Below are 115,343 nucleotides of genomic sequence, written 5' to 3' on the forward strand. Positions count from 1 at the left end.
CAACTAATCTAGATAATACTGCCGCAACTTTCTGAGGAGCTACATAGTTACAATCATTTACTAATTCTTGGTCATAGTCTTTAGCCCATGTGCTATAGTTCTCTAGTAATTCTTGATGATTTTGAGAACTATATAGCTTGTTTTGTCGATTTTCTATGCTCATATTTTTTGTTTCAGATAATCATAGACTTTGTTATGCTATTGTGAAAAATCTTATTTCTCAAAGCTAATCAAAAATCTCACTAGAATATAATATAAAATATTTTAATGAAAGTAAATTATTAATTATGAAACCTAATCCAATTCCTCCAAAACCCGGTCAAGAATCAGTTTGGGATTATCCTCGTCCAGCTATTTTGCAAGATACTGATAAACATTTGAAAATAATTTGTAATGATATTGTTTTAGCAGAAACAAATAGAGGTAAAAGAGTATTAGAAACAAGTCATCCTCCTACCTATTATTTTCCCCCCGAAGATATTAAATTAGAACATTTAATCGAAACACCCAAACAACTTTTGTGTGAATGGAAAGGCAGATATCAATATTATGATATTCGCATCGGCGATAGGTATATAAAATATGGCGCTTGGCGATATATTGAACCGACTCCTAATTTTGTCACTATTCAAACATATTATAGTTTTGCGGCTGGTTTAATGGATGCTTGTTATGTTAATGATGAATTAGTTAAGCCTCAAGCTGGAGATTTTTATGGGGGATGGATTACTGCTGATATTGTCGGACCATTTAAAGGCGAACCAGGCACGAGAGGGTGGTAAATAATTAATAATTAATAATTAATTATTAATTATTAATAATTGATAATTGATAATTAGGGTTTGCTGAAAAAGTATTATGGGTGAGGGTAGGAGTCAGGAATCATAATAGCCTAAAATTACAGAAGATTTAGTCGGAACAATTGTCCCTCCATTTTTCCGCTGTTGTCTGCTCAAAATCCTAACTTTGAGATTTAATCAGCAAGCCCTAATTAGAGCTTGCTGATTAAATCTCAAAGCATTGAAACATAAAGGTTTTAGCTTTTTTAGGTACTAATAAAGTACCAACTTTTGGGTATCTCAGGTTGATGCTAGGAGCGCATTTTGAGCAAGATAGGGGCAAAAAACCAAGAGAGGACTACCTACTCTATAACTCCGATTCCTGATGACTTCCCCTCCACCGGAGAGGCCCGCGGGTGGGTTAACTCCTGACTCCTTCCCCCTACTAAAAGACTTTTTCAGCAAGCCCTAATTAGAGATAGTTTTCATTATTCATCATCCATTACCAATTATCCATTATCAATTAATTAAAAGGAGATAGATTCCGTGAAAATAGAAGTAATTAAAGTAGATGATGTGACAATTCACGAACATCATCTAAATATTAGTTATAGTGCCGATAAATTTCAATTCTCGACAAAAATTTTTTATCACGATATATCTTTTTCTTCCCTACAACAAAAATACTCTCAAGAATTTATCGAAAAAATAGCAAGTTATATTGCTTTATTTGAAGGGATGAAATTATGTTCGTTATTTCCAAAATATTACGATATTTCTAGAATAGCTGCACATTTAGAAGAGTCAGTTTTAGAACTTTTTGTCAAAATATACCAAGGGGTTTTTTGTCAGCATTGGTATGAAAATAATGTCACAGATTATCAACAACCAGAATTTATTTATGCACAAAATTTAGGAGAGGCTAATCCTGTATCAATATTAGGAGATAATCGTACTATTCTGACAGGTTGTGGCGGTGGTAAAGATAGTATTGTTACTATGAAAATGTTAGAAGAAGCAAATATTCCTTTTGCCTCCATGCAATATTCTCATGGTGTTTATGGAAAAGCAGATTTACAACATAATTTAATTGCTGGAGTAGTAGCAGAGGTGAATCCAGTTAAAAGTCATAAAATCTCTATTTTTGATGATTTTGTTGACTTTCCTCTTTTTCAATTATATTTCCCAGAAAATTCAGGAATTACTGCTCCAGAAACTCCGGTGTCTGTCTTTGAATCATTATTTTTAATGTTGGATAAAGGATACAATTACTTATGTTTGGCTCACGAAAAAAGTGCTAATACTGGAAATATGTTTTGGGAAGAAATAGGCAGAGAAGTTAACCATCAATGGGGAAAAGGTCTAGAAGCAGAACAACTTTTAGACCAATTTGTTCGGGATAATCTTTTATCTAACTTTAAATACTTTAGTATCCTCCAACCTATTTACGACCTTCGTATTTTTCAAAATTTGAGTAAATATCCTGAAGTTATTCCGAAAATTCATTCCTGTAATATTAAAAAACCTTGGTGTAAAAAATGCCCGAAATGTGCCTATGTTTGGTTAGGATTAATGGCTTTTTGTCAGACAGATATTGTTGATGAAGTTTTTCAGGTAAATTTATTTGATGATGAAGATTTACTGCCAATTTTTCAAGCAATGATAGGTTTATCAACCCATACTCCCTTTGAATGTATTGGTGAAATTGATGAAAGTCGTTTGATGATGAAAAAATGTCTGGAAAAAGGTTTATCTGGTAAAGCATTAGATATCTTTACTGAAGAAGTTTTATCAAATACTAAAATTGACTGGGAAAAAATAGAATATAAATATAATTCTGTGTATGAAAAAGAACACGCTATTCCAGGCTGGTTATTTGAAAAGACTAAGGAAAAATTGTAAATATTAAGAATAAGAATAAGAAAAAACAGGAAAAAATTTTGTAAGCATTCTGCAGGAAATGCTTACAAAATTATTGGTAGTCCTGTATATGTAGTGATAAGTGAATTCTATCATTAATTTATGATAGAATTGTCCTCAATATTAAATGTTTGATTGCAGTTTAGGGGGGAGTGATGACAGTGGAAGTTTGTATTATCGGTTTTGGACACAGCGTAGTCCCTTTGATTCGTGAGTTAGAGCGCACTCAGACCGAGTTTCAAATTATTTCTGATAAAAGCAACAATATTTGGGATGATCTTAGTGAAAGAGAACGCTTAGACTTTGATTTAGTTTCAACTTATGTGACAACATTTTATTAGTTTGATTTCGTGAAGGATTTTGAAAAAGACTATGTCCCTACAGCTAAACAATATTAAATGAACAAGAGATGATTATTGACGTATAGTTGAGTCGATACAAAAATATAAGTCTTCTCAATAATCAAAGCCAGAGGAAAAAAGAGAAAAAATGATGATGAATAATTTAGAAAAATCTGCGATCGCTAACTTGATTTTAGACCCAAAACTCAAGCTTGTCAAACTTAATGAGCAAGAATATATGGAAGGACAAATTGCTGATCGCAGTCAGCAAAATTAACAAGAGATGATACTTGAAGCTACGCTTCAGGCTATAGAAAAACATAAGCCTTCACAAGAAAGTTACACTATTCTTAGTATAGGTTGTGGCAGTGGACTTTTTGAGAAACCTTTTTTTAAAAAGCTGCTTGAGTTGAACAAATCTATTCATTTTGTTGGAGTAGATCCAAACAAAGTAGAATGTATAAAAACAGAAGAATGGTGTCAGGAACTTAGCAAATTTCAACCAGAGAAATTTACATTTAAAATTCATCCGGTTACATTGGAGAAATTTGAATCATCTCCAAGTTTTGACATCATCCTGTTAATTCATTCATTTGACTACTTTTCAGAAATTGAATCCTCTTTTCAGAGAGTTTACAAACTTGTTGGAGAAGAAAGCATGGCAATAATTGCCATAGCTGTAAAAACAAAATTCAACGAACCTTACCACTATGTAAGTCAGCGACTTTATCAAAGGCCACGATTTTTTAGCGAGGATTTATATCAATTATTTTCCGAGCAAAATATTCCTTTTAGTCAAGAAATTATAGAGTTTTCAGTTAATATTACAAAATGTTTTCAGAAAGATTCTCAGTTAGGTAAACATTTACTAGATTTTATAGTTGATGTTAATACAACATATTTTTCTCCTTCCCAATTACAAGTACTGCTGGATTATTTGAGCAGCAATTCGCAAAAATTGGAGGGCGGAGAAATTATGATTCCAAATTCTGCAAGTCTTTATTATTTTCAAAAGAAGAAGGAAGAGGAAATAAAAAATTCGATGGAGGAGTCAGGAGTCAGGAGTCAGGAGTCAGGAGGGAAGAAAGAAGAATAAAGAAGAGGAAAAGGATAAAGTTTTTTTGATCACTAATTATTAGGGTTTGCTTATGGAAAGTCTTTTTGCTGGGGTAGGAGACAGGAGACAGGAGACAGGAGACAGGAGACAACCCACCCCTAACCCCTCCCAGGAGGGGAGAAAAGGCTCGGGAGCGAGGAAGTAGGAGTAAGAATTGTAAGAATGATTTTTCTGCCCAACTATGAGCCTCAAATACTAACTTTTTGAGCATTTTAGACGTGATACAAGGTACTTTTTAAAGGCCCCAAAAAGGCACTTGTCTTTATATGCAAATGCTTTGATATTTAATCAGCAAACCCTAATTATCCGGACATGATATGAGTTATGAACGAGTGGAAAAAGACGAAAATAGGATTAATTCAAGAAATTAATAATTTTCAAGAGATTATCAATTTGGAAGCAGATTTTAATGAGGGAAAATTTAAGCTATTAGTTAATTAATCTATTAATCTATGAATCAAACTATGCCAAATTAAACCAACAAGAATTAACCCTAAACCAACTAACCAAATTTGCTGCTCTACCCAAAAAGCTAAAAACAAACAAGCAGCTAAACCTACCCAACCTAACCACTTAGGGTAAAGTCTTTCTTCTGGAGAAAGTTGGAGAGCAGCAAAATTAGTAATAGCATAATAAATCAGAACATTAAAAGCACTAAAAGACCAAGTAGTTTTCACATCCCCAATTAAAACCAAAAAAGCGATCGCTACTCCCACAACTATCACAGCTATATAAGGAGTAGTTTGCTCACTATTCAATCTAGCAATAACTTTAGGTACATCTCGCCGACGCCCCATTGCCAACAAAACCCTGGACAAACCCAAAATTAAATTTAACAACACTCCCAACATTGCCGTAATAGCACCAACAGCAATTAACTTCGGAATTACAGGAACACCTAAACCTCCTACTCTAGCAATAACTTCTAGAGGAGCAGCTAAACTAACATCTGCTTGAGACAATTTATTAATCACTTCCTGACCAACTACCACCGTAACCAAAGCGATCGATATATATAACAAACAGGTGACGAGCATCGTTAGAGCGATCGCTCTAGGAATAGTACGTCGTGGTTCCTTTACTTCCTCACCCAAAGTTGCAATACGACCGTAACCAGTATAAGCAACAAACATTAAAGCAGTAGCTTGAAGTAAAGATGCTATAGGTTTATCCCCAGGAAAAAAAGGCGTTAAAATTTCCCCAGCAGACGATACTACTTGAGGCACCCCTGCCAAGATAAACACAACCAGAGAAAATAACGTTATCGAAACAATAATAATATTAGTAAAATTAGAACGACGAATTCCACTTAACACAACTATAGTTAATACAACCACAGCAGTTAAAGCAGTCAACACCAACCAAGTTTGATTATTCACACCAAAAGCATTCAGCAAATAACCAGCAAAACCCAAAGCAGCAGTAGCAGCAGAAGCACTTTTCGCCAACAGAAACATCCACCCCGCAATAAAACCCAACCAATGATTCAGATATTTATAACCATATTCATAAGTACCGCCACTCACAGGATGGTTTGCTGCTAACTGAGCGCTATTAAAACCATTGCAGATAGCAACAACAGCACCTATTGCCACCGCAATAATTACCGATAGACCCGTAATACTAGCAGCAATACCAATACTGACAAATACTCCCGTACCCACAATTGAGCCTAAACCCATGAGGGTAGCGCCGAACACACCAATTTCTCGTCGAAGTAGAGGCCGAGAGGTCATTAGATTTTTATCCTTAGTACACTTATCTTTTATAGTGTGATCTGAAACAGGACTTACGCAGAGACTCTACTTATGGTGAGGACGCCATTCGGAGCTTTGCGGTACGCAAATGCCACTCACCCCTACAAATGTTGCTTTGAAAGTCAATTTGCGTAAGTCCGGATGAAATACTAAAATTTTTGCTACAGATACTTAGGCTATTTCAAGGAGTCAGGAGTTAGTGGACCGACACACCTTAAGTGGTGCATTAGGGAGTAGGGGAGTAGGGGAGAAAGATTGCTGTTGGGTTGAGGGACGAAACCAAACCTACAGTTATTGCACCATTTTAGCTGTGGTAGTAGCGTGTCTAGCTTTAGAATGTGGATAAAGCAATTGCCACAGAAGGCAGTAAATTCAATATTATCGGCCTGTGTTTACCTACAATTTTAGTCTAGACGAGCTACTACATTAGGTACTAAATTCTCGATATTTGTCAAACTACAAGTTGTCAAACTAAAAGGCAGGCAAAATGCCTACCTCAAACCAGATTTTATTGTTTAATTACAACTAAGATAACATTGCGATCGCGCTGCTAATAAAGGTTTGCAAATTATCAGCTACAGCAGTAGTAATTCCACGAGTAAAAGGTAAACTGTCAATCACCATAACTAAACATAATAACATCATGTAGTATATGGAATACTTAAACAGCGACCGCGCTACATCTCTATTAGAAGGATCTTTTAATAATAGCCAAGCTTTCTGGAGAAAGACTGCACCTAGCAAAGTTGCTAATACTGCATAAACTGCTCCACTTGCGTGCAATGGATAAACCAACAACAACGTCATCGGAATCAAAATTAGACTATAAACCCAAATCTGTTTAGCTGTTTCCTCATTTCCTTCAATTACAGGTAACATTGGCACACCCACTTCCTTGTATTCATCACGAATATAGATTGCCAAAGCCCAAAAGTGAGGAGGAGTCCAGATAAAGATAATCGCAAATAGTAACCAAGCTGCCCAACTCAATTCTCCTGTCACCGCAGCCCAACCTACTAATGGGGGAATAGCACCAGCAGCACCGCCAATTACAATATTTTGTACGCTATGACGTTTTAACCAGTGGGTGTAAATACCAACATAAAAAACTATTCCAGACATTGCCAACAATGCTGACAGTAAATTAGCAAAGACTGTGAGCAAAGTAAATGATGTAGCTGCTAGAATGAATGCAAAAATTAAAGCATCGCGGGGTTTTACTCTCCCAGAAGGAATAGGACGCCAGCGGGTGCGCTCCATAATATAGTCAATATCGCTGTCGTAGATGCAGTTAATAGCGTTAGCTGCACCAGAAGCTAATGCACCACCTATTAATGTCACGAATAGTAGAAGGGGAGAGACTTCTCCCTTTGCTCCCAACCACATTCCGGCTGCAGTTGTAATTAATAGCAGTAGAATAATTCTAGGTTTTGTTAGTTGATAGTAGCTTTTGACTACTTGTAAAATATTATCATGGCGTCGTGGAAAACTATGAGAAATAACTTCTTGCATGGATTCTAATTTGTTAATTTTCTGTTTAAGCTGGTTATTCTTTCCGTCATCTAATCTATTAAGTTTACGGGCAATATCAAAACGGATATTAGTGACAGTTAATTTTTGATGTTAGCCAGTTTGAAAAATTTAGTCCGGTTGAATAGTTATAATTAGAGCTTCGTAGTAGGGGTTGAGCAATAAGATAGATAGGGCTTTAGCCCTGCTACAAACAAAAACTTTTTTATCGCTCTACAGTATAGCTAACCTTTCTATTTCTAATCTAATAACTCACAAAAGAGGGGTATATTACTGTATCTATCTTAACAATTAAGCCTTTGCAACTTGTCGATCGCGTAAAGCAATAACAGTAAATGCTACTAAAGTTCCTAATAATGCTGCTCCTACCGCTTGGTGAGATACGGTCAATAACTCAATTTGCAGGCGTAACCGGAAGGTCATAACCCCCAAACCAATCTGAGTTAATACTAATAAACCAGACCAGTTTGCTAATTTTCGCAGCAGTGGATGTAAGGCAGAGGTGCGCCACGCTATAACTACCAATGCTAATGTTGCTAAAGTCGGAGGAACAACCCCAGCAATATGACTATTCATTATTTTACAAAGTTCCGCCAATCCAAAACATTGATGCAGCGCCCACTGAGAAGCAACTAACCCACCCAGTAAACTTTGTAAATAAACAAAAATTGCAGCAGTTAATCCTACCCAAGGTAGTTTACCAACATTGCCCGTACCTTTATATGGCATCATTGACAAACTTATAACTAATAGAGTCATAAAGTAAAGCAAAGCAGTACCAAGGTGAGCGGTGACAATATCAAAGCGTAATAATTCTGTGACAGTTAATCCACCCAGTACTCCTTGGAAAACTATTAGTCCCAGAGCAAAAGTCGATGCCCAAGGTAGCCAGGTTGGCAATTCTCGTCTATGCCACCATGATAAACCCATCAGAGCGATCGTGCCAAAGCCGATTAAACTTGCATCTAATCGGTGAAACCACTCTAAAAATACTTGCAGATTCATCTGTGCCATTGGTACTAATTTACCATAACACAACGGCCAGTCAGGACAGGCTAAACCTGCATTCATAACTCTGGTAGCACTACCGATAGCCATCAGTAGTAGGGTAGCTATACATAGTTTCCAAACCAAACCACGAATGCGTTCCCGTGCTGGAGACTGAGAGCAAATAATTGTATTGTTATTTAAAACAGAATTGGCCATAAGATTTTTATTAGCTGTAATCTAAAATCTTGCTAAATTAACAACATACTGAATCTTAAATTCAGAAATAATCATCACATCTGACAATTATTAATGTGTTTAAGTTCTTGTTACTATAAGGGATACTATCTGAAGATTTGTTCTGCTTTAGAAAGTTTTCTGATTTGAATTTTCTTTACAGTTTACTGTTATATGTGTTACTGATTTCCCCAAAAAAATATTTTTAACTTTTTCTTTAATTTCTAATAAATTAATCAATCAAAGTATGCAATTTAAGAGTACATATTTAATTTAACTTTGTTTATACAAACTGTGGGGTAATTTTTGAGTGCAATAGTTAAAATAATATAAACTCTCTGGAGAGAAATCTATGAAAAACTAAGATAATCTATAATTTTGATAAATAGTAACAATTATATCTAGTTTATAAGTAGATGCTTAGTTTAACCTATGTAATTGAGTATGACAAAAAGTCAAAGACTCCTCTACCTAGGCTAGGGGGAGGAAGACTAATTAAAGAGGTAATATATGGAAGAAAAAGAAAAAATACCAGTCTCAGTAATCACCCTAGTAGTTGGTATAATAGTCACCATAATTAGCGTGTGGTTAGGTCAAAATCATGGTCTATTACCAGAGCAAGCATCAGTACAAGCTCCTCTGGTGGACGGTTTTTTTGACATCATGTTTACTATAGCAGCAGCTTTATTTCTAGTGGTAGAAGGAACAATCGTCTTCTGCGCAATTAAATTTCGTAGACGTCAAGGAGACGATGGTGATGGCGCTGCCTTTAGGGAAAATTTACCATTAGAAATATTTTGGACGGCAATTCCATCCATAATTGTGATTGGTCTTGGTATCTACAGTGTAGATGTATATAGACAGATGGGTGGGTTCGATCCAGCAGGAACAAAAGTAGCTCATGTTTCTTCATCCGATCGGCAAACAGTGCAACCAGGAACAGCTCTGGCAGCTCCCCTAATAGCAGATGCTGAAGGAATGGAGTCAGAAGAAGTAGCTACAAAAGAAGTGAGCAAATATGGCTTTGGAGCAGCTCCTGAAGCAGGAGTAAACCCAGCAGATGTAGTTGTTGACATTACAGGAATTCAGTATGGATGGCTGATGACCTATCCCGAAAGTGGTGTTTTAGCAGGGGAACTCCATATTCCTGTCAACAAGGATATACAAATCAATCTTTCTGCTCAAGATGTTATTCATGCTTTCTGGATACCTGCTTTCCGTTTGAAGCAAGATGCAATTCCTGGTAAAGATACCCAACTCCGGTTCGTAGCTACTAAAACTGGAGAATATCCAGTATATTGTGCAGAACTTTGCGGTGCTTACCACGGAGCAATGAGAACACAAGTAATTGTTGAAACTCAAGAAGAGTATGAAGCTTGGATAGAAGAAAATACTTTTGCCGAGCAACCACAGTTGAATCAAGCTGTAGCAGTAAACACTGCTGATTTATCAGAATCGGAGTATCTTAGCCCTTATGCTAATGAAATGGGTATCGATTCCGAAACATTAAATCAAATTCATCCAAACTAGACTAGAACTACTAGCAGCTCATACTTCCCCACAGGAGAATTCAAAAATCCCTATTCTTACAGGGGAAGATTTGGGGAGGAGTCAGCTCCAAAGGTAAAAAAAATGAGTTCAACCTCCCCAACTAACTAATTCGTAATTGTCAAAATAATTTACAGATGACACAAACACAAATTCCTTTAGAAACCAAACCAGAACCGGAAAAAGCACATCCGGAGGCATGGAAATGGTATCACTACTTCGGCTATAACATAGACCACAAGGTAATCGGCATTCAATATCTGGTTACTGCCTTCATCTTTTATCTCGTCGGTGGTCTCATGGCCATGGCTATGCGTGCAGAACTCTACACGCCAGATGCAGACTTTCTCGACCCAAATGTTTACAACTCTTTCCTGACAAATCATGGCACGATTATGATTTTCCTGTGGATCGTGCCTGCTGCCATTGGAGGTTTTGGTAACTATCTGGTCCCCCTAATGGTGGGAGCTAGAGACATGGCATTTCCTAACCTGAATGCGATCGCCTTCTGGCTCAACCCAGTTGCTGGAGCATTCTTAATTGCTAGTTTAGCTTTTGGTGGAGCACAAAGCGGGTGGACAGCTTATCCACCACTCAGCCTTATTACTAATAACATCGGACAAACTTTATGGATTCTCTGTATTGTATTAGTGGGAACTTCCTCCATCATGGGTGCGCTAAACTTTATCGTCACCATCCTCAAAATGAAAGTTCCTAGTATGAAGTGGGAACAACTACCTCTATTCTGCTGGGCAATCTTAGCTACTTCCGTTTTGGCACTATGCTCAACTCCTGTCTTAGCAGCAGGTTTAGTACTGTTATTATTTGATATCAACTTTGGCACCGGCTTCTTTAAACCAGAGATGGGCGGTGATGTGGTCATCTACCAGCACTTATTCTGGTTCTATTCTCACCCCGCAGTTTATCTGATGATTCTGCCAATTTTTGGCATTCTCTCAGAGGTCATTCCCGTTCATGCTCGCAAAGGGATATTTGGTTATAAAGCGATCGCTTACTCCAGTCTTGCTATTTGCCTAGTAGGTTTGTTCGTGTGGGTACACCATATGTTCACCAGTGGAACTCCTCCCTGGATGCGGATGTTCTTCACCATCTCTACTCTAATTGTTGCAGTTCCCACCGGAGTCAAAATTTTTAGTTGGGTAGCTACCCTCTGGGGCGGAAAAATCCGTTATACAAGTGGGATGCTTTTTGCCATTGGTCTATTAGCAATGTTTGTTATGGGTGGACTAAGTGGCGTAACTATGGGAACAGCTCCATTCGACGTTCACGTCCATGACAGTTATTATGTCGTAGCTCACTTCCATTACGTTTTATTTGGTGGTTCAGTGTTTGGTCTGTATGCAGGTATCTATCACTGGTTCCCCAAAATGACAGGTCGGATGTACAACGAAACCTGGGGTCGGATTCATTTTGTTCTGACTTTAATTGGTACTAACCTCACTTTCTTACCCATGCACCAATTGGGTTTACAAGGAATGCCACGTCGTATTGCTATGTATGACCCTCAGTTTGAAGCTATTAACCATATCTGTACTTATGGGTCAATTATTCTAGGTTTGTCTGTAATTCCATTCTTCATCAACATGGTTTGGAGTTGGATGTATGGACCAAAAGCTGATGATAATCCTTGGGGTGGTTTATCCTTGGAGTGGACAACTAGCTCACCTCCGATCATTGAAAACTGGGAAGTGTTGCCAGTAGTTACTTATGGTCCTTATGATTTTGGCTCTAAGAAGACTCTTGGTATTCGAGAGCGCTTCAAGCTAATTTCAAAAGGAAGTTTCAAGACGAAGGAAACAGGCGTGCCTTTATCTGAAGCTCAGTCTTCATCTTTTGATGATGATTCTCAGAACTAATTTTCCAGAGAACAATTAGAATGGTATCTAGTTTGTTCTGTATGTAGAAATTCAGTAGTTAGAGTAGTTAGTGGTTGTATAGACTGCTAACTACTTTAGATATCAACTTTCAGAAATTATTTTTGTTTATTTTAGGTACAGGAAATTATGCAAGGTTCAACAATTGATACAACTAATAATTTAGTTGATACTTCTGTCCAATCTGGGTCAGTAGAAGCAGGCCATCACGAAGAACATCAGGATTTACGAGTTTTTGGATTAATCACATTTCTTGCTTCCGAGTCTTTAATGTTTGGAGGACTATTTGCTGCTTATTTAATTTACCGAGCAAATGCCGGGGTTTGGCCTCCTGAAGAAACAGAGGTAGAGTTGTTATTGCCAACCATAAACACTATTATTCTGGTTTCTAGTAGTTTTGTGATTCACAAAGGCGATACTGCAATTAAAAAGAACAATCTCTCAGGAATGCGTCTATGGTATATAGTTACGGCAATCATGGGTATTATCTTTTTGGGTGGTCAGGTTTATGAGTACATGACTCTAGGTTATGGTCTGACTACTAATGTGTTTTCCAATTGTTTTTATGTAATGACTGGTTTCCACGGTCTGCACGTTTTTGTTGGCGTGCTACTTATCCTGGGTGTCTTGTGGCGTTCTCGTCGTGCTGGTCATTACAATGAAGGCAAACACGTTGGTATTGAAATGGCAGAAATATATTGGCACTTTGTTGATATTATCTGGATTGTTTTATTCACTTTGCTTTACATTTTGACTCAGATTTAATTTGTACGCAAAGGCATTTATATATGTTCAAAATCAAGATGTTAGGACATTGGTAAATCTTCAAACTCAGTCAGGAATTACTTCTGTACGGGCGTTTTGCTAGGGCACAACTACGTTAACGCTCCGCGACATATAAAGCGGAGCTTTGCGGAACGCAAACTGCCGAAAGCTTGCACATAACTATCGTTAATGCTCCTACTGACTTCTGATATCATGTCCGGATAATTAGTGATAAAAAACTTTCTCCTTCTTCTCCTGTTCTTCTTCTTCCTTTCCTCCTGACTCCTGACTTCCCCTCCCCTCCTGGGAGGGGTTAGGGGTGGGTTGGGAGGGGAAGGGGCGAGGGGTGGGTTGACTCCTGAGGACTCCGTCGTTATTTATTTATAACTGTTCAACCGGACATGATATGACTTGCACGTAGCGCTATATCACCCACTAGTAACTGTCACGGAATAATTAAATTTAAAAGGCTGAAAACTTTTTCCATCTTTGGCACTCCCAATAATTTCTAAATCATAAACACCAGCTTTTGGAAAAGTAATTTCTGCCCCTGGTATCTCTTGATATTGTTCAGTATCAATACCTTTTAATTCTGGATTCATTATCGGTTTACTTTCAGCATTACGAGGTTGAGAATAAACATTTAATTGACAATCACATTCACTAAAAGGAAGACTTTTTCCGCCCTTACGAGTAAGAGCAAACCAAGCTAAAGAAGGTTTGCCTACCTTGGGATTATGATTAGGAGTAATGTGAAAAGTACAAGCCACATCTTCAGAAACTTCGACATTATGAGCTTGAAATTTGAAAAATGAATGAACTGGTTTGGTCAGTTTTTGAGACTCTAGAATAGACTCTTTATTTTTTACATAAGCCAACTGGAAGTAATTTATTTTTTGACTGTCTGTAGATAAAAATATCGGCTCTAAATCATCTTTTTTTTGATGATTATCAATTAATTCTGACGAAAAATTATTGTTAAGTTTGGTAGTTTCTCCACCAAAAGAAGAAATCAAAATTAGCAAAGAAACATTCAGACTAATTTTTAATAAAAAAAACATTTTTTTACCTCCTCCTAAGTTTATTATCAAATAGTATTATTGGCTATATTTAGGTAAGCATTTCCTACAGAACCCTGCGCAAACATAATTTTGAATTATTCTTCTAAGATAATAAGTTGATAGCTAATAGCTAAATGCTTACGAATTATGCACCTGCTTTTTAATTTTAACTTGTTCCAGTGGTGGTACATAATATTTGCCTATAGAAAATAAAGACCAAAACTGATATGAACGTATAATCAAAACAACTAATATTGTCACACCCAAAAAAACAGCACGCAACTGATTTCCTAAACTCCATTCCAACGCACCCAAATAGTGGGAACCCACCGCCACCACATGAACTCCACATAACAAAAATGCCGGAACACTCAACAAATGCAACCTTCGCCACCACTTACCTAAATATTTCACCGCCCCATCAAAACTCGTCAGCGCTAACGGTAACATTAACCCCAAACCAAAAATACCTGCCCATATTCCTATCTGATGCAGAGGCAACATAAACGATACTGCCTGCATATTCCAATTTAAACTGTGGTCTAACATTTTTCCTGTATGCGCCACTGACAAAACAAATGCTCCCATTCCTATTGCTCGTCGATAACGTAGAGGTTGACTCCAAAACCGACTTAGGGGTCGCGCTACCAAGGCTAACATTAAACATAATATTGCAGCAGAACCACTGTAGTCAACCATCTCACCATTGCGCATGACTACCATGATGCCAGTAAAAATACTCACCCATCCTGCCATTTGAAATAGTTGACTACGTTTGTCTGCACTCAAAAAAGATGTCAACATTCCTACGCCTAACATTGAGGGTAATGTTCCCAACCCAAACGCCAACATAGTTGCTCCACCTAACCAGATATTGCTAGTTTCTGCCGCTTTAATTTGAGCAGCATAGAGAAAACCACATGGCATCAAACCCCAAACTAAGCCTAGGAAAGCAGGAGTCCACCATTTGTTTTCCATGGAGAGGTGAACCATGACTGTACTGAGGCGGTTATGTAGGTTATTTTTTTTCAAAGGATGGAATATTGGTAGTTTGGGTAATAGTTGTGGTTGCACTTTTGCCAGACCAAACCAAATTAGCATTAATCCTGTGAGTATTGCTAACCACCGTCGCAAGTCACTGTCGATGCCAGCTAAATGACCACTTGCTACTAATACTGAACCTAATGCACCAATACCAGCGCCAGTTAAGGTGTAGCTACAGAGGCGGCCGAGGTTAAGCAGGGTATGAAATTTAAATTGATGCCATTTGTTAGGAGAAGTTGAGGATAGAACATCCGTTCCGCTTCGCGACCGGACATCGGTTCCGTTCTGCGATAGAACATCCGTTCCGCTCCGCGAACGCGTAGAAAGAGAGAAAGTTGCAGTCAATGGTCCGCACATTCCGACGCAGTGACCGAAACTGCCAAGAAATCCTAAAGTTGTTAATAGTAATAGGTCTAATAGCACGTTTTTATAAATCAATAAAATACTTATAACTCATCAGGAATAATTACATCAATTACTTCTGTTTGATTTTTCCGGTAAATGCGAAAATCACTATCTAAAGTTAACAAACTACTGCCAGGAATTAATTCACTCATTCGTACTAAACAAGCATCTGCAAAAGACATAGGAACAGATTTGTATTTTTTCATCAAGTTTCCCACTGCCTCTACTTCTTCGGTTAAGGCAAATGAAATTTGGATAACGCCCGCTTTTACTAAAGAAATTACCGCGTCCTCTCCGCCATAGGTATTTTGTAGCAAAAAACAGGTTTCAGAAATCACAGCTTCACAGGTATACAATGGCAAACTAATGGTTTTCCACATCTCTGTTGTCCAATTATGAAAGCGATCGCCTTTATCTATCAAGGCAACTAATGGACTTGTGTCTAAAATTACGTTTAATTTCATTTAGCTGAAGGTCTCTCAAGGTACTTTTTATTATAGGATAAATCCCCAATGCCACTATCAACACAACCAACCCATTGTTTAGCAGCTTCATAAGCAGATATCGGTTTTTTTTCAGGGGGAGGAGTTTCTATATTTTGGTTTTTACTATGCAAAAATTCAATAAAATCTAAAACTTCTTGCTGTTGTTGAGGAGTTAATTTTTTCACGTTTTCTAAAATTATTTGTTCGTAACTAATTGCTTGAGTCATTTGTTTATTTTTCTCTTAAATTGAACGATTTTTTTTACATCTTAACAGATTTTTGATGTGACACATAGTCCGTAGACTGATAATCCACAAATTATCAAAATCTAAGGTATGGATAAATCAAAAAGTCAGATTCTGACTGCCCTTGGTCGTTTGATTAAACAACGCCGGATTAAATTGGGAATTTCTCAAGAAGAGCTTGGATTTAGATCTAACTTAGATCGTACCTATATATCTGGACTAGAACGTGGTGTGAGAAATCCTTCTCTAACTGCTCTTGTTAATTTAGCTGGCGGAATGGGTATTAGCGTATCAGAACTTCTTGATAATTTAGAGGCAGAAGCTAATAATATAGAGTGAGCAATCAAGACTTAGTAGAAAAGTTAAAATCTACATTTAGAAAAAACTCAACTCAATTAAAAGTATTTAATCTTTTATCAGATAGAGAATGGCATTGTCGTAGTTGTGAAGGTAAAAACGTAGCATCAGAACAATATGCAGGTGGAGGTGGTATTCAAGGATTACAAAGAGGCACAAAAATTCGTCCTGGTTTAGAAATTAACACGGAAAGAAAGTTCTGCAATACTTGTCAAAAACAAACAACATGGGATTGTTGGACAGGAAAAATCAAAGCAGCAAATGCTCCTGCTAATATTCCCTCAGAATTAGTCGAAAAAATATTATCTGTCTATTCGTATGTAGATGTGATTGAACAAAGACAACGACCGCGACATGAAATTATTATTGACCATCGCTTTCCAATGGAAAGATGGGGAAATGTTGAAGAAACTCATAACTTAAATATGAGTGAAACTGAGATTAAACAGAAATTTCAATTGCTTAAAAAAGATAGTGGAGGTAATCTTAACGAAGTCAGAAGTTAGAAGTCAGAAGTCAGAAGTTAGAAGTTATTTTTGTAACGGGGATGCGTGAGCAACTCTCCAAAAATATTGCGCCTTAAAAGGCGGGGTTGCGCGACCCTTATGATTTTGATAATCTTTTAAAATCAAGAAGCTGTGAATTTTGTATCAAAACTGGTAAAAGGGGTACACCATTAGGCATTAAATTCTGGTATCAAGGTCATTTAAGTTATCAGTTATCAGTTATCAGTACCTCTGCAATAGGGAGGCAAGAAAATACGGAATTATACCATTTTGAAAAAAGAATGTTACAAATAAACTGGCTAGTAAATAACTAATAATCCACCTAAAACCTAAAACTTAGCACCTAGTACCTACCACCTACCACCTAGAAAATTATTTGTAGCAAACATTTATCAAATTGGTATTATATTTTTTTTATCCCCTTAAAAGGGGAGGCGCATACCCACAATTTCTCGGTAATGAAAATTGGCCTCGTAATATACCTCAAGTTGGAAAAGATGCTGAGACTGGGTGTATTGGATGTGGTTGGTATAATTTTGAGATTTGGCGAAATACTCTTAATCAAAAACTAACTGAGTTTAAATAAAATAATTAACTATTATTTACTTTGATTTTCTAGGGCAATTTTATTTAAAAAAGGAATCAATGCATAACCTATACATTCTGCTAAACGAGGAGGTACAGCTTTTTTTGTGCTTAATTAAATGTTAAAATATCCCTCTCTCACCGAATAATTAAAGTGGAAGTCTCTGAGTTAAAGAAAAAATAAATCTAACAAATTATTTTAGTCAATCCTTTTCTTTTAAGAATAGGTAATTATTAATTTTTAAAACCCTAAACCTAACACCCACAATTTTCGTTTTTCTTATCTCTTTCTTCTTCCTTCACTAATAAGTTTTAAACACAACTCCCGAAAATGTTCTCCTCGTTGTTCAAAATTTGGATATTGGTCGAAACTTGCACAAGCAGGAGACAATAATACAACTTTTGCATCATATTTTTTTGCCAATGCTGCACCTCTAATTACTGCTCGCTCCATTCCTCCTACTATTTCATAATTATGAAAATTAATTTTTTGTAGTCTCTTGGCAAAAGTCTCAGCGGCATCACCAATTAATAAAACAGCAGCAACTTTTTCCTTAATTCGTCGCAACCAGTCGTTATCATTACCCTGTTTAGCTTCACCACCAGCAATTAATAACACAGGTCCTGGTACAGCACTTAAACCAACTGCTGCTGCATCATAATTTGTTGCTTTACTATCATTGACAAAATCTACTCCATTCCAAGTGCAAATATATTCTAAGCGATGAGGTACGCCAGGAAATGTTTTCACTGCTTCAGCGATCGCCTCTTTTTCTATTCCTGCCAATTTTGCTACTCCCACTGCCATCAATAAATTTTGTTGATTATGATTTCCCAACATTCGCAGGGACTCCACAGAAACTATTTTTTCCCCTAACGCTACTACCCACCCATCCTCAATGTAAATTCCTTTGGCAGTATCTCCCATTAAGTTAGTTTTACCTTTGATACTTGTCCAGTGAGCATTATGTCCAAGGTTAATTGCATTTTGACGTATATACGAGTCGTCACTATTGAAAACTTGTATTTGAGAGCGATTTAATAAAGATGCTTTAATATTAAAATAATTTTCGATTGTATGGTGGCGACTCAGATGATCGGGGGTCAAAGTAGTCCAAACACCAATTTGAGGTCCAAGGGTACTAGATGATTCTATTTGATAGCTACTAATTTCTGCAATTACCCAATCTGGCGAAGTTTCTGATAAAGCTAATTCGCAAGCAGCATAGCCAATGTTACCACAGGCAGGAGCGTTTAATCCTGCGGTATGAAAAATTGCAGCAACTAAAGCAGTGGTAGTAGTTTTGCCATTAGTACCAGTTATCCCTACCCAAGGAGAAGACTTGAGATATCGCCATGCTAATTCCATTTCTCCAATAGTTTCAATTCCACTTTCTCTGGCACGTTGGAGTGGGGGTATATCCCAAGGTACACCGGGACTAACAACGACTAAATCTAAAGATGTTTCCGGTTCAAATGAATAACCTAACTTAACAGTAATACCTTCTTGAGTTAATTTTTGTTGCTGTTGTTCAAGAGAGTCGGATGTGTTGCGATCGCTCAGTTCCACTTCCCAACCATTTTTCTTTAGCAGTCGCGCAGCAGCAACACCTGATTTTCCTAGACCAATAATATGAGTTTTTGGCATAATAAATATTTTTTGGTAGATATTTTGGTAAATTTACAAATTACCAAATGATAGTCATTTGGATTTTACAGCAGAGTGTGCTAAAAAGCTTTTGTCGGGATGGCTTTTTTCAGCATTAAAAACTGACAATTTTAACTTTCAGAACTTCAACAAAAGCACTATTTATAGGGGCAACTATAGAGGTATTTCCTGATCAAAAAACTCAAAATAATTGTCCCAAATTATCACTTAATTAGCAGTAGTGGATTGTTTCACCTAAAATAGTGCATTAGCTTTTTTCGTCACCCCATCCCCCCATCACCCCATTTTCTAATGCAACATTTAAGATGAAACAGTCCAGTAGGGTGCGTTAATGAAATGTAACGCACCGAATTAGTATTTCCTTAAGTAATATTACTAGACCTACATATCTAACATAGTGTCGTGCGACGGATTGTTAAATACTTTTGATAGCATATATTTTAGCCGTAATAGCACACTCTACAATTATGAACTATAGGTCTAGGAATAATTCACCTACTGTCACAAAAAATTCTATCCGTGCGCCCCTAGTGCAGGATGGCAGAAATAACTAACCAGTTACAAAATCCTAAAAGCCTTACTAATCAATACTTTTGATTTTTGATTTTTGACTTCCGCGTAGCGCCCCTAACTTTTAACTATTTCTCCAAAATCTGCCAATACTCGTGCATTATTACGGAGTAAGCCTAATAAATTTAATCGATTCTGTTTAATTTTCGGGTCTGGGTCCATTACTAAAACACTTTCCGGCCCATCAAAGAAATTACTTACAGTTGGGGCAATTTTTGCCAAACCATCTACTAATTGTTGATAATTTCTGGTTTTTTGAGATATTTTTGTTTGGGGAACTAAGTCAACTAAAGCATTATAAAATGCTAATTCTGATTGACTTTTAAATAAGTTTAAATCCACATTTTTTTCAGGTGCAAGTTGTATTTTATCCAACTCACCTTGAGCAGCTAAACGAGTTGAACGGTTTACGGTTTCATAGATTTGGTCAAGCAGACCATTTTGCCGAATATTTTGCAAGAAAATTGCACGGTTCCGTACATCTAATAAATCTTTTAATGCTCGTTCGGTATATTCAGAATCATTATTTCCTAACACCGCATTTACCAAATCATAATCAATATTTTTTTCCTCTTGTAAAATTGTTTTAATTCGCTGCAAAAAGAAGTCATATAATTGTGGCAATAACTCTGATTCTGCTTCTGGATAAAATTTCGTAAAATCTACAGCAATTTTTTCTAATAACTGATGTAAATTTATCGACAAATCTGCTGACCAAGTAATATTAACCACCGCATTTGCTGCCCGACGTAAAGCGAAAGGGTCGGAGGAACCTGTGGGTAACATTCCTAGTCCAAAAATACTTACCAAAGTATCAAGTTTATCTGCCAAACTCACAACTTGACCGCTAATACTTTCCGGTAAAATATCTCCAGCACCTCTAGGCAAATAATGTTCAAAAATTGCCATTGCTACAGCTTCATTTTCCCCACAAGCACGAGCATATTTTTCTCCCATTATTCCCTGGAGTTCAGGAAATTCATAAACCATTTGAGTTACTAAGTCAGCTTTGCAAAGTAGGGCTGCTCTTTCTATATTTTTGCTTTCTTCTTGACTTACTTTTAACTGTTCAGCTATTAACTTAGCTATATTAACAATGCGTTCTACTTTTTTCCGCACCGAACCTAATTTAGCTTGGAATGTTACAGCTTCCAATTCAGGTAAATAACTTTCTAATGGTTGAGCTAAATCTGCCTTATAGAAAAATTGTCCGTCAGCTAATCTAGCTCTAATTACTCGTTCGTTTCCTTTAGCAATAATCTCTGACTTTTCCGGGTCGCCATTAGAAATAGTAATAAAATATGGCAGTAATTCAACTTTGGATTTAGCAGTTTTTGTTGACTTCAAAACAGGAAAGTAACGTTGATGTGTAACCATAACCGTTGTTGTTACTTCCGAGGGCAAAATTAAAAACTCTTCATCAATTTTACCAACTACTGCTGTCGGCCATTCCACTAAATTTGTAACTTCTGCTAATAATTCGGTCGAAACTTCTGCTGTCCCTTTAACTTTTTTTGCTACAGTTTGTATTTGTTGTTCAATTTGACTCTTTCTTTGTTGAAAATCTACTTCTATATAAGCTTTTTTCAAGACTTCTACATAATCTTTTGCCCGGTCAATTTCTATAGATTCAGGATGTAAAACTCGATGTCCGTATGATATACGACCAGAGGTAATTATCTCAGAGCCATTTTCTAAATTTATCGGCAATATTTCCCCATCTAATAATGTTACTAACCATCGAATAGGACGAGGAAATTTAATATCTCCATCTGCCCAACGCATGAATCTTTTACCTTCAAGTTTACTAATCCATTCAGGTACTAATTTGATGATAATTTCTGCTGTTTTTTTACCCTGAATTTTTTTATTGACGAAGACAAAATCACCTTTTTCAGTTGGGCGTATTTCTAGGTCTTTTAGTTCTATTTCTTGTTTTTTAGCAAAGCCTTCTGCTGCCTTTGTAGGTTTACCATCTTTAAAAGCTGCTTTTGCCGGAGGACCTTTAATTTCTTCTTCTCGGTCTGGTTGTTGAGTAGGTAAATTGTTGATAATAACAGCTAAACGTCTGGGTGTGGCATATATTTTAATCCCATCATTTGTTAAGTATACCTCACTCAAAGCGGTAGGGATAAGTTTTTCCCACTGTGATATAGCTTCAGAGACAAAAGTTGCGGGTAATTCTTCTGTACCAATTTCTAATAAAAATGTCGGCATAGCAAAATATTGAAAGATTTGGATATTATCAGTTAATTACAACAGTTTACCTAAAAATTGGGTTTAAAGCTTTCCCCCTCTAATACCATCTCTCAAAAACTTTTCTACATTTTCTTGAGTAGGGGAGTAGGGGAGTTAGCGGAGCTTTGCGGAACGCAAACGGCTGTTTGCTTGCGCATAACGATCATTAATATCATGTCCGGTTGAACAGTTATAAATAACGACACGACTGAGTTCTCAGGAGTCAACCCACCCGCGCGCCCCTCCCAAGAGGGGAGGGGAACGACCAAGTCAGGAGAAAAGAAACAAGAAAGAAGAAGGAAGAGGAGAAGAAGGAGAAAGTTTTTTTATCACTAATTATCCGGACATGATATAACACCCGTACAGAGAAGTAAACATAAGAATAATTAACATTAACTGGAGTGCTTAATTATCACCATGCGTCTGTGTTAATTAGTTAATAATTGAAGTGTCACTTAAGTTAAGCATTCTTTTTTCACGCTTGGTATAACACCAAATATCACACATCAAATTTAATTAATATCTGCTATTGTTTATACCATAATTAATATTCTACTATAAGTTCGCAAATATGTTACATTGAGTTTAGTTAAGCTAATAATAAATAACTTATTAATCCAGCATATTCCTCTGGTAAAAATCAAAATTAAATCTTGTTTCTTTCTAAATATTTATCTTTCCGATCTTCCATTACTTATTCAGCGACTGTGGTAAGAGATTGAACTATTTTGTGTCTTAAGAGACAGACTTCTAACTTTAACTTGACTCATCAATATTCATAACTCATATTTTTGAAGCCAAACACGGAACAATCCGAAATTGAATCAGGCAAACATGAAGAAGATACTCAAAGACTCAAATATGTAGCTTCTACCTATTTAAAGAGTTTATTCTAATTCAATTCTCAGCAAATATTATCTACTCATTTAATTTTATCTCTTACTTTAGGGCTTATTAGGCTAAAATAAAATTTTATGACACTATCACTATATAGAGTTTCTCTTCAGGTGAAAGGCCATGATATTTGAATTACTCACTCAGATGTAACTTAAATTTTCCGATCATAAATGTTGAAAAAGGACTCCCATTATAATCGCACTTATTTAACGTTGAGACAGGGCGTATAAACTGCGCGGGAAACCGAGACAGATAGCCCATTATAATTTCAAATAGAAAAATAATTGAGCAATACGCGCGCGCATTTTTGGCGTTATAATCATATCAATAGCCGTGTGCCCCACGGCAAAAGAAAAAGCTTGTGGAGATGGTCTGACGGGGGTGCAACTCAGTTTATTTGATTTGTTATCTAGTTAAGAATCTGTGAAACAAGAATCTCCCGTTATAATCACGATATTTAACGGTGAGAGTGTCAAAGAGATTCAATTATAATTATGTCCAAAGCCAAAAATTGGGTAACCTAAAGACATTCGTAATAATAATGCTTGCATAAGCAAAAATTACCAGAGGTATATTCCTCTACCCCCGAAATACTCTAGCTTACTATAAAGTCACACTATGACCACTTTCAATATGTACATGGCTGCCGCAACCAAAACTAAAAGCACTGATGTCTGCACTTATAGAGAGATTGCTAAATTGAACACATCAGCAATTATGGCTTGTGGGTTGACAATGACCTACCAATCTGGAAAACAGTCATACCAGGTACTGAAGAATATTGACTTGACAGTAAACAAAGGTGATGTCCAGTTATTGATGGGACCATCTGGTTCTGGTAAAACTACTTTACTGTCAATCTTAGCAGGATTGTTAACACCTACATCTGGTAGAGTCTGTATACTGGGACAAGAAATTACGAAAATGTCCAGAAGCCAACTAGCCAAGTTTAGACTTAAGAATATCGGCTTTATTTTTCAGGGGTTTAACTTGTTCCCTGCATTGACGGCGAGAGAAAATATAGAAGTGGCTCTTAATATGAAGGGTATCAAGGGTAAGGCCGCAAAACATGAAGCTCAGGTACTTTTAGAGCAAGTAGGACTAGCGCCCCAGGCCAAGTTACATCCAAGAGATTTGTCTGGTGGCCAAAAACAAAGAGTGGCGATCGCCCGCGCACTATGTGGCAGTCCTAGAGTTATTATGGCCGATGAACCAACAGCAGCATTAGATTCCCACAGTGGTCATACAGTTATTGAGTTACTGCGTCGTCTTGCTAAAGAAGGTGGTTGTACAGTATTAATGGTAACTCACGATCCTAGAATAGTAAGTTCTGCTGATAGAGTAGTTTATCTTGAAGATGGGGTTGTGCAGGAAAACAAACAACTATCAGATAATATTTTGTAATTTTAGTAATATGTTTACATCTAAAATTTTTGTAACTTCCCAGATATTAATCTAAGTCTGGGAATTTATTTTTTTTTGTTTACCTTTCTTTTTCTTTGTTTTTATTGGCTACTTCTGTATTGTTTTTATTTAATTGTAAAATTTGTTCCTCGATAACACCCTTGAAAAGAAGTTAAATTAGTATTAGTAAATTGCTCAAGCTTAGTTACTAATGAAGCAGTACTAGGATGATGGTGAAATTTATCCCATTGATAAGCAAATTTACCAAGATAACGACCTGTCCCTTGATAACTAAACTCTTCTATAGGTATCTCAGAAATACCGGAAATTTCTTGGTCATGGTACCCATTAATAATTACTTTCTCTAATTTAACTTCTTTAGCCAAACTAACATTCCAATTTACAGGTTCGTAGGAAGAGAGAACTAAAATTACAGGTTTATTTTTTCGTTCTATTTTGACATTAATAGTGCCTGTAGGATGATATCCACCACGATGATCTGAGCGTGCTTCATAGACACCTACTAGGTGTAACTCCTTCTCTCCATTAGAGGTATTAAAAAAAGATGAAAAATCATTACTACCTCCAACACCACAAGCAACGCTATTAACTACTGTTGTAGAAACTTTATTTTGATTAGCTTGCGGTTGAAATCTTGACCTCATTAATAACCAGCTACCAAAAGTAATACTAGCTATTAAAACACTGGCAGTTATAACAATTAAAGATTTAATATTTTGGTCAAATAAATTTATTCTCAGTCGTGTCTTTGGAGAATAATTAAAATTTTGACTAAAGTCAGAAACTATATCTACTTTTTCATCTAGACAAGCTAATAAATTTAAACTTTCTGGTTGTTCTAACATAGTAGAAACAATTTTTGCTGTTCCTATATATAGATTTCTATTTTTTCTATCTAAAATTAACCAATATTTATCAGTTTCATTTAACTGATAATCTTTTACTTCAGAATTTACCAGAGGATGCTGAATAAAAATTTGCCAAGCAACACTAATACCAGCACCGATATTTTTACCGTCACTATACATAACTTGGTCAATTTCTGGTTCCCAGTGAAAAGCTACCCAGGGATGGTTAGAGTCATATCCTAATGACTTTTCTAACTGTGGGTGGGCTGTAAAATTTAAGAGTTTCACTAGATTAGACATACATCAGTTTCCAACTTGATGAACTAAAGTTCTTATTTATTTTGGTTGAGGGAGTAGGGAGTAGGAGAATAATTTAGCCACTTTAGTCTATATATTCGATAAAACCTTTCTATTGGCCCACGCTCTTTCCCCATGAGCTTGTCTTGCCATTTTAGGACGTTCTGGGCTGGCTGGCATCATCGATGTCCATTACCTTTGATTATTGATGATTTTCCAGAACTGACAGAAGAAGATATTAGAGGTAAAGTTTCTCTAAATTTTGGGCAAAAAAAATAAATCATAAATTTACTTCTCTAAGCGTCTAATTAATGGAACCAAAAAAATAAAAGGAGAAATACAATGCCAATACAGCATTTTATTGGAAGCCCAAATTACCGTGGGGCAATGCCTTGGAAAACACTCCTCTTCGTAAGAAGAGGGCGACAAAACTTTTTTTCAACAAGGAAAGGAGAAGGCGGTTCAAATTTTGCCAGTAGCAAACGCCTTCCCTGAATTTTCTCAATTAAAACAGACTAATATTTAATTTACCGAAAAATTGGGTTTAAAGCCTCCCCCTAAAAGGGGGACTTTATGTTATTATGGAAACAGCGGAAAGGTATTCAACCGCTCTAAAAACCTATAGCTACTTAACTGTAGCGTTTGCACCTTGAAAAGTAGAGTTATGGAGTTTTGTACATTAATGCTTGTACATAGAAAAACTCTAAGCAACAAGTATCAGAGAACCAAAGTTTTTTTTAAGGTTTGAACTGTACCGTAGGGCATACGGGAACGGGATCTTGATAGCGCAGCTCCTCTGAAAGAGGCAATAGAGCAAACGCGCAGGCGTGAGAACCATCTCTGGACTAGATGCTGCAAGGTGTTTAGTTTAAGTGGACTCATTGTTGGCGTAGCCTTGCGGAGCGCAAACCAAGAATCCTGGTTTCAGGAGAATCTCCGCGCCTTTAGGCCGGAGAGTATGTCAAAGTAACTAACTTCATCTCCAAAATTTTATTACAGCGGTTTTCAAGTTGATGAACCACATCTTCACAAACAAAACCTTGTAGGGACGTTCCATGGAACGTCCCTACTGTGGTCTACCCAAATGAAAACCGCTGTAATAGTATCTTCAACGGCTTTATATGGAGTCGAAGCACTAGAAGTCACACTAACAACTACCTGACTTTCAGGCAACCAACCCTGTGATATTTTTACCTCACTTCCTAAAGGTTTATGTTCAATTCTATACTTATTTGACATCCTCTCCGGCCTAAAGGCACGGAGGTTCCTACTGAGTCGTAGCTCTTCGGCGGGTTGACGCTTCTTAGGCTGCTGCTACTTTGACAGTAGTCTTATGCTTGCCTCCACGTCCGCGCACGAGTTTCCGCAATTCGTAGCTCCTCCGGAGGAGGCGTGCCCCCGGCAACTTTTAGTACTATAGCATATATTCAATTTACTTGCAAATAAAAAGTCGCCCGCTTATGGGCGAGGCTTTAAACCCAATTTTTCGGTAAAGAAACCTGATTTTTAGGACAAATGGTTGTTTTGATAACAGATATCTAGGAAAAAACCGGGTTTCTGGGTTTGTCCGCTAAGATTATCTATTTATGAGGTAAAAGGTTGGCAAAACTTTCCAAAGAATCAATTAAAACTGCTGTTTTAGTTAACTGTTTGAGTGACTGAATATTATCAATTTGATTAACAGCATCCACAATATTTGTAGGTACATTTTCAAACCTAGTTTCTAACACTGTGATGATTGATTCTCTTGTAGATTTGAGTTCTCCTTTCTCTATACCAATTTATTCAATACTGGTAATATAAGGCATCTTTTTTTCCTCCTCATAGTTATATACTTCTGTTTGAAATTGTCTTTTCAATTCCTCTGGTAAAATCATCATCCAGTCTATTAATCTGAACAACTGAATCACCATTTCTCTACTATAATCCCTCTCATATAGTAAACGCACTAAAGTCAATTTACTTTCCAATCTAATGAGAGGAGCTTTCCGAGTTTCCTTGCTTTTTAAGTAAGCCATAATAACCACAGAAAAAGGATTATTACTTTCAGCTAATAATTCCCAATTTTTCTCATAGTTTAATAATTTAACCATAGGAAATTTCAATTTTAATTGACAACCCCAACGACTATAACTATGTTTTCTAGGTCGCCATTTTTTCTTTTCATCTCCCAACACAGCTAAACTCACCAAAAAATAAAGGTTGAAAGCCTCTCCTTTCAAGGATAAAAAAAGAAAAAAATTACTTTTAAGCAATCCTCTTCTTTTTAAGAATAGGTAATGATTAATTATTAATGATTAATTATTAATTATTGAAGACTTCTGTATTTTTCAACCGATATTTATCATAGATGCGGTGTAAGCATTCAGCTATTAGCTGTCAGCTCTCAGCTCTGATGAGGAGGTTTAAATGAATATAGACTTTACAGCCGACTTTGGTAGTAAGTATAAATTCTGTCTAAATTAGTAAAGCTTTTATCTAAAACTAAAAGCAATAGCTGATAGCCGATAGCTGACGGCTGAATGCTTACGATTCGGTAATGATAAACATACATTCTTTCAGCAAAATTACTTTCATATTGCCCTTGTATTTCTGTGTGAATCAAAATCACAGTTTCTTGACTATTTTTTAGCCATACCTTAACTAATTTATCAGCTAAACGTTTGCCTAAATTAGCATCTTGAACAATTTGTTGAAACTCTTTATCCAAAGTTTCATAACCTTTTTCCCAATCAATTTCTTGATAAGTATGAGGAAAAAAGAAAGCCATAAATTATGGAAAGTAAACATCTAATGCTTCTTTCCAAGGACTATCATATTCTCCTTGAGTTTGGTGTTCCATATCAAAATAAAAATTGTAGTTTTAAGCTACTCATCAACTCTGCAATAATGAGAAGATTTTTCCTAGTTTCCTGACTTTTTAAATAACCCATAATAATAACAGGAAAGAGATTATTATTTTCTGCCAATAATCCCCAATTTTCCTCATAGTCTAATAATTTAACCACAGGAAATTCTGAAGTATAAGGAGCAGATTCAGATGGAAAGTACAAAGGAATTGACATTTATCGGTAATTTGTGGTATATGTAGCGCCATACAGAATATTGTACTGCAACTGCAAGACAATTCTAAGTTGGACCTCACTTGTTCTAACCTACATTAACTTGCCCTCAAGTGAAAAGATGGCTGAGTTAAAGCCTAGTCAACTTAAACATTCCTCAAGGAGTAAAAAATGATACGTGCAATAATTATTTTTCTTGTTTCAATATTGTTAATTTCCTCTCCCGTGAGAGCGGCCGAGACTAATGCTGCGGATATTAGTGGTGAGTGGATAGGAACATGGACTAGCCTAAATTCACCCACTTATAATGGTGTAATAGAAATGTACATTAATAATGAAGGAAACAATGTGGACGGCATCTCGGTGATAGGCAACACAAAGTGTTTCCCGGAGCGAGTTTTCAAAGGTAATTTGTCAGGTAAATACAACAACTTTATAGAGTTTAAATTAGCTCCTGTAGAAAACCCAGAAGATTCTTTTGCTGAAAACTGGGGAGCCATAAATAGGTCTCGCAATGCTATTAGTGTGGTCTATAGCTTTGACAAGCCTAACTCTGAATGTTATGGAGATGTTGGTACAATGTTCATCTCTAAGATTCAACCCTATTCTAGTATTCAGGGAATTACGAAGAAATAATCATATCTCTGTTTTTTGCGACGAGAAGGCGATGCAAATTTGGCGAGTGGCAAACGCCTTCTCTTTTGTCTAAAGTTTAGTGCAGCAGATAGGCAAGACAGTTAGGCTTTTTTGGAGAGATTTTTTCCGCTGCTGAGATTATAACGTTAGGCAAAGTTCTATTGCTCAATTCAGCAACGCCTAATTTTTTTCTAGTAGTGGTGAAGCTATCAAACTAAGCATCACCCCTAAATTTTCTCAATCAAAACAAAGTAATATTTAATTCACAGCAACTAACTTCATCTCCAAAATTTTATTCATAGTATCTTCAACAGCTTTATCTGGAGTTGAAGCACCAGAAGTCACACCCACAACCACCTTACCTTCAGGTAGCCAACCTTCAGATATTTTCACTTCATTTCCTAAAGGTTTATGCTCAATTCTATTCCCAGATAAAATCCTGTTAGCACCATCAATATGATAGGAAGGGATATTATTTTCTATTGCCATTTCCTGTAAATGAGTAGTATTAGAAGAATTAAAACCTCCTATTACTACCATTAAATCTAACTTTTCATCGAATAAACCCGCCATTGCATCTTGCCTTTCTTGAGTCGCGTCGCAGATAGTATTAAAGTGTTGATAATGTTCATTTAATTTATCTGGTCCGTACTTTTTCATCATTGTTCTTTCCAACAACTTTCCTATTTCTTCGGTTTCACTTTTCAGCATAGTAGTCTGATTAGCAATACCAATTTGTTCTAAATCTAAATCTGGATCAAAACCTTCAGAATAAGCATTTTTAAACTTATCCATAAACTCATCACGGTTGCCACCATTGAGAATATAATTACAGACATATTCTGCCTGGGATTTATTCAGAACTATCAAATATTTATCAGCAAAAGAGCTAGTAGCTATAGTTTCTGCATGATTATATTTACCGTGAATAATAGAAGTAAATTTTTTCTTTTTCTGTTTTTCAACACTGTTCCAAACTTTAGAAACCCAAGGGCAAGTAGTATCAACAATTTGACAATTTTTTTCCTTTAATATCTGCATTTCCTGAATACTTGCACCAAAAGCTGGTAATATTACAACATCATTATCTCCCACTACAGAAAAATCTTTTTTACCATCAATTACAGGGATAAATTTAACTTTCATATCCCTCATATCTTGATTAACAGAAGGATTATGAATTAGTTCATAAGTAATCCAAATTTGTTGGTTGGGAAAATGTTGACGAGTTTCATAAGCTATAGCTACTGACCTTTCAACACCCCAACAAAAACCAAAAGCTTTTGCGAGTTTGATAGTAACATCACCTTTTTGCAGGGTATAATCATTATCTTTAATTTGTTGAATTAGGTTACTTTTATAAGCAGACTGCATAACTGTGGCGACTTCTTCAGCATGACCAAATCCTTTGCGGTTATAATTCTCAGATTTTTTTAGTGCTCTGGTAAAAGCTTTTGTATCCATAGATTATTTTCAACCTTATGATTAAATTTCCTTCATCTTAATAGTTCACCAAGGATTAAAACCCTTGGCTAACAACTTAAATTATCTTATAGATTACTCTTGAGGAATATGCCATCTTTTTCATCTTTTTATATTCTGGTTAATCAGTTCACAAAGTGATGAGTCAGGAGTCAGTCCTCAGGAGTCAGAAGAAATAGCTTTTATAGAATTTTTGATAATTAGCACTTGCTGATTTAAAGATAAAGGCATTGGCATATAAAGACAAGTGCCTTTTTGGGGCCTTTCAAAAGTGCCTGGTATCACCTCTAAAACGCTCATGCATGGCTCGTATTTTAGGCTCATAGTTGGGCAGAAAAATCACGATAGATTCTTACTCCTGTCTCCTGTCTCCTGCATCCTTTCTCCTACTCCCCCACTCCCCTACTGAGGTTCTTCTAGTCTCATTTTGCTATACATTTGGATCGCCGTACTCCAAATTTGATAACCATTCTCATTGAGATGCAGACCATCAGTACTAAGATCGCCTCGCAGAAGACCTTGAGAATCTGTAAATAGTGGGTGAAGATTTAAAAAGAATGCTCCCTCAGCATCAGCTACAGCTTTTAGACTACGATTTATTCTTCTGATGCGACTATTAGGTAGTTGTAAAAGATAATCCCGACCTTCCCAGATAGCCCTCTCTCCACTGTGGGGTAAAATAGATTGGATAACTATTTGACTCCCAGGATGAATGGATCGTAATTGGTTAATAATTCTTTTTTGATTTGCTAAAATAACCCGATCGCTTTCTCCATGAATTAAATCATTAATACCAATCATCACAAAAATTGTTTCTGGCCTGGTACTATCAAATAAATAAAGTCGCTTCAATAGGCCAGACGAAGTTTCTCCAGAAATTCCTTGATTCAACCAGGTTCTATCTCTAGGGAGAAGTTGAGAGGGAAACCAAAGACTCAAAGAATCTCCCACCATAACAGTTAGACGATCAGGACGATTTTTAGCTGCAGCGATCGCCTCTCGCTGTAACTGTTCTACCCATTGTTCATAAGTCCATCTATGGTTTCTGCCAATAGCCAGAAGCTCTTTCCTAGCTTCCCCAAATAGTGGACTTGGTCTATTAGTTCTAATCCTATCAGTAGTATAGTTGATTGTAGCATTTGCTTGAGGCTCTTGTGACAATTTGTAGTCACTCGTAACTAGGGTGGCCACTGTTAATAACAGTAGCCCGTTAGCAGCTAAGGAACACCAAGCCCAAGTTGGAACATTTTTAGATAAAGTAAACACCGTAGCTGAATTAAATTAGTCTCCGATACTGAAGTAACTGATTTATGGCTATGGCTATTTTACCTAGAATTTTCCCATTAGTGTTTTTGCAGACCTTGATCAATATCCATTCTATTTGACATACCAGTACCAAGAGCATCAGGTTCTTTCATAAACCCTGTATAAGCTTCCATACCATGTTCGGCAATATCCAAGCCTTCAAATTCTTGTTCTGTATGGACACGAATACCTGTAGTAGCTTTCAAAGCTAGCCAGAAGATAGCACTCATAATCACTGTGAATAGTCCCACTGAGATAATACCTATAGCCTGAACGAAGATATCAGCATCTTCAACAAAAATACCAACGGCTAAAGTACCCCAGATTCCACAGACTAAGTGAACTGATGTGGCACCTACTGGGTCATCAACTTTCAACTTGTCAAACAAAGGTACAGAAAACACAACAATGATGCCAGCAACAGCACCAATAATTACTGCCTCAAAATAAGAGACGCCATTACAACCTGCTGTAATACCGACCAGTCCAGCTAAAACACCGTTAATAATCATTGAGAGGTCTGGCTTAGTATCTTTGAGCCAAGATGTAATAGTTGCTGTAGTCCCCCCTGCTGCTGCTGCTAAATTTGTGGTTACGGCAATATAAGCCACATTTTCGTTTGCAGCTAGTTCTGAACCAGGGTTAAAGCCAAACCAGCCGATCCAAAGAATTAAACAGCCCAAGGTAGCAAAACCCATATTATGACCAGGAATAGCTCTTGGTTGGTCATCGTCATCATATTTGCCCATCCTTGGCCCTAAAATATATGCTCCGACCAGTGCTGCCCAGCCACCGACTGAGTGGACTGCTGTTGAGCCAGCAAAATCACCGAAGCCCATTTCAGCTAGCCAACCACCACCCCATATCCAATGTCCGGTAATTGGGTATGAAATACCTGTGATTAACAAGCTAAAAAATAAAAAGGCACTAAATTCAATCCTTTCAGCTACAGCACCAGAAACAATAGTGGCTGCAGTAGCGGCAAAAGCTGCTTGGAATAGAAAAAATACAGGCAATGGTAAACCTGAAGGAAATGGGTCTAGTCCGTAGCTAGTAGCTTCCCCAGTTAGGAAAAAACCACCCCCACCAATGAAGGGATGGTCTCCGGCAAACATTATGGAAAATCCTATAGACCAATAAACTAATGTAGCTAAGGCAAATACAATTAGGTTTTTTGCCAAAATATTAACTGCATTTTTATGACGACAAAAGCCAGTTTCTAACATTCCGAAACCAGCATTCATAAAAATCACAAATATTGAAGCTACTAAAATCCATATTGAATCTAATACCCCTTTTACATACTCTGGGGTTAATTCTTGGTCTTGAGCTGTTGCAGCTCCTGCCCATAACGCAATAATTATGAATACTAGAGGTATACAGGCTAATGTCGCCGGGGTAAACCATTTTGTCCGACGTAACCTGTTTATTAGTGCTGTCGGTTCTAAGAAACTGCTATATCTTGCTGATAATGACTGTTTCTTTTTTGTTCTATTGTTCTTGAACTTTACTTTAGATGTCATTGTGAGAACTAATTAATAGTTTACAAGTCAAAATAGCGCACCAATTCTTGTTTGACATCCTCTCCCGTTAAATCAAAGATTATAATGAGAGACTCCCAAACCTCACGATTTAGGTTTACTGCTTGAGTGGCACTTATCTAGATTGTTTCCAACCCCCGACAGTACGCCTACACAGTCAATTTTTTGAACCACGATCTGCCCGACCGCAGCAACACCTCTATGACAAATCACTTTTGCCACTGCCACATCACGGTTGATTTAGTAGTGACATTCACACAGAGCATTTATGAATACGCTCAGACAAATCTTTCTTGCCTGTATGTGCTCCACAGTTCGGACAAATTTGACTGGTATATCTGTAGTCTACCTGGCCAAAATAAACCCCTCGTTTCCTGCATACCCAAGCCAAGATATTGAAAAACTGACCGAACCCTGAATCTAAAAGTATGTTTACCAATGGATAATTGATAATTGAAAATTGATAATTAATCGAATCTAGGTTTAAAGCCTCTCCTTTTCAGGAGAAAAAGCGGTCGTAGCGGAGCTTCCCGAAGGGTGGGACGGCGAGGAAACCTACGCCATATCCAATCGACTCCTGTGAAGAAATCAGATTTCCTTGTATTCAATTCCGTAACGGTTTTAACCAGAGGTAATTATCTATTATCAATTAATGAACTAACATTCCTTTGGCCCAGGTTCTCAAGTCTAGGTATTCCACAAATATCATTCCAGCTTGGTCATATATTAATGATGAGCTAGCTTAAAGTGAAAGTATTTTCGGGTGTCTGAGATTTTTTAAAGTCTCTGCCTGTAAGAATACCAATTATTTGTCAGATTTTTGTTCTAAAATGTTTGCAATTTAATTAAATTTGTGTTAAATATTCCTGATATCCCATTTCCTCTAATCTAGTTTGTTTGTCCATTACTGATTCAGCTAGGGTCTGACGATATTTTTGGACTCGTTCTAATAGTTCTGGTTGGTGGGATGCTAATATCTGAATGGCTAATAAACCAGCATTTTTGGCATTGCCGATCGCTACTGTGGCTACTGGTATTCCTCTTGGCATTTGCACTATAGAGTATAGGGAGTCAATACCTTGTAATGTTCGAGTTTGTACGGGGACACCAATCACTGGGAGTGGCGTTAAAGATGCGACCATACCTGGTAAATGTGCTGCACCACCCGCTCCGGCAATTATGACTTTTAATCCTCTTTGATGGGCAGTTTGGGCATATTCAAACATTCTCTGGGGCGTGCGGTGGGCTGAGACAATGGCGACTTCTGAGGGGACTTCAAATTGTTCACAGATAGCGATCGCTTCTTTCATTGTGGGCAAGTCTGAGTCACTGCCCATAATAATTCCGATGATTGGATTCATAATCTATAGGAGTTTTCATTAAAAATACAGAGATTTTGACTTAAAGGCAGAAGGCAGAGGGCAGAAGTTTTGTAGTCTACCTTTGTGAAAATTTTTATAATATCATATCGGGATAGTTAGAGTTTGCTGAAAAAGTCTGATGGTGATGATAGGGAATAGGGAATAGGGAACAGGGAACAGGGAACAGGGAACAGTTTAGACTATTTGTCACGGCCATATTTTCTAATAATTAGGGTCAAAATTTGATCATTTTGAGAGGACAACAGCCAAAAAATAGGTACTTTTTTCGACATAAAAAAGCTAATACCATATTGAAATGAAGCTGCATAGAATAATATTTCAAGCATAATTGACCGCAGATAGGAGTAGATAGAGATAGATCGATTTAATGAGTTTCATAATTCTATGCAACCTCATATAAAACTGGTATAAAACCTTTATCTGTTAATGCTTTTATAATTAATCAGCAAGCCCTATTAGTGATCAAAAAACTTTCTCCTTTTCCCCTTCTTCTTTCTTTCCTCCTGACTCCTGACTCCTTCGTCGTTATTCCCAGAAACCAGATTTTTTTAATCATGTTTAGAGGCTTTTCCTAATCCTAAACCACTTAATATAAATAATCCGAATAATACCGAAGGTTCAGGAACTGATTCAATACGATTAAAGGTTATAGGTGTGCCAAATAACAGATTACCATTACCATCAAAAATACGATCTAAAGAGTCAATACTATTAGACTTAATCACAATATCAGAAACAACTTTACCCCCAGGAAAAGTCGTCGAACAACCTTCAGGGTCGTTAGTCCCTACATAGGTATTAGAAACAAAAGAAAGGTTTACTTCACAGTTAAAATCATCTAAATTTGTAGCATTAATAAACTGTTCAGATTCAGGGCGATCGCATAAACCAAATAAAGAAGTTTCGTTGAGGAAACGACTAATACTAATAGTAATTTGAGAGTCATTATTACTAAAAAAAGAATACAAGCGCACCCGAAAAGGAAATCCTCCTGTTGTTTGTTCTAAATAAACAGTTTCTGTATTTTCCATCAGGTCACTGCCAATAAGTTTAACCGGACAATTTGACATTGTAACCTGAGGAATCATAGGATTATCAGCAACCTGTTTAGTATTATCAAATAAGCCAGTGAACCATTGTGATACCTGTTCCACTTGAAATAAAGTTGCAGCATGACTTTTTTGAGCAAATGTTACACTTAGAAGTAGAGCGCTTAGAGTACAAAATTTAAGTTGATTTATCTGCATTTTTCTACACTTCTTTTCATTAAAAATATCTGATTAAATTGCCACCTAGTTTAACACCGATTCTCATATTTTCCTAACTCTAATTTTTATTCACTTACCGAATAATTAAGGTTTAAAGCCTCTCCTTTAAAGTAGAAACAATAATTTTTTTCCTTTGAGTCAATACTATCCGTTTTCAAGGATAGATAATTATTAATTAGGGTTTGCTGAATAAGTATTTTGGTATGGGGTAGGAGTCAGGAATCAGGAGTCAGGAGTCAGGAGAAATGGGGAATTTAGAGGAGTTAGGAGCTAAGTTTTGTCCCTCAATTTTTCTGTCCGAAGGTTTGCCTTTTATGCTAACTTTTTGAGAGTTTTAGACTAAAAAAAGCGCACTTTTTGGTAATCCAATAAGACTAAAACCTTTAGTTGTCAATGGTTTGAGAATTAATCAGCAGAGCAATAATTATTAATTATTAATTATTAATTGTTGAACACCTACCACCTTCTTCAATAAAATTTAAGCCCGTGAATTTAACTACTAAAATTATTAACGCTAAAATCCCTGGTTATCAAGACCTACAGCAGATTTTAATCGACTCTACTGGCAATATTAAACAAATTATCTCTCAAACAGAGGAATTTTTGTCTACCGCATCTACCACTATTGATGTTCAACAAGATTGGGTTTCTCTCGGTGGGTTTGATTTACAAATTAATGGTGCTTTAGGTTTAGCTTTTCCTGAAGTAGATGCAAATTCTACTACTAAAATACAGGAAATTTGTCAGTATTTATGGCACCAAGGAATAGATGCTTTTTTACCCACTATTGTCACAACTTCTATAGATAATATTCAGCGATCGCTCCAAATATTCCACAATTTGGCCTCACAACCTCAAGACCCAGAAATGGCAAAAATTTGGGGTGTTCATTTAGAAGGTCCTTTTCTCAATCCTGAAAAGCGAGGCGCTCATCCATTAGAATATTTACTACCATTAACATTTAAAAATGTCAAAGAAGTTTTGGGAGAGTACGCTGAGATAGTTAAAATCATTACTTTAGCTCCAGAATTAGACTCCACAGAAACAGTCATTCCCTACTTAAAAAATCTAGGAATTACAGTTAGTTTAGGGCATTCTCAAGCCACAGCAAATCAAGCAGAAAAAGCTTTTAAATTGGGAGCTTCAATGGTGACTCATGCTTTTAATGCGATGCCGAGTTTACATCATCGAAAACCTGGTTTATTAGGAGCAGCAATTACAAATTCGGATGTTATGTGTGGTTTAATTACTGATGGTCAGCACGTCTGTTCAACAATGATAGAAATTTTGTTGAAAGCGAGTCAATATCAACAGGGAATATTTTTAGTTAGTGATGCTTTAGCACCCTTGGGATTAGGGAATGGAATTTATCCTTGGGATACTAGAGAAATAGAAGTTAAAAATGGTACGGCAAGATTAAAAGATGGAACTTTATCAGGAACAACTTTACCTTTATTAGTTGGGGTTAATAATTTGGTGAAGTGGGGAATTTGTGATATTGAAACGGGAATTTATTTGGCGACTATTGCACCTCGGAAGGCATTAGGAATAGATAGTAAAATTATTGGTAAGTCTGGGAAAAATTTATTGAGATGGAGGGTGAGGAAGTCAGAAGTCAAAATTCAGAAGTCAGAAGTAGGAAGTCATTTTTGTAATGAGGATTTGAGTTGGCAGAGAATATTTAGAGTTTGCTGAAAAAAGCAAAATGTGGGAAGTGTGGGGAGGGTGGAAAGACAGAGAAAGTAGTCGGAAGAATTGTTCGGGAGACTTTTCTGTTCCGGAATACTTTTGGAACGAGATGCTACTCAAAGGTAAACCAGAGCATCTCAAAAAAAAATCTGCAGGACTTACGCAAAGGCACTATTTATAGAGTAAATTAACTGTTGGAAAATAGTTTTGAGCGCTATATATAGCGTATCTGCGTAAGTCCTAATCTGCTCAAAAATTTGGCAAGAGTGAGAAAGTAGTCGGAAGAATTGTTCGGGAGACTTTTTTGTTCCGGAATACTTTTGGAAAGGGATACTACCCAAAGGTAAACCACAGCATCTCAAAAAAAATCTGCTCAAAAATTTGGCAAGAGTGAGAAAGTAGTCGGAAGAATTGTTCGGAAGACTTTTCTGTTCCGGAATACTTTTGGAAAGGGATACTACCCAAAGGTAAACCACAGCATCTCAAAAAAAATCTGCTCAAAAATTTGGCAAGAGTGAGAAAGTAGTCGGAAGAATTGTTCGGGAGACTTTTCTGTTCCGGAATACTTTTGGAAAGGGATACTACCCAAAGGTAAACCACAGCATCTCAAAAAAAATCTGCTCAAAAATTTGGCAAGAGTGAGAAAGTAGTCGGAAGAATTGTTCGGGAGACTTTTCTGTTCCGGAATACTTTTGGAAAGGGATACTACCCAAAGGTAAACCACAGCATCTCAAAAAAAATCTGCTCAAAGCTGTTTGCGCAGCAGTCCGAGGAAAAGCTGAAAGCTGACCGCTGAGTGCTTCTTTAAAACTCAGACAAAGCAATATTTTCCTTCTTCCCTCTTCCCTCTTCCCTCTTCCTTCTTCCTGAAGTAGTCGAAAGAATTGTTCGGGAGACTTTTCTGTTCCGGAATACTTTTGGAAAGGGATACTACCCAAAGGTAAACCACAGCATCTCAAAAAAAAATCTGCTCAAAGCCATCTGTAGGGGGCGCAATTCGGAGCTTTGCCTTAGCAAATACCATTTGCTTCGCATAACTATCGTTAACGCCCCTACTAGATATGGCAGTTCTGCGTAAGCCTTGTTAGACAAAGCAATATTTTTCTTCTTCCTTCTTCCCTCTTCCTTCTTCCCTCTTCCTTCTCAATTACAATTTAGTGCCACATTCAGAACAGAAATTATGAGTAACACTATTTTGTGCCCCACAATTACTACAAGTAATAAACTCCACAGCTTGTTCAAGTTGCTTACGAATAGGTAAACCAACCATTTGAGCATTACTCTTACCAGGGGCTACCATCGGATAACAATTCTCATCCTTAGTCACACGAACATCCATCAACACAGGTCCATCGTGAGTCAACATTTGAGCGATCGCCTCTTTGAGCTGGTCCCGACTAGAAATCATCATACCTTTAACTCCATAAGCCTGAGCCAACATCACAAAATCAGGCATTCCCATCTCCATGTTAGAAGAAGAGTAGCGCTCGCCAAAAAATGCCTGTTGCCATTGACGCACCATACCTTGCCAGCCATTATTAATAATCACAGTTTTAACATTAATGTCATACTGTGCCAGAGTCCCCAACTCCTGAATATTCATTTGAATACTTGCATCACCAGCAATACAAATCACTTCCCGGTTTGGCAGTGCCACCTTTGCCCCCATCGCAGCAGGCATCCCATAACCCATAGTCCCCAAACCTGCACTAGAGATCCATTGCCGAGGTCCATTTTTCAGAAATTGAGCTGCCCACATTTGATGCTGACCAACATCAGTTGTATAGTAAGCATCTGGAGCAATTTTACCGATTTCGTCAATTACCTCTTGTGGTGAAATACTATCTGAATATTGGGGGGCCACTAAAGGATAATCTTGTTTCCAGCGATTAATCTTTTCTAACCAAGGTTGAGTTTGATGAGGATTAACTAAATCTCCTATCTCTCGGCAATGACGTAGCAAGTCAATCAAAACTTGGCGTACATCTCCAACAATTGGAACATCAGGAATTCTGTTTTTACCTACTTCTGCCGGGTCAATATCAATATGAATTACTTTTGCATGACAAGCAAATTCGTCTAACTTTCCAGTTACTCGGTCATCAAAACGAGAACCAACAGCAATTAATAAGTCGCACTCACTCACCGCAAAATTAGCATAAGCAGTACCATGCATTCCCAGCATTCCTACTGATAGGGGATGATGTTCATTAAAAGCACCTTTACCCATCAAAGTAGTAGTTGCAGGAATATTAAAATGTTCTGCTAATTCTTGAATTTCTGCATGAGCATCTGCGGAAATTGCACCACCACCTATATATAATAAAGGACGGCGTGCCTCTAGCATCAAATTTATAGCTTGGTTAATTTGCCGAGGGTTGCCTTTGACCGTCGGACGGTATCCAGGTAGTTTGATGGAACCAGGTTCCACTGGTTCATAGTCAAATTCTTCCAAACCTACATCTTTGGGTATGTCAATCAAGACTGGACCAGGACGACCTGTACTGGCAATATGAAATGCCTCAGCAATAATTCCGGCCATATCCCTTGGGTCTCGGACAACATAAGAATGTTTAACAATTGGTAGAGTAATGCCATAAATGTCTGTTTCTTGGAAGGCATCAGTACCAATCATTTTTCGGCCTACTTGGCCTGTAATTACTACCATGGGAATTGAGTCCATTTGAGCAGTAGCTATGCCTGTTACGAGATTTGTAGCTCCGGGACCTGATGTAGCAAAGCATACACCTACTTTACCAGTGGCACGGGCGTATCCATCAGCGGCATGAGCTGCTCCTTGTTCATGTCTGACTAAAATGTGCTTTAGGTCTCCTGCAGCTTCTGAACGGTAAAGTTCATCATAGATTGGTAATATCGCACCCCCTGGATAGCCAAATATGTGTTTGACTCCATGACGCTTAAGACTATCCATTAGTGCAAAAGCACCCGTTGCTCGTTTTAGGGTAACTTTAGTCTGTAATTGCACAGGTAATTCCTCTCTAGATACTATTATGTATAGTTAAAAGTATAATTTTAATCAAAAATGAGATGTAATAGAAAGTCTTTTTTTACATAATTTACACAAAACTTTAAGATTCTTTATTAGAGTCATTTTTTCGGTATTTTTAAGATTTTAGAAGCCTACTCAAAAAACTGCTGAGTAAATGTATTTTTCTTAACAAATAAGGCCCACTTGGCGACGATCTTAAAAGATGTCATCCTGATAAACGAGTAAACTCAAAAATTAAGTGTAAGGAGTGAATAACTTGAAAAAAGTAGAAGCTATTATTCGGCCTTTTAAGCTAGACCAGGTGAAAATTGCTCTCGTTAATGCTGGTATCGTGGGTATGACTGTTTCTGAGGTCAGAGGATTTGGGCGTCAGAAGGGTCAAACTGAAAGGTATCGTGGTTCTGAGTATACGGTTGAGTTTTTGCAGAAACTCAAGGTTGAAATTGTAGTTGAAGATGACCAGGTGGATATGGTTGTTGACAAAATTATTGCTGCCTCCCGTACTGGTGAGATCGGTGATGGTAAGATTTTCATTACTCCAGTAGATAGAATTGTGAGGATTAGGACTGGGGAAAGTAATATAGAAGCAATCTAGTTTTAGAGATAGGTTTTGCCATGTTAGGTGATAGGTAGTTATAAGTTACTTTGAGACTTCTGGCAAAGAAAAATTTATGATTTTTGTGTTGTCATTTATTTGATTTTAAATTTGCTTAAGAGGTCTAATAATGGAAGTGTCAAAACTTTTTTATACCTAAAAACCTATCCCTATCTCTATCTCTAAAAATATTTATTTGAGTTATATCCGTAGGTTTAATTGAGAGAACGTAACTTAAACAAATGTAGTTTTTTTTGTTGAGTTTTACTGCCGTTTAATTCTACCTACGGTATATTAATAAATACCAATATCAATGGCAGATTCTTTACTTATTTCTTTCAAACGCGCAGCATAATTTTCCAATATTTTCACTCTCTGTTCATTAGTCATCCGAACAGGTGCATATACAATTTCCGGTGCCAATACATCAAAACCAACAAACTGCAACATTCCTCTATGAATAGGCCGTAAAATTCCATTAATATCGCCGTTGAAACCACCCTTAATATAAATATCTTCAGCACCACCTGTCGTCAATGACAATAATGCTCGTTTTCCTCGAAAAGCTCCTGTTTCATATATTAGACCACCGCCATAGACCCGCCCCATAGCAAATACACGGTCAACCCACCCTTTGAAAACTGCGGGTAAACCAAACCACCACAACGGAAATTGCCAAATCATTAGGTCACACCACTCAATTTTCTCTATTTCTAAGTTGATATCTTCGGAAAAACTATTCATTTCTGTGGCATATTTTTCTTCAAGTTGCAGTTTGAGATAATTTGGATCTTTGACAGTTTTGAAATTTTGTCTGCTGGAAACAGGATTGAAATTCATTTCATGTAAGTCTGAAGTTTTTACTTCATTTCCTGCATCTACTAGAGCTTCGCAAGCTTGACGAAACATCGCACCGTTAAAACTTTGGGGTTCGGGATGCCAATACACAATTAATACTTTCATTTTTTGGTTTTTCTATCCTGAGAATATTGTGAAAATGATTAACTTTTTAGTTAATTTACAGTAACATTAATACTTTTAGTAACCAGCCAGATATAGTAATTTGTATCAAATGTCTCTGTTTGCTTCTAACTTTTCTATTAAGCGATCGCTACTGTTGCCTCTTGCTTGTTGCGTGTTCCCTGCTACATAACTAGATTTTTTGGATCGAGCTACAGGATAAAAGCTAAGAAAGTATAAATATTTCTTCAAAACATATCATAAGCATAATTTACTAAAGATCAACCTGAGAAAAATTAATTCTGCAAATGTCTATCTCTATAAGTATTCATTTTTCAAAAGAAAATAAAAAATAAAAAGTGTAGCTTTGAGTTAATTGGGATTGGAAGCTTATATTTGATACAGTTGCTAGAGTGAGGATAGTCAAGATAAATATGAAAGTACAGAAGAATCAAGGATATAGCTATCAAGTAGGTAACTATTTAGCATTAGATCATCCCACTTATGTTAGGCGCTTGGCAGATAAAGAGCTATTTAATGCTTTGAAGAAAGGTGAATATTGTTATGTATTAAGTTCTCCACAAACGGGAAAATCAAGTTTACAAATTAGAACAATACAACTGTTGCAAGCAGAAAATATTATCTGTATTGCTTTAGATATGACTAGAGTTAATAATAAACTTTTGACTCTAGAAGAATGGTATGAGCAAATAATTTTGACTTTAGAGAAGACTTTTTTATTTCCTCGGCATTTCCCGGAATTATGGTGGGAGGAAATGGCAGATTTACCTGCGGATGAAAGATTATTTATTTTTATTGAAGAGGTGTTGCTAGTTAATACTCAAAATGAGAAAATAGTAATTTTTATAGATGAAGTTAATGATGATAGTGTTGTTAATTCGGGCTTTAGTAGTTTAGGGGTATTAATTGATTATTGTCTTGAGGAAAGAACAAATAATCCAAAATTTAAACGCTTAACTTTTGCTTTATTAGGAACAACTATACCTGATAATTTAGTAGATAGGTGTAGATTTATTGAACTTAATAGTTTTGAAAAAAAAGAAGTAGCTCATTTAGCACAGCCATTTAAAGGCATAATCAAACAGCCACTACAAGTTATAGAAAAAATCTTATATTGGTCAGGCGGACAACCATTTTTAACGCAAAAACTGTGTCAAATAGCGATTGATTATTTGGGAGAAAGAAAAGGAGAAGAAGATTATAATGATATAGCTTTAGTTGAAGATTTAGTTGGAATTTGTGTTATAGAAAACTGGGATTCACAAGACTATCCAATTCATTTAAATAAAATACAAAATCTTTTGCTGAAGAATATACAGAAATCTACAAGTCATTTAGAAATATATCAACAACTATTAAAACATGGTAGATTAAGACCGCCTGGTCAAGATAATCAAAAATTTAAAAATGATGCGATCGCTAATAATAAATGGGAAATTAAAGAGTTATTGAGGTCTGGTGTAGCGAAAATAAATAATGGTTTTTTAGAGGTATACAGTCCGATATATGCAGAAATTTTTAATCAAGAATGGGTACAACAATATTTACCAACAGTAACTAATTTTGCTCCTCAAACTAATCCTCAAATATTAGAATTAAATGACCAGGAAAAAATATCTCTAATGGTATCTGATTTCTCTAATACTGAAGTCACAGAAACTAATCCAATAAATAGTAATGGTTTGATTAAGCCACAACAGAAACAAAAGGAGATACCAGTACAAAAAAATCAGAATCACATTGAGGAAGGAAGAAGGAAGAAGGAAGAAGGAAGGAAGAAAAAGTTGTTGGGGTTTGAGTCCCTATCTAATTATCAACACCCTATAGACGGCGGGGTATTAAACCCAAAAGAAAAAGATAATAAAAATAATAATTCCAATGAAATTCAGGTTCAGCAACAACATGAATTAGGGGAAATAACAGCACAGAAAAATCAGAATAATCCCAATAATATTCCACTTCAGTTACAACAGAAACAACAAGAGATACCAGCACAGAAAAATCAGAATAATCTCAATAATATTCCGCTTCAATTACAACAGAAACAACAGGAGATACCAGCACAGAAAAATCAGAATAATCTCAATAATATTCCGCTTCAATTACAACAGAAACAACAGGAGATACCAGTACAAAAAAATCAGAATAAAGTTCAGAAAAAACAGGTAGTTCGGAAAAAAGTCAAAAAATCTTCAAATCAGCAGAATAAACTGAAATTAGGAGTGGCGGGTTTAGTTATAGTATCAATAACAGCAATGACAGTAGTTGCTTGGGCAACTAAACTTTTTCAAGATACACAAAATCAACTTCAAAGAACAGAATATCAGCTAGAAAAAGCACAGTATGAACTTCAAGAAGCACAAGAAGGTACAAAACTAGAACACAAAGGAATTAGTGCTTTAAGAAAATTTGAAATTGCAGAAATAGAAGCATTACTATCAGCAATGCAAGCTGGAAAAGAACTAAAAGAATTAGTTCGAGGCGATCGCCCACTTCAATATTATCCAGCTACAAGTCCCATATTTGCCCTGCAACAAATCCTCAATAATATTCACGAGAAAAATCAAATTCCCAACATCAAAAAAATTACCATGAGTCCTGATGGCCAACTACTCGCCACAGTTAACAATGATGGTACAGCCAAAATCCTCAAATTCTCAGGTCAGTCTGTAGCTCAATTAAGAGGACATCAGGGCAAAGTTTCTCACATTAAATTTTCACCAGAAGGAAATATTTTAGCTACAGCAGGAGATGATAGTACAGTTAGAATCTGGGATTTTCTGGGTAAGCAACAAGTAGAACTAAAAGGCCATGAAGGTCAAATTTGGCAAATTACTTTCAGTCCTGATGGTAAATATATAGCTACTGCTGGAGAAGATGGCACTGCAAGAATTTGGGATATATCAGGCAAAAAAATAGCTACTCTCAAAAAACATCAAGGTCGAATTTTAGATATCACATTTAGCCCTGATGGTAGATATATAGCTACTGCTGGATGGGATGGGACTGCGAGAATTTGGAATCGAGCCGGGAGACAGTTGGCTAGACTCAGAGGACATCAAGGTAGCGTCGAAAAAGTAATATTTAGTCCAGATGGTCAACGTTTAGCCACTGCTGGATGGGATGGCACAATTAGGGTCTGGCGAGGTAGCTCCGGTAAACTGCTAACCAAACTTAAGGGAGGTGAAGGCGGGGTCTGGAATGTTAGCTTTAGTCCGGATGGCAAAAGTTTGGCTACAGCAGGAGAGGATGGAACAGCCTTGATATGGGATACTTCAGGTCAAGTATTATCAAAACTTCCTGGACATCAAGGAATTGTCACCAGTGTTAGTTTTAGTCCAGATGGCGAACGTTTAGCTACAGCGGGTAGTGACGGTAGTGTGAAAATTTGGAACAATAATGGTAATTTGTTAACCAATCTCAGAGGACATCAAGGCAGGGTTTGGGAAGTTAACTTTAGCGCTGATGGACAACGACTATTAACTTTAGGAGAAGATGGCACGGGTAGAACTTGGGAACTAGAAGATAATCACGAGGCAACACTCAAGGGAAACTCCGATATTTTTGGGTCAGTAAGTTTTAGTTCTAATAGTCAGAAATTGGCAACAGCGGCAGTTGATGGTACTGCCCGTATTTGGGATATTTCGGGAAAACCTTTAGCTAAATTCAATGGATATCTGGGAATGTTTGGCGATATGAGTTTTAGTCCAGATGGTCAACGTCTAGCTACTGCGGGAGATAGTGGTCAGGGGAGAATTTGGAAGATTTCAGGAGAAGAGTTGATAGAGCTAAAAGGTAAAAAGGGGAGAGCAAAGCAAATTGGTTTTAGTCCAGATGGACAACGTTTAGCCACGGTGGGAGAAGATGGTGTTGCCCGTATCTGGAATAATTCTGGTCAACAGTTGGCTGAGTTAAAAGGGCATAATGGTCGTGTGTTGGATGTGGTTTTTAGTCCAGACGGACAATATATTGGTACTGCTGGAGAGGATGGTATTGCCAAAATCTGGGATAGTTCTTTTCAGCTTGTGTCAGAATTGAAAATTCTTTCGAGTTGGGTCGAGAGTATGGCTTTTAGTCCATCTGGAAAGTATATAGTGACGGGAGATAGCAATGGGGTAGTCAAAATTTGGGATTTTTCGGGCAATCAAATTGCGGATCTGAAGGGCAACATAAGTAGTGTGAATAATTTGACTTTTAGTGCTGATGGGGAGCAGGTGGCTAGTATGGGCAAAGATGGAATGGTAAGAATTTGGGATATTACTGGACGTCAATTAGCTCAATTTGAAAATGCTAAGGCTTTAAGTTTGGATGGTAAATATGTGGCAACTTTGGTGGATAATAATTTACAGTTGTGGCGCGTGAAAGGATTAAATGATTTGTTGAAAGGTTCTTGTGATTGGCTTCAAGATTATTTTATTACTCATCCCAAGGTGAAGGAAGATTTAGAAATTTGCGATATGTAATTAGGAGGGAAGAAGGAAGAAGGAAGAAGGAAGAAGAAAAATATTGTGTTGTCTGAATTTTAAGCTTTTAATCTATCCTAACCTTTCCTTCGACTGCTATACAATATGACCTATTACTCACCACATTATTAATTAATTAAACAGAACTTACGCACAGACTCTACTTATTGGGGAGGGCGAATACCATTCGCCCCTACAGATGATAGGCGTAGGTTGGGTTGAGGAACCGAAACCCAACAGTAAGGTTTTGTTGGGTTTATCCTACGGATAAGCTACGCTAACACTGCCGTACCGCTACTTGGTGTGCAAGCTACAACCCAACTTACATTTTTAGGTGTGTCAGTCCAGTAGGGTGTTCTAGCGGTAGTGTAACTGAGCGAAATTCTATATATATTGTCAGTGCGTAAGTCTTGATTAATTGAACTTAAAATCTACAACCTTTTTAAATTATGCTAAATCCAATACAACAGTTTTCATGGCAAAAAATTCTCTCTACTTTATTGAGTTTTTTATTAGCAATATTCTTATTACTACTAATAGCTACTCCCACTGCTTTAGCAAGTCTAAATGATGATAGATTTGATGGTAATATTTTTGCCCTTTATGCGGGTAATGGTTCTCTTGTTCCTGCTAGAGTAACATTAAACGAATCTCTCAAAAGTTCTAAACCTGCTCTATTAGTCTTTTTTCTAGATGATAGTAAAGATTGTAAACAATTTTCTACTGTAGTTTCTCAACTTCAAGCATTCTATGGTCGTGCTGCTAGTTTTATTCCTGTTAATGTGGATGCTATTATTACTCCTGTTACTGATGATTCTACAAAATCAGCTTATTATTATGAAGGATTTGTACCTCAAACTGTTTTAATTGACCAAGAAGGAAAAGTTGTTTTAAATGCTAAAGGTCAAGTTGCATTTGAAAAAGTAGATGATGCTTTTCGAGAAGTTTTTGATTTATTACCTCGCTCTGAGTCTGTTGAACTTAAACGTAGAATGGTTAATGAGGTAAATGTTGAGTTGAGTAATTAGATAAGCATTTCCTACGGACTGCTGCGCAAACAGCGGTCAGCGGTCAGCTATCAGCTCTATTAATTAATTGCCTTTAATGTATTTTCCTCATTATATAAGGGCGAATGCCATTTCCTAACGGAATGCTCCGCAAACGCCCCTACATATGGCGTTTTCAAAGTCAATTTGTGTAAGTCCTGATTTAATTGTTAATATCTTTAGCTCATATACACTATATCCTTATCCTTGTGTTTGCTAATATTTAACCTCCTTTAAGGGGATAAAAATAAAAATTTTCCTTTTAGTTAATCCTCTCCTTTAAAAGAAGAGGTAATTATTAATTATTAATTATTCAATGCCAATGTATCCTGATTTTTTACCAAAATTAACTGAAAGTCTAACGGAATCTACATCTATTTCTTTTGCTCAAAATATTCAGTATCAGTCAATTTATACTCCTCTAATTTCTCAAGCAATTAATACAAGTTTTGTCTCTCAAGGCAAAGATAATACCCCGATTTTATTACTGCATGGTTTTGATAGTTCTATTTTTGAATTTCGTCGCCTTTTACCATTACTTGCTGCTCAAAATCAAACTTTTGCTGTTGATTTATTGGGGTTTGGTTTTACAGATAGATTGCCGAATTTAAAAATTAATCCAAAAGCGATCGCTACTCATCTTTATTATTTTTGGAAAAGTTGGATTAATCAACCTGTTATTTTAATAGGTGCTTCTATGGGTGGTGCTGCTGCTATTGATTTTACTCTTACTTATCCAGAAGTTGTGAAAAAATTGGTACTAATTGATAGTGCTGGAATGCAAAATAATCCGATTATTAGTAAGTTTATTTTTCCCCCACTTGACTATTTCGCCACAGAATTTTTGCGTCGCCCCCAGGTACGAGCAAGTATTAGTCGTAGTGCTTATTTTGATAAAAGTTTTGCAACTTTAGATGCTAATATTTGTGCCAGATTACATCTAGAAATGCCTGGTTGGAATCAAGCTTTAATTTCCTTTACTAAAAGTGGAGGCTATGGTAATTTCAAACAAAAATTGCCTTCTTTGCAACAACAAACATTAATCTTGTGGGGAGAAAATGACCGGATTTTAGGTACTGGTGATGCTGGTAAATTGGAGGGAGCGATCGCTAATTCTCAACTTATTTGGATTCCTAATTGTGGTCATGTTCCTCACTTGGAAAAATCTCAAGTTACTGCTAATTATATTCTTGATTTTATTAGAGAAAATTAATAATAGATTTTTTAAATAATTATTCTTGATTAGCTATTACTTTTTATCAAAATTGATTCACAGTTTTCAGCAAGATTTGGTTCAGCTTCAATACAACCAATAAAGTCAAGTTGACTAAATTTTTCCAGATGGTTTTCAGAAGTATTCAAGAGTTGTTGATAGTAATACTCTAGAGCAGATAGTAAAATTTCATCTGTGCTTTGTTTAGTTTTTTCCTGGATAAAGGCAAGTTTTTGCGCCTGTTATGGAGTGATTAGAGTAGCAATTTTCATTTTTTATTAGAAGGGAGTTATGTGATTTATATTGCCCTTATTAAGGGTTTAAAGTTGAACATTATGCCAATTTTAGATATTTTCAAATTTCAAATCTTCCTGACTTGAATAACCTATTTTTTTATAATTCTATTATTTTCATAGGTTCTAACTTATTTGCCCAGTATATCTTGTGCAATCTTAATTGCTGTTTTTGCTCCTTTCTTATTTGCTGCTGCAAAGCAAAGTAAGAATAGAGGACTGTTGCATGAGTTGTATAGTAAAAGAGGATTTTCTGTCACACCTTCAAAAATAGTTTTTAGTCTGTCAATGAAGTATTGCCCAATTGATTTGCCATCTACTGTTTTTTCTGTAAAAGAATAGAATCCAAATAAATTTTGCTCTCCTCTTACTTGGTAAAAAGTCTCATACCAATCTGTTGTTCCAAATATTTCATTTAGTTTATTCCGATTTACTTCTTCTATATTTCCATCCTTTTTAAGTAATCTATTAACTCCCATAATAGGAAACAAATACCACAAATCAATTGCTTTAGTTTGGGCAATTAATTCAACAGTATTCCATTTAACATCCATGCCAAAAGGGTCTAAAAAAAGTACCGCTCTATGGTACTTCCAATCTTTCAAACATAAATCTTTCAAATATTTATTGGCTTCTTCATTAACAATAACAATGTCATTATTAAATTCTGGGAAATCTATTCTGAGTTGATTTAGCTCAGAAGCTTTACTTTCATTTTTTTCAATAAAAATATACTTATTAAACCTTGGTTTTACTTGTAGTGCTATTCGTGCAGAACCATCTAAAAATTTTTGTACTGCTATGTCTGAAAATTCTGGAAACAGTAATGTATCTTTATCTTCTGTTTCTTTAATCTCTCGATATCCTGTACCAGCAAAAGCATCTATATAGGCATAGTAAAAATTATATTTATTCATAATCGTAGCATAAGCACCTAAATATTTCCGTACTCGATTTAACTTATCTTCTGTCCAATTTCCGCCAAATACTTGCTTTGCCATTATTTGTATCCTTTATTAATAATTACTTATCAAAATATTATCTTTGAAATTCAAATCAACATACTAATAAATATGCTATATTTATTATATTATTTCCCCATAAAAATCCTAAAAAAAATAATACTTTTTATCAAAAATCAAGATATCTATAATGTCTATTATTAAAGGCTCAGAAAAAATTGTTAATCCCCTTCAAGAAAGTGCCCTCAAAAAGAAAGGTTTATGTGATTATGTAATTAATATAGCATCTGGTTGTTTTCATGGATGCACCTTTTGCCTTGCCCCAGAAACCCTGATTCTTTATTCGGATCTTGTCTGGCGAAAACTAGAAAACGCCAGGGTAGGAGACGAACTTCTAGGGTTTGATGAAAATGTGACTAGTCATGTTTATCGCTTTTTCCGCAAAACTACTATAGAAGCAATTCAATGGAGTAAAAAACCAGCATACAAAATTGTGACTGAAGTCGGAGAAGTAATTTCCACAGCAAATCATGGGTGGCTAAATTATCGTGGCAAGTGGTTGCCTACATCTGAATTAACAAGCTCTTCAGAAAACAGAAAAGATGGGTTTTCTACACTCAAAAGTATTGGACTTGCTAATTATTTTTTACCTTCAACTGATTATAAACTTGGCTATATTGTAGGGATGACAGAAGGAGATGGAACCTTGAGATTCAATCCATCTGAGCTTTACAAAGGAGATTACACTCCATACTGGAGAGTTGCTCTTTGCGATATTGAACCCCTAGAAAGATTAGTTGAATACCTTTTAGAGTTTGAGATATCTGTTGATATTCGCCCTTATTACCAAGGTAATGAGAAACATCGAGTCGTTCAAAAAGTAGAAACTCGCTCTCAAAGTCAATGCAGAAAGTTGTTTTTTTTAATAAATAAACTCTTGGATACTACTGAGTATCACAGAGGTTTTGTAGCAGGTTTTTTTGATGCGGAAGGTTCCTTTAATGGTTCCCTTCGATTTTCTCAAAAAACACTACCTGTACTCCACCAAGTGCAAAAATATGCTGAGTCTTTTGGCTTTACATTCAAGATAGAAAAATACAAAAATAGCTGTTTTAATCTTCGACTCATTGGCGGTTTTACAGAGGTGATTAGATTTTTTTCGATTTTTTGTCCAGCGATAATCAGAAAATCAGATAAAATAATCGGAGGAGCTTTAAAAGGTATGAAATCTGCCAAAGTTATCGACAAAATTCCTCTTGGTATAGTTGATGTTATAGATATCCAAACTTCAACCCATACATTTTTCGCTAACGGACTAGCTACCCATAACTGTTATGTACCTTCTACTCCAGCAATTAGAACAAAGCAAAAGGAATTACAAGAAAAGGGTATTAGTAATCCTCAGATGGATTGGGGAAAATATTTATTAGTTCGAGAAAATATACCTCAGCAATTAGAAGAAAAATTAAATCGTAAGAAAAAATGGCGCGAAACACCAGAAGGTAAAGGAGTCGTTTTATTATGTTCTGGAACCGACCCATATCAAAATTATCAAACAGCAAAAATTACTCGTCAAACTGTCGAAATATTATCTAAAAATGAGAAAAGAGTAAGAATTTTAACTCGTAGTCCTTTATGGATAAATGATTTAGATATTCTTAATAAACCTAATATTACAGTTGGTATGAGTTTACCATTTTTAAATGATGAACTTAGTCTCAAAATTGAACCACAAGCACCCCCGCCTTCTAAACGTTATGAAGCTCTACAAAAAGGTCATCAAGTAGGATGTAGATTGTATGTAGCTATGGCTCCCACTCCTCCTATAATGACATTAGATGATTTTAAAATAAATTTAGAACAAATTATGAAAATTGAGCCAGAAGTAATATTTTGGGAACCTATTAATGCTCGTGGAAGTAATGGTAAACGTATGATAGCGGCAGGTTTAGAATTTGCTCGTTCAATTATGACTAAAAAATCGTGGGCAGAAAATTTTATTAAGCAGTGGGAAGAGATGGAAGAAGCAGCTAAAAGTATTGGATGTTTAGATAAGCTTCATATTTGGCCAGACCCAGAATTAAAAGGTTATGTAGCAGCAGAAAAATTAAATCATTGGTTATATATGCCGACCATAGAAAAATGGTAGTAGAAAGCATTTAGTTCTACAATAAATAAACGCTAAAATCACATAAAAAAATAGCTGTTTAATAAGTTTTAGTCTAAATTTACTTTTTACAAACTTGGAAAAATTACAAGTTACTGCTCTTCTTGATTTTATTAGAGAAAATTAATGATAAATCTATCAGACAATCAATTAGTGGATTTCCCTTTAACTAATCTGCCTGAATTTGACATAAATAATAATCAAAATATTGCTTCTAGTTCAGAAATTTTACCCCCAGAATTAGAAGTACAAAAACTTGAAACTCCGCCAACTGATTTATCCATAAATAATGACCCCCTAACAAACATTAGTTTTATCGAAAATGCAGGACAAGTTAATAATACTGAGGTTGAGTATTTAGCAAAAGCAAATAACTATGATTTATTATTTGCCCCAGATGAAATTATCTTTGCTGCCGCTCAAAATATAGAAGGTAAAACTACCTCTGATGTAGTGAAATTAAATTTCCAAAATGCTAACCCTAACCCCAATATAAATCCCCTAAATCAACTGCCAGGAGTTGCCAACTTTTTCCAAGGTAATAACTCTGATAATTCTTATAATTCATATACAAATATTCCGACTTATGCCGCGATTGAATATGAAAATTTATATCCTGGTATTGACCTAATATATAGTAGTATCGACGGCAACCTAAAAAGTGATTTTATTATTTCTCCCAACATCGACACTTCTCAAATTATTCTTAACTATAGTGGAATAGAAGAAATTAATATTCTTGCTGACGGTACTTTATCTATAGATACTAAATTAGGAGAATTAACTGAAGCACCCCCAATTGCTTATCAAGAAATAAATGGTCAGCAAATTGAAGTCGAAGTCGCCTATGAACTCCTCGAAAATAATCAAGTAGGATTCGACATTGGAGAATATAATCCAAACTATGAATTAATTATCGACCCCACCGTAGAATATTCCACATTAATAGGAGGAAATGGTTTTGACCGTGGCAATGGTATTGCTGTAGATGTTGCTGGAAATGTTTATATAACAGGAGATACTACTTCCATTGATTTTCCCACAATAAATGCAATTCAATCAGACTTTAATGGTGGGGGAGTAGTCTTTAATAATGATGCTTTTGTGACTAAACTCGACCAAAATGGAACTGTTCTTTGGTCTACTTATTTTGGAGGAAGTAATGATGAATTTGGTACAGATATTGCCGTAGATATTGCTGGCGGAGTTTACGTTACAGGCAATACTAATTCTCTAGATTTCCTAACAGTTAATGCCTTCCAAACTACTTATGGTGGAGGAAGTTTTAACGGCGATGCTTTTGTGACAAAACTTTCTAGTTTAGGCAATAGCGTACAATATTCTACTTACCTTGGCGGTCGAGACGAAGATATTAGTAGAGGTATTGCCGTAGATAATAATGGCAATGCTTTTGTAACAGGAAGTACAGGTGGTTTTTCCCCATTTCCCGCAGAACCAATTCCTGGTTTTGCCGACTTTCCTACTACAGAAGATGCCTTTCAAACCGAAACTACTAATAATTTGAATCGCGATGCTTTTGTAACTAAATTATCCAGAAATGGCAAAACATTAGAATATTCTACTTTATTAGGTGGCATAGATTTTGATTCAGCAATTGATATTGAAGTTGATAATAATAGTAATGCTTATATAACAGGTTCAACTAGGTCTTTTGACTTCCCCCTTGAGAACCCACTGCAAAATTTTTATGGGGGAGATAGCGATATTTTTATTACTAAATTAAATCCCGAAGGTAGCGACTTACTTTTCTCAACTTTTTATGGTCGGGGTGATGGTGATTCTGGTAGTGGTATTGCCATAGATTTAGCTGAAAATATTTATGTTTCTGGTACAACAGGAACTCGTATTCTTGAGGGAGATATTGCTACTTCTCCTGTGGGAGACTTTCCTGCTTTGAGTGGATTTCAAAATTTCTTTGGAGGTGGTAGTAGTGATGCTATTGTTATGAAAATTAATCGGGATAATAGTTTAGGATATGCGAGTTTTTTAGGTGGAAATAGTAGTGAATTTGCTAATGATATTGCTGTAGATAATTTGGGTAATGCTTATGTAACAGGTAACACTGCTTCTGTGAATTTTCCAATTATTAATGAGTTTCAAGAAGGGGTTGGTTTGGGATTACCGGATGATGTTTTTGTTAGTAAAGTTGCTAGTAGTGGATTATTTTTAGATTTTTCTGCAACTATTGGTGGTGTGGGAAATGAATCTGGAAATGGTATTGCTATAGACCCTGCTCAGAATACTTATGTAGTTGGTTTTTCTGATTCTATAAATTTTCCGGTTATTGATGCTTTAAATAATTTTGGTTTAGAATCTAATGCTTTTGTGGCTAAGATTATTTCAGATGTTACGCCACCTGAAATTTTCCAGAATTTTATTCAGTATTTGACGGAACAACAAATTAATCCAATAGAGATATATTTTGATGAAGAATTTTATTTAGAAAATAACGTTGATGTAGCTAGGTTTGTGCAAAATGGTTTGTTTACAAACGGTTTAGACCACTTTATTAATCAAGGTCAATTTCAAGGGCGCAACCCCAGTCTTTTATTTGATGAAACTACTTATTTAATTGAAAATCCAGGAGTGGCAGAAGCAGTAGATAATAATGTGTTTAATAGTGGATTCGATCATTTTATTAATGTTGGTTTTTTTGAAGGACGTGATGAAAATACAACTGCATTTGATGAACGATTTTATTTAGCATCTAATCCTGTTGTAGCTTTAGCAGTAGAAAATGGTGTTTTTAACAGTGGGTTTGAACATTTTATATTGTTTGGTAAAGCTGAAGGGCGATCGGGAAATTCTCTAGGTAATAGGTAATATCCTATCCGCTTAATCAAGTTCTTAGGTAGTAGATGTTCATTAATTGATAATTGATAATGGATAATTGATAATTACCTCTGGTTAAAACCGAGAGGATTAAATATAAAGAAATATTATTTCTTCTCTTGGTCGATTGGATATGGTTAGGAAACCCATCCATCCCTCGACCGCTTTTTTACCCTTAAAAGGGGAGGCTTTAAACCAGAATTATTTAATTATTAATAATTAATAATTCGGTAAGTCTTATTGTAAATGTAAATTCAAGAGGGAACACTTGATAAAAGTATAAATTGGGAATGTTTCTTCCACTGTTTCTGAAAATATACATTTTTGGCAAAGTTATAATTTGTATGACCGATTAATTTGAGCCAAAAAACAGGTCAACTTTACCGAAATTAGGACAAAAGGATAAAAGCCAATTGACATTAACACGTAATCCAAATTTAGATCTAACAACACTCTTATCACTCGACCAGAAAGAGGAGAAAAACCCCGTAGATCCCCTGATTGGGCAGCGTCCAGATTGGTGGTGGACTGGGCTGCGACCTACAGAAGTCCTGTATGCAATGCCAATTCCAAATCTAGCCACCTGCACGCGCCGTGAGGTTCTCGACTACTTCGATAACGGTTGGCTGATGACCGAAGTTTTGTTGTCAGCGCTACAGGGAGAACAGGCATTCCTCGACCCACCCTACCACCAACTTCGTCATCCTCTCATCTTCTATCTATGCCATCCTGCAGTACTCTACATCAATAAGCTCCGGCTAGCTGGACTTATCGATGAGTCAATTAATCCATACTTCGAGCAATTGTTTGAAACTGGCGTTGACGAGATGTCCTGGGACGATATATCCAAGAATGAAATGGATTGGCCGTCAGTCCGTGAAGTCGTCGATTACAGACGCAGCACCTACAAGATTGTCCGAGAATTGATTGAAACCCTACCTGCCTTGGAAGACGGTCATCCACCGATCACGATGGATAATCCCACATGGGCACTATTCTTAGGATTTGAACACGAACGCATACACATCGAAACCTCCAGTGTCCTGTTGCGAGAGTTACCCCTGTCGGTTTTGCGTCAGCCTGAAGCATGGCAAAATCTGCACCCTTCCGCATTTGCAGAGAGTCAGACCGTTGAGAACGAGTTAATCGCCGTTTCCAGCAAGACTGTCACCTTGGGTAAGCCTTGGGAAGAACCCTGCTTTGGTTGGGACAACGAGTATGGTTCACGGCAGATAAGGGTTCGGAGTTTTCAAGCCAGTCAACACTTAGTCACAAATCGTGAATTTTACGAGTTTGTTGTTGCAGGCGGATACCAGGAACCGAAATATTGGACAGAAGAAGGTTGGACTTGGAAGCAAAATCGCAATACTAAATGGCCGACTTTCTGGGTGGCTGATGGACCAGCAGGACTGCATCAGTATCAACTGCGGACGATATTTGAGGTGGTAGAGATGCCTTGGTCTTGGCCTGCCGCTGTCAACTGGTATGAGGCGAAAGCCTACTGTGCCTGGAAGACCGAGCAGGATAATAGCCCCGTCCCTTACAGACTCATAACCGAAGCCGAACATCATTGCTTGCGCGGGGGCAACCAGCCAGTTAATTTGAATTTAACTTGGGGTTCGGAAATCCCAGTGAATGCTTTAGCGCCTAACAAAACTGGATTTTACGATGTCTTCGGCAATGTTTGGCAGTGGTGTGAGGATGATTTCAATCCCTTGGAAGGGTTCCGCGTCCATCGGCTCTATGATGACTTTAGTACCCCTTGCTTCGACGGTGAACATAAGATGATTCTCGGCGGTTCTTTCATAAGTACTGGTGATGAAGCGACCCAGTGGGCAAGGTTTCACTTTCGACCTCACTTCTTCCAGCACGCAGGATTCAGGCTAGTTCGAGCCGATGATGGCGACCCAACCTGCGATGCAGTACTAATTCGTCACAAAAGCAATTGGGTTAAAGCTTATGAAGGTGAGAAAATTCTGGCAGAAAACCTGATGCTGCATTATGAGTCGGCTGATGAAGCAATGCCCTACAACTTCGGCCCCAAGGATGCCGTGGGATTTCCTCAAAGCATTGCCAAATTAACCTTGGAGACAGCCGATCACCTGGGAATAAAGAAGGATCGAGCAATAGATGTTGGCTGCTCCGTTGGCGGCTCAACCTTCGAGCTAGCCAGGGGATTCCAGTCAGTGTTAGGAATCGACCTCAGTGCTACCTTTATTGATGCTGCCAAGACCCTACATCGCGAAGGCAGACTAGCTTATAGTCGCCCCGATGAAGGGGAAAACACGAGCCAAGCGGAAGTTTGCTTGCCAGAAGACCCGGATCGTAGTCGGGTGACCTTCCGCCGTGGGGATGCTTGTGCCTTGCCCCCTGAACTGGTTGGGTTTGATGTGGTATTGGCTGCTAATCTTATTTGCCGTCTACCCAGTCCTAGAGCATTTCTTGGTCGGTTGTGCGGTGCGCGTGGGCTAGTACGACCGGGTGGATTACTGGTGCTAGCAACACCGTTTACTTGGGATGAGCGTTTCACACCACGGGATGCTTGGTTGGGTGGCCATGATGGCGAGGATTCCTTTACTGTATTGCAAGCAGAACTAAAGGGAGATTTTGAATTGCTCGAAACACAGGATATGCCCTTCCTAATTCGGGAACACGCTCGTAAGTTCCAATATGTGGTTACTTTGGTCAGTTTGTGGAAACGGTGTAGGAACTAAATATATATTATTCAGGACTTACGCAACGGCACTAATTATATTGGTCATATCAGCAATTATGACCAAATCATGCACTATATGTAGCAGTACTGCGTAAGTCCTGATAGTATATTTTGGCAAAATCCAGAGATTCCTGAAACTATGGAAGAGATACCCATCAATCATTTTCTTGATGATATTTTCACAGGTGTTTATGTCACAGAAAAACAAAGGGAGATGATTAGAAATTTGTTAAATGTTGACGGTAACGGTTATGTATCTTGGCAAGAGTTTGTCTTTCGTTTGAAATGGGCAATACAACAGAAGGGTCTACTTTACTACCCAACACCGGAAGCATTAATTTTGGGAACTTTTGAATTCATCTTAAAGCAATTTTAATAGGGATTATGTGATATCAAATCCGTTTAAACAGTTATAGATCGGTAGTCTTTAGGAATCATGAGTCAGGAGGAGAGGGAATCACTTTAGATTTAGTAGTTATGACGATTGGATATTTTTTTATGCCCAATCAAGTGGGTATGATATCACTTTTTCACAAGATCGGCAAGTTTTGTCAGTTGTATTATCAGTTAAGTGCCGATCCTTTTAATTGATATTCTAGCAGTAGAAGCAAAGGGCGCGGACATATCAAAAGCTGAAAACTCAGACAACGCCAGATTTTTCCTTGCTCCTTCTGCTATACATTAGCCATTATTAATTTGCCAATAATTCAATTTTTTTAGACTTTTAATTACGGTTGGGATAGTATTTAAATCTAATGTTTCTTCTAATATTTCTAGGCCGATTTTCAAAGTAGTGACAATTGCCATAATAGTCACAATTTCTGTTATAAGAATCATAATCCCGGTCATACCTGTCACGTCTTCGCCCATAATCATAGTCCCGGTCGTATCTGTCACGTTTTCGCCCATAATCATAGTCCCGGTCGTATCTGCCACGTCTTCGACCATAATCATAGTCCCGGTCGTATCTGTCGCGTCTTCGCCGATAATCATAATCTCGGTCATATCTGTCGCCTCTTTTTCGTTCTCGATAATTTTCTAAAGTATTCCATTTGCGGTCAAGTCTGCGGTCTAGATCGTCGTGAGCTTCTTTAATAATTCTTTCTTTTTCTGCTTTAGGAAGACTTCGGTTATGAGGTTTATCCATCTCATGTTTAATCCTCTGATCGATTCTTTCATGGAATTCATGCCTTTTTCTTTGTCGGTACTCATCTTCCTTTTGACGCGCTCGAATGCGATATTTATCTTTGCGATCGGCTAATATAATTTGATTTTCCTCTAAGCTTTTTTGTTCAGTTTTGATGTTAGTCAAATTATTTAAGGCCATTGCTGGATAGGTACAACTAAGGCCAAAATATAAGGGAATAATAGCGAGCAAAAATTTGTTATTCATAATCAAAACAATGGGATTGCACATTCTGGAATGATACTGCAAAAAATTGGTTTATACTTTGACTAAAAAAACCGAATATTAATCATTCTGCTGATTACTGAATTATAACAAAGCTTTCAGGAGATGTAGCCTGATTTTACACGAACCCGTGCCCCGACTCGTAGTATTATGCTACTTGAAGCATTGTTTGGAAAAGCGAGGAATTATGAACCCTGATACAGAGAAACTGATGCAGCAATTAGAACAGCCATACGAAGGGGCTGAAATGAAGTCTTTGTATACGGCTGTGGTCACTGTAACACCGGGACAAGAAGAACACGCCCGGATTTCAGGTCATGCGGAAAGTGAGGATGGATTATTAGCCTTAGAACTGGCGATGCCTCAAGAGCTTGGTGGTCGGGGTCAAGGAACTAATCCAGAACAACTGTTTGCTGCTGGATACGCTGCCTGTTTTCATGGGGCACTGGCTTTGGTTGCCAGAAAGATGCGGGTCGATGCGTCTAAGACAACGGTGACATGTGCCGTCACTCTTGGCAGAGATCCAGCAGATGGTGGATATAAGCTTGCTGCTGAGTTAAAAGTGGAAATGCCCAACTCAGAGCGTGAAACATCCGAGCAGGTCGTTGCTCAAGCCCATCAACTCTGTCCGTACTCAAAAGCGATTGCTGGTAATATTGACGTGAAAGTGGTGGTAGTTTAATTCTTGAGTTTTGAAGGTACTTTAACTGCTGTAGGTCTTGCTGCTAATGAGGCATAGACAAGATATGTAGAAAATAGGACATAATGTCAAGCTTTATTGCAGCGAACGCGAACAAAAAAAATAGCCCCTAAGTATATAGGGGCAACGCAACAAAACACACACAAACACATACAATAAATAAAAATAGAAGCTAGTTGATGCTTTTCTTTTTTTTGAGATTTAATCATCTTTACCCCATTTAGGTTGCCATTCTGTAATGCACTACCTAAATAACTGAATTTGATATTACTCCTCATTGTCTGAATTAAAATATTGATTACAGCTTTTAGTAAGCTTTCGGTCTTCTTCAGAGAACTTCTTACAAAAATTCTCACTGTATATAGCTGCTTTCCAGTTATAGGCTCTCTTGACTTGTTCAGGGGTTAAGCCTTCAACATTTCTTAGGTCAGTTTTATTTAAGTTAGCACATTTTAGATTTTTCTGGTCGTTAAATTTTTCTGTTTCTGTGCAATTAGCATCACCAAATATAGCACCAGTTAAATTTGCTCCTGTTAGATTCGCACTACCTAATTTTGCTCCTTTAAATTCAGAAGCAATGAGGTCAGCTCCACTCAAGTTAGCATGATACAATACAGCTTCATTGAATGTAGCTTTAGCCAGTTTAGCTGAATGTTCTGTTCCTGTTTTTAAATCCAATCCAGTTAAATCTGCATTACTTAGATTCACTTGATTCAATGAAGTGTTTAACTTATTCAGATTTTCAATTGCCTTTATTCTTCCCAAATTTTGTCTTTTTCCTTCATGTTTAATAATAATATTCCATCCTTTGTCGATCACATCCATTTCTAACTGATTGTTCTGCATTTCTAACTGTTTATTCTGCATTTCTAATTGTTGTTTATATTGTTCTCTTTCCTCCTTTCCTTCATCATAAGCAAATTTTAATCCCCACATAGGAACTATCATTCCCACCATGATAGAAAAAAATCCTATATGACTTTCAAAATTTTTAAAATTAAGAAAAATAGGAGTCTGAAGAAAATTCCAAGTATCAATAAAATTATACTTCCAGCCTTGATAAAACTCTAGTATTGTTTTTTGCAGAAAATTACTATTTTGAAATTTTGTAGATTTTCTTAAATCTTGTAAATACTTGTCATAACAATAAGCCTTAAAAAGATTAGATAAATCTTCTGCTGGTATATCTATTTCTTTTGATAACTTACATAATTCGTATCTAAAAAGAAATGAATTTGTTTGCTTTTTTTGATAGAATTTTTCAAAGAATCCCAAAACTTTATTGTTGAATTCAGGTTTTTCTAATATCTTTTCTACATTATCTAGTGAATTATCTAAACTTTGTGATAAATTTACTTTGCGACCTGTTAGATTTTGAGTCATAACTAATTTAACATCCTTCATTAAATGTTTGAAATGAGAGCCTTAACGAAGTCAGAAGTCAGAAGTCAGAAGCGGTGCGACCCCGCGACGACGCCAGTCGCAAGCGGTCGGAACCCGCGACGACGCCAGTCGCAAGGGAACGCCGACCAAGAGAGGGAACGCGCACCAAGAGAGTCAGAAGTTATTTTTGTAACGGGGATTAGAGCAACGCTCCAAAAATATTGCGCCTTAAAAGGCGGGATTTTAGACCCATGTTATTTTGATAAGCAGACAAAAGTAACCAAAGTTTATATTACGATTCAATCATCTCTAAGATTTTAGGTTTTAGCTGTGAGAAAAATCCTGAAACTCCGTGATAACCCGGTTGTTATATTGTGACTGCTAAGTTTAAACAGAGTAATATATGTCACATTAATCTGAAACCACTTTGCTTGGCAGACCTCAAGAGTACCCCCTAACTCTATAGTGGTAAAGAAACACACAGAACACATAAAGTATTAATTCTCTAGCATTAGCCCAGATTCACACAACAAAGCCCAACAAAGCCATTATTCTGCTCAAAAATAAACTCACTGTAATCAGCTAAGTAATCAAGTCCTACTAAATTTAGCCAAATCTCTAAACTTAACCAGAGTGTTATTTTGACCAATAAAATTTTCCATCTAACTTGCATGGGAGTATTCTCCTCAAATCTCACTGTCTGAATAACTGAAGTCAGAAGTGGGAGCAGTAAACTCCCACACTTGGATAATACAACCTAAAAATCGTTAGTCTTGAATCATAGTGCTCATCAGAGCATACCAAGTTAAAGGACCGACAATGCCATCAACTTCTAAGGTCGTATTTTTTTGGAATTCCTTGACAGCTGCTTCAGTGTTGGAACCAAAAATACCATCTACAACTAGAGAATAGCCCATTTCATTCAGGATCATTTGCAGACGTTTAACATCATCACCGCTGCTACCCCGACTGATAGTAGGAGGCACTAAAGCTCCCCAAGTTTGAGAACCAACTATACCATCCACTGTTAAATTTCGGTCTTTTTGGAACTGCTTAACTGTACTATCAGTGCGAACACCAAAGATACCATCTGCCACTAAAGAACCATAGCCAGCATCATTGAGAAGGCTTTGTATCAGAGTCACATTATAACCGTTGCTTCCGTTGCGTAAAACTGGTAAAGAAAAAGAACTTGAAACACTTAAAGTCATTGTTAATTCTCCTGTATTAGGATAGATGAGTATGAGAAATTATATTGATTTGGTCAGGAACCCCAGGACTAAAGTCCAAGAGTTTGTACATTCTTGTTGCGATCGCTTCAAGGAAAGAAGCCAACACCTGACCAGCTTAAAATATTCTTTGTCTACATTATCGGTCAGGGTTAAAGTTCTGACTGCCACGCTCTCGCTCTCAATAACATTCTTGGGAATGCGAACGCCAGTTCCATGAAGAACGAACCGGAAAGTTAAACACGGGAGCGTCGGTTAAGCCAGTACTTTCTAAAAATCGTTAGTCTTGAATCATAGTGCTCATCAGAGCATACCAAGTTAAAGGACCGACAATGCCATCAACTTCTAAGGTCGTATTTTTTTGGTATCCCTTGACAGCTGCTTCAGTGTTGGAACCAAAAATACTATCTCTAACTAGAGAATAGCCCATTTCATTCAGGATACTTTGCAGACGTTTAACATCATCACCGCTGCTACCCCGAGCAATAGTAGGAGGCAGTAAAGCTTCCCAAGTTTGAGAACCAACTATACCATCCACTATTAAATTTCGGTCTTTTTGGAACTGCTTAACTGTACTATCAGTGCGAACACCAAAGATACCATCTTCCACTAAAGAACCATAGCCAGCATTATTGAGAAGGCGTTGTATCAGAGTCACATTATAACCGTTGCTTCCGTTGCGTAAAACTGGTAAAGATAAAGAACTTGAAACACTTGAAGTCATTGTTAATTCTCCTGTATTAGGATAGATGAGTATGAGAAATTAGATCGATTTGGTCAGGAACCCCAGGACTAAAGTCCAAGAGTTTGTACATTCTTGTTGCTAAATATCTAGAGATGTAGCAACAAGAGTGTTTAAGTTTTAATAGGTGTATTTGAAGATAGCATCACCTAATGCTTTCCATGTTTCAGGACCTACCACTCCATCTACTTTGATGTCAGGTGATGGAAAAGGAAAAGTAGCGTTATAATTTTCCTGAAACTCAGTTACTATTTGTTGGCATTGACTATCGTAGTTGGCATCAAATCTCACGTTACTTGTAATCAGAGATGGTCTACCTTGTTGGAGACCAAACCAATAGATTGAGGATAGTAACTGTTCAAGAAAGCGAACAGCATCTCCGCTATCACCCTCTTTTAAAGTAGGTAAAGTTGATACAGGCATTGTTGATACAGGCATTGTTCCTTCAGGCATTGTTGATACAGCCATTGTTCCTTCAGGCATTTTTGATACAGCCATTTGATAAAATTCCTTATTGCTTCATTACAAACAACAGAGTTCAGTTTTGTTGAACATCAAGCTCGACTTCTTTGAACCTCATATATTCATTAAATTTCACTGCATACTGACTTATCGCCTGAGAAGATCTGACTTGTGACTGACTTTTAGTTAATCAATGGTAAAGTATATGTAGTAGTTAGATTTAGGAGCCATGCCAAGGTCACTTAAAGTTCGTCAAGGTTGCATTGAAAAAGTTAAACTAGCAGTCAGGCGTAATGGCTTTCCCAGCCAGCGAGCTTTGGCTGAGGATGTCGGCTTGGCTTTGGCCACAGTCAGTAATTTCCTCACGGGTAAACCTGTTGACTTTACGACTTTTGAAGAACTTTGCAGTAAATTGATGTTTTCGTGGAGAGAAATCGCTGATTTAGATTTTGATGTGCCATCCCAGACAAGCAATTTTAATCCTGAAACCCCTAAGTTCAGCGATGTCAACCCGGACAAGTCGCCTCCCTACCCCAACGGCCCAGTCCCCCTAGATTCTCATTTTTATATCGACCGTCCCCCGATGGAACAACTGAGCTGCAATGAAATTCTTAAACCCGGAAGTGTTACTCGCATTCAAGCACCTCGGAAAATGGGAAAAAGTTCCCTGTTGCTCAGAATTTTAGCTTTTGCTCAACAACAGAGCTACAAAATAGTAAAAATAGACTTTCAGGAAGCAGATAAGGCCGTTTATGCTCACTTAAATAAATTCTTACGCTGGTTTTGTGCGAATATAGCTCGCCAGCTACAACTACAACCTATTCTAGACGAATATTGGGACGAGGAGATGGGTAGTAAAGTAAGTTGCGGGATTTATTTTGAAGGGTATTTGTTAGGGCAAGTAGACACCCCCATAGTTTTGGTCTTAAACGAAATTAATTTCGTTTTTGAACATCCGGACATCGCTGAAGAATTTTTACCCCTGCTACGATTTTGGCACGAACAAGCAAGGCAAAGTACGCTATTTCAAAAACTGCGTTTAGTTGTAGTTCACTCTACAGAAGTGTATATATCCCTAGATATTAATCAATCTCCATTTAATATAGGATTGCCGATAAAGCTGCCTGAATTTAATTTCAAGCAAATTCAAGATTTAGTAACCAGACATGGACTAAACTGGACAGAAGGAGATAGAGTTAAGCAGTTGATGGCAATGGTGGGAGGACATCCTTATTTAGTGCGCATTGCTCTCTACCATTTGGCCCAAGCACAAATAACATTAGAAACATTGTTACAACAAGCTCCTACTCAAGGAGGAATTTATGGTGGTATCTTACGCCATCACTGGGAAATCATACAAAAAAAACCAACACTATCAGCAGCACTTCATCAGGTGGTAATGACGAGCGAGAGCGTCAAGTTGGACCCAATTGTGACTTATAAACTAGAAAGTATGGGACTTATCAAATTAGACGGCGATCGCGCTTACCCCTCCTGTCAAATGTATCGTCTTTATTTTGCTGGTCAATACCAACAAGAAGAAAATACGGTTTAATTCAGCTAACTAATAAATGATATAACCCACATTCTGTGCCACAAAATGTAGCAACCGAAGAAGGAGTCAGGAGACAACCCACCCCCGCCCCTCCCAGGAGGGGAACTCAGGAGACAGAATTTTAGAAGAAAATCATAACTGCCGTGATTGAGTAATCAATCAAGCAAGTATTTATGCGTAAACTTTTTACTCAGAATTTGGAGGTACTAATAACTGATAACTGATAACTGATAACTGATAACTGAAATGACTCCTCTGATCATACAATAACTATAGGACTTACGCAGATAAGCTATATATAGATCTCAAAACTATTGTCCAATAGTTATTTGACTCTATAGATAGTACCTTTGCGTAAGTCCTGAACTAATTATCCGGATACTATTATGACGTATCAAATTGGTGGTAGCCTGCAAGATGATTCGCCCAGCTATGTCGAAAGACTTGCTGACACTCAACTATATGAAGCCTTAAAACGAGGGGAGTTTTGCTACGTGCTTAATTCTCGTCAAATGGGCAAATCTTCCCTATTAGTTAGAACCAGACATAAATTACAAAAAGAAGGTATCAAATGTAGCACTGTCGATCTAACTAATATTGGCAGTAAACATATTACTCCTACACAGTGGTATAAGGGAGTAGCTGGCGAGTTATGGCGGGGTTTTCAACTGTTAGGCAAAGTTAATTTGAAAAAATGGTGGAAAGAAGAAGAAGATATTTCTTTACTGCAAAGATTGAGTCGTTTTATTTGTGATATTCTGCTCAAACAATTTCCCGAAAACAATATTGTCATTTTTGTAGATGAAATTGATAGTATTCTCAGTCTAGATTTTTCTGTAGATGACTTTTTTGCCCTGATCAGATTCTGTTATAATCAACGAGCAGTAGATCCAGAATATAAACGCATAACTTTTGGCATTTTTGGGGTTGCCACGCCATCAGATTTAATTAAAGATAAAACCAGAACTCCTTTTAATATTGGTCGCGCCATTGAACTAGATGGTTTTACATTAGAGCAAGTTCAACCTTTAGCAGCAGGATTAAAAATTGGAACAGGAGATAGTTTTGAAGTTATAAAACAGATATTATATTGGACAAATGGGCAACCATTTCTCAGCCAAAAGTTATGTAAATTAGTGGTTGAAGCTACTCAAGATTCAGTCAGTGAAATTCTCACCATTCCCCCAGGAAACGAAGAATTTTGGGTGGAAAGCATAGTGAGAACGAAGATACTGCACAAGTGGGAATCACAAGACGAACCAGAGCATTTAAGAACAATTAGAGATAGGATTCAACGAAATGAAAAACGTGTCGCAAAGTTATTAGGAATCTATCAAGCTATTTTACAAAGAAAAGAAATAAAAATAGATGACTCTCGAGAACAAATGGAACTAATATTGTCTGGTTTGGTAGTGAAAAAGGATGGTTTATTGAAGGTGAAAAACCGGATTTATGCGGAAGTCTTTAACACAGAATGGGTAGAAAAGCAATTAAATGTCCTACGTCCTTATTCTCAGGTATTAGAAGCTTGGATAACATCAAACAAAACTGACCCTTCTCGTTTGTTGCGGGGACTGGCATTAAAAGATGCTCAAAAGTGGTCTCAGGGGAAAAGTTTAAGCGATATAGATTATGAATTTTTAGCTGCGTCGGTAGAATTCGACAAGTTGGAAATCCAAAAAGCATTAGAAGCACAAAAGACTAAAGCAATTGAGGCACAACTGGCAGAGGAACAAAAAAGATTACTGCAAGAGCAAAAAACTGCTAAACTACAAAGGGTATTTCTGGCTGCAGTCAGTTTGGCATTATTAATAGTTTCTGGCTTGGGAATAATAACTTTTATACAATATCAACGAGCAGAAACTCGTGAAAAGGAAGCAATAATTAGCGAAATCAAAGCATTAGTTTCTTCTTCTACTGGAAACTACAACTCACATCAAAGATTAGATGCACTTTTGTCTGCAATTAAAGCTTACAGTCAAGTACAAACATTAGGAGAAGTAGACTCAAAGCTCAAAAACCAAGTTGAATTAGTACTTACGAAAGCCTTGTATGGGGTAGACGAGTACAATCGCCTAATCGGTCACAGTGCGGGTCTTTGGGGAGTTGCGGTTAGTCCCGACGGCGAGTTCATTGCCTCTGCTAGTGCAGATCGAACCGTCAAACTCTGGAATAAAAACGGCAAGTTACTGACAACTTTCACGAGTCACAATTCGGGGGTTTTGGGAGTTACTTTTAGCCCAGACGGAGAAATAATTGCCTCTAGTGATGAACAGGGGAATATCTTGCTTTGGTATAAAAATGGCAAGTTGTTGAGAACATTGAAAGGACACAGTGGAGCGGTTTCAAGAGTTACTTTTAGTTCCGACGGCGAGATTATAGCCTCTGCTAGTGAGGATAAAACAGTTAAACTCTGGAACAAAAGTGGCAAGTTATTGAGAACATTAAAAGGACATAGCATGAAAGTTGCTGATGTGGCAATTAGTTCCGACGGGGAGATTATAGCTTCTGCTAGTACAGATCGAACCGTCAAACTCTGGAACAAAAACGGCAAGTTGTTAAATACTCTAACTGGTGTTGGAGTCAGATCAGTAGCAATTAGTCCCGACGGCGATATCATAGCTGCTGCTAGTAAAGATCGAACAGTCAAACTTTGGAACAAAAGCGGCAAGTTGTTAAATACTCTAACCGATAATGATGGTATGATTTATCGTCTGGCCTGGAGTTCTGACGGACAAATGCTTGCTTCTGCTTCGATAGACACTACAGTGAAAATCTGGCATCGAGATGGGAGACTGTATAGAACTTTGAGAGGACATAGTGCTGTTGTTAGAGATATTGCTTTTAGTCCTGATGGAAAGACGATCGTCTCTGCGAGTGAAGATAAGACTGTAAAATTCTGGAAACTTGACAACAGTTTGTATAAAACCCTTACTGGCCATGAGGATTGGGTAGGGGCAGTCGCCTGGAGTTTTGACGGAAGTTTACTTGCATCTGTATCAGCAGATACCACCGTTAAACTCTGGCAAACAAATGGTAAGTTACTCAGAAGTCTGGAAGGACATCAGGCTATTGTTTTTGATGTGGATTTTAGCCCTAATAATAGAACTCTCGCATCAGCATCAGCAGACCGTAGCATTAAACTCTGGCAAACAAATGGCAAGTTGCTGCAAACCCTTGAGAAAAATGTTGTTTTTTGGGGGGTTGCCTTTAGTCCCGACGGGGACAAAATAGTCTCCGCTTTGGGAAACAATACAGTTAACCTCTGGCAAACAAATGGCAAATTGTTACTCACTCTGACAGGACATACTGCTGAGGTTAAAGATGTTACTTGGAGTCCTAACGGCAAGATAATTGCCTCGACTTCTGTTGATAATACGGTTAAACTCTGGCAAGCGGACGGAAAGTTATTGAGAACTCTTACTGGACATAAATCGACAGTTAGAGGTGTAGTTTTTAGTCCCGATGGTGAGATTATTGCCTCTGCTGGGGCAGATAATATGGTTAAACTCTGGCAACGCGATGGGACCTTATTAAGAAGCTTTTTTGGACATGATGCTTCTATTTGGGGAGTAGACTTTAGTCCCGACGGCAAAATTATTGCCTCTGGTTCTTTGGACAAAACAGTCAAAATCTGGAACATTGACGGTACTTTATTAAAAACTCTAACCGCACACTCTGGTGGGGTTAGAGGAGTTGCTTTTAGTCCTGATGGCCAGATGCTCGCTTCTGCTAGTAGCGATCGCACAATCATTCTGTGGAATTTGGATCGGATTCTTCAGCTTGACAAACTAGCTTATGCCTGTGATTGGGTAAAAGATTATCTACAAACCAATCAACAGTTAGAACAGAGCGATCGCCACCTGTGCAGTGATTTCGATTAATTCTTCGGCTTTTGCTTGTTAAATGAACTGTCGGGAGTGCCTTTGAAACACCCCATTACCCAAGGATATGAGTCTGTGACAAAGTAACCGTATATCCCATTGATTGTCATACCATTACATTCATCTAAATCTCCTAATTCTGCGACATATTCGTAATCATCTCTGTATGTTCCATCGTATATTCCACCAGGATTTATACCGTTGACCTCTTGCCGATCCCCTTCTTTTAGCTTATAGCTTGATTTAGCTTTTCTAACCGTGCCATTATCGTCAAAATATGAACCAAAAATAGGAAATCCATCGGCTGCAAAACCAATTACTGGCGAGACGATAGCATTCTCCGAATCGAATAAAGCAACAGGTGAACCATGATAATGATAGGTGCCATCTGGCTGTGCGTGTGCGTTGTGGCTATCGGTCTTAAAGTCACTCAAGCTAGACATTGGGTCAAAGCGCCACGGTTGCTCCATATCATGACAGCCAATTTTTCCGTTACCCACGCCATAACAGCCAGCTGCCAGTAAGTCTAATTTGACACCATTAAGAAAAATTGCATTGTCTTTAGTAAGCGATAGTTCTGTCTTTTCTGATGCTTGTTGTGGATTCGTTGTAACTTCATAAGTGACAGTTTGTTCAGACACCTTGTTCACAAATGGGATATCACCATCGTTGAAGTTATGGTTAGGTATAGCATTGGTAGTAAATATACATCGATCGCCACTAACTGAAACCGAGAAATTTCCTTGGAACGGCTTTTGCCTATTGATATCTTGTACAGAAGACCTGTAGTTGTTTACATAGTCTGCACAATTAGCTGTTCTTTTATTCAAAATCACGTCTGTAATATCAATCGCATTGCTAGTGTTATTCTGACCTCTTTCTGAACTGTTATTATCACTACATCCAATCAAAAACAAGACGAGCATTATTATGTAAATGTATTTCAATTTCATGATTTACTCCTAATAAATTTGGGTGTTTGAGTAGCAACTGGGATCGAAGTGATGTTAAGCCCAAAACCAAATCAAAGTACCGTACTTCTACTGGCTTTACTTGCAACATTTGAGATAGTATTTTTACATTGTAATATCATGTCCGGATAATTAGTGATAAAAAAACTTTCTCCTTCTTTTCTTCTTTACTTCCCTCCTGAATTCTAAATTATAAATTCTGAATTATGGTAAGCATTCAGCAGTCAGCCATCAGCTATCAGCTATCAGCTATTGCTTTTAGTTGATGATAAAAGCTTTGTTAATTCTCTTACTAAAAAAGTTAGCTCTCTTGCCTTTAAAGTCTACATTAATTTAAACACTTTTCTCTAGGAGGGAGTCTTGTTGCTGACTGCTGACTGCTAATAGCTGAATGCTTACGAATTATGAGTAGTTTGTTTACAACTGTTCAACCGAACATGATATAAGTGCCGATCCTTTTAATTGATATTCTAGCAGTAGAAGTAAAGGGCGCGGACATATATATACTTTTTTTTTATCAAGTACATTATTATACCAAATTAGAATTAGATGAGCTTACCCTGAAGCGGATTTGTTATGATAGGCTATAATTTAATTCATTCCAGCATTAATAACCTTATACTCATTTCTTAAATCTTTATTTATAGTGAATTGTTCCATAGTTAGTCCAGGGCAAAATCTCCAATCTTGGCAAAAAACAGGGCTAGAATTAGTTGCCAAAATTTATGGTGGAGCTGATACCTTGAATAACAACAGCGAGACTCTAGGAAGTTTAACAGAGGAAATTATCAACCTTAATCAAAACTATCATGAGGTACTAAAATTACATCAAACTAATCAACAATCTCTCCAAGAAATTATTCCTCAACTTAACGAAGGAGCAAATAATTTTAAGTCAGCATCCCAAATAATTCAAGACCTACAGAATCAGATTCAGGTTAGAGAAGAAAGTCTGGTAAATATACAATCAGAACTAGCTAATATTGTAGAAACATTGAAAAAAAATTCCCAAGAAGGTAATACAGAGATTCAGAATTTTGGTAACAAGCTAATTGATAAAGTAGCCCAAAAAGTAGATATTAATAACCAGCAAATTCAGGCAGTATTAGAAAAATTTCAGGAATCTATTATAAGTTTAGATAATTTAGGCGATCGCTTGACTAATACTTTAGTTGAACAGGTAGATAATAACAATCTAGAAATTAGGATACTTCGAGGAAAAATTGAAGAATCTGTAGGTTATCTAAGTGAGATAAAAAATAAGTTTGAAAATTTAGAATTCAACTTAAAATCACAATTCCTATTTAGGCGTGTCAGTCTACTACCAATAGCTGATAACTGATAACTGATAACTGATAACTGAAATGACTCCTAACAAAATCAAAATTGTACTTCATATTCCACTGATAATACTGCATTATCATTAAAATTACTCCCTCCTCGAACGCGTACTTCATCATTAACTTGATAACGCAGAGAAAATTCCGTTGGTTCATTGGCGCCAAAAAGTCTAGTCATGGATACTCCTAATTGATTCGTCACATCAACACCTACCTCCAAACCCCAACCCAAAGAGGAAGCACGTCGCGCTCCACGTTTAGGAATACTTGCAGGAAATATCCGAAATTCACTTAACCCAGTCGCGGCAATAATATCCTGTTGTAAGTTAGCAAGAATGGTGGTACTTGCTACATTAGCTAATGCTAAATTCCTATCTTCACTAAGGGTATTAATGATATTACCGCCCAACAAACTAACTATTTGTACTTCCGATCGCTTTGGAGCACTGGTCAACTCTAGGTTATTTTCTAATTCTGATAGAGGTCCTTTTGCTGTTGCCATAATTCTAACTTTCTGACTGCTATTCAAGGTGCCTGGTGATGGAGCGTCTATTGTCTCGGATGATAATGGTGATGATGGGGATGATGAGCGGTTGGTCTCAAAAGCTGATGCTAATAGCTGTACATCTACAATGGGGTCTAGTCCATTAATTGGGGTAAAGGTAGCTGTGTTTTTATAATTGGGGTCTAAACGCAATTCTGTAGTAAATAGATTAATTACCCCTGCTACAAGGTCGATCTTACCGCTTGGACTAATATTGTTGAGGGTGCCGTTTATCAGTAAACCACCTGCAACTTCAAAGTTAGCTAGTCCTGGACTAATCATCAGTAGGCGATCGCTTAGAATCACCTGAAAATTATTTAGACCAATTTCTATGCCAAAATCAGGTGCATTTTCTCCATTTCCTGCTGCTGCTGCGAAACCTGCTGCCTGATTCAAAAATATTCTACCTTGGGAGACTTCAACGTTACCGCCTATTTCTGGTTGCAAAGCTGCACCTGTAATCACGACTTTTCCATCAATACCACCTTGAAAAACTCGTTGAAAGTTTATATTAAGTTGGTCTAATGTAATTGTCAGGGGGTTATTTATATCTGGTTCTTGACTGCCAAAGGGTTGAAAAATTGGTAAAACCCCAATGACTTCAACTTTACCATCACTAAGAATTCCTTGAAGTTCTTTGACTTCGATACGATCGCCCTGAAATAAAACTGTACCTGTTAGGTCTGTGAGGGGTTGGGGAAATGCTGCTGCTGTGATACTCATGTTTGCAAATTTAGCATATCCTTCTGGTTCTGGTTGTTGTAATGTTCCTTTGACCTGCAATAATATATCTCCTTGACCGGAGTTTAATGTTACTTGGTCGGTCAAGATATTAACTATCTGTAACGCATCATTTTTAATATTGACGCTGACGTTAATTAGATCGCTACCTGCGGAAACTTGAGCAAATGGTAAGTCTATGGGTATATCACCTCTATACAAAATTGGGTCTCCAATTATAGAAATACCTCCACCAAAACGCAGGCGTCCGGTGTTGTAACTAAATTCTGTTTGTGCTTTTTCAATGGGTTTTTCGTTTAAGGTGCCGTCTACTATATTGATTTCACCTACAGCTCTGGGGTCTTCAAAATTTCCTCCTATTTCTGTTTCGGCATTCAAAATTCCTGTAATATTAACATTGATGTTTGGTGGTATATAATTTTGGGCAAATTTCTGTATTTCTGCTAAATCTATATTTTCTAGTTGTAATTTCCCAGTCTGATTTTCTGGACTCAAATCTCCATTAAATGCTAATAATGTTTCTCCTACTTGTACTTCTAGTGGTTTGACTGTCAGCACTTCGTTTTCATACTGACCTTCTAGTAGAAATTTATCGATTTTGTAGGGTCCCCAACTCCAGTCGCTACCATTGATGTCAAATTTGCCGTCAATACCAGACTGCCAAGTTCCTTCTGCTGCTACTTCTGCTGAAAAAGTAATATCTAGGTCTGCAAGGGGTGGTATTTGTATGGGAATATTTGGTTGTTGACTTTCTTGTTGTTGTTTTAGCAAGGCTTGAATTTCGGCAAACCGACGCAGTTGGGAAATTACTGGTGTATTTTCTGGAAAACCTACTGCGACTGGTTGTACATCTTCAGCGTTGGCATAATTTGGAGTTGCTATACCTCGCGCAATATCTTCTAAGTTAAACCATTGGAGGGCGGTTAAAATATCTTGAGCTTCACCTTTTTCAATTTTTAGGTTGCCAGCAAATTTGGGGTCGAAATTGGCAGCGGGAGAATTAATATCGACCATTGCTTGTAGGATATATCGACTGTCACCTAATAATAATGTACCGTCATTGAGAGTTCCTACACCTTTGGCAAAATTTATATCTGCGGTGAAACTTTCTGCATCTATATAACCAATGCTAGGTTTGGCAACTGCAAGATTTCCGTTTGCGGTGATGGAGTTCAGGTCAAATGTTCTCAGACCAGATATTGCTATTTTGGCGGATGCTTCCCCGGAAACTGGACCGATATCAAATTGTGCTGCTGGCGCTATATCTAATAATTCGACAGGAAATTGCTCTAATGTTACTAGGAGGTTTTCTCCTTCTGTGACTCCTGCGAGTTTTGCTTCGTCGCGTTGAATTAAGAAAGCAGTGGGAAAATAGGTTTGCTCAAATCGATCTAATACTAATTCTAGACGGTCTTGTTCGCCTGCAATTTTAAATGTTACTCCATCAGTTATTCCTGCATTTAATTTTCCTGATAAAACGGAATCAAAATCTACTGAATTTACGGTTAAGTTTCGCAAGACTACATCACCAACTAAACTTAAATCTTCGATAGATTGACCGATGACTTTACCATCAAAGTTGACTCTACCTGTTAATAATTCTCCTTTTTTTTCTATGGGTAAATTTTGTGCTTGTGCTAATTTTTCTATTGGCAGAGATTCTAAGTCAAAATCTGATAAGTTGACATTAATATTAATTCCCGAAATTGTCGGTGGTTTTTGCTGTGGAAAATCTACCCCTACTACTCCATTAGCATTAACGTTTGGCGGGATAGAAACTTTTTCTATTTCTACTTGTTTACCTTTCCAGTCAAACAGAGAATTAAGAGGTTGTTGAATAACTGGTAATTCTGAAAGTGTTAATTTTGCTTGAGCTGCTATTGCTTCTGGAGATAAATTTGCTAGGGTTCCAGATAGGTCAATATTTGTATTTAAAAAGCCACCAATTAATGGTAAATTTTCAGCTTGCCCTAATAATTTTTGTACTTGCCTGATACCTGCAACGGCTGGTTTTGTTTGTTCTTGTTTTTCCAATGCTGCTGAAAATTGCTCTAAAGGAATTTGCTCTCCTACTACAGCAGTTTGCCATTTTTTACCTACTAATTCTCCAGTAATATTAACTGCTCCACCATTTGTTAAAATTACTTTTCCTTCCGTTTCAGCAGCTATAGCTTCTGGGTTTAAATTTTCTAAATTTCCGGCGACTTTAGCACTACCGAGAATATTCCCATTTATTGTTTCTAAATAAGGTAAAGCTTCTGGAGGAACTACTCCAATTTCTTGAGCTATTTTTTTGACAAAACTCAATGGAATAGGTTCGGCGATCGCTGAGGCTGTAAAATTACCATTATCTAATTTTCCTGTGGCATTAATTGTATTATTTCCAATAATTAACTTTCCGGTTCCATCGGCAGCTATTGCTTGAGGATTCAGATTATTTAAGTTGCCAAATACGCTCAGATTACCAAATATTTCTCCTTCAATTCCTGGCGGTAGGGGCGAATGGCATTCACCCTGACAGACCATAGCAATTAAACCAGTTTTTCTGACCGTTTCTTCCAAATAACGTAAAGCAATATTTTCTGTTTCTACATTTGCAAAAAAGTTTCCTCGTTCGAGCCTTCCATCAATATCAACAGTATTTTTATCAATAAATAACTTAGTATTAGTATCTGCGGTAATTGCTTCTGGAGATAAATTATTTAAACTACCAGACAAATTAGCATTAACATTCACTTGACTATTTAAAGTTTTAATAGCAGGAATTTGAGCTTGTAAAATTTGAACTTGATTAGCTTCTACTGGTATTAATCCCGATGTTAAAACCGCTTCCCCTAAATCTAAAAGAGGATTTACTGCCAATTTACTGCTATTAACTGAAGCTTGAAAATTGCCATTATTTAATTTACCCGTAGCGTTAACAGTTCCTCCAGCAATAATTACTTTCCCATCCCCATCAATAGCAATTCCTGCAGGAGTTAAATTATTAATATTTCCAGATACAGTCGCTTCCCCTTGAACTTCTCCCTCAGTATCTGTTGGTAAAACATTATTTTTCAGAGAAACAATTTGTGCTTCTGTTAATAACTTTTCCACCGCAGTAAGAGATATTTGATTAGTTTTAACAGTCGTTTGAAAATCACCAGATTTTAAACTACCTGTAGCATTAATTGTACCTTCCTCAATTTTGAGATTTCCAACTAAATCTCCTGCTATATTTTCTGGTGAAGGGTTTACCAGATTTCCTGATAAATTAACCTGACCATTGAGTCTACCATTCAAAGTTTTTAGCCTGGGAATATTAGCTCTAATATTATTTAACTGTTCCTGGTCAGTAATAATTCCAGAATTTACTGCCGATAACCCCAAATCTAACAAAGGATTAAGTAGTAAATCCTCAGAATCAACCAATGCTTGAAACCTGCCATTATTAACCTTCCCATTAACATTAACCGTACCATTAGCCAGATTAACATTCCCCTGAAAACCACTCGTTATCCCAGGCAAACTTAAATCATTTAGATTAGCCGAAAAAGTAGCTTCACCATTAACCTTTCCATCAGTTTTACTAGATAAAATGGGATTAGCAGTAGTCAAAAAACTTGCATTTCTCCCAATTCTTTCCAAAGCACTCAAACTCAATTGAACAGCATTTCCCTTACCCTGCAAATTACCATTATTTGCCCGAGCATTAAAATTAACCTGACCGCCAGCAATATTTATTACCCCACTCCCATTCCCATCAATAGTATTAATTGAAAAATTCCTCGTGAGACCAGAAGAACTAGCTTCAGCATTAACAATACCCTCCAACCCAGATGGTAAACCCAATGGTTTTAAAGGTTCTAAATTATCTAAATTAATTTGATTGACAGTAACATTAAGCTGCCAGTTATCCAAATTAGCAGTACCATCAATATTAACCTTTCCCCCACCAACTTCAACAACAGTATTTTTAATATTCGCCTGACTATTAATAATGTCAACAGTACCACTCACCGGATAAACAGCATTCGGTAACTGCCATAGAACCTGTCCCTTCAGACTTTCCAAAGCACCAGCGATCGCCACTTCCGTAGAAAAGTCACCGAGAGGAAGAGGTGAAGTAATACCATATTGTTGAGCGATCGGTTCTAGTGGTACATTTTCTACCTTCAGGTTTAAGTCAACTACAGGATTAAAATTGCTTTCCTGCTCCTTACTGACTGACTCCCGACTCGCGACTTCTAACTTTTGTGGAACTGACTGACTCCCAACTCCTAAGTTTTGACTTTTGAAGTGAGGGCGAATGCCATTCGCCCCTACTAACTTTTGACTTTGTGGAACTGACTCCCGACTCGCGACTTCTAACTTTTGAATTTTGACTTTTGTTTGCGTTTGCGTAGCATCCCGCAGGGAAGCATGACCTAGGAAATTTTGACTTTGTGGAACTGACTTGCGACTCCCCACTTCTAATTTTTGAGTTTGTGGAACTGACTGACTGCCAACTCCTAACTTTTGACTTTTGAAGTGAGGGCGAATGCCATTCGCCCCTACTGAATTTTGACTTTGTGGAACTGACTTGCGACTCCCCACTTCTAATTTTTGAGTTTGTGGAACTGACTGACTGCCAACTCCTAACTTTTGGCTTTTGAAGTGAGGGCGAATGCCATTCGCCCCTACTGAATTTTGACTTTGTGGAACTGACTTGCGACTCCCCACTTCTAATTTTTGAGTTTGTGGAACTGACTGACTGCCAACTCCTAACTTTTGACTTTTGAAGTGAGGGCGAATGCCATTCGCCCCTACTAACTTTTGAATTTTGACTTCTTCCTTTTGACTTCTAACTTCGCCTTTCCCCGTAATTTTCCCTCCCACTACTGGAGTAATTTGTAAGTCAGAAAAACCAGCAGTTAAATTGAGTGGTTGAAATTCTTGGTTTAACTGCGGACTAATAGTAAAATTTGTCGCAATATCCTGAAATCTTAATCTATCAACCCTAGTAACTTCAGTCGTTTGAACTTTTCCTGATACCACTGGTTGCAGCAAACTACCAACAATACTGAAATTAGTTTTCACACCCCCATCCAATAAAGGTCTAATATCCTGAATTTGACTTCGAATTTGCTGAAGTTGCTGTTTAGTTTCTGCCGTTTCAATTTTGCCCGAAAGTAAATCAATTTCCGTAGTAACAGTATTAAACAAAGTTTCAAAACTGACAGGCAAAACCTCCGCATTCAAATTCAGATTAAGATTTTGAAAGTCTAAGTCCGCCGTTGTTTGCGCCGTACCGTGGAGTTTTAATCCAATATTACCGTAGTTGGCGTTTAAATTTTCCACCGTAACTTTTGGCCAAGCAACATTAGCAACCGTATTCAAGTTAACAGTGTTGCTCAGGAGACTGCTGTTAGCATTCAACTCCCGCAAACTAACTTTTCCCTGGATATTTTGTACAAGGTCAGCAACTTTATCAGTTAGTTTAACCTGAGTCCGGAGGTCTGCATTTAACTCCCCATTTTGCAGACTTACATCAGGAATATTTTCAAACGCTAATGCTAAAGGAACAAATATTGGTAATTGCAATTTTTGCGCTACAACATCAGCTTTAATTTCCGAATTTTTGAGATTAACATCAGCATCAACCTGAAAATTACCACCACCATCAATAACTTTGCCATTGAGGTCTATCAACCAACGTTGCATTTTGTCTTTAGAAAGAACCTCAATATTACTTAAATCTAACAATATCGGTTCAGAAGACTTTCCTGTTTCTGACGGTATAATAGTAACATCCACTTCTGGGAAACGTAGAGCTGTAATGTCAACATCAATAGGTGGAGGTGGTAGGTCTGCCAACTCTGGAACTTTAAACGAACCATCAGCTTGTTGTTGTAAATTAGCTTCAGATTTTCCAAATGTAATATCAAGCTTCAGGGTTTTGAATAACAAAGGTCCAAGAGCATACCTAACCTTAACTACCTCCGTAGAAGCAGCGATCGAGTCTGTTGAAGTTGGAGGTAAAGATGAAGGGCCAAATTCTAGATAACCAATTCTAAATTTTTTCAGTTCGCCCACTTGAACTGGCCTTTGGGTAAGTTTGGTTAGATCCTCACTCACCATTGGGGCTAATTTTTCTTGAAACCACCAAGTTCCTACTGCCCCCCCTGCTACAGAGACTGTCCCTAAACCCAGACCACTAATAATTACTATTCTGCGCCAGTTTCTAGACTTGGAGGTATCAGTTTGCTGATTAGAATTATCTGGAGTATTTGTCATAAGTAAATCAAAAGTTAAAATTTAAAAGTTTTATATTTGCTTAAAATATACAGGACTTACGCACAAGGTGAAATAATACACCAATTGTAGGGGTCAAGAGCCGTCATTCCTACTATATGTAGTGGTTATGCGTAAGTCCTGATATAACTGGTATAACAATTTCCATCAGGAGTGAGGTAAAAAATTCCTTTGTTTGAGAGAGTAGTAATTGGAGAAATGCGGGAATAGCTATGCGACCTCGTGTCGGCAACAGATATACCTAGTAGCGGACTCGGTATTAGAAAAGAAGAAAAACAACTGTACCTCAGTAACTTGAGAAACGCTATAGATATTATATTTTTGTCTCTGTGTATCAAGATTGTAGGTAAATTTAAGTTACTTATGCTTCTCCAATCATTAAATCAAAAGTATTATTATTTCACTATTTCAACATAGTTAGGACTTACGTAGATACGCTATATATAGCGCTCAAAACTATTGTCCAATAGTACTTAAACTCTATAAATAGTGCCTTTGCGTAAGTCCTGATAGTAGTAGACTGACACGCCTAAAAATGTAGGCTGGGTTGTAGCTTGCACACCAAGTAGCGGTACGGCAGTGCCCGAAGGGAAACCCAACAAAAGCTTGCTAATACCATGTTCTCTGTAACAATACGCGTAAATAATTCTTACCAAAACCTGAATTTTACTAATAGCTGTTATCTTTTATTAAGCGCAACTTCATGGAGAAATGGTATAACGTTGGGTTTATCCTAACGGATAAGCTGGCGCTAACGTTCCTCAACCCAACCTACTGCTAATGCACCATTTTAGATGAAACAGTCAAATAGTCTGATTTAAATTCTGTCAAAAATCTCCTAGCAAAAGGGAACAGGTCTCAGAGTTTTAAACTTGACGATCGAGCTGGAGTTTAGATAATTTCTGAAGAGTTTTGTATTAGATGTATCCACCAAAAGAGGGAGTGGGGAGTAGGGAACCCACCCCTAACCCCTCCCAGGAGGGGAATAATTTATAATTTCTGTGGGGAGAATTGATTTGATTTTTTATGATCACCAGATGTCTATTTAAAATTAAGATAGTATCTGACTAGAATATTTTTGGACTTAGATTGAGTGTTGTATAGACTTCTAATAATACCATTCCTTTTTTTGGAGGTCTGGTAAAATAACTTTCCATAATTTGTTATCAAAACAAAAAATTAAATCTTTTTGCCTTGACTATAATTTAGACACATTATTGTTTTGTCTCTACTAATATAGACAAAACAATTGTCTATTCACATTAGGAAAAGTTATGCGAGTATTTGTTTTACTGTTCAATGCTAGAACTGAAAATGAAGGAATTCATACTATTCAGGTGGGCGATCGTAATCAGGTCTTGATGTTTGAATCAGAGGATGATGCCACTCGCTTTGGTGTGTTGCTAGAAGCTCAAGATTTTCCTTCTCCGGCAGTGGAAGAATTTGACCAAGAAGAAATTATGGAATTCTGTAGGAGTGTAGATTATGAGTGGAAAGTTATACCAGCAGGTGCTTTGGAGATACCCCCAGAGAATAATGTAGAAAATACTGATTGGCAACTAGACGCAGACCAAATTTCTGAAAAGCCTGAAAACGCCGAATTTGACTTAGATAGAATTAGACGCCAACTTGAGGGTCTTTTATAGAACCCATTTGATAGCTATTTATTAAAGATGGGGAGTGGGGGAGTAGAGGAGTAGAGGAGTAGGGGAGATGGAAGCATTTTTATACCTTTTTGCCATATTCTCTAACTTAATCTCCTGAATTCGCCAGGATTGACTTCTATGCCAAAAGCACATACCGCGTGCAAAGATACCATAAGGGTTCTATAGTTGTTTTGTACAAAATCAAGTTAAAATTTAAAAATTAAAAGTATTTTTTATTCTCCATGAGTAAGACCCTTAGATATATCTAATTGATTTTTTTGTCAAACTATAAGATATAGCAGAGAACAGGGAACAGGCAACAGGGAACAGTGGGAAAAAATCAGACCGTATTGGATCGATCATCAGCATATAGCGGTTTTCACATAGATAGACTACAGTAGCAAAAGCATTTTTCTACTCTGTAGGAATTTTGCATGCAACGTCCCTACTCCCTACTCCCTACTCCCTAAAAAAAGAATTTTTTAATCAGTAATAGGCTAAAAATGGACAATTTACAGGCACGAGGTCATTTGTTAACGGAGCAGGTTAACCCTAATAGTCAGAATTTAGACCGGTTAAGCTCTTTAGAGTTGGTGGACTTATTTAATCAAGAGGATCGGCGAACTTTAGAGGCGATCGCTGCATCCCGTTTACAATTGGCTCAGGCAGTGGACATTACTACTGAAGCTTTACGCCAAGGTGGCAAACTTTTTTATGTGGGCGCTGGTACAAGTGGTCGTTTGGGGGTATTGGATGCGGCTGAATGTCCTCCCACATTTTGTACGCCTTCAGATTTGGTACAAGGAATTATTGCTGGTGGTGCAGGTGCTTTAGTCCGTAGTTCCGAAGATTTGGAGGACCGCTTTGAAGATGGTAGTCAGGCGATCGCTTCGCGCCATATTACGAATTTGGATGTGGTAGTCGGTATTACTGCTGGTGGTACAACTCCTTATGTCCATGGTGCTTTAGAAGCAGCAAAACAAAGGGGGGCAAAAACAATATTTATTACTTGTGTGCCTGTAGAGCAATTTAGTCTGGAAGTAGATGTGGATATTCGGTTAGTAGTTGGCCCAGAATTATTGGCAGGTTCCACGCGCTTAAAGGCGGGAACTGTTACCAAAATGGCTTTGAATATTTTATCAACGGGAGTAATGGTCGGACTGGGAAAGGTTTATGGTAATCGTATGGTTGACGTAGCAGTGAAAAATACTAAGTTACGCGATCGCGCCCTACGCATTATTGAGGATTTAACTGAGTTGAGTAGGGATGAGGCCACAAAGTTATTAAATAAAAGTAACGATTCAGTTAAGTTGGCACTTTTTATGTATTGGAGTGGTTTAGAAAAAGAAGAAGGCGACAGGATTTTATCTGAATACCAAGGTAATCTCAGAGCAGCATTGCAAAAAGTAGGAAAAATAGGGGATTAGTTATTGAAGAAGGAGTCAGGAGTCAGAATTTCCTTCTGCCTTCTCCCCCCTTTCAAAGCTATGCTTTATCAACATCTTTCTTAACATAAAACTTGACAAAATAGATAGGTTATGTATAAGTCTTTCAAAGGTTTTTGTCAGAGAAAAAGTGTATTAAAAAGTACATTCTTTTCGATAACTTAAGTAGTTTTTCCTGTCTACTATGATTCTTTCTCCTTTCTCCCCTACTCCCTGATCCCCTACTCCCTACTCCCTCTTACTACCGAGAATAAGCTTGAACATATCTAAGTATCCCACGAGCGATCGCCTGTGCCATACGACTACGTTGACCAGGGTCCGCAAGAATCCTAGAATCATAATTACCAGTGACAAAACCCACCTCTACCAATACAGCAGGCATCTTAGTCTTTCTTAGCACATAAAAACGAGCGCGCTTCACGCCACGATTATTCATTGTGGGGAAACTTTCCAACATACTATTCTGAATATACTGCGCTAAAGCCTGGCCACTTTGATAATAAAAAGTCTCTAAACCATTCACATCAGGACGGCTCATACTAATAGCATTAGCATGAATACTCACAAATAGATCGGCACCTACCCGATTGGCCAATTCTGCCCGTGGTGGTAAATCTAAATCCCGGTCTGTCTTACGAGTCATCACCACTTGTATATTATTCTGCTCCAGGATTTGAGCTACCTCCAATGACATGGGCAACACAATATCCTTCTCGCGCAGACCAAAACCGACTCCACCTAAATCTGTAGGTCCTCCGTGCCCAGGATCTATAACTATCATTAACCGTCCATCACGCTGGGGTAATCTATTCGGCAAAGGAAAACGACGATTACCATTATTAGTATTAGAAGGACGACCGTTGCGACGAGGCCAGGGGAAAGGCCACCGTCTTGGAAGTAAATTCCCTGGAGAATTTTGAGGTAATCTATTCTGAGGAGATGAATTTTGGGGTAATGAACTGTTTCCCCGTGATAAGATTGAAGGTCTGGAACTAGAAGATTGCTGTCTAGGATCTGGCCGCCAACCAGGAGGAGTAGTACCAATATTGCCCCACCCCATGGGTAAAGATAACTTTTGTGGGGTTAGCTGAGTTACCTGGGCAATTTTGACATTAGTAGCAGGCTTAACCAGAATTGTTACTGTTTCTGGATCTTCTTGACGTATCTTTGCCCAAATTAAAGGACTGCCCACCCTTCGACTAGGTAACTTTAATCGGTCATCTACCTTAGCATTATATATAGTAATTCCATAAGCATCCTCTTCGGAATCCCAACCATTCGTATAGTTTAGAGCTCGATCCCCTGTAATTACTAAATCAGTACCATTTTTCAATACTACTGACTTAACAACAGCAAAACCAGTAGCTTGATTAATTGTTGGTGGTGTTTCTCCTTGAGGCCATATTGCTACTCCACCTGCATAAGCACGAGCTTGCCATTGAGTTTTAGTATTTGGAAGACTCACCGTCAAACGAACTACTGCAGGTGTTGTTGAAAGCTGAGTGAGTTGAGTAATTGTTAATCCAGATTTGTTAAATCTTTGATTTGCCTTGACATCTTTTGCTGTGAGAGTAGCATTCAGAATATCAATGGTCATCCAAGTACGGTCAACACTCTGCTTGAGTTCTATTTCTGGTAGTTGACCGCTCGTTTGTAGAACTACTCCCTCTTGCTTTACTTGGACATCTTCTACTAGAGTTGGTGTACCAGTAGTAGCAACTTGATTAACAACAGCAGGGTTTCTTCGTCTTAGTATGTTTTGATTACTCGGTCTCTCTATTCTGCGAGGAGGTAAAGGCGATCTTTGAGGAGGTGGGGGTGGAGACTGGGAAGTTTTAGGTGGTGGGGGTGGAGACTGGGAACTTTGAGGTAGCGGTGGTGGAGACTGAGGACTTTGAGGTAGTGGCGGTGGAGACTGGGGTTTAAGGTTAATATCTGAAGTAGAGGCAATCTTTTGAGGTGTGGGTATTTGTACAGTCCATTCGCTAGGAGAGATACCTCTAAATTGTACCTGTTTTGGGTCAAGAGTATACCCATTATTTAATTCTACTACAATCCGAGCTGTTTGAGAATTAAATTGTCCTACTCTCACTGCTTTTATTGCCCCGCCGACAACTTGAGAAGTCCTAATGCCTCCTAAAGTTGTTCCAGGTAGGTCTATAACTAAGCGAGTTGGGTTAGTTATTAGTTGTGCTTTTGGCTGAACACCTCCTTCAGTAGTAAAAGATAGTCGATTCTGATTTGCTTGAAACTGCCAAGATTCTAAGGTAGCAGCTTCAGTAGGACTTCCAAGTACAAAAACACTGAGTATACTTGGGAGTAAATAGCGTACCATTAGATTTTTTCCCATCTGGGTACTTTTGAGAAATATCACACGATTTCCTGGATATATATTTTTCATATCAAGTTTAATACTTTATGAACTCCTCTAGATAGTAGATGTATTGATATACCCCTGATAATTTTTGGTGAATAGAATAATTATTAACCTGTAAAATTTACTCATACACCGAATTCACGCTTCAATAACAACTTTCAGCATAACTAGAGGAATATACTATCATATAACTTTCTAAATAGTTGTCAGTTATTCCAGATAAATTTACCGATTTGGACAATATATTTTATTCCTTGTCGATATTTGCGGGTATTATAGCGATTTTCTGTCATGTAACATAAATGAAGAAGTTTGACGATCATTAAGTTAAAAAATAGCTCAAATACACTATTACTTAAACTGTAGATTAATGTTTAAGTGGGTACTAATTTAGATGATATTGATGATATTTATGAGCAACAAGTTAGTTTAGTCAGAGATTTTCTAGAGAGTAAATTGAGTAGAGGTACAATAGTTAGCAAAAAACCAATTATAGCGGTTTTCAAATAGATAGACTACAGTGGCCAAAGCATTCTCCTACTCCCGCGCACCAAAAGAATTTTGTAGTTTACTTAAATGAAAAGCGCTGTAATGTTAAAGTCAGGTTAATAACATCTAAAATTATCAGTATAACAGTAGTGGTTCCTTAAATAATATATTCAATCTGAAGAGCAATTTTCTGCAGTAAATTATTGAAATGTATTTCTGCGATCGCATCATAACTTGAAAATTTGCAGTAACTTTAAAAGCTCTTTACATCTTGAGAAATCATACTAAAATGTATACAGCAATCTCGTCCTTGTTGTTTAGCTTGATATAAAGCTTTATCAGCTTGGCCTATAAATGTATGGAGTGTTCGAGTCAATGAAGGGATCTGAGTCGTAACACCAAGGCTGATGGTAACTATTTGCCCTTTCCCACTAGGATGAGGAATACCTAAAGCCTTAATGGCTGATTGAATCTGTGCTGCTACTTCACAAGCCCTACTTTGGTCAGTATTTGATAAAATTACAGCAAACTCTTCGCCCCCATAGCGAGCTAGCAAGTCTGCCGGACATTTCAAAACTTCTTGAGCTGTATGAGCTATTTTAATCAAGCATGTGTCTCCTTCTTGATGACCGTAAAGATCATTATATAGTTTGAAATAATCCACATCAAGCATAATTAGAGATAAAAATTGCTTTTGTCTTGCCATTCGTCGCCATTCTTGGTCTAAAAATTCATCGAAGTAACGACGGTTAGGAATTTGAGTTAAACCATCAAGTCGAGCTAGACGTTCTAACTTGAGATTGGCTTCTTGAAGTGCATCCAGGGTGTTGCCTAACTCATCTGCTTGTAAGCGAGTTTGAGCGAGTAGATGGGAATGTTCTAAAGCGACACTGAACTGAGCTGCTAATTGTTTGACAAATCTAATTTCAGCAGGAGTCCATTCACGGCTGTTTTCACACTGATGAATACAAAGCAGTCCCCACAGTTTTGAACCCATGATTAAAGGCATAATAATTTGTGCCTTAATCTGAAATTGCTCTAATACTTCAATATGACAATCTTTTAAACCAGCATTGTAAATATCGGTGAGCACTTGCATACGCCCCTGTTGATAATAGATGGCATACTGTTCGCCAAAACAATAATCGTTGACTTTAATCGAAAGGGCCGAATCATACACTGGTAAAACGCTTTCAGAAACAAATTCCCCATAGCAGTAGTTACTCTCTGGGTTAAAGCAGAATATTCCTACGCGATCGCTCTCTAGAGCTTTTCTGACTTCTTTGGCAGTAGTTTTAAATAAAGTATGAAGGTCGAGAGATTCACGAATTTCTGAGATTAAGTTGAATAAAATCATTTGTTGTTGGCTAGCTGCTTGCAAATCTTTAGCTTGTTGTTCGACTTCAGCTAGTTGTTCTGCTTGCTGTACTGCAAAGCCTAGTTGAACAGCAATTTGAGTCAAAAAATTTACTGCAGAAGTTTCCCATTCATGGGGTTTAGAATGTTGATAGGCAGCCAGAATACCCCATAGCTTTTGTTTAATAAAAATAGGAGCAGTGGCATATGCTCGAATGTGAAATTGTTCTAATATTTCAATATGACATTGGGATAACTCTGCTTTATAAATGTCTTTTACTATGAGTGTTTCATTATTGCGATACCGACCACCTTGATGCTTCTGAAGATAACAATCATTCCAGACAGTGTTTTTGTCTGTAAACTCAAGTTCATCCCAACCAACTTCAGCAAATTCAAAGTCACCAACAAATTCGCCCCCCCAGTCTTCGTTAAAACGATATACTGAGACTCGTTCGACACCTAAAAGTCTACAAGTTTCTTTTGTGGTTGTGCGAAAGATTGTTTCTAGGTCGAGAGATGCTCTAATCTTGCTGATAACTCGGTATATTGCTTTTTGTTGTGCATATATTTGCTCTAGTTGCTCAGTTTTATCGTGCAGTTGAGTCTCTACATTATCAATAGTAGGTAATTTCAATAAGCTAAATATTTGATTAATAATTTTACGGCTGATCGTAGATGATATAGATTGAGGTATTTTTTTCTTCATCAGGATTTTTTATAAAAAATTATAAGCCAAATATAGCACTTTTTTAAAAAAAATCTGTGTAACCCAATTTTATTGGTTATTGATATTATTTATATTTTTTTGTATTGGAAAGCGGAGTAATTGAGTGTTTAAATGTGAAAAACTTGAGAGTTAATCTAGATATCAAACAGAGAGCTAAATCCAATCTAAAAATCAGCTAGAGTGATTTTTAAGATTATTCAATTTCACTTGGTATAATACAGCAGAAGGAAGAAGAAAGAAGGAAGAAGGAAGAAGGGATAAAGAAAAATTGGTGTTGCTGATTATGGGTATGATGCAAGCCCCCCTAGCCACCCAAAATTGGGGGGAATAAAACTCTAAAAGTCCCCCAAAATTGGGGGACCAGCGGGGGCTTGACCAGAACCAAACAATCGTGCATTTATACTTCAATTTAGCAACGCCGAAAAATTTTCGTTGTCTGAGTTTTAAGTTTTTGATGTTTCCTAAAAGTCATACCATTTTGAAAAAAGAATGTTATGAATAATAGGTATGATAAAAAGATTTTACAGGAAATGTCCCTTGAACAAAAACGATAATTTATGAGCTAAAAACTGGTATTGAAGCTATTCCCATACGACTCCTGACTCGGTCCTACTGACTTCTAATACCAAATCCGGTTTCCCTGTTTCCCGAATTACTACTCCCTAAGACCTAGGAGATACGGACGTTGCATGGAGCGTCCTGTACGATCATTAACAATAGTTTTGCGAAGCTAACGGCCGTTCGTTCCTGCACAATAAACGAATTTTGTACCTCACGCTTCTGGGGAATTGCTATCTATATTTAATCAGGACTTACGCAGAGACTCTACATATAGCGAGGGCAAATACCATTTGCCCCTACAAATGGTGCTTTAAAAGTCAATTTGCGTAAGTCCTGTTTAATATTAATGAGGGTTTGCTGATTAAATCTCAAAGCACTGACAGATATTGGTTTCAGCCTTTTTAGGCCTTTAACAAAGTGCGCCTGTTTTCGGTCGCTCAAGCTCATGCATGCTAGTATTTTGGGATGATTATGGCAGAACAATCTTGGGACAAATATACCCGACTACCTCCTCTATAATTTCCATTTCTCCTGTCTCCTACACCTACCACTCATACTTTATTCAGCAAACCCTAATTACTCAAACCTTCAAGTAAAATTTGTTCATTGTTTTTCCATCTCAAATAATGAACCATTAATCATAAAAATTAGAGTACAGATAGAGGCGATCGCTAACTATTAACAACTTGTATTTGTGAGGTTAAAAATCGATCCATCCAAGCTTCTAAATAGGCTTGATTTGCTGCTTGTTCTTCTGGATTTTCTGTATCTAAAGGATGAGGTGCTAATCCTAATAGTGCCGCTGTTGTTACACAAAACATTGACTTTTGAAAAGTCTGACAAATTTTGACTCGTAAATTATCTGTACCTCGGTTAGTTTTTTGGTAAACTTCTAGAAGATAATTAGGTAAAAAATGTCGCATATCTTGCATTAGTAATGTGGGTGGAATTCCTGCTCCTCCAATAGGTAATGGATCTGCATATAAAGCACCATAAGTAAATCGACTTTGTTCGGGGTCTATTTGTTGAGCTTGAGCGTTGTATGAAACTGTTCCTAAAAATGGTGTACCTCGGAAGAAAATTGCTTCTACATAGGGAACTGCTGTATCGGCTAAAAAAGTTAAACCTACTGATTCAGGAATTATTTCATAACGCTTACCTTTGACATTTACAGCATAGGTAATTGGTAAATTTGCTGCTGCTACTAACCCGGATAAAATATGCTCTACTACTTGAGGAATAGATGTCATTTTCCCTTGGTCATACTTATCAGATAGGGTCATAAATATGTCACTCATTACCCGCCAAAATTGACCTAAAGCGCTATAATAAGCTTGTTGACGAACTAAATCTGGTAAAAATTCTGGAAATAATTGATTGAGTGGTATTAACATCAAATTTCCTGTAATTTTGGCATCTATTACTGTTTTTGCTAGTTGTTGAAATTCTGGTGAATCTGAGTATTTATCGAGACCTCCACCACCATGCCATAACATTCCTCTCATACAATATTCTGCATACTCATAATTAATTCGGTCGTGCCACCAAAACTTGAGTAATTTACCTAATGAAATTTTGCCGTTGAAGTATTTAAAAAAGGGAAACAATTCTAAAAATTGATGGTCGGCAATATAAATCAGATTCTTGGAATAAGCATCTAATACAATGCCATAACTTTTCAAAATACCGACTACTTCTAAGACGTTTTCTGGTGTATCTTTTAATAGAGCTTGACCAGATTTTAAACGATTAATATAGACTGAAAGTGGATGAGTATTAAATTTTAAAATGGTGTTTGTCATAATTGTTTTTCCTAAGTTTGATTTTTTTGATTTGTTAGAGCTGCTAATACTAAATTTCTCGCATTTTTGCTACATTTTCTTGAGAGCAGGGATATAATAAATAATAGTTCTTTACTTCATACCTATAATTGCTCAAAATATTGCTGAATCTTACTTATTACTTGACAACTGAAGTGTTCAAGAAATATAGCATTATTTTTAGGAGTTTATCTTAATAAGTATTGATATTTTATACTATTTGTATCCCTGTTCCATTTCACAAAAATTGAATGATATATAGCAATCCTATTTAAGTTGTAATATTTTAGTGGTAGGGGCTAATGGCCTTATGCTAACGCAAAGCTCCGCTAATGCCTGTACAGGAGTCAGGAGTCATAATTTTAAAGGTTTTCAGTTCAAATTAACTATTATAAAAATAATCACAACCTAATTTGGGATTGTTATAGTTTTAATTCTGAACAACTTCATAATATTCTGTCCGGTTGAATAGTTATAAAAAAGGAGAGAATAGTCAGGAGGAAAGAGTCAGGAAAAGTTTTTGATCGTGCTATTATCCGGACATGATATAATTGCAAAATACAAATAACTCTGAGTAGAGAATTCTTCTGCAAATTATTCTTATTCAGAATAGTTAATGAGTACAGGTAAAGGAGCGATCGCTGACTTTTTAACTACCTGTGACAACATAGGTTGACTTACGCTCATTGTATTTGCTTCAGTTTCAGTCCAACGTAACATCCAGTTTGGTTGTATTCCCAGAATGACTATCAAAATCATCAAGATAATGGCTGGTATTCTATCTGACCATTCTACAGGAGGCAAATTCACAACTGTTTCAGATAACCTACCAAAAAATACTCGGTTCGCTAATAGTAAAAAATAGGCTGATGTTAACCCTGTTCCGATCATACATAGAAGAGTAGGAACTGTAAACACATTGAAACTGCCTCTAAACACTAAAAATTCGGAAATAAATCCAACCATTCCTGGAATACCAGCACTTGCCATTACTCCTAAAATCATCAAACTACCAATCAATGGTAAACCTTGTTCTGGGTTTAACAAACCACGCAATATATCTATATCGCGGGTACCAGCTTTTTTGTAAACTACTCCCACTAATAAAAATAGTAGGGCTGAAATTAGACCATGGCTAACCATTTGAAATACTGTTCCCAAAATACTAAGGGGAGTTGCTGCTGCACTTGCTAACAAAATATAGCCCATGTGACCAACGGAACTATAAGCTACCATTTTTTTCATGTCTTTTTGGGCGATCGCATTAAATGAACCATAAAGTACACTGACTACTGCCCATATTGCTAACCATGGAGAAATATATACCCAAGCTTCTGAGAACATATTTAATCCAAATCTCAGTAAACCATAAGTCCCTAGTTTCAACAACACTCCTGCTAAAAGTACGGAGATAGGTGTGGAAGCTTCAACATGAGCATCGGGTAGCCATGTATGGAAGGGAACTAGAGGAATTTTAATGCCAAACCCGATGACTATTGTTCCTAATAATAATAGTTGAGTTCCTAAAGGTAGAGTATGAGCAACTGCTTGGTCGTAAGCGAAATTAGATGAGCCACTTAACCACACTACTCCCAGGAACCCAGCTAGGATTAAAATTCCTGAAATTGCTGTGTAAATCAGAAATTTTGTGGATGCATAACCCCGTCTTGGTCCTCCCCAAATTGCTATTAATAGGTATAGAGGAATTAGCTCTAGTTCATAGAAGAGGAAAAATAGTAGTAGGTCTTGAGCGAGAAAAGCTCCAAATACGCTGACTGCTAACAATAATATTAGGGAGTAATAAAAACGGGGTCTTTTGATTGATTTGTCTGTGGCGTAAATAGCAATAGCGGTTAACAGACTATTTAATACTACTAATGGCAGAGATAAACCGTCCATGCCTAGGGAGTAGCTTAAACCAAGGGAGTCTATCCAAGGAAATAAGACGACGAATTGTAGATTTGGATCTTGTGGGTTGAATTCAGTCAGTAGGACTAAGGACCATACTAAACTAATTATGGCCACAACTAGAGCTAGTTGCCTGGCTAATTTTGGTGAGAGAGTGCTTGGCCAAAAACTAATGATAGCCGCACCTATTAATGGTACTAAGAGCAGACCGTTGAGCATTTATTAATATTTTCCTTTGATGGGAATTGAGAGAGTGTTTGTAAAATGAATATTAAATCACGTAGGGTGCGTTAGTGTCACGTAAGGCATCATCCCATAGTATGGAGTGGGTGAGGTGTAAAACCGACTATATATTGATTATTATTCCAGAAATGGTTAGTGTGCCGTCACACACCCTACTGGACAGACATACCTTAAGTGGTGCATTAGATGGGGGAATGGGGAGATGGGGAGATGGGGAGATCAAGACACCTAGAAACAAAAATCTATAGCAATGTGCGCTGGCATATTTACAAATTACAAGAACTGTCCAATAGCTAAAAGTTTTATACTATTCCAACGGAGATGCTGCGCAAACGGTTTTTTATTCCCTCTGTTGCCTTTCGGAGCTGTTGCCTGTTGCCTGCGCACAGCGCTATATTGCACAGTTTTAGATGTGTCAGTCTACTACTGGACAGACACACCTTAAGTGGTGCATTAGGGAGTAGGGGAGTAGAGACCCACCCCTAACCCCGACCGTGGAGGGGAAGAGGGGAGTAGGGGAGAAAGATTGCTGTTGGGTTGAGGGACGAAACCCAACCTACACTTATTGCAGCATTTTAGCCCACATTCCGCACGACAAAATGTAGTATATAAAGAGGGGAAAATTTGAGTAAGTATTTAGACATCTGAAAAAAAAACCTCAAAGTGTAATTCTAGAGCTGAAGGTGAACATCAAAAAAGATGAGAAAATGTCAATAGAAGTGACTAATATAGACCACTTAGGGTTGGTAGCAGGAATCATTGATGAGATTGGTATAGAACAAAAAATTAATCAACTACTTGGAGAACAATTACCAGAAAAAATAACAGGGGGTCAAGTAGTGAAAGGAATGGTTTTAAATGGGTTAGGATTAGTGTCATCTCCATTATACTTATTTAGTCGATTTTTTGAGGGAAAAGCTATAGAACACTTAATTGGAACAGGCGTGAAAACAGAGTATTTTAATGATGATAAATTAGGTCGGGTATTAGACCAACTTGATCACAAAGGATTAAATGAGATTTTTATGTCCGTGGTGTTAGAAGCAGTGAAAATTTATGAGCTAGAAACAAGCACAGTCCACCTAGATTCTACTTCGTTTCATGTTCATGGAGATTACCATACAGAAGAGGATGAATCCATAGAAAATTTGGAGCCAAAACCTATCAAAATTACTTATGGATATTCAAGAGATAAACGACCCGATCTAAAACAATTTATGATGGATTTAATTTGTACAAATGATGGAGATGTACCATTGTGGATCAGAATTGGGTCGGGAAATGAATCCGATCAAAAACAATTTGTGCAAGCCATGAAAGGTTTCAAAAATCAGTTGAATTTTGACAGTTTAATGGTAGCAGATAGTGCTTTATATACCCAATAAAATCTCCAGTAAAATACAAATATTAGATGGTTAAGCCGAGTCCCAGTTCGTATAAAAGCAGCTCACAAGTTAGTTCAAGAAATAGATGGGTTGCATTTGAATCCTAGTCATATTAAAGGATATAGCTATCAAGAACTCTCAAAAACTTATGGGGGGATTCCACAGAGATGGTTAATCGTTGAAAGTCAACTACGCCGAGAATCGGATTTGAAAAACCTAGAGAAAAAAATCCAGAAAGAACGAGCTGAAGTTGACAAAAAACTGCGCACCTTAAAATCTGAAAAGTTTGCTTGTCAACCAGATGCAGAAACAGCAACAAGAAAGCTGTTAAAAAAGTTTTTATATCACGAAGTGAAACAAATTAATGTTCAATTCGTAGAGTCGAAATCTGATACAGATTTTCCTTATGAAGTCCAAGTTGAAGTGGGCTTAAGAGAGTCAAAAATAGAACTAGAAACAAAACGAGCAGGCCGATTTATATTAGCGACAAATGTTCTGGATAAGATGGAACTAACTACAGAAGAAATGTTGTCTAAATATAAGGGACAACAATCTGTTGAGAGGGGTTTTAGGTTTCTCAAAGATCCCCTATTTTTAACTGATAGTGTCTTCCTGAAATCACCCCATAGAATCGAAGCTTTGGGGCTAATTATGGGCTTATGTTTATTGGTTTATAGTTTAGGCCAGCGTCAACTGCGTCAAACTTTAAACCAAACTAAATCTACTGTAAAAAATCAATTAGGTCGTCCTACTAATAGACCGACATTACGTTGGATATTTCAATGTTTTCAGTCGATTCATTTATTGATTAATTCTGGAGTTAAGAGCATATCTAATTTAACTCCAGAACGTGAGCGAATTATTAAAGTTTTTTCCTCCAAGTTGTCAAAGATACTATCTGCTCAATTGAGAAACTTGAGGTAGAAAGCCAAAATAATCAATGATTGAATAGTCGTAGAATAAACCGCTTGGAAATTAGTGCGATCGCTAAGCGTGATAGAGGAACTTTGGCAATTTTTGAATTGGTCTATTGGTGAGTTCTCCCAACTTATACCATTCTATTGATTTGCGTTGGCGGAGCAAGTGCGGCTGCTACATCGCTTCTTACCCCATACTATAAGTCTAAATACTTACTCAAGTTTTACCCTCTTTGTATACTACATTTTGTCGTGCGGAATGTGGGTTTTAGATGTGTCAGTCTACTACTTAATCTTTTGTTTACAAACAGTCTCTGAAAAATTGATTTAAACGCAAATTAATTAATAGGATATTACAATATGTCCTATATTTTACTAAGCTTTTAATTAGGAAGCGAGAGGATAGTTTTCCAGAAATATTACTGAGGGATTGTAATAATAATTTTTTTATTCTTAATACTTGCTCCTACATTCCCAGTTAAAAAGCGTTTCGGTCCGGAAAATGCTGATAGCTAGTTAAGGTGTTTAGTAAAAATTGGCGAGTATTATACCTTATTAGGTAAAAAAAAACTGCAATATCAGCTTGTAAATTAACTTTTTGTTTGCTCCTAACCTAAATTAAAAAAACTACAAAAATAATTATTGAAAGTGCTTTATATTTTAGTTTTGATTCCTCAACCCATACGTCAATTATGGCAATTTGGACAAACTGTACTTGGCTTAATTTTCCGCCATCCTCTGACAGGTGTTAGTGTAGTCCCCATTTTGCCAGATGGCCGGATAGTTTTAGTTCGTCGCCGTGACAATAATAAATATGCTCTACCAGGAGGTATGGTGGAATGGGGTGAAGATGTTACAAATACTGTGAAAAGAGAGTTATTTGAAGAAACAGGATTAGAGTTAGTTAAAATTCGGAGGTTAGTGGGAGTATATTCTGCGCCAGATCGAGACCCCAGGGTACATTCTATTAATATTTTGGTTGAGGCTGATGTTCGGGGAGAGATGAATGTTCAAGATATTTTGGAAATTAGTGATGCTCAAGCTTTTGAAGTTACATCTTTGCCTGATAATCTCAGCTATGACTACGACCGACAATTAAAGGATTATTTTAGTGGTTTGACAATTTTAGCTTAATTTAGTGATTCTATAATCTCACAATAGAAAAAGATTATTTGAAGGTATTTTCACTTGAATATATAAATTTGGGTGAGAGATATGTTAAATTTTATCTTTCCATAGTTATGCAATGTTTATGGCGTAATTCTCGTGTCAAGTTGTCTGGTGGACTATTGTTTTGGCGTGAAATTGGTGGTAGTTCAAACAATGTAGTTTTTCTACATGGATCTTGGTATGACAGTAGTCAGTGGTTGCCAGTTATGGAGCGATTGAGTCTACATTATCATTGTTTTGCACCAGACTTACCAGGATTTAGTGAGTCAGAATTTTCTTCTACTCATTATTCAATTAATCAAATAGTAGAATCTTTGGCTGAATATATAGCTACTTTGAAATTGGAGAAGATATATTTAGTTGGTCATTCTTTAGGGGGTTGGATAGCTGCTAGTTATGCTCTCAAATATTCTGAACAAATATTGGGCGTGATACTTATATCTCCTGAAGGAATTAATCTTGCTGCTGTTAAAGCACGTTGGAGGTTGTTTGGATACTTGACTCAAAAGTATTCTTTTTTGTGTTGGGTTTTACAATTAATATATCCTTTTGTTAGGTTACTAGGCGCTCACACAAAAATTAAGGAAATTCTACAATTTAGACAAAAATTATTGCATTCTTCAACCGGAACTAAAATTTTATTCCGACGTAGATGGGCAGAAATTAAAGCTGAGTTATTGACAGAAGATTTGGCTTTTCTGAAAGTAAAAACGTTGATTTTACAAGGCTATAAAGATACGGATATTGCTTTATCTATGAGTAAGTTTTATGCGGATTTATTGCCGATAGCAAAACTTCATTTAATTAATTCTGGTGAAGATAATTTACCGGAACAAATGCCGGATATAGTAGTAGAAAAAATTACGGATTTTCTGAGTGATGGAGATAATTTTTAGTATATAATAAGGTGCGTGTGTGTAATACTAAATTGATAGATGTTTGCTACAAATAGCTAGTGTCGCTACGCGGAAGTTAAAAGTCGGTAGGGGCGAATGGCCATTCGCCCGTACAAAAGCGAGTGCTAATTGGCGAGGTTTCCTCAGAATGTAAGACGCACATCTGAGAGTCAAAAGTATTGATTGGATAATTATCGCAAAGCGGAACGGAGTTCTATTGTTAATTCCAGAAATGATAATACCAATTCACTTTAGGGATGTCACAAATAGTTTCCAATTTTAAATGTCAAATAATTGCCCGAAACTATGGTATTATTAAGGTTTTTAGTCGATCAAATCTAACTTCTGACTTCTGACTTCTCCTAATGCTGCTACTAATTGCTGGATATGATTTGTGTCATGGGTGGCCATTAATGAAATGCGAATCCGACTGGTATTAACTGTAGGTGGGCGAATGGCCGGAGCAAACATTCCTGCTTGTTTTAATTTTTCTCCCATTATTAATGCTTCGGCTGCATTTTTGAGGGGAAAGCAGATAATTGGCGATCGCTCATTCAAGTTTTTTTCCCTTTTACCTAACTGTTGATTTTCTGTTTCTAATAAATTCAATAAAGTCTCTAGATTTTGCCATAATTTGAGACGACGTTCTGGTTCTTTTTTGATAATTTTTATAGCTGTTAAAGCAGCAGCAGTATCTGCGGGAGTTAAACCTGTTGTATATATCCAACTGGGTGTTCTATTTCTGAGAAATTCAATTAATTTTTTTGACCCAGCAACATAGCCTCCTAAACTTCCTAATGCTTTGCTGAGAGTACCAATTTGAATTAATTCTTTTCCTGTACAGTTAAAATGTTCGACACAACCTCCTCCATTAATGCCAAATACTCCTGTGGCATGAGCTTCATCTACTAATAACATACTGTTATATTTTTCTGCTAAATCTAATAATAATGGCAGTTTACATAAATCGCCATCCATACTAAAAACACTATCTGTAATTATTAAACTGCGACGATATTGTTCTCGATATTGTTCTAGTTTATTTGTTAAATCTTCAATATTATTGTGGCTATATTCAAGAATTTCTGCACCACTAAGAATGGCTCCATTTTTTAGACTAGAATGATTATATTTATCTGATAAAATTAGGTCACGTTTACTGACTACTGAAGAGATTACACCTATATTTGCTAAATATCCTGAACTAAAAACTAAGGCTGTTTCTGTTTGTTTTAATTTTGCTATTTCAAGTTCTAATTCCTGATGTATTTCTCGATGACCTGTTAATAAACGAGAACCTGTACTACCCGTACCAAATTCTTTTGTTGCTTGAATAGCTGCTTCAATTAAACGTGGATCTCCTGCTAATCCTAAATAATCATTACTGGCAAAATTGATGAGTTTTTTTCCTTCTAGTTTGATAGTTGCGCCAGGAATACTTTCGATAGTTTTGACTGAACGATACCAGTTAGCTTTATGTATTATTGATAGGGATTTATCTATCCAATTATAGGGATTATTTGGCATTTTTTTCTGATTTATTTTATTTTTCTTTACTATAGTAATTCACAAGAAGCATGAAGTACAAAATTCCTTTTTTTTAGGGAGTAGGAAGTAGGAAGTAGAAAAACAACTGTACCTTCATTAATTGATAATGGATAATTGATAATTACCTCGGGTTTTAACCGCTACAGAATTGAATATAAGGAATCTTTTTTTTTCTTGGTCGATTGGATATGGCGCAGGTTTCGGAGCCATCCCACCCTACGGGAAAGCTGCGAAGAAAGAACTCCGTTCCGCTGTCGCGTTTCGCGTCAGCGTTGCGAAGCAAACGACTGCTTTTTTCCCCTTAAAAAGGGAGGCTTTAAATCAGAATTATTTAATTATTAATTATTAATTATTCGGTAAGCATTTCCTCCGGAATGCTGCGCAAACAGCCGTCAGTTATTAGCTAGCCTCCTATCGGAGGAACTGCGTTAACAGCTATTAATGTTGGGAAAGGTAAAAGCAACCTTTGAAATTGAGTTTGAATAAAAAGTTACTGTCAAAGTCTCCGGACTCAATCTGACAAGTAATTATTCATTATTAATTGCTGATAGCTGACTGCTGATAGCTGAATGCTTACACTGTACCTCAGTAACTTGAGAAACGCTATAGCAATTTTCAAGAATGTGTAATACTAACTTGATAAGTTTTTGTTACAAATAGTATCAGCAAGGAAGAAGTCATAAGTCAGAAGTAATAAACAGATTGGGAAAAAGGGCAAAAAATATTAAACTCTTACCGAATAATTAATAATTAAATAATTCTGGTTTAAAGCCGACCCTTTTAAGGGGAAAAAAGCGGTCGTTTGCGGAGCAGTCCGTTAGGATGGGATGGCGTTTTGCTCCGAACATATAAAGCGGAGCGGCTCTGTCAAGAGTGGGTTTCCTCGCCATATCCAATCGACCAAGAGAAGAAATAATATTTCCTTATATTCAATTCCGTAACGGTTAAAACCCGAGGTAATTATCAATTATCCATTATCAATTATCAATTAATTAAATATTTTTCCATAGGATCTGTTCAATAATTCTCATTACCATCTAATTGAAGTTTTATATAATATTTATCGTGACTTTGATGATTTTGATTATGTAGCGGTCTCGAATCAGATGTGAGAATTTTACTATTCCCTAAAAGTCTAGAAGATAGTGGTTCTCATATTCATATAGATACAGTTTTTTCTTTCTTCTGTATTGCCAATATCCCATGATTCAGATAAAATCCCTATATACTTTGATATATTAGTAATTTCAGATAAAATATTTATTGCTGACTTTTTAGATTTATTTTTAATAGGCAAATATTCAAGTCTTTGCTATAATAAAAAAACTGTCTAAAAATAAGCACCTTTGTTCTTTATCTCAATGTTGGTTGAAGACCCGCGCTCTTCATCCCCTATAGCCCCTATTTGAAAAGGGAAGATAAAAGGAGGCACGGGAAAACCTTAAGATTAATTGGTTTTCCCAACGGTGTGTTATAATTAGTGAGGCTGCTGGGCTAGCAGTTTCAGTCTGTGGAGCGACCGTAAGACCAAAAAAAGGTTTAGCCTTGGAGGCAGGTGCATAGAAGCAGAAACCTAAATTGCGAGGTTTAGGAATCCCACTTTGTCCTTGAACGACAAAGCCGGGAGGATGTCAATTAGTGAGGTAATAATGGCTAAACGCCGTAATCCAAAAAAAGAGAAAGCACAACGTAATCTGGCTTACGCACGTAAGTTTCGTAAGAAAAAAGGTACAGGTTTTTTTTCTAAGCGATATTCGTCTAAGTTTTCATCTAACAATAATGAAAATGGTAGTAACGAGCAAAATTCAGAAGAAACTGCTGCTGTAGATCAATAGTACATTTGACTGTTTAAGGTTCCAAGCGATAAATTTTGATATGTAAAATGTCAAATCTAGATTTGAGACTTAGCAACTCAAATCTAGAATCTGACAATTAAAATTAAATAAAATTAAATTACAAATTTATTTTTGGCTGTAGCAATCTCTTTTTTTACTTGTTCAAAACCTGTACCACCATAACTATTCCGTGCAGATACTACTTGTTCAGGAGCGATCGCTTGATAAATATCTGCTGAAAATTTTGGATGTAATTTTTGCCATTCTCCTAGTGTTAAATCTTTCAACAATTTATCAGTAGAAATACAAGTTTTCACAACTTTACCTACTAAATTATAAGCTTCTCGAAACGGTACACCACGAGCTGCCAAATAATCTGCCACATCTGTGGCATTAGAAAAATCTTCTGAAACTGCTTCTGTTAAACGATCGCTATTAAACTCTAAACCTTCAGTAAGTAAAATTGTCATTGCTTCTAGACAACTTTTAACTGTTTTTATCGTGTCAAATAAACCTTCTTTATCTTCTTGTAAATCTTTATTATACGCTAGTGGCAGTCCCTTCATCACCACTAACATACCTTGTAAATGACCAAAAACTCGGCCTGTTTTTCCCCTAACTAACTCTGGCACATCAGGATTTTTCTTTTGAGGCATAATACTAGAACCAGTAGCACAACTATCAGTTAAAGTCACAAACCTAAACTCTTCAGATGACCATAAAATTATTTCCTCTGCCAAACGACTTAAATGCACCATAATTATACTAGCTGCACAGAGAAATTCAATAGCAAAATCTCGGTCACTTACTCCATCCAAACTATTAGCATAAGGCTTTTCAAACTTTAATAATTCAGCAGTATAGTGTCTATCTATAGGAAAAGTTGTACCTGCCAAAGCACCACAACCAAGAGGAGAAACATTCACTCGGCGATAAACATCTCCTAGTCTTTCCCAGTCCCTTTCAGCTTTGTGAAAATAAGCCAAAAGATGATGAGCTAAACTCAAAGGTTGCGCCCTTTGTAGATGAGTATAACCAGGAATTAAAGTTTCTATATTAGATTCAGCTAACCCCAATAAAGATGATTGAAAATTTCTTAATAAAACCCTAACTTGCTGAATTTCTTCTCGTAAATAAAGCCTCGTATCAGTTCCTACTTGGTCATTTCTCGACCTAGCTGTATGTAACTTTTTACCAATATCTCCAGTAATTTCTGTAAGTCTTTTTTCCACAGCAAAGTGAACATCTTCCGCATCTACATCCGGGCAAAATTTTCCCTCTCGATACTCTTGACGAATTTGTTCTAAACCCTTAACTAACTTTTCACCTTCTTCTGCGGAAATAATACCTGTTTTAGCCAACATTTTTGTATGAGCTACCGAACCAGTAATATCGTACTCAATCAATTCAATGTCAAAACTAATACTGGCATTAAATTTAGCTATAGTAGGATGCAACGCCTTTTCAAATCTTTTGCTCCAAGTTTGTTTATCTTGCGTCATTTTGCAGATTTTTTTCTATTTAACTCTATTCAGATGTGAGGTTTTATAGCAGTCTAAGGAAAGATTAGGACATATCAAAAGCTCAAAACTCAGACATCACAAGCTTTTTCTTTCTTCTTCCTTCTGCTATAACAGTTAGTAATTAAGGCAAAATGCTCTTAACCATCCAACCAATAAATAAACCAACCAATAGTGCCCATACTTGACCACATTCTATAAAATTGCTCCAAGCTTTTTGCACATCAGACCATAAGTTTACATCAACTTGTTGAGCCAAAAGTTGCCAGCTATACAATATTTTTGGTCCTAACAAATCTATAATATTAGTCTCATAAATCATCGGGGTAAAACCTGATGTAGTTGTGGAAATTATATTAATAATCATATCTTTACCAAATTAATTGGGTCGCGCAACTCCACCGGGAAATGGCGAAATGTTTTTGGAGGGTTGCTCACTTATCCCCTACTTCCCCTCCTGGGAGGGGTTAACTTCTGATTTCTGACTTCTGACTTCGTTAATCTCCTGTAGAAGATTTTACTCTCATCACCACTAGAGTCATATCATCTGGATTTTGGTTTCCTTCTCCAACAAATTGTTTTACTTGAGCAAATAGGTAATTTAATATTTCTTGTGGTTCTTGATGATTTTGACACGCAAACTTGAAAGCTTCACTCAATTTAATATCATCGTAACGATCGCCATTTTGATTAGCTGCATCTGTAAACCCATCTGTGTAATAAATAATAGTATCTCCTGGATTAAGTTTCACTTGTGCTTCATGGTATTCAGGGTCTACTTCTAAACCAACTAACATTCCCACAGTATCTAACTGCACGATAGAATTACTAGCAGCTTGCCACAACATGGGAGGATGATGGGCAGCATTGCTATAGGACAACATCTGGGTTTCTGGATCGTACTCTGAATAAAACAAAGTCACAAATCTATGGGAACTTTCCAGGTCAGCATACATTACTTGGTTCAAATGCTGTAGGACTCGTGCTGGTGAGTGGCGGTTTAATACTTCAGCTCTCAACATTCCTCTAGTCATGGTCATAATTAAACCAGCAGGTACACCTTTGCCCATTACATCTCCAATTACAATACTCCAGCGACAGGGTTGCTGTTTTTTGTTTTTGGAATTCAACTGGTCGTAGTTGGAGGGGATAAAATCATAATAGTCTCCTCCGACTCGGTTTGCTGTTTGACAACAAGCTGCAAGAGTAATACCAGGAATTTCTGGACATTCTGGAGGTAATAGTTGCAGTTGAATTTCTGCTCCTATTTCTAGTTCTCTGTCCAAACGTTCCTTTTCTCGTAAGGAAGTAGCTAATTCATCATTAGTGATCGCTACTGCAGTCTGATCTGTTACTAGACGAATTAATTTTTGTCTAGCTGGTGTCCATACATATTCTGGGTCGTGACTAAATACATATAGACGACCTCGTTCTGAGTTATTCACCAAAATTGATGCCCCAAATAATTGAACATCATTGCCTAGGTAGTTGCTAACTTGATAGTCCAAACTAGCGGTTTGAATTGAGATTTCTTGTAGTTCTGCGGGTAAGGTTGTTTCTGTAATAAATTGACGAGTTGCTACTTCTAATGCTTGGCGAATATCTTGACACTGGCGACCTTCTTGGCAGTGTAGTTGTTGGAACCTCACTTGACCATTTGGTTTAAATAATACCAGTGCCCCTCCATCAGCATCGGTTACTCGACAACCAATTAGAGGAATCAATTCTAGAAACTGATTTAGATTATTGAAGCTACGCAAGGCAAAGCCAAGAGAACTTAATAAATCATTAACATTTTGTTGTTCTTTGTGTAAACGGGCCACCATTTCTTTGAGAGCATATACTGATTTTATTGTTGAAGATGTCTCACTGGTAGTTTGGTCTGTTGGTTCAGGGTAGTTTCGATGTACTGGCACTATAGTCATTTGTTTGATATATAGATTTGATTTATTTAAAGTCTGTTGATGCTTGAGGGTTAGTGATACATTTTTAACTCAATTTTTGGCAAGTCTGGGTTTCTCTAGATTGCTGTTATCTTGTCTCTGTCTTGTTTTGCTAAGAGTTTTGATGGGAGCTATTTGCTTCGGTGCTATGCTTTTTTTGAGTTTGATTTTTTTTAGCCAAAAATTTATTCCCTCAATTTACGAAATTTAGTCTATGAACTTATCCACCACATTTTCAGGATAAATTCCTCAGCAAACTCAATTTTGTAGTTTCAGTATTTGATTTTTTTACACCATAGTTATCAAGTTATCAGCTCAAGACAAATTATTAATTTATGTATGCTTTTTAATCTAATTATGTATCTTTAAGAGTATTTTTTTCATAGATTACATTTTAAATTATTGATTTTTGCTTGATTTTTTTGTAAGATTTATGCTAAATTTTTATTGCTAATTATTGGAACTAAAAAAATCCAATAATTAGCAAATAATATTACAAAAGCAAGTATAATTTTGTGACCTATAAATATATAATGATATTAAGTATCACTACTATAATTTTAATTAATATTCAATATTTTATTTTTTTCTAGGCTTAATTTATACCTAAATATTATTTTTTAGATGAAGAGCAAACAATAATTAAGGTTCATTTACCAAACCACAAATTTATCTATATTGCTTCTACTTAACTTTAAAGCATGAATAATATTGCTGTTAAATTGATTTTTTTTACAGCTAAATTTGTAGTTATTTTTCATACTAATTATTACTAGATACTGAAAACAAGATCAATATTTAGCTTGTTTATTTTTTTTCCTGTAGTTTAGAGTCAATTCCAAGGATGATTCTTAATTTAAAAAATATCCTCAATACATTAACTTATATAGGAAAATCAAAATTATATAGTCTGATACTCCCACCTTAATTACTTCTACACTTCTACCGAAAAATACATCCGTTTTTTCACTACTGCTAGTGCCATACCCTTACTCATCAAAAGTAAAAGTGATGAATCTCTAACCACTTAAAAGAGCTTCAACAAACTCATAACTAGAAAATGGACGGAGGTCTTCTAGACTTTCTCCCACACCAATAAAACGAATCGGTAGACCTAGTTGCTTGACAACAGCTAGTGCAACACCACCCTTAGCAGTTCCATCAAGTTTTGTCAAGACTACTCCGCTAAGTTTAGCAGCTTTTGCAAATACTTCTGCTTGCCGTAAACCATTTTGACCAAGTGTAGCATCTAACACCAGTAGAGATTCCACCACTGCATCTGGTGCTTTTTTCTCTACTATGCGGTGAATTTTACTAAGTTCGTCCATCAAATTTTTCTTGTTTTGTAGTCTTCCGGCAGTGTCCACCAGTAGTAATTCTGTATTTCTGACTTGAGCAGCTACTATAGCATCAAACACTACAGCTGCTGGATCGGTATTCTTTCCTGCATTAGCAATTACTTCTACTTCACTTCGTTGTCCCCAAATTTTCAACTGTTCTACTGCTGCTGCTCGAAATGTATCTGCTGCTGCAATTAAACATCTGTAGTTTGACTTGCTAGCTAAATGAGCAATTTTACCGATAGTTGTGGTTTTACCTGCCCCATTTACACCATTAACCAGCCAAATATTTAAGGTATCCTTTTCTGGGACAAAAGTTAAGTTGTAGGCAGGACTAATTGTTTCAGAATCTTGGAATGGCTGATCTAGAATATCTCTTAAAATGCTTTTCAGATAGGCGATCGCTTCTTCTGGTGGTAAAATTTCTTCACGCAATTTATTTTGTAGGGTTTCTATAACTAAGTCTGTTGCTTCTACTCCCACATCAGCTTGTAGTAACATTGACTCTATTTCCATGACTGCATCTTGATTTAGCGGTCCTTGGCCAACAATTGCCCGTAATTGATTAAGTAAGTTGCGTCGGGTTCTGTCTAAACCTTTTCGTAATTTCGTGAGCCAAGAAATTTCTTCCACAGAAACTTGATCTGGGCGACGTCCTTGAGCTGCTAAAATTTCTGCTGACCAGAGAAATGCTTCATCAAGTATTAGGGGGTCTATTTCTTCTAGTTCAGTTTCTATGGTTGTTTTCTCAAGAGTTTCTGGTTCTGGTTCTTCTATAGCGGTTTCTTTGAGACGTTCTACCCTTGCTTGTCTTTCTGCTTGAGCCTTAGCCCAGAAAGGTAGTTGTTCTAATGTTTGAGTTTCTTCAACAGTTGAATCTGGCTTTAGTTGAGTTTCTTCTTCGGTCGGTTTTGTTTGGCTAGAGGGGGTTTCCTCTACTATTGGGACTGGTTTAACCAGGGTATCTGTTTCTGTGGGTTCTGTTTTTTCTGCTGCAATATGCTCTATTATTGGAAGAGTATTTGATATGATTGGCTCGTTTTTTGTCTCTGTTGAGGGTATCTGAGTTTCTAGCTTTTCCTCTACATCAGTGGTATCTGTAGGGATTTGAGATTCTTGTGAATCATTTTTTTTCTTTTCTTGAAGATTTTTGTAGGCTGCTTTAGCCCAACTCAAATAATCTTCTGTCGTCTGTCCTGACTCTTCTGTTGATTTTGCTTGTGATTCAACTTGATCTTCTACCTGTTCTTTCTGTTCTTTTTCAACTTCAGGTTTAGATGTCTCTTTTGAAGTTTTGTCTGAGCTGTCATTATATTGACGACGGAACCAATTAAAAACCATACTTATTTTAGATATTACTATTTTAAATGATCTATCTTATACTGAATTGTGTTCAACCATCACATAATTGCAGCATTTTATTGTTTGAGTAAACCAAAAAATATTTATTTTGGGGTAATTTTGCAAACTATAGTTTATCCATTGGAAAACCACTGTCAGATATTTGTGAATATTCAAACTCAATAACCTGCTTTGTGGAAGCGTAAGCATTCAGCAGTCAGCCATCAGCTAGCCTCCTGCGGAAGAACTACGGACTTCAGCTATTTGTTATTAACTCATTATCATGCTAGAGGGGAATTATCTACCAAGGAGCAATTTTAATTCATTAATGAAATTGGCTATAACCTCACCTCAGTTATTGCTTGCATAAGTTCATGCATCTGATGGGTGAATGCTAATAGCTGAATGCTTACTTTTAAAATACCCAGAATAACAATTTTAGGGAATAGGAGACACTGGTTCTGGTAATAGATATAAATTTATCATAGAAAACATTTTTACTATGACTAATTAATCAGAATATAACTAAGTATTTATAGTCTGTAAATCATCATAATTTAGCTTATACAAAAGCCAATAAAAATTGAAAAATTAAGCATAAATACTTTGTAAAACTAGATGATTAAAGCTTGCTGATTAAATCTTAAAGTACTAATATATAAAAGTGCAATACTTTTCCCTTAAGCTGGAAATGAGAGCATTTTCAGCAGATAACCGCAGAAAAATGTAGGTAAAATTGTTCCGACTACATTTTAAAATTGATAAGTATTTGCTACAAAAAGCTAGGGTATTTCAGGTGCATCTCATATTTGCAAAAATACTTTTTTCCTATATATTCCCTATTCCCTATTCCCTGTTGCCTCACAGGAGTGTGCATTCCCTCTCTTGGTCAGCATTCCCATGGCGAGGAGACCTCGCCATATCCAATCGACCAAGAGAAGAAAAAATTTTCATCTCTTTGTCAATCCTCTTCTTTTCCAGGAGAGGTAATTGTTAATGATTAATCATTAATTAATTGTTGAAATAATTTCTGTAAAAGCAAAGACCTTAATTTTACTTTTGACTTTGACTATATAACCCTTCAAACTAAATTAATTTTATTTAGCACTCTTCGCAATACCCCATTAATAAACCTATACCCATCTTCACTACTGTAACGCTTGGCTAACTTTACAGCCTCATTAATTGCCACTTGTTCTTGAATGCCAATAAACATCATTTCTGCCACTGCAATTCTGAGAATATCTATATCTATTCTAGGCAAACGTTCTATTTGCCAATCTACTATTGATTCTCTCAATAAATTATCAATTTCTTCTTTATTATCATTCACCTTTATCAGAATTTCTAAAGCATATTTGCGCACTTCTAATTGATTAGTAAGTTGAATTAGTTCTGGTAACTCCACAGCAGTGCCAATACGATTAATTGCCGTTTGGCCTAACTCCACTGCTTCGTGGACCATCGAACTTGCACTTTGGACATCACTAGCACTAATTTGACTATTAAGGAGGCGATCGCTCCCTCTCTGTAATTCTGCTGCTGCAGTTTCTAAAATATCTTGGACTTCAGCTCTGAGAGTCCTAACTGCTGCGAGTATGACTTCTTGAAGTTGCTTTTTTTCTAAACTCCCTGAATTTGTTGGTAATTGACTTAGTCCAAGTAGAGCTAGTTCGCGAGCTGTGGAGCGAGGAGCTTTGTTCATAATTTTTGATAGCCTTTTATTATCGAAAGTGGGGTTTAGTCTGCTATAAAACCCGGTGCTTTAGAGCGGGGATACATGGACTCCCCAAACTAAAAATGTCCTATTCAATGTACGACATTTTTACAATTACTTTTACTACACATTTCATATTATTATCCTATGTTCATTAGCATAAATAAATATGCTAGGTCGAGCCAAAATGATAATTTACGAATTTCAAGTTAAAGCAGCACAATACAAAGCAATAGATGAAGCTATCAGAACTTCTCAGTTCATTCAAAACAAGTGTTTACGATATTGGATGGATAATAAAAAAGTAAGTAAATATGATGTGAATAAATATTGCAAAATATTGGCACTTAGTTTTAGTTTTGCTTCTAAACTTAATTCAATGGCTCGACAATTAGCTGCGGAGAGAGTTTGGTCTGCAATATCTAGATTTTACGATAACTGTAAGAAAAAAGTCAAAGGTAAAGAAGGTTTTCCTAAGTTTAAAAAACATAGTCGGTCTGTAGAGTATAAAACCTCTGGGTGGAAACTTTTCCTACGGAATGCTACGCAAACAGAAGCTAGGAAAGCTATAACTTTCTCAGATACAAATAACATAGGTACTTTAAAATTAAAAGGTACTTATAATTTGAATTACTATCAGCTAAACCAAATAAAAAGGGTCAGGATAGTAAAACACGCTGACGGATATTATGTCCAATTTGCTATTCAAATAGATTTAAAAGTTGAAACTAAACCAACAGGAAAATTAGTGATGTTGCATGGTCAATTTTCCGTAGTTGGTTAGAGTATTTTGGTACAAAGTATGGAAAAGTAACAGTAGCAGTACCTCCTCACCATACAAGCCAGAATTGCTCGAACTATGGAGAAGTTGTCAAAAAGTCTCTGTCTTTGACATCCTCCCCGGCTTAAAAGGCGCAGGGATTACTACTGAGCCCTAAGGTGGGGGGAATGTCAAAAGTCGTTCAATCCTCTTCAGTGGAAAATTTTTGATAGTCCTCTCTTTCTAAAAGTAGAGGTTTGAGTCGATCATTTGATTTTTTTTCTGGACGTACTGATTGATTTGCAGTTACTATTCCACCTGATATGAGAACTTTAAACGCATCTTCCACTGACATTGAAACGTTAATCACATCTTTCTCTGGCACTATGGCATACCAACCAGATGTAGGGTTAGGAGTAGTTGGAATAAAAAGACTTAGCATGGAGTCTCCTAAATGAGATTTAATTTGATCGCTAATCGTACCAGTGACAAAAGCTATAGTCCAAACTCCCTGACGTGGATATTCTACAAGTACCACACGGCGAAATTTCTCGTTAGAATCCTTGAGTAGAGTTTCTAAGATTTGCTTGAGAGTACCATAGACTGACCCTGCAAATGGAATAGCTTGTAGTATTCGCTCACCTACATCTAATAACCATCTGCCAGCAATATTTCTAGCCATTAACCCGATCACTAGAATACTTAGCAATGGTACTGCTAGTCCTACTAAGAAATTTAGTAGACCCACTAAAGCTGGGTGTAAACCATCGAAGGGATTGATTTGCTTAGGAATCTTGGTCAAAAAATCTATTACCCACCGAGCAATAGTTATGGTCAACCAAATTGTTGTAGCTAGTGGTATAACTACCAGTAGACCGGCAATTAGGTCGTTTTTTAAATCCTGCCTTATGCGTTGGAACACTGTTTACCCATTTCCTCGTAAATTGCTAGATTAAGAAAATATCTAGCTTGAAACCAATTTTTTTTAATTTAATATTTATCGTTTTTATTCTGAATAGTTCATAAAAATATAGTCACATAAGACATATCCTTATTGCGCAGGTGTTACCCTGACGCTCGTGTTAGCGCAGCTCCTCCGGAGGAGGCACTACAACACCACGCCAGTTGCGTGACTGTCGGGGGACCCGCAAGGGCGCACTGGCTTCTCTATCCCATGATCAAAGACATTTGGGACTACTTTTCTCATAATGTTTAGAGAACCGTTCACGTAACTCATTAATTAATCTTTTGCTGGCGGTGCAATACAAACCTCTTTATTACTCTTTTTCCTGAAAAGGTGACGTTATTTTTCTCACCTTCAGTGTAAATTATAGAGATTTTTCGACAAAAAACACAGTCGGTCAATTTCAGCATAAAACCGATGATTTTCTTGAATAATATGTCTCTCAACTAATCTCATAAATCCAGGAGTTAAAATTATATTAGGATTCGATAATTTAGGATTTTTTATTATTATTTAGTCTGGAATTCATAGCCTATTTAATTGTAACATTAAATGTCAGGTCGAGAGTTGTTAAATTTTGTCAAATATTTAGTAGCTCTTTTGTACAAATTCACGAAGAGATTTGACATTGTTTGACTACATCAGACTATATTTATGTACATAGAAGAGATACTCAGACACCAAAACAGAGAAAAGTATCATCCTGCACAGCACTCCCAAAACAAGTGATTACAGGAAAATTTTTCACCCCATCAACAAATCAATATTACTCATGTAGAAGCGATGTAGCTACCGCACTTGCTCCGCCAACGCTATATTCACAAACAAAAATTATCATTCTGTGAAGCTCAAAAAAATCGGCAAGGTTTTTCCTCTTGCATTCCTAAATAAATTACGATAGTATCTAACCATTGGGTTTTGCTCGTACCTACACATGATTTTTTATTCAACGCAAAAAATAGTATTTCGCCACTGAATATATGTAGAAGAGATACTCAGACACCAAAACCATCAACAAATCAATATTACTCATGTAGAAGCGATGTAGCTACCGCACTTGCTCCGCCAACGCTATATTCACAAACAAAAATTATCATTCTGTGAAGCTCAAAAAAATCGGCAAGGTTTTTCCTCTTGCATTCCTAAATAAATTACGATAGTATCTAATCATTGGGTTTTGCTCGCACCTACACATGACTTTTTATTCAACGCAAAAAATAGTATTTCGCCACAATTTATAGCAGTTTTAAAATAGATAGACTACAGTGGTAAAAGCATTATCCTATGCCCTATTTTCTAACCTCAAATAATTTTCTAGCCTATTAAAATAAAAACTGCTGCAATAAGTTCTATGAATAATTTTCGTTTTCATCAAGATACCATTACAGAAGTGAAAGAAAGAGCTGACATTTATGATGTTATCTCAGAGCATATTGTATTAAAAAAGCGAGGTAAAGATTATGTAGGATTATGCCCTTTCCATGAAGGTGCGACTCGTTGGCCACTAAACCAGCAAAACTGGGTATAAATGGCCGTTCCAAGTCAATACATGAGGACAACCTCGACTTGTGAATAACTCTTATGTCCTTGGTGGTGAAATTCCATCCGCCTTGTTGTTGGGTTGACAGCATAGACCACGGAGTAGAGACTGAACATCAATCTCCGAAGCTGGTTTAAATGGGGTCAAAGCTTTAACTACCAAATAAGTGAGACTTCTAGCAGAGACTGACAAGTGGACGAACAGAAAGGTAATAAAACTCTCGTGAAAGGGAACCATCTCGAAGGTAGCTAGGGGATGTAGGACGAAAGTCAGAGGGTCACTGGATATAGATATCTTCGTGTCTGTATCAACAATCATATCGAACCCTCCGGGAGATTTTACCCCACTAAATCAGCCGTAATAAAGGCATAAGGGAACGAGGAAACCTCTCTTTGACGCCTAAGAATATAGGTCGAGAACTTAGGAAGCCATTCAAGGTTAATCTGTACTAATGTTGCAGGTCAAAGGGAGAGTAGGATTGGGTAAAAAGCTTTATTTGCAGACTTATCCACTGTTAGACGTAATGTAAGGCAATGAGTAGTAATGAATAAAGCTCAGACACTAAAAAGACGTTTAGGAAATCCTAAACCATTTTTAAGCGTAGCAAGGTATACAGGCGATATGCCTTCACAAAATTCAATCAATCCTAACCTTAAATGGAAGGATATTAATTGGAAGAAGGTAGAAAAATCTGTGTTCCAATTACAAAAATTGATTTACAAAGCATCCATGAGTGGCGAACTCCGCAAGATGCACAGATACCAAAAACTTCTTTTAAAAAGTTACTACGCAAGGTTGCTAGCTTTCCGGCGCGTGACACAGGATAACCAGGGAAAGAAAACTTCCGGGGTAGATGGAATCAAGAACCTGACACCCATACAAAGATTTAACTTGGTGAACTTACTCGCATCACGCCACCTCAAAGCAAGTCTCACCCGCAGAGTCTATATACCAAAACCAGGAAAGGATGAAAAGAGACCTCTTGGAATCCCCACAATGTACGACCGTGCATTACAAGCTCTGGTCAAGTTAGGTATGGAACCAGAGTGGGAGGCACGTTTTGAACCAAACAGCTATGGTCTTTTCCGGTGGTCAACACATGATGCTATTGAGGCCATCTTTGAAAGTATCAAACGCAAACCCAAGTATGTGTTAGATGCGGACATATCCAAATGCTTTGACCGAATTAACCACGATGCACTTCTAGGAAAGATAGGTCAATCTCCCTACAGACGGTTAATCAAGCAATGGTTGAAGTCTGGAGTATTTGACAATAATCAATTCCACCCACCCCTCTGGCTCCCCTCCCGGGAGGGGATGGGGGTGGGTACACCACAGGGAGGGGTAATTAGTCCCTTACTAGCAAATATCGCCTTACACGGTATGGAAGAATGTCTACACAATTTCGCTAAGACCTTACCAGGGAACAAGCGGGACAATATTAAGGCATTATCTTTAGTACGCTACGCTGATGATTTTGTAATCCTGCACAAAGACATCAAAGTAGTGTTACAAGCAAAAGTCGTAATACAGGAATGGTTAAACCAGGTAGGATTAGAACTAAAACTAGAATTGACTAGAATTGTCCACACCTTAGAAGAATATGAAGGAAATCAACCTGGATTTGACTTCTTAGGGTTTACGGTGAGGCAATGGAAACATAAGACAACCAACCAAGGGTCTAAAACGCTGATTCAACCATCCTCCAAGAGTATAAAAACTCACTATCGGAAATTGGGGGATATATGTAACTCACACAAAACCGCTCCAACAGAGGCTTTAATAGCTAAATTAAACCCGGTAATTAGAGGATGGGCTAACTATTTCTCAACAGTAGTCAGTAAAGAAGTATTCACTCAGATGGATCACCTTTTATGGAAAAGACTAGGTCGATGGGCAAATAGAAGGCATCCAAATAAGTCAGCTGTATGGGTTAAGAAAAAGTATTTCCCCAGTGTAAAGGACAGCAGAGATTGGATTCTTAACGATGGCGAATATATACTAAACCAACACTCAGATGTTCCCATCGCAAGGCACATCAAAGTTAAAGGTAATAAATCACCCTATGATAATGACTGGACTTATTGGAGCAGCAGAATCGGCAAATACCCAGGCGTAAGGAAAGAAGTCACAACGCTGTTAAAACGGCAAAAAAATAAATGCGCATCTTGTGGACTAACCTTTAGACCAAATGACCTAATTGAAGTTGATCATATAATTCCAAGGTCTGAAGGTGGTGACAACACATATAAGAATAAACAACTGTTGCACCGACATTGCCACGATACTAAAACTGCCTTTTAATAATGAATAATGAATAATGAATAATTAGGGATTGCTGATTAAATCTCAAAGTTTTTACACATAAAGGTTTGAAGATTTTTAGGTATCAAAAAGTGCTAGCTTTTAGGTAGTTCCGGTTAAAAAATTCCCTCAAATAAATCTCCCGTTGCTCGATCCATTAAAATAATTTCTTTTTTGCCTTGAATAGTTTCGGTCTTTGTAAATTCATAAAAACCACGCCCTTTGTTAAAAGTTAAACCATTTTCTAGAACAGCTTAACCCAACCTACAGCTACCAATCAATTTAGGTATGAAACTCAAAATACATAGCTACCTATTAAGACTATAAAATCTCTGTATTACCTTGGAAATAAAATTATATTGCCCTTACTAAAAAATGTACTGCTAGAGAAATTTTTGTTTGGTTTCGCTACGGCTTAACCCAACCTACAGTATTTTAATTCCTTACTAAAAAGCACGAATGATTGCTCCTCAAAAAAAATACCAACTTCCCTATAAAAATCTCATATTTTCTAACTGATTAATATCCATAATTTGCTCTACTAAACTTTGCCAATCTTTTTGAATTTTCATCCGATTTGCCATAGTCTTAAATTCCGGCCAAACTTTCTGTCGCACTTGTTCATCATTTAAAAAAATCTCCCAATCATCTTTAATATCCTCAGCATAGGATATCCGATCTACAAACTCAGCTACCATTGCATAAGCTAACTGTTTAGGTTCAGATAATAACTTGTCTAAATCTGACTTACATAAATTAATTACCAGTTGATGATTTTTCTGAATTTTCATCAACACTTTTTCGGATTTTTCAGCATTATTGCTAGAAACTTCCTGCTCCATTTTCAGAAGTAAAAGTTGTGACTTGAATTTTTGTTCGTCGGGTATATCATCTGAATTTAAAAGACCAGGTAAATGTTTTTCCCACCAATTTTTTATTTGCTCTATCGTAGGAGACATAAGCATATTGTTGTAGAACAGAACTAGCTTTTTCTAACTCAGCTTGCAGATTTTTACTTAACTGAATCAACTTATTTTCAAAAGTTAGGGCATATTTATGGTCTAACTCAGTAATATTTTCCGTCAAATACTGCAAGATTTTTTCTAACACATTTGCCGTTTCTTCCTTATTAGCACAGTCAGCAATTATGCAGTTAGCAAACTCCATCGTTGTATTGGGAAGTGCATTTAAAAGGTCCTGACAATTGTTGGAATTATCTCCTTGCTTCGAGTTAGGAGCAGTCTTATTAAGAATTAAAAATGACCATCTTGATAAAGGAATTGTAGGTATTCCTTTTTGCGCTTTATCGTACAGATCTATATCAGCATCTGGATGCCAAGAATCTCCTCCAGCGGTAGGTTTCCGCATAAATAAAGCAAAGTCTACATCTTCACTTAAAACTTTAATCATTCGCTCTACATCTCCTACCCCTGTGTCACCTAAACCAGGCAAATCTACTACTGCTATTTGACCCATATCTGAGTGGGGAAACTTAGATTCAATTTCTACTTTTTTGACAGCTAAATAATTGTAATAAACTTGTTTGCCATCAACATCATCTTGGGCAACATATTCTCTGATTTTTTCCTGGGTAATGGGAACAATTGGCTTCTTATTTAACAAATCTTTGTATTTAGGATAATGTTCTTTATACCGCTTCAAATATTCATATTTTGCTTGGTCTACTTTGTTAGTAATATTGCTGGGTAATGCAGGTAAACCTCTGTTAATAAAATCCTCAAAATCTTGTGCTACTGTTCCTAATGATAAGTCTTCATAGTAAAGCTTAATAACTTCTTCTAGTAAACTTTGTGGAGAGTGAGGGTAGACTTTTCCTTTAGTTTTTTCCACTTCTGGTTGATGATAAATAATACTCATAACTCCCGTGCAATGTTGTCCGCTACCATCAGGAATTTCATTGGGAGTTAATGCTGTTAAAGTCTGTAAAAATTTACTTTTTCCTTGTCTTGGTCTACCAACTACACCAATATTTAGAGTATGGCGAGAAAAGCGTGCTTTAAGTTTACTAATTGTCGTTAAATTAGTTCTGATATCTGCCTCTATTTTCTCCAAATTAATTTCTTGTAATTTTGCTGATGTTTGAGCATCATTAAGCTCAGGGAGAAAATTATTTCTTTGCTTAATTAGTTGTTGAATATGTTGCTGTAGGAAAGTCAAATG

The 115,343-nt window shown here is 36.9% G+C and carries 85 protein-coding genes and 2 pseudogenes (1 of these 87 running past the window's edge); 39 read left to right on the forward strand and 48 right to left on the reverse strand.

Annotated features, from left to right (window positions below; genetic code table 11):
* Window positions 1-287: 287 nt before the first annotated feature.
* The 5 genes from F6K15_RS05780 to F6K15_RS05800 all read left to right on the forward strand — a co-directional run bounded on the left by F6K15_RS05780 (window position 288) and on the right by F6K15_RS05800 (window position 4,136).
* The gene (locus F6K15_RS05780) at window positions 288-782 is read left to right on the forward strand and encodes a DUF427 domain-containing protein (protein ID WP_293058247.1); all 495 of its coding nucleotides are present in this window, start codon (window positions 288-290) and stop codon (window positions 780-782) included.
* A gap of 543 nt (window positions 783-1,325) precedes the next feature.
* Window positions 1,326-2,681, forward strand: a complete 1,356-nt coding sequence (locus F6K15_RS05785) for a hypothetical protein (RefSeq protein ID WP_293058250.1) — start codon at window positions 1,326-1,328, stop codon at window positions 2,679-2,681.
* 173 nt (window positions 2,682-2,854) lie between these two features.
* A complete protein-coding gene (locus F6K15_RS05790; RefSeq protein ID WP_293058252.1) occupies window positions 2,855-3,040 on the forward strand; it encodes a hypothetical protein in 186 nt (61 codons plus the stop codon).
* Between the two features lie 148 nt (window positions 3,041-3,188).
* Window positions 3,189-3,317 carry a hypothetical protein gene (locus F6K15_RS05795; protein WP_293058254.1) on the forward strand — a complete coding sequence of 43 codons (129 nt, stop codon included), beginning with the start codon at window positions 3,189-3,191 and terminating at the stop codon, window positions 3,315-3,317.
* A gap of 6 nt (window positions 3,318-3,323) precedes the next feature.
* The gene (locus F6K15_RS05800) at window positions 3,324-4,136 is read left to right on the forward strand and encodes a class I SAM-dependent methyltransferase (RefSeq protein WP_293058256.1); all 813 of its coding nucleotides are present in this window, start codon (window positions 3,324-3,326) and stop codon (window positions 4,134-4,136) included.
* A gap of 458 nt (window positions 4,137-4,594) precedes the next feature.
* Here the strand turns inward: F6K15_RS05800 and F6K15_RS05805 are convergent, their stop codons facing one another.
* On the reverse strand, window positions 4,595-5,893 hold the full coding sequence (locus F6K15_RS05805; protein WP_293058259.1) for an APC family permease: 1,299 nt from the start codon (window positions 5,891-5,893) through the stop codon (window positions 4,595-4,597).
* Between the two features lie 220 nt (window positions 5,894-6,113).
* Between F6K15_RS05805 and F6K15_RS05810 the strand changes: the two genes are divergently transcribed.
* Window positions 6,114-6,260: a hypothetical protein gene (locus F6K15_RS05810; RefSeq protein WP_293058262.1), complete on the forward strand. Its 147-nt coding sequence runs from the start codon at window positions 6,114-6,116 to the stop codon at window positions 6,258-6,260.
* A 179-nt stretch (window positions 6,261-6,439) separates the two neighbouring features.
* Here F6K15_RS05810 and F6K15_RS05815 read toward each other — a convergent pair whose 3' ends face one another.
* Together F6K15_RS05815 and F6K15_RS05820 are read right to left on the reverse strand one after the other, a co-directional pair.
* A complete protein-coding gene (locus F6K15_RS05815) occupies window positions 6,440-7,426 on the reverse strand; it encodes a heme o synthase (RefSeq protein WP_293058264.1) in 987 nt (328 codons plus the stop codon).
* A 309-nt stretch (window positions 7,427-7,735) separates the two neighbouring features.
* A complete protein-coding gene (locus tag F6K15_RS05820) occupies window positions 7,736-8,650 on the reverse strand; it encodes a heme A synthase (protein WP_293058266.1) in 915 nt (304 codons plus the stop codon).
* Between the two features lie 528 nt (window positions 8,651-9,178).
* On the opposite strand from F6K15_RS05820, the gene F6K15_RS05825 reads away from it, so the two are divergent.
* The 3 genes from F6K15_RS05825 to F6K15_RS05835 all read left to right on the forward strand — a co-directional run bounded on the left by F6K15_RS05825 (window position 9,179) and on the right by F6K15_RS05835 (window position 12,876).
* The gene (locus tag F6K15_RS05825) at window positions 9,179-10,198 is read left to right on the forward strand and encodes a cytochrome c oxidase subunit II (protein WP_293058269.1); all 1,020 of its coding nucleotides are present in this window, start codon (window positions 9,179-9,181) and stop codon (window positions 10,196-10,198) included.
* A 155-nt stretch (window positions 10,199-10,353) separates the two neighbouring features.
* A complete protein-coding gene (gene ctaD / locus F6K15_RS05830; protein WP_293058272.1) occupies window positions 10,354-12,093 on the forward strand; it encodes a cytochrome c oxidase subunit I in 1,740 nt (579 codons plus the stop codon).
* A 147-nt stretch (window positions 12,094-12,240) separates the two neighbouring features.
* Window positions 12,241-12,876: a heme-copper oxidase subunit III gene (locus F6K15_RS05835; RefSeq protein ID WP_293058274.1), complete on the forward strand. Its 636-nt coding sequence runs from the start codon at window positions 12,241-12,243 to the stop codon at window positions 12,874-12,876.
* A 428-nt stretch (window positions 12,877-13,304) separates the two neighbouring features.
* On the opposite strand, the gene F6K15_RS05840 is transcribed toward F6K15_RS05835, so the two are convergent.
* The 4 genes from F6K15_RS05840 to F6K15_RS05855 form a co-directional block, all read right to left on the reverse strand.
* Window positions 13,305-13,937: a hypothetical protein gene (locus tag F6K15_RS05840; RefSeq protein ID WP_293058276.1), complete on the reverse strand. Its 633-nt coding sequence runs from the start codon at window positions 13,935-13,937 to the stop codon at window positions 13,305-13,307.
* 138 nt (window positions 13,938-14,075) lie between these two features.
* Complete coding sequence (locus F6K15_RS05845; protein ID WP_293058278.1) at window positions 14,076-15,404, reverse strand: sulfite exporter TauE/SafE family protein; 1,329 nt, start codon at window positions 15,402-15,404, stop codon at window positions 14,076-14,078.
* 23 nt (window positions 15,405-15,427) lie between these two features.
* Window positions 15,428-15,850: a type II toxin-antitoxin system VapC family toxin gene (locus F6K15_RS05850; protein ID WP_293058281.1), complete on the reverse strand. Its 423-nt coding sequence runs from the start codon at window positions 15,848-15,850 to the stop codon at window positions 15,428-15,430.
* Window positions 15,847-16,098: a DUF2281 domain-containing protein gene (locus F6K15_RS05855; protein WP_293058284.1), complete on the reverse strand. Its 252-nt coding sequence runs from the start codon at window positions 16,096-16,098 to the stop codon at window positions 15,847-15,849. The genes F6K15_RS05850 and F6K15_RS05855 overlap by 4 nt, the downstream gene beginning before the upstream one ends.
* A 108-nt stretch (window positions 16,099-16,206) precedes the next feature.
* Between F6K15_RS05855 and F6K15_RS05860 the strand changes: the two genes are divergently transcribed.
* The 3 genes from F6K15_RS05860 (at window position 16,207) to F6K15_RS05870 (ending at window position 17,565) form a co-directional block, all read left to right on the forward strand.
* On the forward strand, window positions 16,207-16,455 hold the full coding sequence (locus tag F6K15_RS05860; RefSeq protein ID WP_293058288.1) for a helix-turn-helix domain-containing protein: 249 nt from the start codon (window positions 16,207-16,209) through the stop codon (window positions 16,453-16,455).
* Window positions 16,452-16,979, forward strand: a complete 528-nt coding sequence (locus F6K15_RS05865; RefSeq protein WP_293058291.1) for a restriction endonuclease — start codon at window positions 16,452-16,454, stop codon at window positions 16,977-16,979. The genes F6K15_RS05860 and F6K15_RS05865 overlap by 4 nt, the downstream gene beginning before the upstream one ends.
* A 397-nt stretch (window positions 16,980-17,376) precedes the next feature.
* Window positions 17,377-17,565 (forward strand): hypothetical protein, encoded by a 189-nt coding sequence (locus tag F6K15_RS05870; RefSeq protein ID WP_293058294.1) that lies wholly within the window; start codon window positions 17,377-17,379, stop codon window positions 17,563-17,565.
* 279 nt (window positions 17,566-17,844) lie between these two features.
* Here the strand turns inward: F6K15_RS05870 and murD are convergent, their stop codons facing one another.
* Both murD and glyS read right to left on the reverse strand, forming a co-directional pair.
* Entirely contained in the window at window positions 17,845-19,212 is a 1,368-nt protein-coding gene (murD, locus tag F6K15_RS05875) for a UDP-N-acetylmuramoyl-L-alanine--D-glutamate ligase (RefSeq protein WP_293058297.1), read from the reverse strand.
* 648 nt (window positions 19,213-19,860) lie between these two features.
* Window positions 19,861-22,020: a glycine--tRNA ligase subunit beta gene (gene glyS / locus F6K15_RS05880; protein ID WP_293058300.1), complete on the reverse strand. Its 2,160-nt coding sequence runs from the start codon at window positions 22,018-22,020 to the stop codon at window positions 19,861-19,863.
* 1,635 nt (window positions 22,021-23,655) lie between these two features.
* Between glyS and F6K15_RS05885 the strand changes: the two genes are divergently transcribed.
* Window positions 23,656-24,342, forward strand: a complete 687-nt coding sequence (locus tag F6K15_RS05885; RefSeq protein WP_293059387.1) for an ABC transporter ATP-binding protein — start codon at window positions 23,656-23,658, stop codon at window positions 24,340-24,342.
* Window positions 24,343-24,467: 125 nt separating this feature from the next.
* On the opposite strand, the gene F6K15_RS05890 is transcribed toward F6K15_RS05885, so the two are convergent.
* The 6 genes from F6K15_RS05890 to F6K15_RS05915 form a co-directional block, all read right to left on the reverse strand.
* A complete protein-coding gene (locus F6K15_RS05890) occupies window positions 24,468-25,511 on the reverse strand; it encodes a hypothetical protein (RefSeq protein ID WP_293058303.1) in 1,044 nt (347 codons plus the stop codon).
* A gap of 1,023 nt (window positions 25,512-26,534) precedes the next feature.
* Window positions 26,535-26,747 carry a hypothetical protein gene (locus F6K15_RS05895; protein WP_293058306.1) on the reverse strand — a complete coding sequence of 71 codons (213 nt, stop codon included), beginning with the start codon at window positions 26,745-26,747 and terminating at the stop codon, window positions 26,535-26,537.
* A 341-nt stretch (window positions 26,748-27,088) separates the two neighbouring features.
* Window positions 27,089-27,238, reverse strand: coding sequence for a hypothetical protein (locus F6K15_RS05900; RefSeq protein ID WP_293058309.1), 150 nt, complete (start codon window positions 27,236-27,238; stop codon window positions 27,089-27,091).
* 51 nt (window positions 27,239-27,289) lie between these two features.
* Window positions 27,290-27,697 (reverse strand): hypothetical protein, encoded by a 408-nt coding sequence (locus tag F6K15_RS05905; protein WP_293058311.1) that lies wholly within the window; start codon window positions 27,695-27,697, stop codon window positions 27,290-27,292.
* A gap of 233 nt (window positions 27,698-27,930) precedes the next feature.
* On the reverse strand, window positions 27,931-28,278 hold the full coding sequence (locus tag F6K15_RS05910) for a hypothetical protein (protein ID WP_293058314.1): 348 nt from the start codon (window positions 28,276-28,278) through the stop codon (window positions 27,931-27,933).
* A 73-nt stretch (window positions 28,279-28,351) separates the two neighbouring features.
* Entirely contained in the window at window positions 28,352-28,573 is a 222-nt protein-coding gene (locus F6K15_RS05915; protein ID WP_293058317.1) for a hypothetical protein, read from the reverse strand.
* Between the two features lie 168 nt (window positions 28,574-28,741).
* On the opposite strand from F6K15_RS05915, the gene F6K15_RS05920 reads away from it, so the two are divergent.
* Window positions 28,742-29,206, forward strand: coding sequence for a hypothetical protein (locus F6K15_RS05920; RefSeq protein ID WP_293058320.1), 465 nt, complete (start codon window positions 28,742-28,744; stop codon window positions 29,204-29,206).
* Window positions 29,207-29,464: 258 nt separating this feature from the next.
* Here the strand turns inward: F6K15_RS05920 and F6K15_RS05925 are convergent, their stop codons facing one another.
* From F6K15_RS05925 to F6K15_RS05950, 6 genes are all read right to left on the reverse strand, one after another.
* On the reverse strand, window positions 29,465-30,670 hold the full coding sequence (locus F6K15_RS05925; protein WP_293058323.1) for a 4-hydroxy-3-methylbut-2-enyl diphosphate reductase: 1,206 nt from the start codon (window positions 30,668-30,670) through the stop codon (window positions 29,465-29,467).
* A 420-nt stretch (window positions 30,671-31,090) separates the two neighbouring features.
* Window positions 31,091-31,954, reverse strand: a complete 864-nt coding sequence (locus F6K15_RS05930) for an SGNH/GDSL hydrolase family protein (RefSeq protein ID WP_293058326.1) — start codon at window positions 31,952-31,954, stop codon at window positions 31,091-31,093.
* A gap of 77 nt (window positions 31,955-32,031) precedes the next feature.
* Entirely contained in the window at window positions 32,032-33,516 is a 1,485-nt protein-coding gene (locus tag F6K15_RS05935) for an ammonium transporter (protein ID WP_293058329.1), read from the reverse strand.
* 271 nt (window positions 33,517-33,787) lie between these two features.
* A complete protein-coding gene (locus F6K15_RS39025; protein WP_375341048.1) occupies window positions 33,788-33,973 on the reverse strand; it encodes a zinc ribbon domain-containing protein in 186 nt (61 codons plus the stop codon).
* A gap of 406 nt (window positions 33,974-34,379) precedes the next feature.
* Window positions 34,380-34,895, reverse strand: a complete 516-nt coding sequence (purE, locus tag F6K15_RS05945) for a 5-(carboxyamino)imidazole ribonucleotide mutase (protein WP_293058332.1) — start codon at window positions 34,893-34,895, stop codon at window positions 34,380-34,382.
* 569 nt (window positions 34,896-35,464) lie between these two features.
* Window positions 35,465-36,163: a chromophore lyase CpcT/CpeT gene (locus F6K15_RS05950; protein ID WP_293058335.1), complete on the reverse strand. Its 699-nt coding sequence runs from the start codon at window positions 36,161-36,163 to the stop codon at window positions 35,465-35,467.
* A 507-nt stretch (window positions 36,164-36,670) separates the two neighbouring features.
* Here F6K15_RS05950 and nagA point away from each other — a divergent pair.
* A complete protein-coding gene (gene nagA / locus F6K15_RS05955) occupies window positions 36,671-37,879 on the forward strand; it encodes an N-acetylglucosamine-6-phosphate deacetylase (protein WP_293058338.1) in 1,209 nt (402 codons plus the stop codon).
* 575 nt (window positions 37,880-38,454) lie between these two features.
* On the opposite strand, the gene F6K15_RS05960 is transcribed toward nagA, so the two are convergent.
* Window positions 38,455-38,832 (reverse strand): hypothetical protein, encoded by a 378-nt coding sequence (locus F6K15_RS05960; RefSeq protein WP_293058341.1) that lies wholly within the window; start codon window positions 38,830-38,832, stop codon window positions 38,455-38,457.
* Window positions 38,833-39,020: 188 nt separating this feature from the next.
* On the reverse strand, window positions 39,021-40,859 hold the full coding sequence (ilvB, locus tag F6K15_RS05965) for a biosynthetic-type acetolactate synthase large subunit (RefSeq protein ID WP_293058344.1): 1,839 nt from the start codon (window positions 40,857-40,859) through the stop codon (window positions 39,021-39,023).
* Between the two features lie 280 nt (window positions 40,860-41,139).
* Here ilvB and F6K15_RS05970 point away from each other — a divergent pair, with 280 nt between their 5' ends.
* Window positions 41,140-41,478, forward strand: coding sequence for a P-II family nitrogen regulator (locus F6K15_RS05970; RefSeq protein WP_293058346.1), 339 nt, complete (start codon window positions 41,140-41,142; stop codon window positions 41,476-41,478).
* Window positions 41,479-41,772: 294 nt separating this feature from the next.
* On the opposite strand, the gene F6K15_RS05975 is transcribed toward F6K15_RS05970, so the two are convergent.
* Together F6K15_RS05975 and F6K15_RS05980 are read right to left on the reverse strand one after the other, a co-directional pair.
* Window positions 41,773-42,441: an NAD(P)H-dependent oxidoreductase gene (locus F6K15_RS05975; protein ID WP_293058349.1), complete on the reverse strand. Its 669-nt coding sequence runs from the start codon at window positions 42,439-42,441 to the stop codon at window positions 41,773-41,775.
* Between the two features lie 105 nt (window positions 42,442-42,546).
* Entirely contained in the window at window positions 42,547-42,690 is a 144-nt protein-coding gene (locus F6K15_RS05980) for a hypothetical protein (protein WP_293058352.1), read from the reverse strand.
* Window positions 42,691-42,872: 182 nt separating this feature from the next.
* Between F6K15_RS05980 and F6K15_RS05985 the strand changes: the two genes are divergently transcribed.
* The 3 genes from F6K15_RS05985 to F6K15_RS05995 all read left to right on the forward strand — a co-directional run bounded on the left by F6K15_RS05985 (window position 42,873) and on the right by F6K15_RS05995 (window position 49,181).
* Window positions 42,873-46,922 (forward strand): AAA-like domain-containing protein, encoded by a 4,050-nt coding sequence (locus F6K15_RS05985; RefSeq protein WP_293058355.1) that lies wholly within the window; start codon window positions 42,873-42,875, stop codon window positions 46,920-46,922.
* 449 nt (window positions 46,923-47,371) lie between these two features.
* Window positions 47,372-47,950, forward strand: a complete 579-nt coding sequence (locus tag F6K15_RS05990; RefSeq protein WP_293058358.1) for a thylakoid membrane photosystem I accumulation factor — start codon at window positions 47,372-47,374, stop codon at window positions 47,948-47,950.
* A gap of 340 nt (window positions 47,951-48,290) precedes the next feature.
* A complete protein-coding gene (locus F6K15_RS05995) occupies window positions 48,291-49,181 on the forward strand; it encodes an alpha/beta fold hydrolase (protein ID WP_293059390.1) in 891 nt (296 codons plus the stop codon).
* Window positions 49,182-49,605: 424 nt separating this feature from the next.
* Here F6K15_RS05995 and F6K15_RS06000 read toward each other — a convergent pair whose 3' ends face one another.
* Window positions 49,606-50,475 carry a three-Cys-motif partner protein TcmP gene (locus F6K15_RS06000; protein WP_293058361.1) on the reverse strand — a complete coding sequence of 290 codons (870 nt, stop codon included), beginning with the start codon at window positions 50,473-50,475 and terminating at the stop codon, window positions 49,606-49,608.
* 151 nt (window positions 50,476-50,626) lie between these two features.
* Here F6K15_RS06000 and F6K15_RS06005 point away from each other — a divergent pair, with 151 nt between their 5' ends.
* The 4 genes from F6K15_RS06005 (at window position 50,627) to F6K15_RS06020 (ending at window position 58,548) form a co-directional block, all read left to right on the forward strand.
* The gene (locus F6K15_RS06005) at window positions 50,627-52,585 is read left to right on the forward strand and encodes an LAGLIDADG family homing endonuclease (protein ID WP_293058364.1); all 1,959 of its coding nucleotides are present in this window, start codon (window positions 50,627-50,629) and stop codon (window positions 52,583-52,585) included.
* 144 nt (window positions 52,586-52,729) lie between these two features.
* Complete coding sequence (locus F6K15_RS06010; RefSeq protein WP_293058366.1) at window positions 52,730-55,447, forward strand: SBBP repeat-containing protein; 2,718 nt, start codon at window positions 52,730-52,732, stop codon at window positions 55,445-55,447.
* A gap of 422 nt (window positions 55,448-55,869) precedes the next feature.
* A complete protein-coding gene (ovoA, locus tag F6K15_RS06015) occupies window positions 55,870-58,170 on the forward strand; it encodes a 5-histidylcysteine sulfoxide synthase (RefSeq protein WP_293058368.1) in 2,301 nt (766 codons plus the stop codon).
* 141 nt (window positions 58,171-58,311) lie between these two features.
* Window positions 58,312-58,548, forward strand: a complete 237-nt coding sequence (locus F6K15_RS06020; RefSeq protein WP_293058370.1) for a hypothetical protein — start codon at window positions 58,312-58,314, stop codon at window positions 58,546-58,548.
* Between the two features lie 348 nt (window positions 58,549-58,896).
* Here F6K15_RS06020 and F6K15_RS06025 read toward each other — a convergent pair whose 3' ends face one another.
* Window positions 58,897-59,565 carry a hypothetical protein gene (locus F6K15_RS06025; protein WP_293058372.1) on the reverse strand — a complete coding sequence of 223 codons (669 nt, stop codon included), beginning with the start codon at window positions 59,563-59,565 and terminating at the stop codon, window positions 58,897-58,899.
* Between the two features lie 205 nt (window positions 59,566-59,770).
* On the opposite strand from F6K15_RS06025, the gene F6K15_RS06030 reads away from it, so the two are divergent.
* Window positions 59,771-60,265, forward strand: coding sequence for an organic hydroperoxide resistance protein (locus F6K15_RS06030; protein ID WP_293058374.1), 495 nt, complete (start codon window positions 59,771-59,773; stop codon window positions 60,263-60,265).
* Window positions 60,266-60,550: 285 nt separating this feature from the next.
* Here the strand turns inward: F6K15_RS06030 and F6K15_RS06035 are convergent, their stop codons facing one another.
* The 5 genes from F6K15_RS06035 to F6K15_RS06055 form a co-directional block, all read right to left on the reverse strand.
* On the reverse strand, window positions 60,551-61,666 hold the full coding sequence (locus F6K15_RS06035; protein ID WP_293058376.1) for a pentapeptide repeat-containing protein: 1,116 nt from the start codon (window positions 61,664-61,666) through the stop codon (window positions 60,551-60,553).
* Between the two features lie 511 nt (window positions 61,667-62,177).
* Window positions 62,178-62,339: a hypothetical protein gene (locus F6K15_RS06040; RefSeq protein ID WP_293058378.1), complete on the reverse strand. Its 162-nt coding sequence runs from the start codon at window positions 62,337-62,339 to the stop codon at window positions 62,178-62,180.
* A gap of 94 nt (window positions 62,340-62,433) precedes the next feature.
* Window positions 62,434-62,877: a peptidoglycan-binding protein gene (locus F6K15_RS06045; RefSeq protein WP_293058380.1), complete on the reverse strand. Its 444-nt coding sequence runs from the start codon at window positions 62,875-62,877 to the stop codon at window positions 62,434-62,436.
* 298 nt (window positions 62,878-63,175) lie between these two features.
* Window positions 63,176-63,619 carry a peptidoglycan-binding protein gene (locus F6K15_RS06050; protein WP_293058382.1) on the reverse strand — a complete coding sequence of 148 codons (444 nt, stop codon included), beginning with the start codon at window positions 63,617-63,619 and terminating at the stop codon, window positions 63,176-63,178.
* 138 nt (window positions 63,620-63,757) lie between these two features.
* On the reverse strand, window positions 63,758-64,135 hold the full coding sequence (locus tag F6K15_RS06055; RefSeq protein WP_293058384.1) for a peptidoglycan-binding protein: 378 nt from the start codon (window positions 64,133-64,135) through the stop codon (window positions 63,758-63,760).
* A gap of 193 nt (window positions 64,136-64,328) precedes the next feature.
* Between F6K15_RS06055 and F6K15_RS06060 the strand changes: the two genes are divergently transcribed.
* Entirely contained in the window at window positions 64,329-65,654 is a 1,326-nt protein-coding gene (locus tag F6K15_RS06060) for an AAA-like domain-containing protein (protein ID WP_293058386.1), read from the forward strand.
* 386 nt (window positions 65,655-66,040) lie between these two features.
* Complete coding sequence (locus tag F6K15_RS06065; protein ID WP_293058388.1) at window positions 66,041-69,538, forward strand: AAA-like domain-containing protein; 3,498 nt, start codon at window positions 66,041-66,043, stop codon at window positions 69,536-69,538.
* On the opposite strand, the gene F6K15_RS06070 is transcribed toward F6K15_RS06065, so the two are convergent.
* A complete protein-coding gene (locus tag F6K15_RS06070) occupies window positions 69,535-70,491 on the reverse strand; it encodes a YHYH protein (RefSeq protein ID WP_293058390.1) in 957 nt (318 codons plus the stop codon). The genes F6K15_RS06065 and F6K15_RS06070 overlap by 4 nt on opposite strands.
* A gap of 664 nt (window positions 70,492-71,155) precedes the next feature.
* Here F6K15_RS06070 and F6K15_RS06075 point away from each other — a divergent pair.
* Window positions 71,156-71,851, forward strand: a complete 696-nt coding sequence (locus tag F6K15_RS06075) for a hypothetical protein (protein WP_293058391.1) — start codon at window positions 71,156-71,158, stop codon at window positions 71,849-71,851.
* Between the two features lie 38 nt (window positions 71,852-71,889).
* On the opposite strand, the gene F6K15_RS06080 is transcribed toward F6K15_RS06075, so the two are convergent.
* Window positions 71,890-79,389, reverse strand: coding sequence for a translocation/assembly module TamB domain-containing protein (locus F6K15_RS06080; RefSeq protein WP_293058392.1), 7,500 nt, complete (start codon window positions 79,387-79,389; stop codon window positions 71,890-71,892).
* Between the two features lie 1,292 nt (window positions 79,390-80,681).
* On the opposite strand from F6K15_RS06080, the gene F6K15_RS06085 reads away from it, so the two are divergent.
* On the forward strand, window positions 80,682-81,053 hold the full coding sequence (locus F6K15_RS06085) for a DUF3110 domain-containing protein (RefSeq protein WP_293058394.1): 372 nt from the start codon (window positions 80,682-80,684) through the stop codon (window positions 81,051-81,053).
* 503 nt (window positions 81,054-81,556) lie between these two features.
* The gene (gene murQ / locus F6K15_RS06090; RefSeq protein WP_293058396.1) at window positions 81,557-82,480 is read left to right on the forward strand and encodes an N-acetylmuramic acid 6-phosphate etherase; all 924 of its coding nucleotides are present in this window, start codon (window positions 81,557-81,559) and stop codon (window positions 82,478-82,480) included.
* 259 nt (window positions 82,481-82,739) lie between these two features.
* Here the strand turns inward: murQ and F6K15_RS06095 are convergent, their stop codons facing one another.
* Window positions 82,740-84,899, reverse strand: a complete 2,160-nt coding sequence (locus F6K15_RS06095; protein WP_293058398.1) for an N-acetylmuramoyl-L-alanine amidase — start codon at window positions 84,897-84,899, stop codon at window positions 82,740-82,742.
* Window positions 84,900-85,253: 354 nt separating this feature from the next.
* Here F6K15_RS06095 and F6K15_RS06100 point away from each other — a divergent pair, with 354 nt between their 5' ends.
* A complete protein-coding gene (locus F6K15_RS06100; protein WP_293058400.1) occupies window positions 85,254-85,385 on the forward strand; it encodes a hypothetical protein in 132 nt (43 codons plus the stop codon).
* Between the two features lie 232 nt (window positions 85,386-85,617).
* Here the strand turns inward: F6K15_RS06100 and F6K15_RS06105 are convergent, their stop codons facing one another.
* The 3 genes from F6K15_RS06105 to F6K15_RS06115 all read right to left on the reverse strand — a co-directional run bounded on the left by F6K15_RS06105 (window position 85,618) and on the right by F6K15_RS06115 (window position 91,958).
* Entirely contained in the window at window positions 85,618-87,429 is a 1,812-nt protein-coding gene (locus tag F6K15_RS06105) for a diguanylate cyclase domain-containing protein (protein WP_293058402.1), read from the reverse strand.
* A gap of 1,253 nt (window positions 87,430-88,682) precedes the next feature.
* Window positions 88,683-89,813 carry a CO2 hydration protein gene (locus F6K15_RS06110; protein ID WP_293058404.1) on the reverse strand — a complete coding sequence of 377 codons (1,131 nt, stop codon included), beginning with the start codon at window positions 89,811-89,813 and terminating at the stop codon, window positions 88,683-88,685.
* Between the two features lie 618 nt (window positions 89,814-90,431).
* Window positions 90,432-91,958 (reverse strand): NADH-quinone oxidoreductase subunit M, encoded by a 1,527-nt coding sequence (locus F6K15_RS06115; protein ID WP_293058406.1) that lies wholly within the window; start codon window positions 91,956-91,958, stop codon window positions 90,432-90,434.
* Window positions 91,959-92,032: 74 nt separating this feature from the next.
* Here F6K15_RS06115 and F6K15_RS06120 point away from each other — a divergent pair, with 74 nt between their 5' ends.
* The 4 genes and pseudogenes from F6K15_RS06120 to F6K15_RS06135 all read left to right on the forward strand — a co-directional run bounded on the left by F6K15_RS06120 (window position 92,033) and on the right by F6K15_RS06135 (window position 96,350).
* Window positions 92,033-92,230 carry a hypothetical protein gene (locus tag F6K15_RS06120; protein WP_293058408.1) on the forward strand — a complete coding sequence of 66 codons (198 nt, stop codon included), beginning with the start codon at window positions 92,033-92,035 and terminating at the stop codon, window positions 92,228-92,230.
* Window positions 92,231-92,689: 459 nt separating this feature from the next.
* A pseudogene (locus F6K15_RS06125) lies at window positions 92,690-94,277 on the forward strand (IS1634 family transposase).
* Between the two features lie 688 nt (window positions 94,278-94,965).
* Complete coding sequence (locus F6K15_RS06130; RefSeq protein WP_293059393.1) at window positions 94,966-95,418, forward strand: NUDIX hydrolase; 453 nt, start codon at window positions 94,966-94,968, stop codon at window positions 95,416-95,418.
* Window positions 95,419-95,486: 68 nt separating this feature from the next.
* Complete coding sequence (locus tag F6K15_RS06135) at window positions 95,487-96,350, forward strand: alpha/beta fold hydrolase (protein ID WP_293058410.1); 864 nt, start codon at window positions 95,487-95,489, stop codon at window positions 96,348-96,350.
* A 324-nt stretch (window positions 96,351-96,674) separates the two neighbouring features.
* On the opposite strand, the gene bioF is transcribed toward F6K15_RS06135, so the two are convergent.
* Window positions 96,675-97,877 carry an 8-amino-7-oxononanoate synthase gene (gene bioF / locus F6K15_RS06140; protein ID WP_293058412.1) on the reverse strand — a complete coding sequence of 401 codons (1,203 nt, stop codon included), beginning with the start codon at window positions 97,875-97,877 and terminating at the stop codon, window positions 96,675-96,677.
* A 1,670-nt stretch (window positions 97,878-99,547) separates the two neighbouring features.
* On the opposite strand from bioF, the gene F6K15_RS06145 reads away from it, so the two are divergent.
* The gene (locus F6K15_RS06145) at window positions 99,548-99,733 is read left to right on the forward strand and encodes a hypothetical protein (RefSeq protein WP_124146119.1); all 186 of its coding nucleotides are present in this window, start codon (window positions 99,548-99,550) and stop codon (window positions 99,731-99,733) included.
* Window positions 99,734-99,846: 113 nt separating this feature from the next.
* Here the strand turns inward: F6K15_RS06145 and argH are convergent, their stop codons facing one another.
* From argH to nusB, 5 genes are all read right to left on the reverse strand, one after another.
* Window positions 99,847-101,235, reverse strand: coding sequence for an argininosuccinate lyase (gene argH, locus F6K15_RS06150; RefSeq protein WP_293058415.1), 1,389 nt, complete (start codon window positions 101,233-101,235; stop codon window positions 99,847-99,849).
* Window positions 101,236-101,377: 142 nt separating this feature from the next.
* Window positions 101,378-101,620, reverse strand: coding sequence for a hypothetical protein (locus F6K15_RS06155; RefSeq protein ID WP_293058417.1), 243 nt, complete (start codon window positions 101,618-101,620; stop codon window positions 101,378-101,380).
* Between the two features lie 130 nt (window positions 101,621-101,750).
* Window positions 101,751-103,178 (reverse strand): PP2C family protein-serine/threonine phosphatase, encoded by a 1,428-nt coding sequence (locus F6K15_RS06160; RefSeq protein WP_293058419.1) that lies wholly within the window; start codon window positions 103,176-103,178, stop codon window positions 101,751-101,753.
* A gap of 1,037 nt (window positions 103,179-104,215) precedes the next feature.
* Entirely contained in the window at window positions 104,216-105,877 is a 1,662-nt protein-coding gene (gene ftsY / locus F6K15_RS06165) for a signal recognition particle-docking protein FtsY (RefSeq protein WP_293058420.1), read from the reverse strand.
* Between the two features lie 1,081 nt (window positions 105,878-106,958).
* The gene (nusB, locus tag F6K15_RS06170; RefSeq protein ID WP_293058422.1) at window positions 106,959-107,582 is read right to left on the reverse strand and encodes a transcription antitermination factor NusB; all 624 of its coding nucleotides are present in this window, start codon (window positions 107,580-107,582) and stop codon (window positions 106,959-106,961) included.
* Between the two features lie 199 nt (window positions 107,583-107,781).
* Between nusB and F6K15_RS06175 the strand changes: the two genes are divergently transcribed.
* On the forward strand, window positions 107,782-108,378 hold the full coding sequence (locus tag F6K15_RS06175; RefSeq protein WP_363267379.1) for a transposase: 597 nt from the start codon (window positions 107,782-107,784) through the stop codon (window positions 108,376-108,378).
* Window positions 108,360-108,503 carry a zinc ribbon domain-containing protein gene (locus F6K15_RS38160; RefSeq protein WP_363267486.1) on the forward strand — a complete coding sequence of 48 codons (144 nt, stop codon included), beginning with the start codon at window positions 108,360-108,362 and terminating at the stop codon, window positions 108,501-108,503. The genes F6K15_RS06175 and F6K15_RS38160 overlap by 19 nt, the downstream gene beginning before the upstream one ends.
* Before the next feature lie 53 nt (window positions 108,504-108,556).
* Here F6K15_RS38160 and F6K15_RS06180 read toward each other — a convergent pair whose 3' ends face one another.
* The gene (locus F6K15_RS06180) at window positions 108,557-109,276 is read right to left on the reverse strand and encodes a DUF502 domain-containing protein (protein ID WP_293058424.1); all 720 of its coding nucleotides are present in this window, start codon (window positions 109,274-109,276) and stop codon (window positions 108,557-108,559) included.
* 1,393 nt (window positions 109,277-110,669) lie between these two features.
* Here F6K15_RS06180 and F6K15_RS06185 point away from each other — a divergent pair.
* A pseudogene (locus F6K15_RS06185) lies at window positions 110,670-110,804 on the forward strand (CHC2 zinc finger domain-containing protein); the annotation flags it as partial.
* A 93-nt stretch (window positions 110,805-110,897) separates the two neighbouring features.
* Here the strand turns inward: F6K15_RS06185 and F6K15_RS06190 are convergent.
* Complete coding sequence (locus F6K15_RS06190) at window positions 110,898-111,176, reverse strand: hypothetical protein (RefSeq protein WP_293058425.1); 279 nt, start codon at window positions 111,174-111,176, stop codon at window positions 110,898-110,900.
* Window positions 111,177-111,401: 225 nt separating this feature from the next.
* On the opposite strand from F6K15_RS06190, the gene ltrA reads away from it, so the two are divergent.
* Window positions 111,402-113,162 carry a group II intron reverse transcriptase/maturase gene (gene ltrA / locus F6K15_RS06195; protein WP_293058427.1) on the forward strand — a complete coding sequence of 587 codons (1,761 nt, stop codon included), beginning with the start codon at window positions 111,402-111,404 and terminating at the stop codon, window positions 113,160-113,162.
* Between the two features lie 491 nt (window positions 113,163-113,653).
* Here the strand turns inward: ltrA and F6K15_RS06200 are convergent, their stop codons facing one another.
* Window positions 113,654-114,121: a hypothetical protein gene (locus F6K15_RS06200; RefSeq protein ID WP_293058429.1), complete on the reverse strand. Its 468-nt coding sequence runs from the start codon at window positions 114,119-114,121 to the stop codon at window positions 113,654-113,656.
* Window positions 114,051-115,343, reverse strand: partial view of a hypothetical protein gene (locus F6K15_RS06205; protein ID WP_293058431.1) — the 3' portion only. It continues 84 nt past the right edge of the window; only the last 1,293 of its 1,377 coding nucleotides appear in the window; its start codon lies beyond the right edge, outside the window; its stop codon occupies window positions 114,051-114,053. Before F6K15_RS06205 ends, F6K15_RS06200 begins: the two co-directional genes overlap by 71 nt.

It is taken from the genome of Okeania sp. SIO2B3 (genome assembly GCF_010672525.1).
GTDB lineage: Bacteria > Cyanobacteriota > Cyanobacteriia > Cyanobacteriales > Microcoleaceae > Okeania.

What these genes read in the sequence shown, in the direction of transcription:
- F6K15_RS05780 (WP_293058247.1), top strand. Translation starts at nt 288, where the DNA reads ATGAAACCTAATCCAATTCCTCCAAAACCCGGTCAAGAATCAGTTTGG.
- F6K15_RS05790 (WP_293058252.1), top strand. Translation starts at nt 2,855, where the DNA reads ATGACAGTGGAAGTTTGTATTATCGGTTTTGGACACAGCGTAGTCCCT.
- F6K15_RS05795 (WP_293058254.1), top strand. Translation starts at nt 3,189, where the DNA reads ATGATGATGAATAATTTAGAAAAATCTGCGATCGCTAACTTGATTTTA.
- F6K15_RS05800 (WP_293058256.1), top strand. Translation starts at nt 3,324, where the DNA reads ATGATACTTGAAGCTACGCTTCAGGCTATAGAAAAACATAAGCCTTCA.
- F6K15_RS05805 (WP_293058259.1), bottom strand. Translation starts at nt 5,893, where the DNA reads ATGACCTCTCGGCCTCTACTTCGACGAGAAATTGGTGTGTTCGGCGCT.
- F6K15_RS05815 (WP_293058264.1), bottom strand. Translation starts at nt 7,426, where the DNA reads ATGCAAGAAGTTATTTCTCATAGTTTTCCACGACGCCATGATAATATT.
- F6K15_RS05820 (WP_293058266.1), bottom strand. Translation starts at nt 8,650, where the DNA reads ATGGCCAATTCTGTTTTAAATAACAATACAATTATTTGCTCTCAGTCT.
- F6K15_RS05825 (WP_293058269.1), top strand. Translation starts at nt 9,179, where the DNA reads ATGGAAGAAAAAGAAAAAATACCAGTCTCAGTAATCACCCTAGTAGTT.
- ctaD (WP_293058272.1), top strand. Translation starts at nt 10,354, where the DNA reads ATGACACAAACACAAATTCCTTTAGAAACCAAACCAGAACCGGAAAAA.
- F6K15_RS05835 (WP_293058274.1), top strand. Translation starts at nt 12,241, where the DNA reads ATGCAAGGTTCAACAATTGATACAACTAATAATTTAGTTGATACTTCT.
- F6K15_RS05840 (WP_293058276.1), bottom strand. Translation starts at nt 13,937, where the DNA reads ATGTTTTTTTTATTAAAAATTAGTCTGAATGTTTCTTTGCTAATTTTG.
- F6K15_RS05850 (WP_293058281.1), bottom strand. Translation starts at nt 15,850, where the DNA reads ATGAAATTAAACGTAATTTTAGACACAAGTCCATTAGTTGCCTTGATA.
- F6K15_RS05855 (WP_293058284.1), bottom strand. Translation starts at nt 16,098, where the DNA reads ATGACTCAAGCAATTAGTTACGAACAAATAATTTTAGAAAACGTGAAA.
- F6K15_RS05860 (WP_293058288.1), top strand. Translation starts at nt 16,207, where the DNA reads ATGGATAAATCAAAAAGTCAGATTCTGACTGCCCTTGGTCGTTTGATT.
- murD (WP_293058297.1), bottom strand. Translation starts at nt 19,212, where the DNA reads ATGCCAAAAACTCATATTATTGGTCTAGGAAAATCAGGTGTTGCTGCT.
- glyS (WP_293058300.1), bottom strand. Translation starts at nt 22,020, where the DNA reads ATGCCGACATTTTTATTAGAAATTGGTACAGAAGAATTACCCGCAACT.
- F6K15_RS05885 (WP_293059387.1), top strand. Translation starts at nt 23,656, where the DNA reads ATGGCTTGTGGGTTGACAATGACCTACCAATCTGGAAAACAGTCATAC.
- F6K15_RS05890 (WP_293058303.1), bottom strand. Translation starts at nt 25,511, where the DNA reads ATGTCTAATCTAGTGAAACTCTTAAATTTTACAGCCCACCCACAGTTA.
- F6K15_RS05895 (WP_293058306.1), bottom strand. Translation starts at nt 26,747, where the DNA reads ATGTCAAATAAGTATAGAATTGAACATAAACCTTTAGGAAGTGAGGTA.
- F6K15_RS05910 (WP_293058314.1), bottom strand. Translation starts at nt 28,278, where the DNA reads ATGGCTTTCTTTTTTCCTCATACTTATCAAGAAATTGATTGGGAAAAA.
- F6K15_RS05915 (WP_293058317.1), bottom strand. Translation starts at nt 28,573, where the DNA reads ATGTCAATTCCTTTGTACTTTCCATCTGAATCTGCTCCTTATACTTCA.
- F6K15_RS05920 (WP_293058320.1), top strand. Translation starts at nt 28,742, where the DNA reads ATGATACGTGCAATAATTATTTTTCTTGTTTCAATATTGTTAATTTCC.
- F6K15_RS05925 (WP_293058323.1), bottom strand. Translation starts at nt 30,670, where the DNA reads ATGGATACAAAAGCTTTTACCAGAGCACTAAAAAAATCTGAGAATTAT.
- F6K15_RS05935 (WP_293058329.1), bottom strand. Translation starts at nt 33,516, where the DNA reads ATGACATCTAAAGTAAAGTTCAAGAACAATAGAACAAAAAAGAAACAG.
- purE (WP_293058332.1), bottom strand. Translation starts at nt 34,895, where the DNA reads ATGAATCCAATCATCGGAATTATTATGGGCAGTGACTCAGACTTGCCC.
- F6K15_RS05950 (WP_293058335.1), bottom strand. Translation starts at nt 36,163, where the DNA reads ATGCAGATAAATCAACTTAAATTTTGTACTCTAAGCGCTCTACTTCTA.
- F6K15_RS05975 (WP_293058349.1), bottom strand. Translation starts at nt 42,441, where the DNA reads ATGAAAGTATTAATTGTGTATTGGCATCCCGAACCCCAAAGTTTTAAC.
- F6K15_RS05985 (WP_293058355.1), top strand. Translation starts at nt 42,873, where the DNA reads ATGAAAGTACAGAAGAATCAAGGATATAGCTATCAAGTAGGTAACTAT.
- F6K15_RS05990 (WP_293058358.1), top strand. Translation starts at nt 47,372, where the DNA reads ATGCTAAATCCAATACAACAGTTTTCATGGCAAAAAATTCTCTCTACT.
- F6K15_RS05995 (WP_293059390.1), top strand. Translation starts at nt 48,291, where the DNA reads ATGTATCCTGATTTTTTACCAAAATTAACTGAAAGTCTAACGGAATCT.
- F6K15_RS06000 (WP_293058361.1), bottom strand. Translation starts at nt 50,475, where the DNA reads ATGGCAAAGCAAGTATTTGGCGGAAATTGGACAGAAGATAAGTTAAAT.
- F6K15_RS06005 (WP_293058364.1), top strand. Translation starts at nt 50,627, where the DNA reads ATGTCTATTATTAAAGGCTCAGAAAAAATTGTTAATCCCCTTCAAGAA.
- F6K15_RS06010 (WP_293058366.1), top strand. Translation starts at nt 52,730, where the DNA reads ATGATAAATCTATCAGACAATCAATTAGTGGATTTCCCTTTAACTAAT.
- F6K15_RS06020 (WP_293058370.1), top strand. Translation starts at nt 58,312, where the DNA reads ATGGAAGAGATACCCATCAATCATTTTCTTGATGATATTTTCACAGGT.
- F6K15_RS06025 (WP_293058372.1), bottom strand. Translation starts at nt 59,565, where the DNA reads ATGAATAACAAATTTTTGCTCGCTATTATTCCCTTATATTTTGGCCTT.
- F6K15_RS06030 (WP_293058374.1), top strand. Translation starts at nt 59,771, where the DNA reads ATGAACCCTGATACAGAGAAACTGATGCAGCAATTAGAACAGCCATAC.
- F6K15_RS06035 (WP_293058376.1), bottom strand. Translation starts at nt 61,666, where the DNA reads ATGACTCAAAATCTAACAGGTCGCAAAGTAAATTTATCACAAAGTTTA.
- F6K15_RS06040 (WP_293058378.1), bottom strand. Translation starts at nt 62,339, where the DNA reads ATGCAAGTTAGATGGAAAATTTTATTGGTCAAAATAACACTCTGGTTA.
- F6K15_RS06045 (WP_293058380.1), bottom strand. Translation starts at nt 62,877, where the DNA reads ATGACTTTAAGTGTTTCAAGTTCTTTTTCTTTACCAGTTTTACGCAAC.
- F6K15_RS06050 (WP_293058382.1), bottom strand. Translation starts at nt 63,619, where the DNA reads ATGACTTCAAGTGTTTCAAGTTCTTTATCTTTACCAGTTTTACGCAAC.
- F6K15_RS06055 (WP_293058384.1), bottom strand. Translation starts at nt 64,135, where the DNA reads ATGGCTGTATCAAAAATGCCTGAAGGAACAATGGCTGTATCAACAATG.
- F6K15_RS06060 (WP_293058386.1), top strand. Translation starts at nt 64,329, where the DNA reads ATGCCAAGGTCACTTAAAGTTCGTCAAGGTTGCATTGAAAAAGTTAAA.
- F6K15_RS06065 (WP_293058388.1), top strand. Translation starts at nt 66,041, where the DNA reads ATGACGTATCAAATTGGTGGTAGCCTGCAAGATGATTCGCCCAGCTAT.
- F6K15_RS06070 (WP_293058390.1), bottom strand. Translation starts at nt 70,491, where the DNA reads ATGAAATTGAAATACATTTACATAATAATGCTCGTCTTGTTTTTGATT.
- F6K15_RS06080 (WP_293058392.1), bottom strand. Translation starts at nt 79,389, where the DNA reads ATGACAAATACTCCAGATAATTCTAATCAGCAAACTGATACCTCCAAG.
- F6K15_RS06085 (WP_293058394.1), top strand. Translation starts at nt 80,682, where the DNA reads ATGCGAGTATTTGTTTTACTGTTCAATGCTAGAACTGAAAATGAAGGA.
- murQ (WP_293058396.1), top strand. Translation starts at nt 81,557, where the DNA reads ATGGACAATTTACAGGCACGAGGTCATTTGTTAACGGAGCAGGTTAAC.
- F6K15_RS06095 (WP_293058398.1), bottom strand. Translation starts at nt 84,899, where the DNA reads ATGAAAAATATATATCCAGGAAATCGTGTGATATTTCTCAAAAGTACC.
- F6K15_RS06105 (WP_293058402.1), bottom strand. Translation starts at nt 87,429, where the DNA reads ATGAAGAAAAAAATACCTCAATCTATATCATCTACGATCAGCCGTAAA.
- F6K15_RS06110 (WP_293058404.1), bottom strand. Translation starts at nt 89,813, where the DNA reads ATGACAAACACCATTTTAAAATTTAATACTCATCCACTTTCAGTCTAT.
- F6K15_RS06115 (WP_293058406.1), bottom strand. Translation starts at nt 91,958, where the DNA reads ATGCTCAACGGTCTGCTCTTAGTACCATTAATAGGTGCGGCTATCATT.
- bioF (WP_293058412.1), bottom strand. Translation starts at nt 97,877, where the DNA reads ATGCCAAATAATCCCTATAATTGGATAGATAAATCCCTATCAATAATA.
- F6K15_RS06145 (WP_124146119.1), top strand. Translation starts at nt 99,548, where the DNA reads ATGGCTAAACGCCGTAATCCAAAAAAAGAGAAAGCACAACGTAATCTG.
- argH (WP_293058415.1), bottom strand. Translation starts at nt 101,235, where the DNA reads ATGACGCAAGATAAACAAACTTGGAGCAAAAGATTTGAAAAGGCGTTG.
- F6K15_RS06155 (WP_293058417.1), bottom strand. Translation starts at nt 101,620, where the DNA reads ATGATTATTAATATAATTTCCACAACTACATCAGGTTTTACCCCGATG.
- F6K15_RS06160 (WP_293058419.1), bottom strand. Translation starts at nt 103,178, where the DNA reads ATGACTATAGTGCCAGTACATCGAAACTACCCTGAACCAACAGACCAA.
- ftsY (WP_293058420.1), bottom strand. Translation starts at nt 105,877, where the DNA reads ATGGTTTTTAATTGGTTCCGTCGTCAATATAATGACAGCTCAGACAAA.
- nusB (WP_293058422.1), bottom strand. Translation starts at nt 107,582, where the DNA reads ATGAACAAAGCTCCTCGCTCCACAGCTCGCGAACTAGCTCTACTTGGA.
- F6K15_RS06175 (WP_363267379.1), top strand. Translation starts at nt 107,782, where the DNA reads ATGATAATTTACGAATTTCAAGTTAAAGCAGCACAATACAAAGCAATA.
- F6K15_RS06190 (WP_293058425.1), bottom strand. Translation starts at nt 111,176, where the DNA reads ATGATTGTTGATACAGACACGAAGATATCTATATCCAGTGACCCTCTG.
- ltrA (WP_293058427.1), top strand. Translation starts at nt 111,402, where the DNA reads ATGAATAAAGCTCAGACACTAAAAAGACGTTTAGGAAATCCTAAACCA.
- F6K15_RS06200 (WP_293058429.1), bottom strand. Translation starts at nt 114,121, where the DNA reads ATGTCTCCTACGATAGAGCAAATAAAAAATTGGTGGGAAAAACATTTA.